Raw genomic sequence first — 115,343 nt, forward strand, 5'->3', positions numbered from 1 at the left:
TTTTTCATATTAAAAAACTCTATAAAGATTAAACCCAAAGAAAATATGCCCCTTTCCCCATGCTCCGGTAGCATTGGTAAGATATCCGATATCTGAATTTATCTGGGAGTTTGTGAGTAAAAGCTGGAACACGTGTCCTCCTGTTTCTATATCTACACCCAATGATAAAGGGTTTTTATAAAAACTGTGATCGTCAAAATTCACAAAGTATTCTGCATTTACAGAAACTCTTTTTGAGATTTTATAGCGTCCTCCCAACCCTGCCAGAAACTGGTTTTTGTTTTCAATGGTAGGTTCGTAAAGGTTTTTATGCACAAAGGAAGGCGTAAGCTGTACGGAAAGCTTATCACTGAACCTTCTTGAGATCAGGGCCTGTGTAAGATAAGAAAGCCTGTCACTGAATGTAAGGTGCGGATAAGTATCTTTATCCAGTTCAGTATTGGCCCCCATTACATTATACCCCACAATATCTACCGGAAAGTTTTCACTTTGTTTTACCAGTCTGTACTTCACTGCTCCCTCAAAGGTTTTCATATTTGTCTCTCTGGACAGACTTACAGATACTGCGTCTGAAATACCATAGATAACGCCTAATTTGGTGGAAGCATGATCCAGTCCGAAAAAGTCTTTAAATCCTGCGCTGATGTCTCCAAATCTATGGGCAACGATAATGTACCATTCTTTTTTAGCAGCCAGTTTTGTAGATTGCCCTGTAACAATCTGAAGGGCTTTGAAGGCGGGTTGTGAGGTTTCTGTATTGGTTTTAACGGTGTCAATATCTTTCAGCAGATCTTCCTGTGCAAAGACAAGACCTGAAGAAAACATTGACAAAAAAAAGAGAGTTTTTGTCATATACAATTTGAATTAAATTATGATATAACAAACTTATTGAGTTCTCAATTCAAAAATAGGTGATAAAAGTCACCAGTCAAATTGTTTTTATCAATGATAGAAATAAAGTTTTGAAACAATGGAAATTAGACTGATCTAACATTTTCATTTACAGGAACTTTTATTCCTTCTTTTGTCTGAACAATTTCACCTTCGCTTTCAATTTTTTTCAAAACTCTGCTCACCACTTCTCTTGAAGTTCCCAAACTATTGGCAATTTCACGATGGGTAATCTTAATAGGGTTATTTCCTGTGGATACAATCTGCTGTTTGATATAGTTCAGAACCCTCTTATCCAGCCTGTGAAAAACGGCATCGTTCACCATATTCATCACTTCTGAAAATCTCCGGTCATACTCATGGTAAAACAGCTTATTGATTTCCGGAAATCTTATGAGCCATTCATGCATGATAGAAACGGGGATAAGAATGGCTTCTGAGTCTTCTTCCGCAATGGCATATACCCTGCTGGTATAATCTGTAAGAATGGATGAAAAGGTCATCAGACAGCTATCCTTAGGTTTAATATAATAGTAGATGAGCTCTCTTCCATCATTAAGAGTAAATACCTTGATAGAGCCTTTTATAAGGAAAGGAACAAACTTATTTTTTTGTCCTTCCCTTATGATCTCAGTTTTTGCTTTTATATCAATAGCAACAGCATGTTTTTCAAGCTCAGATAAAAATTCGGCACCTAAAAAACCAAATTTACTTACAGCGAACGAGTGATCAATCATATCTTATATTTTCTGCTTTCCTTAAACAAAGATATAAAATTGCTATATTGATATCATATTTTTTTATTTTATTAAATAAGATTAACAATCAAACAAATTCACTATGAATTTCACTAATTTTCATGAATCAAAACAAAAAAAACCACAGTAATAAACTGTGGCGTTTTTATTTGCTGTAAAAAAGCTGTTTATGAATATAATGTAAATTCTAAAATCTGTATTTTATATTGAGTCCGTAAAAGAAATACGCTTTTGCAGGTCCTGGATTAAGGTCTGTAGGAACTGTATAATTGCTTCCTTTATCGGAATCATTGATATTATTTCCTAAGAATAAAAAGGTATAGTTAATCTGATTGGTAAGATTATTACCCATCACATACAGGTCGAGATCCAATTTATTGAATGACTTTTTAAACCCTAATTTTGAATTAAGCAATCCAAAACCTTTTACCAGATTCGAATTGTTAAAGTCAGAATAAACATTTCCAAGATAATTATAGGTATTCACCAGATAAAATCCCGGTTTGGTAAAGATATCCAATCCTACAGCATATTTATTTCTGGGAACTCCTACTACAGATTTGTGATCATAAGTTTCTTTTCTTCCACCCACCATCGTTGCAAAATCTTTATACTTAGCATCATAATAAGAAAGATTTACAAAGGGAACTATTCTCTCGATAAAAGAGTTTTCAGTTCTGTACTGATATCCTATACTCAACTCAAGACCTGTATTTTTCTGACTTCCGGTATTAGCCCAGTACGTTTGTCCACTTGTATTACCTGGTAAGAGCAGTTGTGTAAGTTTATCGGAATAGTCTATTCTGAAAGCAGAAATACGGTAATCCAGTTTTGTATTCAATAAAAGCCCATGCACACTGAAATCGAACATTTTTGCACGCTCAGGTTTTAAATCATCATTCACAGTGTTGGTAGCAGTTATAAACGAAGAGGCTGCAGTGGGTGAATTATATCCTTCACTATAGCTTAGATTAAAGATCTGGTGTTTCCATTCTTTCTGTAATGCGATGTGAGGCGTAAATGCCATGTCATACTTTTTATTAAATGACTGATCTTTGTGTCCGGGAACTAAATCTGGTAGGGCATAAAGGTCCTTCCTGTCATAATTGGTCCTGTTGGCACTAAGTCCTGCAAGCAAAGTTAGTCCCCACGGCTTATATGTTAGATAATCGATCACAAAATAGGTGGATTGATTATTATTATATTTAAAATACGATGCTCCGGACATTCCTGTTGTCTGCAGTGGATTTGTTTCTGAGCCTGTAAAACGATAACTCGAAGTAGTGGAAACAGAATTTTGTATTTCTGTCCCAAAGTCCAGTCGGTTTTCAAAGTCTTTACATTCATTTTTCAAGGTAAAAGTAGAACGAAGCCCTACATTCGGGGAACTTGTCACTCCATATGCTCCGGCGGAAACACTTTCCGTGTTTGCGTTATAATAAAACAGAGTGGTATAGTTTCTCAAATTTGAGGTAAGACTTATGGTATTACTCAATCCTACTCTGGTTGATTTTATTTTTGTTCCTGCATTTTTCCTGATATAAGCAGCATTTCCGTTATCGATTCCTGCATAGTAATCATCGTATGAAATCTGTCCTGAAGTATGTTCGTATGAATAAGCCTGGCTTGCAAGGAAACTTAACTGATCTTTTTTGCTTAATTTCACGGTACCATTCACATTGAAAAAGTTTTTTAATCCGCCTCCATTGGGTCTGTAACCATCCGTTTCAAGATGTCCGTATGCAGCATTTACCGAGTAGTTTTCATCTGCAACATTCAGCTGTGTTCTGGACTGAAAGGTTTTAAAAGCACCCAACATTACATCTTCCGAAACTGAAATTCCTTTTGTAAAATCCGGTCTTGTATAAAAACGGACCGCTCCGCCTGTTCCACCTCCATACATGGTGGCTGCCGGACCTTTAATAACTTCTACGTTATTCACATAAGCAAAATCCATATCATCCAGAACAGTGATTCCTTCTGCTGTAGTTAATGGTATATTATTCCAGTATGCTTTCACTCCCCAGTTGTTGAATTTCTGATCATTTCCATATCCCCGGACAACAAGTCTCTGGCCTCCAAAGTTGGTTCTTTTATCTACCTGCAGTCCTGCCATGGTGGATAAAGTCTGATCTATTGCTGCCGGATTATTTCTGTTAAGATCCTCTTCGGAAAGAGTTTCTACTGACTGTCCATGTCGTTTAAATTCTGCACGTTCCTGTTTTATCTTTTTTCTTCCCAGGATATTAACTTCATCAATTGCTCCCTCCTGATTTTGCTGAGCATGCGCTATAATGCAGCCTAACACCGCTGTCATGCATAAATATTTTTTCATTATTCAAAATTTGTGTTACCATTAATATACGATTCATAATTGTTTTGATGGGCTACACATTTCAGGAGGAGGAGGAATAATGGATATATAGGATGTATTTGCTGATGGAAAATTATAATCTGGGAGTATTCTGAAATCTGAATTATCAGAAATATAGTCTTTATTACAAGAAACAGACGCTAAAAAGAGAGAGGTTTTACATCCATTTTTATGATGTAGAGGGAAGTTGATATGCTTATGCAGATCTATATTTTGTACAGCCAGCTTTTTTGAAAGATCAACCAGGGAATTGATGATCATATCTTTTTTATCCCTATAACAGAAGATTTTTTTTTCACCGTTAATAATTCGTATCTGGATGATATCATAAGAATATCCCTTAAGAATAAATTCCTTCTTTTCTTTCCATTCCACATTTGCAATATCTGCTTCTGAAAAGCATATGGTTTCTGAATCCTTGAATTTATTCCTGGTTATATCATATTGTGTTTTTTTATACAATTCTTTTTTCAGAAAAATCATACCGGAGTATATCATATTATTGAACAATATGATAACAGAAAGACACAATACAATAGGAAATAGTTTTTTGTACAAAGAATCGGGTATTAAGGAGCAGACTCACCGGAAAAATTACCTGCAGTAAATTTTGAAATGTTTATTCTGTGCAGTGTCCGGAAACCTTCTACATTGTATTCTATCCAATTGTCTTTTGGATTTATTTTTGGGAAAACAGGGTTTTCTATGGGTAACTGATCAGCCATTTTTGTTTCATCTTCGTTTTTAAACTGAAGATTGCCTCTTACTATAATTGTACCTCCAGCTGTATCCTGACTAAACGAAATAGTATTTCCTTCTGCCCGCAGCGTTTTTACGGTAACTACACTGTTGTTATTTTTCTTTAATTTAACGGTATACATGATTCCCTTTACTCCTGATCTTCCTCCTGCCCATTCTGTTTTCTCAGCAGAGATTACCGATATGGTCTTATCATGATATAAAGAGGATACCGGCATCCCGCAGGAAGCCAGCATCCAAAACACAATTATATAGAGTTGATTATTCATTTTCTAGTCATTATCGCCTCCTTTTGGTTCCAATACCAGAAAGTTACCACTATATACTATTTCGCCTTTAGATTCAGCTTTCAGTATATAATTTCCAGGTATCATTTTTTGTCCAAACTCTTCATCAGACTTAACATTTTTCTTACTGTAAACAAGTCTGCCTGATTCATCTACAATGCTTATATCCACACTATTGTATTTAGCTGTGTCAAATCTCAAGTGAGAAATTCCTTTTGATGGATTCGGATATATAATATTCATATTCTTTTTAGATTTGGTCTCTGTGGTTGATAATGGAGTTAGTGTATTCTGCGTTGTCCAGGCTCCTCTTCCGTAAGTAGAAACCAATACTGTTTTGGTCGCAGGTCTGTAATCCAGATTAGTAATTCTCACATTTCCTATATTTCCACTTACTGAAGCCCATTCAGGAGTTAAATCCAGGAAATTAGTAGTTCCCCAAACTCCCAATTCTGTTCCTACTAAAACTTCATTGGGGTTGTCTGGATTTCTGAGTACAGTTCTTACCGGCATATCAGGAAGGTTTCCTTCTTTGTTCTGCCAGGTTGTTCCCCCATCTGTAGAATAGAAAACGCTGGTGAGGTTATAATTGCAAAGTGTTACCATTATCTCATTTTCATTTGCTCCAAACTCGATATCAGAAATAGTTCCTGCTGCTGGAGTGGTTAGAAGGGTGGCAGCATATGATGCTGTATTTGCATTGCTAAGTTTAAAGATTCTCCCCAGGTTGGTTCCTACAAAAAGAGTTGTGGAAGCAGTGGTATAAGGAGATACTTTCATCCATGAAATCTGCTCTCCGGACTGTGCTGTTCCTACAGTAACCACATTATTAGTGAATGATGTAGCTGCCGCAGAAAGCCCGCTTGTTCTGAAAAGCGAAAGCCCGGAACGGTAAGAATAGAAGGTATCATTTTTTCTATCCAAAGCAATTTCATTGACAAAATGTCCTAAGTTTCTATTAGCACTAGTGGCTATAAGATTATACGCATTGGTAGTCAATAAGTAATGGTTGTTATTAGTATAGCTCGAAATTTCATATGTGTCCAGATCATCGTACTCTGTGTACATACCATCTCCCCCTGTAGCAGCAAACTTGCTAAGAAAGTTATTGGATTGTGGTATACCATAAAGCCACCATGAACCATTATCCTGAGCCCCAGCCAATAATTCTTCATCTGCCGGAGTCTTTGTAGGATTAAGCATTGCTGTGTAGAACTGTGTTACATTATACCTTGTATTTCTTGACGAAAGTGCTCCCTCTACTCCAATATTCGTTTTATCAGGAACAAAATAAACTCCACCGTCATTTCCAAACATCATCTCCTTACTGGCATAATTATTAAAGGGATTGAACACTATTGCATGTTGGTCAGCATGAACTGTAGAAACCTGCAAAGCGGCCATATTGTTATTATTGGACCATTTTGAAATCTGACTCCATGTACCTCCTCCGTTCGTAGATTTATACAGATCAACACCTCCGATATACACTGTATTGTCATCCTGAGGATCTGCTGCAATCACAAGATCATAAAAAGATTGTCCTCGTGTGAAATCATTAGCAGGAATACTCGTGTCTGAAGCTGTAGGTAATGTCAAAACAGGTGCTGCATCACTGGTAGCCTGCCATGTTAAACCTCCGTCGGCAGAACGTGCAATTCTGATTGGTTCTGTAGTTGTGGAGATTCCCTGCATGAAAGCATAGATTTTATCAGCGTTTGTTTTAGAAAGACAAAAATTGACTCTTGCTCCTGTATTCCCAACATTATACACCTGATTAAAAGTATTCCCGTCTGCAGATTTAAAAATTCTTCCTCCGGAGTCTACATTGGAAAGCCTGGAAGTTCTTGTAGAAACCCATACAGCATTATCTGCTCCTATTTCTATCTGTTGTATAGAATATCCGGTTGTACCGGTTGCATTTGTTGTTGTATCTAAGGCCAGTAAATTAGTATTTTTGTTAAATGTAGCCCCTCCATCAGTTGATTTATATAACCCAGCCTGATATATTCCATTCCATCCCGCAACAAAAGTAGGAGTTCCTACATATGTTCCACTTACCCCTGCATATACCTCCGAGATTCCATTATTATTTCTTACTTTAATATCATTAATATAAAAGTTTCCATTTACTATTCCATTCGAATAGGTTACCGGTATGGTAAATATCTGTGTCCAGGTAGCACCTCCATCCGTCGATTTCCAAATTCCGGATCCTTTAGCATCACCCGTTTCAGTTTCTCCTGTACCTACATAAAATACCTGCGGATTGTTTGGATCGTAAGTAATGCAAGAAACCGAAGTATTGGCCCAGAATGTACTCAGTGGCTGCCATTCATTGGTATTAATGGATGGATCCTGATTAACCCAAAGTCCGCCGGAAATTCCGCCAGCAAAGACTCTTTTCCCGGTAGGATCATTAGGGTCATACATAATGGCTCTTGTTCGTCCTCCAACATCATAAGGACCTCTTTCAATCCAGGGTTCATTAATAATTTTTCCAGTGGAAGAATGGTGATTATTCGAAATAAATGACATAGGTTTTTCGGAACTATATTTACCCGACAAGATATCGTGATTTATTTTAACCAATCTATCAAAATACGTCCTTCCGGTAACCGGATCCATTGTTCTTTTGTAATCTTCCTCATAATATTCATTGGGAGGTATTCCAGCCGCCCTGGCAGCTTTATGCAGCTGTTTGAGGTTCTTGCCGTATTGGGCATACAATTTCTGTAAATGTTTTTGATTAGTATTGAGCGTATTTTGCTGTGCATTAATAAAAGTGCAAAATAATGCCGCTGCAACAGGATAAATTTTCAGTACCATTTGTTTTTTTTCAAATATACTAAAAATAAATATTAAAAATTCAACAAAAACACCAATACAATACAGATATTAATATCAAATCATTAAAAAAATATCAAATACCTATTTGAGCATTTTTTATTTTTTAATTAAAAAACTTATTTTTTTCAACTAAAAAACAAAAAGCCCCGGATAAATCCGGGGCAATTATATGATTACAAAAGAAATCTTACGCTTGAACGTTGTTTCCTCCTAATACGAAAGGCTCAACTTCTTTGATTTCTCCGAACTGCTGCTCGTAGTTAGCGATGTTCTGTTGAAGAGCGCTTAATACTCTTTTAGCGTGAAGTGGAGCAAGAATTACTCTTGATCTTACTTTAGCTTGCTGAACACCTGGCATCAACTGAATAAAGTCTACTACAAATTCAGATGGAGAGTGGTTTACCAAAGCTAGGTTAGCATAGATACCAGCAGCTACCATTTCGTTTAATTCGATGTTGATGTTTCCGTCTTGTGGATTTTGATTGTTGTCCATTGTTATAAATTATGTTTTTAAAATTCGAAATTTGAGATTGTGAAAATATAAAAATAATTTCAAATCCCAAATTTCAAATCATTAATTTTAGTTAAGGTCTTCGAATTCTTTCTTAGAACCAACAATAACGTTCTGATACTCTTTAAGACCTGTACCTGCAGGAATTCTGTGACCTACAATTACATTTTCTTTAAGACCGTTAAGATCGTCTATCTTACCAGCAACAGCTGCTTCGTTAAGAACTTTAGTTGTTTCCTGGAACGATGCTGCAGACATGAATGATTTAGTCTGAAGGGCCGCTCTTGTAATACCTTGCAGTACAGGAGTTGCAGTAGCAGGAAGAGCTTCTCTTACTTCTACCAATGCTAAATCTTCACGCTTCAACTTAGAGTTTTCGTCTCTTAATTCTCTTGCAGTAATCATCTGACCTGGCTTGAATTCTTTAGAATCACCAGCATCTACTACTACTTTAAGACCAAATACTCTGTTGTTTTCTTCCAAGAAATCATACTTATGTTCAAGAGCTCCTTCAAGGAACTGAGTATCACCTCCATCTACGATAGATACTTTCGTCATCATCTGTCTTACGATAATTTCGAAGTGCTTGTCGTCGATTTTTACCCCCTGTAGACGGTAAACTTCCTGAATCTCGTTTACTAAGTATTCCTGAACAGCAGTTGGACCTTTAATTCTTAAAATATCTTCCGGTGTAATAGAACCGTCAGAAAGTGGAGAACCTGCTCTTACGAAGTCATTCTCCTGAACAAGAATCTGGTTAGAAAGTTTTACCAAGTAAATTTTTCTTTCTCCAGTTTTAGCCTCAACAATAAGTTCACGGTTACCTCTCTTGATTTTTCCGTAAGAAACTACCCCGTCGATTTCAGTAACAACCGCTGGGTTTGAAGGGTTTCTTGCTTCGAATAATTCGGTAACTCTCGGAAGACCTCCGGTGATATCCCCTGCTTTTGCAGATTTTCTCGGGATTTTGATTAAGACTTTACCAGCCTTAATTTTTTCACCATCGTTAACCATTAAGTGGGCTCCTACCGGTAAGTTGTAAGCTTTTTGCTCAACTCCTTTAGAGTCTACCACTTTCAAGGTAGGTACGGCTTTCTTATTTCTGGATTCAGAGATTACTTTCTCTTCAAATCCTGTTTGTTCGTCAATTTCAAGCTGGAATGAAATACCCTGGATGATATCCTCGTATTCTACCTTACCTGAAGTTTCAGCAATGATAACCGCGTTATACGGATCCCATCTACAGATTGTATCTCCTTTCTTCACTTTATCACCTGGTTTTACAGATAATATAGATCCGTAAGGTACGTTAGCTACCATTAATGGAGTTCTGGACTCATTATCAGCAACTAATCTGAATTCTGTTGAACGGGAAACTACAACCTCAGCTGTATTACCGTTTTCATCTTCAGAAGTAATTGTTCTTACCTCATCCATTTCTACGATACCATCTCTTCTTGCAACGATAGATGGGTTTTCTGATACGTTACCTGCAGTACCCCCCTGGTGGAAGGTTCTCAACGTAAGCTGAGTACCTGGTTCCCCAATGGATTGTGCTGCAATTACACCTACCGCTTCACCCATATGGATCACTTTACCTGTTGCCAGGTTTCTACCATAACATTTCGCACAGATACCTTTCTTAGCTTCACAAGTTAATGGTGAACGAACCTCCACAGCTTCTAATCCTGCTTCTTCGATTCTCTTCGCCAAAGATTCAATGATCACCTGATCTGCGCTTGCAATAAGCTCATCAGTTTCAGGATCGTAAATATTATGAAGAGATACTCTACCTAAGATTCTTTCAGAGATTCTTTCAACGATCTCATCATTTTTCTTAAGTGCAGTAACTTCTGTACCTCTCAATGTTCCACAGTCGTCTTCTGTAACGATAACGTCCTGTGCAACGTCTACCAATCTTCTCGTTAAGTAACCAGCATCGGCTGTCTTAAGAGCGGTATCCGCAAGACCCTTACGGGCACCGTGGGTAGAGATAAAGTACTCTAGAATCGAAAGACCTTCCTTAAAGTTGGCAAGGATCGGGTTTTCGATGATCTCCGCTCCGGTAGAACCGGCTTTCTGCGGTTTTGCCATCAAACCTCTCATCCCTGATAACTGACGGATCTGTTCTTTAGAACCCCTCGCTCCAGAGTCAAGCATCATGTATACAGAGTTGAAACCACCTTGGTCAGTTTTCATTCTGCTCATGATCATTTCAGTTAATCCGGCGTTGGTATTTGTCCAAACGTCGATTACCTGGTTATAACGTTCTGTATCGGTAATTAGACCCATGTTATAGTTAGCTCTAATTTCGTCTACAGTTTCAATTGATTGTGCAATCATCTGCTTTTTCTCAACAGGAACTACAATATCCCCAAGTGAGAAAGAAAGACCTCCTTTGAATGCATTTGAATAACCTAAGTCTTTCATTGCATCAAGGAACTTCACAGTGGTAGGGAAATCTGTATCAGCAAGGATCTTACCGATAACGTTTCTCAATGATTTCTTCGTAAGAAGTTCATTGATATATCCTACCTGCTTAGGTACAATCTGGTTGAACAGGATTCTACCTACAGAAGTTTCGATCAATCTTGTAACGATTTCTCCATCTTCTTTGATAGGTAGTCTACATCTTACTTTAGCATTTAAAGATACTCTTCCTTCAGCGTAAGCAATTTCTGCTTCTTCAGGAGAATAGAATGCAAGACCTTCTCCTTTTACTTTCATTGTCTCTGTAGAGCTTAATTCTTTAGTCATGAAATAAAGACCAAGAACCATGTCCTGAGATGGTACTGTAATTGGAGAACCGTTTGCAGGGTTCAAGATGTTCTGAGAACCTAACATCAATAACTGAGCTTCAAGGATCGCTTCTGGTCCTAGTGGCAAGTGTACCGCCATCTGGTCACCATCGAAATCGGCGTTGAAGGCCGTAGTTACTAACGGGTGTAGCTGGATTGCCTTACCTTCGATCATCTTAGGTTGGAAAGCCTGAATACCCAGTCTGTGAAGCGTAGGTGCTCTGTTCAATAGAACAGGGTGACCTTTCATCACGTTTTCAAGGATATCATAAACTACCGGTTCTTTTCTGTCGATAATTCTCTTTGCAGATTTTACTGTTTTTACAATACCTCTTTCAATTAGTTTTCTAATGATGAACGGTTTGTAAAGTTCAGCTGCCATATCCTTAGGAATACCACATTCGTGAAGCTGTAAGTTTGGACCTACAACAATTACCGAACGCGCAGAGTAGTCAACCCTTTTCCCTAGTAGGTTCTGACGGAAACGACCTTGCTTACCTTTCAATGAATCAGAAAGTGATTTCAATGGTCTGTTTGATTCAGATTTTACTGCAGAAGATTTTCTTGTATTATCGAATAATGAATCTACTGATTCCTGAAGCATACGCTTCTCGTTTCTCAAGATTACTTCAGGAGCTTTGATCTCCAATAATCTCTTCAAACGGTTATTTCTGATGATAACTCTTCTATAAAGGTCATTCAGGTCAGAAGTAGCGAAACGTCCTCCATCCAATGGAACCAATGGTCTTAGTTCTGGTGGGATAACAGGAAGTACACGCATGATCATCCACTCCGGTCTGTTGATCATTCTTGTATTAGCACCTCTTAATGCTTCTACAACGTTCAATCTCTTAAGAGCTTCTGTTCTTCTTTGTTTTGAACCTTCGTTGTGAGCTTTGTGTCTCAAGTCGAAAGACAATGCATCAAGATCGATTCTTTTTAACAGATCTTCTACAGCTTCAGCACCCATTCTGGCGATGAATTTGTTTGGATCAGAATCATCAAGATACTGGTTTTCTACAGGAAGAGTTTCCATGATATCAAGGTACTCTTCTTCTGTAAGGAATTCCATATTTTCAAAATCAGAACCGTCTAATTTTTTAGCAATACCCTGCTGAATCACTACATATCTTTCGTAGTAGATGATCATGTCTAATTTCTTAGAAGGAATTCCTAAAAGGTATCCGATTTTGTTTGGTAATGAACGGAAATACCAGATGTGTGCAATTGGAACTACAAGGTTGATGTGCCCGATTCTCTCTCTTCTTACTTTTTTCTCAGTAACTTCTACTCCACAACGGTCACAAACGATTCCTTTGTAACGAATTCTCTTGTATTTACCACAAGCACATTCGTAATCCTTTACAGGACCAAAGATTTTCTCACAGAATAGCCCGTCTCTTTCAGGCTTGTGAGTTCTGTAGTTAATAGTTTCCGGTTTTAAAACCTCCCCTCTTGAGTCTTGTAAAATAGACTCCGGTGAAGCTAGACCGATGGTTATTTTATTAAATCTACTTGATTTATTTTTATTTGACATTTTTTGTTATTTGAGATTTGACATTTGAAATTTGAGATTCATGAATCTCTAAAAGTTTTATTTTGATTTTTGTTTGAAATCTGCTTACAGAATTTCAAATTTCAAATAAATTAATTTCAAATGGAATTTATTCCTCAAGTCTTACGTCTAGTCCAAGACCTTGTAACTCGTGAAGTAATACGTTGAATGATTCCGGAATACCTGGTTCAGGCATAGATTCACCTTTTGCAATAGCTTCATAAGTTTTTGCTCTACCAATCACGTCATCCGACTTCACAGTAAGGATCTCTCTAAGGATGTTAGATGCACCGAATGCTTCAAGTGCCCAAACCTCCATCTCTCCGAATCTCTGACCTCCGAACTGAGCTTTACCTCCTAACGGCTGCTGAGTAATCAGTGAGTAAGGACCAATAGAACGTGCGTGCATCTTATCATCTACCATGTGTCCTAGTTTCAACATGTAAATGATACCTACTGTTGCAGCCTGAGTAAATCTTTCTCCGGTACCACCATCATAAAGGTGAGTGTGACCGAATTTAGGAAGACCTGCTTTCTCAGTATATTCAGTAATCTGATCAAGACTTGCTCCGTCGAAGATTGGCGTCGCGAACTTCAATCCTAATTTTCTACCAGCCCATCCAAGAACGGTTTCGTAGATCTGACCGATGTTCATACGAGAAGGTACCCCTAGTGGATTCAATACGATATCTACTGGTGTTCCGTCTTCAAGGAATGGCATATCTTCTTCACGAACGATTCTTGAAACGATACCTTTGTTACCGTGACGTCCTGCCATTTTATCTCCTACATTCAGTTTACGTTTCTTAGCGATGTAAACTTTAGCCAGCTTCATAATACCTGCCGGAAGCTCATCTCCGATTGAAATTGCAAATTTCTCACGGTTTTTAACTCCCTGGATGTCGTTATATTTGATTTTGTAATTGTGAATCAATTGTTTGATCAATTCATTCTTGTCAGCGTCTACTGTCCAGTCTGAACCGCTAACGTTTACATAATCTTCAACTGAAGTTAATAGCTTGTGAGTGAATTTCACACCTTTACCTATGATTTCTTCGTCAAGGTCATTTTGTACCCCTTGAGAAGTTTTACCGCTTACCAGTGTGTTTAATTTTTCAATTAAAGTATTTCTCAACTCGTCAAACTTAGCCTTGTAAGTGTTTTCAATTTCTTCAAGTTTAAGTTTTTCTTCAGTTCTTTTCTTTTTGTCTTTAATGTTTCTGGAGAACAATTTCTTGTTGATAACAACTCCTCTTAATGAAGAGTCGGCTTTCAATGAAGCATCCTTCACATCACCAGCTTTATCACCAAAGATTGCTCTAAGAAGTTTTTCTTCAGGAGTCGGGTCAGATTCACCTTTTGGAGTAATTTTACCAATCATGATATCTCCAGGCTTTACTTCAGCACCGATTCTGATCATACCGTTCTCGTCAAGATCTTTAGTAGCTTCTTCAGATACGTTTGGAATATCTGCTGTAAGCTCTTCCATACCTAATTTGGTATCACGAACTTCAAGAGAATATTCATCCACGTGGATTGAAGTAAACCAGTCTTCACGTACAACTTTTTCGTTGATTACGATGGCATCCTCGAAGTTGTATCCTTTCCAAGGCATGAACGCTACCACTAAGTTTCTACCAAGAGCTAATTCTCCTTTTTCAGTAGCATAACCGTCGCAAAGTACCTGTCCTTTTTCCACTACATCACCTACTCTTACGTTTGGTCTTAGGGTAATGGTTGTACTCTGGTTCGTTTTTCTGAACTTAGTAAGGTTGTATGTTTTAGTAGCAGACTCGAATTGTACTAAATCTTCGTCTTCGCTTCTTTCATATTTAATAACGATTCTGTCAGCATCCACGTACTGTACTGTACCTGTACCTTCAGCGTTAATTAAAATTCTTGAATCTCTTGCAACTTGTTGCTCAAGCCCTGTACCCACGATTGGAGCCTGTGGCTTCAATAGAGGAACGGCCTGACGCATCATGTTGGATCCCATCAATGCACGGTTCGCATCATCATGCTCCAGGAATGGAATTAATGAAGCGGAAATACCGGAAATCTGGTTAGGCGCTACGTCGATAAGGTCTACCTGATTAGGCTCTACTACCGGATAATCACCATCCAATCTTGCAATAATTCTGTCTGTTTCGAATTCACCATTGTCGCTCAATTCAACGTTTGCCTGAGCAATTACTTTAGATTCTTCGTCTTCTGCATTTAAGTAGATAGGATCTGCGTTAAGTTCGATCTTACCACCTTCTACCTTTCTATATGGAGTTTCGATGAAACCTAGTCTGTTGATTTTAGCATAAATACCAAGGGATGAAATCAATCCGATGTTTGGTCCTTCCGGAGTTTCAATCGGGCAAATTCTTCCGTAGTGAGTATGGTGAACGTCTCGAACCTCGAAACCTGCTCTTTCTCTTGATAAACCACCAGGCCCTAGTGCAGATAATCTTCTCTTGTGAGTAATTTCTGACAGAGGGTTGGTTTGGTCCATGAACTGAGAAAGCTGGTTGGTACCAAAGAATGAGTTGATTACAGATGTTAATGTCTTAGCATTTACAAGGTCAAGCGGAGTAAAGATTTCGTTATCTCTAACGTTCATTCTTTCCTTGATTGTTCTTGCAATTCTTGAAAGACCTACCCCGAACTGTCCAGCTAATTGCTCACCAACAGTTTTAATTCTTCTGTTTGATAAGTGGTCAATATCATCAACCTCAGCTTTAGAGTTGACAAGCTCGATTAGGTGTCTTACGATAGCAATGATATCTTCTTTTGTAAGAACTTCAGTTGTCGTTGGAATATTAAGACCTAACTTTTTGTTCAATCTGTAACGTCCTACTTCACCTAATGAATATCTTTGCTCAGAGAAGAATAATTTTTCAATAATTCCTCTTGCAGTTTCCTCATCTGGTGGATCTGCATTTCTTAACTGACGATAAATATACTCTACCGCTTCTTTTTCAGAGTTGGTAGGGTCTTTTTGTAATGTATTCTGGATGATAGAGAATTCGTTGCTGTTTTCTTTGTGAATCAGGATTGATTTCACACCCGCATCAAGAATAAGATCTAAATGTTCTTTTTCAAGAATAGTTTCTCTATCCAGGATGATTTCGTTTCTTTCGATAGAAACTACTTCACCTGTATCTTCGTCTACGAAATCTTCGAACCAAGTGTTCAATACTCTCGCAGCCAATGTTCTCCCTTCCACTTTTTTAAGGGCAGCTTTAGAAACTTTCACTTCTTCAGCAAGGTCGAAGATCTGAAGGATATCCTTGTCAGATTCATAACCGATCGCTCTTAATAGAGTTGTTAATGGTAATTTTTTCTTACGGTCGATATACGCGTACATTACGCTGTTGATATCTGTTGTAAATTCCATCCAAGATCCTTTGAAAGGGATAATTCTTGAATAGTAAAGTTTGGTTCCGTTTGCGTGGTAAGTTTGTCCGAAGAATACACCAGGTGAACGGTGAAGCTGCGTAACGATAACTCTTTCAGCACCATTGATGATAAAAGAACCACTTGGCGTCATATAAGGAACCGGACCTAAGTATACGTCCTGAACCACTGTCTGGAAATCTTCGTGTTCGGGGTCAGTACAATACAATTTAAGTCTAGCTTTTAGAGGAACTGAATAAGTAAGTCCTCTTTCCACACACTCATCGATTGAATAACGTGGAGAATCTACCAGATAGTCTAAGAATTCTAATACGAATTGGTTTCTTGAATCCGTAATTGGGAAATTCTCTTGGAAAGTCTTGTAAAGAGCTTCTGTCTTTCTGGCTTCAGGAAGTGTATCAAGCTGGAAAAATTCTCTGAAAGACTCAATTTGGATATCCAAAAAGTCCGGAGTGATGATTTTTCCTTTCGCTGATGAGAAATTAATTCTCGGATTTCCTTGAGTTGTTGATTTTGTTTTACTCATAAAACTTTTAAGAAAGGGTTAAAAAATATTTTGATTCATTAAAAAATATCAGAAAAGAACAAGAAACAAGATAAAAGTAAAAGGTAAAAGTGTTTTTGGCGCTCACAAAGGACCTTAAGCTCTTTTAAACTTTGTATAAGTTCTTTCTAACTGCAACGCTGGTATATCTTTTCACAGCGTAATGCAAAATATTTTTATTACTTTTGAGGCAGTATTACCGCAGTATTTATACACACGAAATCCCTTTCATGTTTTACACAATGAAAGAGTTGATTTTCAGTATTTTATAAATTTACAAACAATTTTTCGCGCCAAAAGAGGGGCAAAGATACAAAAAGTTATCCACAATAACAAATAAAAACCTCTCATTTTGAGACTCTTAAAACAAGAGAGGCTGCCCAAATATGAGCAACCCCTCCACAACACAAGCTAATCCTATGATTATTTCACAATAACCTTATAAGATTTTATTTTTGATTTAGTTTCTATTTTAATAATATACACTCCTGCAGGAAGTGAAGAAGTATCAATACCTGTATGGGCATTAAAATGATCTGTCTTAACAACCTGTCCCTGTGCAGAGAACAAAGTATACACTCCTTCTTCCTCTGATATAATTCTAAGGTTTTCTCCTGCTTTTACCGGATTCGGATATACTTTTACATCATTTGCTGTTTCAATAATTTCTGCGGAGGTAGTTTTCGTCGCATTGGATGCATTTTTCAATAATGAAGCATAAGGTGAAAACGGGGAATCCGGAGAACCTCTTTTTACAAGATCTGTATCTACCACAGCCTGAATTCCGTCTTTGTCTTTATCATTAATGGTAGAAATGAATCCTCCTCCTAAGGTATCAAGATTTGCTTTTCCGATCTTATAAAGGTCAGGCTCCGAACCATTGGAAGTTATATCCAGAAAGTCTGGTTTATCATCTCCGTCTGTATTTTTGACTGGGTATTTCAACACGCCCGAATCAGGTGAAGTTTCCAGAACATCTGCAATTCCGTTTTTACCTACCGGAACATTCGCGTCAATGATGCCGTTATGATCTGCATCAATCTGATTGATGACGGACGTCGGAATTCCAGATTCAAATAAATCCAGGATACCATCATTATCAGAATCAAGATCAAGATAATTTGGAACGGAATCTCCCAATACAGGTGTTAAAAGAATATCTCCTTCGTTATCATCATCCTGGAACTTGCCATTTTTATCAAAATCTTCTACTGCATCCGGAATTCCATCATTATCAGAATCCAGGTCACAGGCATCTACAATTCCGTCACCATCTGTATCGAGCGCAGGAGATTTGTCATTTACGGCTGTACATCCTTCTGCACAATCAGGAATTCCGTTTCCGTTATTATCTATGCTGTCATCTCCTCCCTGGCACTGATCAAAGCAGTTCGGGACTCCATCATTATCATCATCTCTGCTTGCAAAAGCATTGTAGATATAATAATTTTGAGGAATACGAATAGCCGTTCCACTATTGAAAGTGATTTTAATACGGTTAAAAGGTTTTGTTGATTTACCTCCAACATAAAATTTATTGGAATTCGTTGTGAAAAAATTTCCACTGATAAGGCTTCCTGAACTTGTAAAAGTATCTGTCAAAGTATTTCCGTTGTACAATGTCACAGTGATATTTTCCAGAACACTTACTCCAAGAAGGTTTCCTGCTTTTTCTACCGTAAATCCGGCCATTGTATTGGCAGGAAGCACCGCATTAGTTCCTACCGTGGCAAATGCTGAGAAAAGGCTGAAAATAGAGGCAGCCGGAACTGTAGCTGTGGCATAATTGGAAGGATTATTATCTACAATCGCTTCAGGACTGGTCATTTTAGCTAAAATAAGGCCAAGAAATCCGGGTCCGGAAGTCCATGGAGTTCCTGCAACCAAATTTCCCGGTACTGATGAACCGGTGGTCTGGATTTTATCATCACACTCACAGGTAACAGGTTCTTCGAAAGCATAATATACTTTCAATGTTCCTAAATTAAATCCCAGCGTTTGAGTCACTTTTAATCTTACTTCATTGAAAGGTTTAGTAGTCGTTAAGGTAACTTTTTGTTTTCCTGAGCCATAACCTAATACTTTGATATTAATTAAGCCTCCGCCGTCAGACAACTGTTTTGAATCCTGAAGCTGGCCAAAAAGATAAGTTTCTATGGTAATATTTTTTAAAAACTCTGCACTTAACAGTTTACCCTGATCATCCGGTTCTATGACAAAACCTGTTCTGTTTCCTGCCGGGTAGGTCTGGTTTTTGTCTAAAACGCCTACCGAATAAGAACCCAGTAATCCTACCGGCAGAACAATTGATCCATAAGAATTTTTGTTCCCGTCTCCTATTTTTTCTTTATTCTGAACATAGGAAAGCGGAGCCAGAAAACTGCTGCTTCCGGATACATTTCCATCCACACCACTTCCCGCAATGATATCATCACAAATACCATTATTATCCGTAGGAACTTTTGCAGGATCAAATGCAAAGGCATAATACACATTCATTGCACTGAATACAGAAAGAACATTCGTCTGATATAATCTTACTTCATCAAATTCTTTTGAAGTTTTGAAATGAAGAAAGATTCTGTTTTTACTTCCTCCAAATGCAGGCACCGACAAAAGTGTGCTGCTGGTAGTCGTTTCCTGAAGAACCCCATTTTTATAGGTACTGATTCTCAAAGAGCTTAAGAGATCAACAGTAATAAAACTTGTCCCAAGATCTACATTGAATCCCGTAATATATCCCGCAGGATAAGTTGTATTTTTATTCTTTACAGAGATTCCGTTTCCACTTAAAAGAGAAGCGAAATTACCCATGCTTACACTGTTATCCAGACTTGCATCCACTACGGGATTCATACTTCCGTTATAGCAGGCAAGACATATCCCTGAATTGTTGACTGGTTTAGCCTCTACACCCATCCCACGGATCGGTTCATAGCCCTGCTGTGCCAATACTCCTGCAAACATCATCAATGTCATGAGCAGCGCAGCTAACTTTTCGAATAATTTTCTGGTCATTTTTTATTTTTTTAAGGTTTGTGTTTTTTATTGGATTAGTAAAGCGCCTTCCAGTTGGAACCGTTACAGCCTTCGTGAACTTTAGCAGTTGTATTATATCGGATTGCACCTTCTTCAGCTGCTGTACATGCTGCGTTGGCACCGGAAGCAATTCCTTTCATCTGCAGCGCCGCTCCTGTAGAGGTAGCTGCTGTAGGAGCCATATTAATTCCCAGTATGGTATCTGTTCCGTTTCCTTTATTGAAGAACACATGTTCCTTATTGGCGTACACCATTTGCCCCGCTGCTGCCTGAGCTGAAAATCCTATCGCAAAAGCTTCTGTACCTGTCGCTGTATTTGCCGAACCAACAGCTATATTGTTTAATGAGGTGGTATTTCCGCTTCCAATGGAAATCCCGCCACTATTAGTATGATTGTTTCCAATGGTTAGTCCTGTCAGTCCCGTTACTGTATTCAGGTTTCCAAAGACAAGGTTATTAGCGCCCGTAGCACTATTATTATTTCCTATTACTTTGGCTCCGTTGTTAGCTGTATTATTCAGCCCGATAGCAACCGCAGGAAAATTTCCCTGTGCAGAAACTGTATTATCTTTTCCTAGTGCAATGTTGGAGGAAGTGCTGTTTGTAAGAGTATTGTTTGATCCCCATGTCAAGGAAGCATAAGGACCTGACGCAGAATTAGAATTTCCACCCTGCAAGGTTCCGTTGATATCCAGGATTCCTTTTACGTTTTTCTGGGTAGACAAAACCAGATTCTGGCTATCATTTGTTCCCAGGTAATTTCCGCTTCCGATGTTTGTTCCTAAAGCTGCTGTAGTGGCTGTTGTGCCAGTATTTCCAACTGTTCGCCAGTTTCCGCTTATGTTTGCCCATTTACTACCGTCAAAATAATAGTAGCCTGGTGAAACAACATCCGTAGTTTGTCCCGTAGGGGTAGTCTCAGCTGCTGTGACATATACTATTGCTCCGGTTTGGGCTGCAGTATAGTTTTTAGCTTTTAATTGCATTCCTGTAAGTCTTGGTGCAATCAAACCGTCAAGTTTAGTTGTATTGGCAGGTGATCCTACGATATCAAAAGTGGCTTGCGGCTGATTAATATTAATCCCTACCTGAGCGATTACGGTTAAACTAAATGATAAAAGAGTGACGGTTAATAATTTGTTTTTCATTTCTAATGGTGTTTGCTGTTTTTATGTAAATGTGTTTTTTTTAAAAGGGCAATTCTCAGGCATTCTCATCTAAATCATAAATGAAATAACAGTTTATACTGTAAGAATACGTTTAAAATTGTAAGGAATATTTTAGAATAAGGGAAAGAATCAGTTTATCGGGAATTTTGATAATATATTTAAAACCATCAACCAGTTTAACGGAATTACTATAGAACGTATTAATGTCTTTACAGGTAAGGCCAACCTGTTCTTTATATTTCTGGTATGAATATCTCCATTTATTGGGTATGGCAGCAGATTTTATAGTATTAAAGAAAGAGAGTATAGATTGAGGATCTTTATCGTAAGATAAAGGCGTTTTTTCCTGACGGGAAGGAAGACAGTGGAGAACAGAACTATTATCTTTTGTTTCAGCACACAGATGAACAGAAACATCAGCTAAGCAACCCTGCAAATGATTTTTACTATCTGTAGAACATGACAACTCAGATTTTGTTCTCATTACAGATATCAACTTAGTGTTTATTTTTCCTACCGCTGCCAGAAGTAACAAAAGTGTAATCTTGCCGCCGTAGGAAAGAAAATAATTTCTATCCAATTATATTGTGTTTTTTCGATACAAATATAATATTTTTTCAATTAAAACAAATATTTATTAATAAAAATTCACACAAAATAAACAATAAACAAAATATTACTAAAACATTATGTTAATTACTAGATTATTTATAATCATAAAAAGATATATTGAAATTAGAGGTAATAATAATAAAATATAATTACAAAATAAGAATCACATTTACAAAGACTTACATACAAAAAAAGCCCGGGCCAATGCCCGGGCTTCTATATTTATAATACAATTGAAATTATTTCAATTCTACTTCAGCACCAGCTTCTTCTAATTGCTTCTTAAGAGCTTCAGCTTCGTCTTTAGAAACACCTTGCTTAATTGCAGCAGGAGCTCCGTCTACGATATCTTTAGCTTCTTTAAGACCAGCACCAGTTAAATCTTTTACTAATTTAACGATAGCTAATTTAGAAGCACCTGCAGACTTAAGAATTACGTCGAATTCAGTCTTTTCTTCAGCAGCATCACCTGCACCACCTGCAGCAACAACTACAGCAGCAGCAGCTGGCTCAATTCCGTACTCATCCTTAAGGATAGCAGCTAATTCGTTTACGTCTTTTACAGTTAGGTTTACTAGCGTTTCAGCTAAATTTTTTAAATCTGACATTGTTGTAATGTTTTTGTTGATTATTTATTTAATTTTTTGAGTGTAATTATTCAGCAGCTGGCGTTTCGTCAGTGCTTTCTGCAGCAGCTTCAGGAGCTTCAGCAGCAGGAGTTTCCTCTACCGCAGGAGCAGCTTCTTCAGCTTTAGCTTCTACAGTTTCAGGTTTGTTTTGAAGAGCAGAAACAACTCTCTGGATTGGAGACTGAAGTAATCCGATGATTTCACCGATCATTTCTTCTCTAGACTTGATGTTAGCCAACATATCTAGGTTATTGTCACCAACGTAGAAAGTTTCTTGAACAAAAGCAGACTTTAAAGCTGGCTTTTCTTCTTTCTTTCTGAATCCTTGGATTAATTTCGCAGGAGCGTTTGCTGTTTCAGCAATCATTAACGCTGAGTTTCCTTTGAAAGATGGGAACATTTCAGAGTAATCTACTCCTTCAATTTGCTCCATTGCTTTTTGTAAAAGTGTATTTTTTACCACTTTCACTTTGATATTTTGCTTGAAAGCCTGTCTTCTGAAATCTGAAGATTTACCAGCGTTCAAACCTTCTAAATCTGCTACGTATACTACTTTTGCATCCTGAAGCAAATCTTTGATCTCTTGTATTGCTACAACTTTTTGGTCTTTTGTCATTGTCTTAAGGATTATTATTAGTTAACAGATTTAGTATCAATTGCAATACCTGGGCTCATTGTAGAAGACAAATAGATGCTCTTCACATAAGTTCCTTTAGCAGCAGTTGGTTTCATTTTGATCAATGTCTGGATTAATTCCTGAGCATTTTCTTTGATCTTAGCAGCATCGAAAGATACTTTACCAATACCCGCATGGATAATACCATACTTGTCTACTTTGAAATCAATTTTACCTGCTTTAACTTCAGTTACTGCTTTACCAATTTCCATTGTTACAGTTCCTGATTTAGGGTTTGGCATTAAACCTCTTGGACCTAATACTCTACCTAATGGACCTAATTTACCCATTACAGCTGGCATCGTAACGATAACGTCAACATCTGTCCAACCTTCTTTGATTTTTTGTAAATATTCGTCAAGACCTACATAGTCAGCACCAGCAGCTTTAGCTTCTGCTTCTTTATCTGGAGTTACAAGAGCTAATACTTTAACATCTTTACCAGTACCGTGAGGAAGAGATACAACACCTCTTACCATTTGGTTTGCTTTTCTTGGGTCTACACCTAATCTTACAGCGATATCTACTGAAGCATCAAACTTTGTAGTGTTCACTTCTTTTACAAGAGCTGAACCTTCTTCAAGGTTATAGATTCTTCCTTTTTCTACTTTGCTTAAAGCTTCCTTTTGCTTTTTAGTTAATTTTGCCATTTCTTTAAGTTTTAAGCGTTAGTTGGTTTAGTTCCTGTTACTCTTAATCCCATAGATCTAGCAGTACCTGCAACCATAGAAAGAGCAGAGTCCATTGTAAAACAGTTAAGATCCGCCATTTTATCTTCAGCGATTTTCTTTACTTGTTCCCAAGTTACAGAACCTACTTTGTTTCTGTTTGGTTCACCAGAACCTCCCTTGATCTTAGCTGCATCCATTAACTGGATTGCTGCAGGTGGAGTTTTAATAACGAATTCAAAAGATTTGTCTTCGTATACTGTAATTACTACAGGTAAAACTTGCCCTGGCTTATCTTGGGTTCTTCCGTTAAATTGCTTACAAAACTCCATGATGTTCACACCTGCAGAACCCAATGCTGGACCTACTGGTGGAGAAGGGTTAGCTGCGCCACCTTTCACCTGAAGCTTTACCATTTTAAAGACTTTCTTAGCCATTGTTTGTTTTTTAAATTTGAATAATTAATGAGTTTGGAAGCATTTATTATTCAGTAGGTTATGCACTCACATAACAATAAACCTACTTTTTGGACTGCAAAAGTATAAAATATTTTTGAAATAGCAAACGGAAATTGCTGATTTTTAAAAAGTTTTAGAAAAATAAATCTTTGCTTATTATTCTACAATTTAAAATACAGCCAAAAAATAAAAAACGGTTATTTGCATTCAATAACCGTTTTACAATTTTTTTAAAAGGAAAGACTGATTAAAAACCGGAAGGTTTATTAATTGTTTTTGTAGAACCGTCATTTCCTCCAAGATCATCATTGATGTCGTTGATATTTTGTTTTTCAATCAATCTTCTGTAGGCCATCAGGTAAAGGTCAACCGTGAAGTTGTTATAAGTTCTTGATGGTGTAGAGGTGTTGGTAGCAATCATTCTGCTATCCGTAAATCTTGCTCTTACGTGCCATGTTCCGTTACTTTTGAAAGCCACAACATCCGGCGATCCCTGTTTATTGTCATTCACACCATTGTCTCCGTAATCAAGCATGACGCTGGTATTCCCATCATTCAGCCTAAACGAATAGTTGTGAAGTATAACCAAAAAGTTGTTGGCATCAATTTTAGTATCATAATCCGTAATTCCTGTCCCAGGTACGCCGGTAAGAGTAAGCTTAAGGTAATTGAACAATCCGCTGCTTTCCAGAGCCGGATCATACAACTGTAAAGCATTCTGTGAAGTTGCTAAAAAGCTACCTCCTGTCATGGTAGGTTCTCCTGGATTTCTTAAGTACAGAGAATTCGTATAGGTTTTTCCATTAACATCAAGTGTTTCTGTAGGATTGGCTGTATTCACCCCTACTTTTCCTTTCTGGGCATTCAAAAAGATCCCAAGGCACATGATTATTGTGATATAAATTTTTCTTTTCATAGTTTTTTTTATTGAAGCCCTAAAGGCGTATTGGTTGATACTCCCGAATATCCCGGTGAAGCAGATGCTGAAACAGAACCGTTAAAAGTTCCCCAGTCTTTCACTAATGATTTTTCAAATACATTTAGAGTAAGTGTCCAGGTTCCATTGATAGAAGAAACAGTTCCCGCTCCTTTAAAAGCCAAATTAATAGCATGGTATTTTTTACCTCCACTGGTTACCTGGGTAATTTCAGTGGCGTAGGAACCATACGATTTTGGGCTGGTGGTGGTATTCGCTGCCGAAACCGCTCCTGTAAAAACAGCACCTGTAATAGCCACCACATATTTACCCGCATCTAATCCTGTATTGAGATTTACCACTTCATCCTGTCTCACATTTTTCAATACAACATTATACATATTTACAGGTGCTACATTACGGAGCGATATATCCAGCAGCTTTACCTTACCTACCGGCGAAGAATCTTTTGATCGGGTAAGAAGAAGATAATTTCCGCCTGCCTTTGTATTTTCAGTATCTATTAAATAGGATTCTACTAATGTTTCCCCTTCAACGTCCAACGTTCCTTTAGGTGTTGTAGTATTGATTCCTACTTGTGCATTTATGCTTAAAGCAGCAAAACCCGTAAAGAGTATCGCAATAATTTTTTTCATAGAGTTTATGTTTTTATTGAATTAATGGAGCTGTTGCAGCACCAGTAGATGCCCCACTAAGGCTTTGTGTTGAATTAAAATCTTTGGCATACGATCTGTCGAACACCAATAAGTTCAGTGTCCAGACACCTGTAGGGAAAGAATTATCAGGAGCGAATCCCTGGTAATCTGCCTTAAGCTTCCATGTCCCTCCTGAAGAGTAGGCAAAGATCTGAGGCATTGGAGTAAGCCAGTCTGCAGAATACGTTCTCGTAGGCTGTGTAAATCCAAAAGAAGAAATTACCACCAAAAACTTGCTGGAATTGATCTTTGTGTCAAATTGATTTACCCAATCCTTGTCTGTAGGATCACAGGTAATTTTGAACTGAATAAGATTAATAGGTGCCGGTGAATTAGGTACAAAAGAATCATTGTACGCTGTAATTTTGTTTTCCGGAGCCGGAGACTTAATAATGAAAGTGTAATTCTCGTCCGCTTTCAGTTTTTCCAGAGGTTGCTTGAAAACAATTCCTGATGTCTTCATTGTACCATTCACGGTAAGCTCCTTTTCCGGTGTCGCAGTATTGATACCAACCTGCGCACTCATGAGTACAGATGTACCCACCAGAGTGATCATCGAAATAATTTTTGTCATTGGGTTATGTGTTTATATAAGACTTGTGTTTTGTTTAGCTAATCCGGATTTTATATTTATTTAAACAATATACATTGCTTATACCTCTGTAACCAGGGTATGAAATAAAAAAATATAAAATTTTGTGGATTAGTTAACAGCTTGGTTGCAAGAAGTATGCCATCTGAAGGTGAATTAACCAATTAAAAAAAACTCAATGCTTGAAAAGAAAATATGATCACTGAATGGTGATAATTAAATTAAAGCAAAGTACACTATAGAAGTAACCAACAGAGTTGTGAAATTTGAAAATCGACAAAATAATATTAATAAACTTAAAAAAACTCTAACAACAGGGAAAAAATATAAAAACTACATGCCTATATTTCATTATGAATAAATAAGACTATGGAGTTATTTATTAAAAAAATTGAATAGAAAATTCATCACCAGAAATTATATTTGAAAAGTATATATATGAAAAAAGACCGCTTTAAAAGCAGTCTTTTATATTTTATAAGTAATGTATTATACTTTTTCTACTTGCATGTAGCTTAATTCCATTGGAGTTTTTCTACCGAAGATCAATACAGAAACTTCAATTTTCTTTTTGTCTTCAAGAATCTTCTCAACTGTACCATTGAATCCGTTGAAAGGTCCATCGATTACTTTAACGTTTTCACCTACTACATAAGGAATTTCAACATCGCTTGCAAATTCTGAAAGTTCATCCATTCTTCCAAGCATTCTGTTAACCTCTGATTTTCTCATTGGAACAGGGTCACCTCCTTTTGTTAAACTCAAGAAAGAAATAACTCCCGGGATATTTTTAATAACGTGAGGAATCTCTCCCATCAGGTCAGCTTCAATCATCAGGTAGCCAGGATAGTAAGGTCTCTCTTTAGGAACTTTTTTACCGTTTCTAATCTGGATCACCTTTTCCATAGGAATAACCACTTGAGTAACGTACTGCTCAAACCCTAGACGTTTGATTTCTGTCTCAATATAGTTTTTCACTTTATTTTCCTGTCCGCTGATTGCTTTCAGCACATACCATTTCAATTCGCTCATTATGGAAAATACTTAATTATTAATTGAACAAGTTGATTAGCATTCCTATGATGTTGCTGATTGCTTTTGAAAACAATTCATCAACTCCAAAGGTAAATAAAGCCAGAATAACTGTCGCAATAGTCACTACAATTGTAGAAGACTGAAGGTCAGCCCATTTTGGCCATTCAACTTTATGTCTGAATTCGTTATAAGAACCTTTTAAAAAATCGACAAATGAACTCATAATTTATATTTGCACGGGCACAAGGATTCGAACCCTGATCAACGGTTTTGGAGACCGGTATCCTACCATTGGACGATGCCCGTAGTTAAAAAAAGCTCCGTAAAGAGTGTTCCTTACGGAAGCTTTTTATATTGTTTTAGATGTTGATTAGTCGATGATTTCAGTTACCTGACCTGCACCTACTGTTCTACCACCTTCTCTGATCGCGAATCTAAGACCCTCGTTAAGAGCGATTGGCTGAAGTAATTCAACAGTGATTGTTAAGTTATCACCAGGCATTACCATTTCTACACCTTCTGGTAAGAAGATCTCACCTGTAACGTCAGTAGTTCTTACGTAGAACTGAGGACGGTACTTGTTGTGGAATGGAGTGTGACGTCCACCTTCTTCTTTAGAAAGGATATAAACCTCAGCTTTGAATTTTTTGTGCGGCTTAACTGAATCTTTCTTAGCAATAACCATACCTCTCTTGATGTCAGTTTTTTCAATACCTCTCAACAATAGACCTACGTTATCACCAGCTTCACCTCTGTCTAGGATTTTTCTGAACATCTCAACCCCTGTAATAGTAGAAGTTAATTTCTCATCACCCATACCTACGATATCAACTGGATCACCAGTGTTGATAACACCAGCCTCGATTCTACCAGTTGCTACAGTACCTCTACCTGTAATAGAGAATACGTCTTCGATTGGCATCAAGAATGGCTTATCCTGATCTCTAACAGGCTGCTCAATCCATGTATCAACTGCATCCATTAATTCTTCAACAGTCTTAACCCACTTCTCGTCTCCGTTAAGAGCACCAAGAGCAGATCCTTGGATTACTGGAGAGTTATCTCCGTCATATTCGTAAGTAGATAATAAATCTCTAAGTTCAAGTTCAACAAGCTCTAAAAGCTCAGCATCATCCACCATGTCAACTTTGTTCATGAAAACAACGATTCTTGGTACGTTTACCTGACGGCAAAGTAGGATGTGCTCTCTAGTTTGAGGCATTGGTCCATCAGTTGCAGCACATACTAAGATCGCTCCATCCATCTGAGCAGCACCAGTTACCATGTTCTTAACATAGTCGGCGTGACCTGGACAGTCAACGTGTGCATAGTGTCTGTTTTCAGTTTCGTACTCGATGTGAGCTGTATTAATAGTGATACCTCTTTCTTTTTCTTCTGGAGCAGAGTCAATAGAAGAGAAATCTTTCTTCTCAGCAAGACCCTTGTTAGCTAATACACTACTGATAGCTGCAGTAAGTGTAGTTTTACCATGGTCAACGTGACCAATAGTACCAATGTTCAAGTGTGGTTTGTTACGATTAAACGTTTCCTTTGCCATGATTTAAAATTATTTATTTATTGTTTTTCAAATTTTCGGTGTGCAAATATAATGAATTTTTAAATACCAAAAACTTTTTATTAAAAAAACTTTCAATATTCTCATCCAGTGAAGGACAAACCTTATATTTAACGTATTGAGACTGCAAATTTACACATTTTTCCGAATAGAAAAAATCCTTAGAAACGTTTTATTAAAAATATAAACTATCTCATTAATTATGAACAGGATATACAGACAAAAAAAATATTGATCATTACCTATATCCATAAATCCCAATGAAGTTTTTTCTCGTACATATAAAGATAACAACTAAAATTAATATTATGAGAAAACTATTACACATGTATTTAGCCTTCTTTGCTATTACAACATTATTTTCATGTGATCATTCCGATGAAAACAGTATGTCAGAAAATATACCTCAAGGACCGGATCTTATGGTATATGGAATTACAGCAATGAACGAACTTGTTTATTTTAATACCAACAACCCCAAAATGTTTACTTCAAAAACAGCTGTAACCGGTATTGCCTCAGGAGAAAAACTATTAAGTATAGACTTCAGACCTGCCACAGGGGAATTGTATGCATTATCCAATGCCAGCAAATTATATATCATCAATACCTCCAATGCTTCAGCAAGAACAGTAAGCTCAACAGCATTTACGCCTATGATCTCCGGAACAATAGCTTCTATTGATTTCAATCCTACCGTTGACAGAATTCGTCTGGTGAGTAATTCGGGACAAAATCTGCGTTTACATCCGGAAACCGCAGCTGTTGCTGCTACTGATATTACTATTAATGGAACAGGAAGCCCTTCAATAACAGGATTAGCCTATACCAACAGTAAAGCAGGAGCTGCTACAACTATTTTATATGATATTGATCCGATGTTGGGGAAATTATACAAACAGGATCCTCCCAACAATGGAACTTTGGTAGAGGTTGGAAGTCTTGGAACCACTTTTACAGGACAGGCAGCTTTTGATATCAAATATGATAACAGTACTGCTCTCTTAGCTTTCAATGACAAACTGCATATTCTTGATCTGAATAATGGAAAAGCAACTTCCATAGGATCACTCCAGCAGGGAATAATCGATATTGCCATTCCTACAGAACCAGTAGCTTATGCCATTGACAATTCGAATAATCTTCAGATTTTCAATCCGAATAGTCCAATGCCTGTTTCCAAGACTATGGCAGGACTACAAAGTGGTGAGAATATTTTAGGAATAGATTTCCGTCCTGCCAACGGACAGTTGTATGCTTTGGGAAGTTCAAGCAGGATTTATACTATTAATTTAGGTACAGGTGCTGCTACCGCTGTCGGCAGTTCTCCTTTTGTAACCTTACTTTCCGGAACAGATTTCGGCTTTGATTTTAATCCCACGGTGGACAGAATAAGAGTGGTAAGCAATACGGGCCAGAATCTTCGGATTAATCCTAATGACGGAACTATTGCCGCTACAGATTTAGTATTGAATCCGGGAAGCCCAATGATAAGTGCCGCAGCCTACACCAATAACTTTGCAGGAGCTACTGCTACAACCCTGTTCGTCATTGATCATAACACAGATAAATTATATCAGCAAAACCCACCCAACAACGGGACTTTAGTTGAGACAGGTTCTTTAGGAATCAATATTACCAGTACTAATGGTTTTGACATCGGAAGTATGAGCCAGAAAGCCTACTTAATGGCATCGGTAGGTTCATCTACAAAAATTTATACTGTTAATACAATGACAGGCGCTGCCACTTCCGTTTCTGACTATCCCAATCCTGTAAAAGCTTTTGCAGTGGGATTAGGATTTTAAACTCATCCTTTTTTTATTTCAATAATGGAGAAGCGCGGAAAACTTTGTTTTCCGCGCTTCTAACTAATATATAAATGAAAGATTAATTAAATCTGACTGAGCTTTTTTGTTCTGTTGAAGATCCAGAAGATAATCGGGAAAATAAGCAGGGTAAGCACAGTTGCGGTAATCAGCCCTCCGATAATGACAATGGCCAATGGTTTCTGAGACTCCGATCCGATTCCTGTAGACAAGGCTGCCGGCATCAATCCGATGGAAGCCATAAGCGCTGTCATAATGACAGGCCGGGTTCTGGATTTCACTCCATTTAAGATGGCCGTATCTATATCCATTCCGTCTTTAACATTCTGATGAAACTCTGTGATGAGAATAACACCGTTCTGAATACAAATGCCCAGAAGAGCAATCATCCCTACTCCGGCGGAAATTCCAAAATTGATTCCGGTAACATGTAAGGCAATAATTCCTCCAATCAAAGCAAAGGGTACATTTGCTAATACCAAAAGAGAATCTTTCATATTCCCAAACAGAATAAACAGCAGAAAGAAAATCATCAGAATACTCACGGGTACTACCTGCGCCAGCCTGTGTGAGGCACGCTGCTGGTTTTCAAACTGACCTGTCCATCCTACAGAATAGCCGTCAGGAAGCTCAATAGTTTCTACTTTTTTCTGGGCATCCGCAATGGTACTCCCTAAATCTCTGTCACGAATGGAGAATTTAACCCCAATATATCTTTTGATATTGTCTCTGTAAATAAATGCGGCTCCGTTATCTTTCACAATGGTACTTATTTCTTTTAGAGGAATCTTTGCTCCATCCTGTGTAGGCACCATCAAAGCAGCAATGTCATTTTCATTGGTTCTGTATTCCTGAGAATAACGAAGACGAATCGGGAATTTTCTTTCCCCGTCAAACATTTCAGAGGCTGTTTTCCCTCCAAATGCCATTTCCAGCACGGCTTGTGCATCTGCAGGCATTACTCCGTAGGCAGCCATTTTATCTCTATCTAAAACTACACTTACTTCCGGTTGCCCAATATTTTTAATAATTCCCGGATCTTTTACCCCTTTCACATCTTTAATTTTTAATAAAACTTCATGAGCTAATTTGTCTAGGGTCTCCAGGTTATCACCGTAGATTTTGATTCCGTTTTCGGCTTTAAAACCTGCCACAGCTTCTGCCACGTTATCGGAAATCGGTTGAGAATAGTTGAAGGTAATTCCCTGATAACTTCTGAGCTTTTGGTCTATTTCATTGATCAGTTCATCATAAGTAATCTTACGCTTCCATTCTTCTCTTGGCTTAAGGTTCACCGCAAACTGTACAAATCCAAATCCGTTGGGGTCGGTTCCGTCATTACTTCTTCCTGTCTGTGCAAGAACATCAGTTACTTCGGAGAAGCTCATGATGTCTTTCTTTAAAAGGTCTGCTGTTTTCAGAGATTCTTTTAATGAGGAGCTCATTGGCATTTCGGCAGTGATCCACAATGAACCTTCATTTAACTGAGGCAGAAATTCTGTTCCTAAAAATTTACCGGAAAACAATGTAACTGCCAGGAAAGAGATCGCCACGATCATACTCATTTTTTTGTGCTTAAAAGTTAGATTGAAGCCTTTCAAAACGATTCTGTCCCAGAAATTAACAAACGGGTTATTTTTTTCTCTTACATTCTTATTTAAAAGGATATGGGAAAGAACAGGTACTAATGTTAAGGTAAATATCAATGCTCCCATTAATGCAAATCCTAAGGTAAATGCCAGAGGAGAGAACATTTTCCCTTCTACTTTCTGAAATGAGAAAATTGGAATCAGGGAAGTGATGATAATTAATTTCGAAAAGAAGATTGCTTTTCCCAGTCCGGTTCCGGTCTGCTTGATCCAGCCTCCTTTTGCCAGTTTATTAAACTTCTCCGTTCCGTACCGCTTCGCTTTATGATCCAGCATTACGAAGAGGCCTTCCACCATGACGACGGCTCCGTCTATGATAATCCCGAAGTCTACGGCACCTAACGAAAGCAGGTTGGCACTCATCCCGGCCAGTTTTAAACATAAAAATGCAAACAGCAAGGATAGAGGAATGATGATGGAAACAATCAGCGTAGTTCTCCAGTCGGCCATAAAGATTAAAACGATTACCGTTACCAGTACAATTCCTTCAATAAGGTTATGCATTACAGTATGCGTAGTGAAATCCATCAGATTGTCGCGGTCGTAGAAAGTGACCATTTTAACATCTTTGGGAAGTACTTTTTCGTTAAGCTCTTTAATTTTAGCCTTCACTCCTACCAGTACTTCTCTCGGGTTCTCCCCTTTTCTCATCACAACAATTCCCTCCACGGTATCGTCATGATGATTCAGTGCAGCCTGTCCTACTCTAGGCATAGAGCTTTCATGAACTTCTGCTACATTTTTTACCAAAACAGGATTTCCGCTATCATTCTGGATGGTAATATTTCCAATATCGGCTACAGATTTTACCAGACCAATCCCTCTTACGACATAAGCCTGGCCATTTTTTTCAATAACATCGCCGCCTACATTCAGGTTACTCTTCGTTACCGCATCATATACCTGAAGGGGTGTCAGATTGTATTTATCCAATGCTCTGGGATCAATACTGAGTTCAAAAACTTTATCCTGTCCTCCGAAAACGTTGATATCCGCTACTCCGGGAACACCTCTCAAAGCACGGTCTATTACCCAGTTTTGCAGGGTAAGCAATGCACGTGAATCTTTGGTTTTACTTTCCAGCGTATATCTGAAAATCTCACCGGTTGGCCCGTAGGGTGGCTGTACTTCAGGGTCTACCTCATCAGGAAGGCTAATGGTTCTTAACTGGTTATTAACCTGATTTCTGGCAAAAGTATCATCCACCCCGTCGTCAAACAGAATTTTAACAATAGAAAGCCCAAACATGGTGGTACTTCTTACACTTGTCTTTTTCTGAACCGGGCTCATCGCCAATTCGATGGGTGTCGTGACAAAACGTTCTACTTCTTCTGCACTACGTCCATTCCATTGGGTGATGATTACAATCTGGGTGTTGGTTACATCCGGAAAAGCTTCAATAGGCATATTTTTGAAACTTATAAAACCGGAGATGGCTAAAATCGCTACCCAGATAAAGGTAAATGCTTTATTTTTTAATGAAAAAGCGATTATATTTTTTATGAATTTATTCATGATAGATACATTGATGACCTAAAAAAGCCGTTAAAGAAAAAAGTGAATATTCTTAATGGTTTAATAAGACTAGCTGTTCAGCGAACGGTAGATCAGCAGCTGGTTGTTGGTAATCACTTCTTCTCCTTCTTTCAGACCGTCTGCAATATAGGTGACATCACCCACCTGCTTTAATACTTTGATTTCTCTGATCTTTACATCTGTTCTGGATTTAAAAATCACCACAAAGCTTTTATTGTCATCAAAAATCACTGCTTTGGATGGAACGGTAAGTGTAGAGTTGCTTTCCAGACTGGAAACTTTTATTGTGGCTTTACTATCCGGGATCAAAAGTCCATTGGCATTATCCAATACGACTCTTGCCTGCATGGCATTAGTCTGCGGATCAATAATTTTGAATATCTTATCAATTTTTCCATCAAAAACTTTGTCTGGATAAGAAAGTGTGGATACCTGTGCTTTCATTCCAAGGCTGATCTTATCGATATCAGATTCATTAACATTCATAATGGCCCATACATTGGTGGTGTTGGCCACATCAAAAATATTATCACTTCTGTCACTTCTCAGCTGCATGTCTTTATTGATACTTTTCTGAACAATATATCCGCTGATAGGTGCTACCACACTATATATGTTTCCGGTTTTCACATTGTAAACCGTACTTACCGCTGCGGCCCTCTGCAACTGGTCTTCTGCTTTTTGTAACTGACTTTTAGCTTCCAGAACATCTCTTTCTGTATTAAGCTTTCCTTCGTAGAGCTCTTTGGCAACACGGAGGTTATTTTTGGCGACCACAAGATCTGTTTTTGCATCACTTACATCCTTTTGGATCTCTGCAAGCTCTGTACTTCTGATTGTTGCCAGTACCTGTCCTTTTTTCACATAGTCACCCAATTCCACATTAACACTCATCACATTTCCTCCTACTAAAGGGTAAACATCTATGTAACTGTTTTTGTCTGCTGATATTTTTCCGTAAAAGCTGTATTCATCTTCTATATTCTTTTTTTCAACTTTTGCCAGGGAAATAGAATTCAGCATGGTGTTACTGAGCTCAAATCCTTTTTTTGTGTGAATATTTTTGTCTTCCTCTTTTTTGGAACAGGCCATTAATGAAAGAATCATTAATGCGGGGATAATATATGTTTTCATCATTTTAATAGAAGATTTTCGTTTGTACTAGTTGATTAAGCTGTTCTGCAGATTGCATGATCTCATTTTTCATATCATAGATCTGAAGAGCGGTCTCCCTATAGCTGTCCATAAAGTCTGTGAACTCGATCAGGTTGACATTTCCTTTTCTGAAATTGTTCAGCATTCCGTTGTAAACAAGCTCCATATTCTGAAGATCTGTCGTTTTCACATCCAGAAGCTGGTCATATTGTGCTTTCCAGGTTTTATAGGCAGATTGAACTTTAGTTTCGAGAGTCAGTTTTTGAAAGTCTGCATTTTTCTGATTCTGCTGAATGGCATAGTTTGCTTTTACAACATTTCCCTGATTGGCTTTCCATAGCGGCAAAGGAATTCCCAAGGTCAGATTCGCTTCGTTATTGAAGGTTCCTCCTGCCTGGTCCCATGCAGCGCCTACGGTAACATCCGGTACATTCAATGATTTCTGCCATTGTGCATACAGCTTACTATTATCAATAAGCTTCAAATTATACCGGTAATCTGCATTATTTTCCAGTGCTTTGCTTTTCAGTTCTTCTTCATCTCCAAAAGGCTGCGCAGCAAGCGCTTCTTTAGCTTCGGTTTCGGACATCGTAGGTTCTATTTCTTCAGAAACACCTGTCAGAACTTTCAGATTCTGTTCAAAACCAAGAATATTTTTATTGATCTCCAGTTTATCATGATTAAGCTGAATTACAATACTCTGCAGCCTTACGGCGTCTTTAAGGGAAACATTTCCTTTTGCTGACTGTACACGATAGGCATTTAAAAGATCATTCATATACCCTAGCTGCCTGTTAGTATTCTCCAGCTTTAATTTTTCGTAGTAAAGATTAAAATAGGCAGAACGGAGCTGGGATCTTAAATCTACCAGCAATTGTGAAAACTGAAGTTGAGCAAGTTCTTTATTGGATCTGGCAAAAGCGATTTCGTTTTTCTTTTTGCCACCCATGTAAATCAATTGAGTAATACCTGCTCCTTTAGAATGTCCTACATCAAAAAATTTTTTGTCCTGAGGATTGTAAGCGTTGAATTGCCCGCTCAATTGAGGCAACTCCCAGATTTTAGCCTGCAGAATATCTGCATCAGCCATATTGATGTTGTATTGTTCGGCGAGCAGCTGGAGGTTGTTCTTCTGAAAAGCTTCTTCGCATTCCAAAAGAGACATTTGCTGTTGTGCCGCCATGAATGAGGAAACGGCGAGGCACAGCACTGCAATTCTGTTCATTATTTTTCTTTTTAAATTACAAAATTGCTTTGATGCGATTAAAAGAAACTTAAATGACGCTTAAAAAAATATTAAAATAGGCTTGAACAGGCCATTTATACAATGAATCACCAGGTAAAATCAGTTAATTTTTCTCCAACTATTGAATTTTTATTAAAAAAATCAATCAGGAGTTTAACAAAAAAGCAACTGTATTCCTATCAGTTGCTTTTCATTTATTTTTTAAAAAATAGGGTAAACTTATTCATATTATCTTCAGGTGAAGAGTATATAATATCTGCATCGTGATATTCCAGAATCCTTTTGACAATTCTAAGACCTAATCCTGACCCCGCTATATTCTGTGCATTATTTCCTCTCGTGAAAGCTTCAAACAGTTTAGCCTGCTCATCTTCAGAAATAGTATTACCATGGGAAATAACTTCGATGGAAAGATTATCATTGGTTTCAGTGATCAGAACATTCACTTCGGTATTATCCGAATACACTGCTGCATTTTTAAACAAGTTGATAAATACAATTACCATTAGCGACTGAATTCCTTTTATAGTGAGAAAAGCATTTTCAGAACTTTCTTCATTGATCAGAAAATCCAGCTTAAGTTGTGGATAACTTTTCTCCACCGCTTCAAAAGCTTCAAAAATAACTTCATCGATTCTCACTTCCTCATAAATACTCTGAATATTTTCTTTATCAAATTTGGTCAGCAGTAAAAGAGAGTTGGTCAGATCTGACAGTTGATATACATCCCTCTGAATTTGTTTTAAGGAAGACAGGGTTTCCGGAGAATGTTTTTCAAACTTAATAAGGTTTTCCAGCTGAAACGCCATTCTTGTAATAGGAGTTCTGATCTCATGCGAAGCACTGGCCGTAAAATCTTTCTGTGACTGAAATACATCATCCAGCCTTCCAATCATTGTATTAAAGGATTTGGCAAGAACACTTACTTCATCATTGGATTGCTCTACGGGAATCTGCGTGGTGAGTTTATGAGCCGTAACTTCAGAAATTTCTTTGTTCAGATCTTCCAGAGGACGGAGAAACTTTTCCACAAAATAATAACTGAAGAAACCAATAAGCATGGTACTCATCACATACGCTGTAATCAAAAGATATTTAAGATATCCTAACTTCGATTTCCCATTGGTATCAAAAGCACTGGTAAGGATATAATAATTTTCACCGTTGATATTCCTGAGTGCTGCATAGATTTCGGGGACAGTTTTTTCTGTATAGATAATCTTCTTTTTATCCAGCTCTTTAAGCATGGCACTATCCCAGATGACATTTCGGTCTTTGATCGTACTGTAGATCAGTTCTTTTTTCTCATTAAAAATTAAAATCTTTTCATTCAAAAGAATGTTATCTGAATTTTCATTGAAAAAAACGGGAGCTTCTTCTTCAAAGTCTTTAGATTTTGAGATGAAATGAGAAGTAAACTCAAGCCTCTGCCTGAATCTTTCTTTAAACTCATCTCTTCTGAAGTCATTAAAAGATAAATAAATGACCGCCATCACCATTCCAAATAATAATGAAAAGGCTATACTTATCGTTAAAGCGATCTTTCTTTTTAAAGACATTTATAGTGGGCTTAGATAGTATCCGAAACCTGAACGGGTGTGGATAAGTTTTATTTTAAAATCTTTGTCGATCTTCTTCCTCAGGAAATTGATATAAACTTCCACCGTATTGGTATTTGTATTGAAATTGTGTTCCCATACATGTTCGGTGATCTGTTGCTTGGAAACCGTTCTTCCCTGCGCTTCCGCAAGATAAACCAACAGCTGGAATTCTTTAAGGGTAAGCGTTATTTCATTTCCTCCGCGATACACCTTCTGTTCTGTTTTGTTGATAATAAGGTCATCAATTCTTAGAATATCCTGATCGGAATTATCAGAAGGCGCTTTTCTCCTTAGCAGTGAATTGATTCTTAAAAGAAGTTCTTCAAACTGAAAAGGCTTTACCAGATAATCATCGGCCAGCCTTGTGAAGGCATCTTTTTTATCAGAAATATCTCCATAGGCAGAAATGATAATGATGGGAGTATTTTTGTCAAAAGAACGGATCGTCTGACAGACATCAAGCCCATTTATTTTAGGAACATTAATATCGAGTAAATACAGATCATAACTACTGTTTTTTATCTGGCGGAGAAAAGTTTCTCCGTCATAGATCTTATCACAGTTAAAATTATTTGATTCTAAAAATCTGCACAATTCTGCAGACAGAATGAGATCATCTTCCAGTAAAAGAATATTCATCAAAAATTTATTTTACACGAATTTAAAGAAAATTTTATGATTGTGATTGTAAAGCGGAAGTAAAATTCATAGCCCATCTCCATTTGATCTTTAAAAATTTCAGGCGAAAATGTTTGGATAGATCAATTGAGCATTTTATCTAAGCAGATGTTTAACGATAAGATCTCTTGAAGTGCAAAATTGTTTCCCTCTAATTTTCTAACACCAAATTTGGGTATAAAAAAATCCCGAAGAAAATTCGGGAAAATCGAGAGCCAACTACGGGACTTGAACCCGTGACCTCTTCCTTACCAAGGAAGTTTAAATCTACCCCCAGAATTAAATATTACTGAAAATCAGCACATTAAAAAATCAACTTATGATTAATATTTGTTGTTTTTTTGCTTAATGTTACCCTTAATGTTACCTTTTTTAAGGAAATATGTTGCATAACGGAACAAATATATAAAAAAAATTATCTGTTAATAATCAGTCTATATTGTGATTAATTCCACAATAAATGATTTTTTTTCTGCGTTGTATAACATAATTTAATATATTTGGAATACAATACATGTAGGTCAAGCCGTAATTATTGTAAAGAAATAACTATTTTTATCAGGAATTTATAAAATTATACCTATGAAAACCGTTAGAGTTACTTTTTTACTGGCCATCATTACCGCATCAGTGTATTCATGTACTTCAGATCGTGATGAAGAAAGTACAGCAAAATCAGAAAGTCCAGTGAAGTTGGATTTGAGAAAACTAAAAACTAATAACAAAACAGGTGCTGTTTCAAAAATTGGTGATACCATCCAGGTTAATGCTGGCGATGGACCAAAATCGACAACAGGATCAACAGACCCAAATAATGATACAGGAGAAGACCCAATCGTTGACCCAACCAAACCGGATAAACCGTGGTAAGATCATGATAAAGAGAATGGCAACAATATTAGTATTGTTGTCTTCTTTACTTCCATTCTTGAACAATATTGTAAAACACTTTTATGATACAACATCGGTAGTTTTCAACAATGTTTCCGGAGCAAGGAATTTAGACCTTGACTCGTGTATTTTCTTCCTTTCAATGCCATTCGCATATATGTTTATATTTATAGGCACTAAATTTGGTGCACATAGATATAGTTATTATACTTTCTTTATTTCATGCTATTTTCAGTTAGCTTTTATACTTAATTTTATTTTCCTTGACAAGAACGAGGTTTTTTTCTTTGCTGAAGCTGCAGTATTTTTCATATTTGTTGCTATAGGTGTAATTGTATTTTTCGTAGAGAGATACTTAAAAAAACTTGCATTAGTAGACGAATTTAAGGAGAAAACCTTGGAAAGAACCTTATCACTTCTATCAAAAAAAAGATCGAATGAAGGCGCTTAGTAAAGTAGATCATGTCAGAATATTGGTTATTCTGAGTGATGAATTATGGGATGACTTAGAAAAGGGGCTTATCGATGATGCAGAATATGGCGTAAAACTAAAGCTCATTAAAAATGAAATGAATGAACACTTATCAGTATCATTTAATTGCATTCAGAAAATAGCAAATAAATTAGGTTACATTGTTGTAAAAAACAAAAACGCTTTCGGTGTAACCCAAAATTACCAAATAGCAAAAAATTAAGGCTTCCAGATTGGAGGCCTTTTATTTTAGTGGTCTATAAGTTCCTGTATTAGATTCTTCAGATTTTTTATTTCATTCATCATTAATTCATTTTGCCGATTTAGAATATCCACCTTTCTATCTAATAACATTATATCCTTTTCCTGCATGCTAAGTTTTCCAAGCGTCAATTTATAAATTTCGGTAAGCTTATCATCTATTTTTAAATTCTCGAAGGAAGTATTACTTAAATTCTCTTCCGGTTCGTTAGCTTTTTCACCAGTTAAAATCCAGACCTTATGTTCAGGATAAACTTCAAAAATTTGGTTTAATGTCTTTGGTCCTGGCTCTACTTCATTTTTTAAAATTCGATACAACCAATCAGAACGATTTTTACCAATATTTCGTGAAAATTCATTTGGTGTTATTCGTAAAATACTTTCAATAAAGTACTTAATTCTGCTATTAATAGTACCTAAATTTACATTTTTAGTAGTATCATTTTCCGCCATGATCATAATTTTTATACAAATTCAGCAATAAAAGTAAAATTATTACACTGATTATCAAATAGTTAGTAAATATTACTACTAAAAATGTAATTTTTATTTCTTTATTACACTTTTAGTAGTATATTTGCCATAACAATAGTACAAAAGTACTACTAAAAAACCACATGACATGACAGAAATAACAAATACCGTAAAAACCCCCATAAAAAAAATTGCGAAAAACCCATTTTCACTATGTCCAAAAACTCCAGAAGAAAAAGCATACATACAAAGTCTTAAGGAGATTTTAAAAAACAAGCGAAGGGGTGATTGGAAGCTTATAGCCGAAATGTTAAATATTCCGACTAAATCAGCTCAATCAGCATTCTACAGAGTTTACCAAAAAAACCACTTTGAGTGCGTAGATGCGTTAAAAAAAATAATTAAAAATCGAACACAACTACTAAAAGTCCATGACTGAGAAACTAGCAAAAGAAATCATTTCTAAATGTGAACAAATGGAATCATGGGCGAAAAAGATACAATCATATTCTACCTCCGTTAAGGCCGAAATGATAGCTTTCCTGGGCGGCGTGGGAACCGTCCAGAGGAAGCGAAAAAAAAGAACAGAAGATTTAGACGCTCAAATAAGAGCAAAATTCTATAGAAAATAAAAAAAGCCATCTGTTCCCGCAGACGGCCTTAAAATCAAAAGTTTTGAATTATGAGAACAAATGTAAGACAAATGAACCCTATTAACCAAACAAAAGGGCAAAAAATTTCCCAGCAACGAGCTGAGAAGATAGCCAGAAACATCAATGCGATGGATATGGATTATCAAAGAAGTGATGACATGAACTATTGGAAGTTCTGGAGTGACTTGGAAAAGACCTTGAAGAAAAAGATATCTGAATTGTCTCCGAGTGATATTGAGGTGATAAAGCCAATGCTAAAACCTGAGGAAGCTAAATATTTTAACCTAATCTAATTTCACTATGAAAACAGCATTAAACATTATTTTGTTTCTGAATACGATCTACATTTTCATCTGTTCAGAAAGTAAGGAACCGATCACTTTTGTTTTTCCAATATTCATTTATGTGTTTTTTGGATTCTTCCGATTCTACCACAGAGAATTTCTTCAATATTTAAAAAAACCTGTCAGCCATGAGAAAAATACATAGAAAAAGAAGTTGGAAGAAAATGATTATCGACAACAAGAAAGATAATCTACCCCACGCAAGAGAAATAAATGATGCAGTAGAGTTTCAACAATGGTTTGCCAAAATGGGAGGATTGATTGAAAATGAAGATATGGAAAAAGTAATCAAAAAATTCATGTAAGATGGGAGCAGAAAGAAGTGAATTGTACAGATTAAAAGAGCCGTTTAAATTGAAGTGGAGAGTAAAAGGCCTACTTCCGGATAATGTAGATCCTACACATATGGTAATTGTTGGGTATATAGATGCAAGGCAGGTTTATGAAAGGCTTGATCAGGTTGTTAAACCTGAAAACTGGCAGGAAGATTATTTTGAATGCAAGGGAAAACAGTTCTGTAAGATAGGAATTAAGATTGGCGAGGAGTGGATTTGGAAGGGAGATTCAGGAACTGAAAGTTTTTCGGACCCGTCAAAAGGAGAAACGTCAGATAGCGTTAAGCGTGCTGCAGTTCATTGGGGTATTAATAAAGAAGCTTATGAACTTGGCGAAATAACGATAAAATGTAAAATGGATAACGGTTATCCAGCACCATGTGATGAATCGGGAAATATTCTAAAAGGTGATCAAATTTTAGCAGAATGCAAAAGAATTGCTTCAGATAAATCAGAATTGATTTTTGATAAAAATGTTTTACCGAGAACAATTAACAATTCGACAGTTAAGTATGAAGAGAAAAAGCCGAGACGTAAGAAAGCCGAACCTAAAATAATTATGCCATGAGTATTTATAAATCATATACCCAGGATCAATTAGAGGAACACTTCAGTAATTTCATTATTAAATCTGTTTCTTACTCAAAAGCTGCTTTGTTTTCCAGAAATGAAAAAGCCTTTGAAATGATGAATATTTATGGATATCATAGCAAATCATCAGCGTCTGGTGTTGCAGGAAATGCATATCATGAAGCATTAAGCCAATATTTTAAAGCAAAAAAAGATGGATATGAGTTAAGTCTTCCAGAGCTTGAAAGCATTGCGTTTGATTTCATAGATAATTTTCCTGCGAATAAATGGAAGCTTCAGAAAACAACGCCAACAATGGCTGAAGCAAAGATAAAGGCAGTTAAAACTACAACTGCATTGTTAGCAAACTTTTATGTGGAAAAATCAATTTATGAAGATCACGTTGCAAAAGTCTTGGACGTTGAGATTTCGAACACAAGTTTTCTAACGATCAACGGTGTTGATATTCCCCTTCCTTTTAATACTATCATCGATTTAGTTATTGAAACACATGAGGGTAAGATAGTAATAATAGATCATAAAAGTAAGAATGCCTTTTCTTCAAAAGAAGATTTACGCCTTTCAATAGGTAAGCAAGCAATAGCTTATGTAAAAGCATATGAAGCTTATTCCGGATTAGCAGTTGATGAAACTTGGTTCTGTGAGAATAAATACTCTAAAAACAGATCTGGAGAGAATCAATTAAATATGTTCATGGTTGTATTAGATGTGGACACTCGGGCCTTGTATGAAGATCTGCTTTACGAGAACTTAAAAAGACTTATAGAGGCCGTTTCTAATCCAGATTATGTTTACCTGATCAATGACAAAGATAATTTAGTTGATAAAGCAGAATTATATGATTTCTGGGCAAAGACACGAATGTGTGAAATTGATGAATTTGATATTGATGAAACCGAGGTTAACAAAGAAATGGTTAAAAAGAGACTGAGAAAAATACGAGACTCATCAACCACAACAATTTCTCCAAAAATAATCAAGAAGTTCAAATCAAACGCTGCATCCTTTATTAAATACGATTTAAGCACTTTAGACATGGAACCACAACAAAAAGTAGAACATATATTAAAAACATTCGGAATTCACACGCAGGTAGCTCACACCTTCAATGGATATTCCTCAAACACTTTCCTTCTGGAAGTTTCCGCCGGAACAAAAATAGCATCAATCCAAGGACATAAACTTGATATTGCAAACGCTCTAAATGTTCCCAATGTCAGAATTCCAAAGGATCTGAAAGTTTACGAAGGCAAATCTTATCTGCAGGTCGAAACTGCCAAAAAAAGAGACAGAGATTTAATCTGGTGCGAATCTGAATTAAAGGGGCAAAAAATACCCATTGGTAAAGACAATTTTGAAAGAACGCTTTATTGGGACTTAGATAATCAGTCTACCCCATTTGTATTAACGTGCGGCGCTGCCGGATCTGGGAAATCTGTTGAGTTGATTAGCATTGTAGAATATGCAAAATTAATCCCTGAAGTTGAACAGATTGTGATTCTTGATCCAAAGTTTGAATTTATGGATTATGCATCACATGAGAAAATAGAAGTTTACAATGAAATTTTAGCCATTGAAAACAAAGTTGAAAGTTTAGTCAGAGAAATGAATTCTCTTATCAAAGCCGGAAAGAAAAAGAAAATACTTATAGTGTTTGATGAATTCGCCGATGCTATTGCTGCATCGAGAAAAGGCAAAGATCTTGACATTTATAGTATGGTTCAAGTTGGAAACTATAGACCCACTAAAGACGCGTTTGGATTCCCAGTTGCAGGCCCTCCTAAAATGCAAAGACAAAAAACGGGTGAACTCAAGAGTTTAGAGGAAAACATGCGAATCATCAAGCAGAAAGGCCGTTCAGTTGGATTCAGAGGAATTGATGCAACGCAAAGAGCTTCAACAAAAATCATCACCGGAGATGCCAAAGTAAATTACTCGCTAATGATTTGCTTCAGAGTTCCAAAGGAAATTGACAGCCGGGTGGTTATTGATGATGCAGGAGCGGAAACATTGGCAGGTATGGGTGACGGACTATTGAAAACTCCTGACAGTCCTGATCTGATAAGATTTCAATCATTCTGGAAACCACAAGAACAAACAGCATGACAAACAGTACTATAAAGCAAAAAATAGGTCAATGCTGTGATTGTCCTCCGGGAACACGGGACCAACCAATAACAGCTGGAAGGTGTAATAGTTTTCATTACAAATTACATCGAGCAAAAGTCAATGCTGAAAAAAATAAACACAAGGAAAACGTTCCGAGAAAACCGATTCCTAAATATTCAGCCAAAAGGAAGAAAGAGAACCGGGAATATCTGATTAAGCGTCTACAATTTTTAGCGCAGCCAGGAAACCAAAAATGTTTTGTTCAGGGTTGCAATAATAGAGCTGATACAGTGGAGCATACGGCCGGAAGGTGGGGGAAAAATTACCTTGATGTATCTACATGGAAGCCCTGCTGCAATTTCCACAACTTAGAATTAGAAAGGGATTCAGAACTATCTGAAAAATATCAACTCAGTAAAATTTCCGGAAAGAAAAAAATAATCAAAAGATAATCATGAAAGTAAATGAATTAAAGATAGACCAGCAGATTATAATCAATGGTTTTACATATGCCTATAAAGGTCAAAATAAAGTTAGAATGAAGGGTTTCTGGGCTCAGAAAATTGTTTTCAAAGGTGTTGATGTTGAAGGTGAAAAACTATTTGATTTATCGGTAGGAACTAAAGAGCTAAAGGAATCCGGAAAAAGTTATGAACTGAAGTAAACACGTGTTAATATGGAATTAATAGGAACAATAAGAGAAATTTCCGAAACACAAACATTTGGAAATAACTTCCAGAAAAGAGAATTTGTTTTAGTCACAGAGGAACAATATCCGCAACCGCTACTGATAGAAATAACCGCTGATAGAGTTGATCTTTTAGATCATTTCAAACCAGGTGATCAAGTAAGAGTAGGAATAAATATAAAGGGTCGTGAATGGGTAAATCCAAGCGGTGAATCAAAATTCTTCAATTCCCTTTCAGCATGGAAAATTACACACAAGGATTTAGCAAACTAAGCTAACAAATTTTAAACCATCAAAAATCAATCAAAATGAAAGTTATCACACATAGAATAGGAAATAAAATAAACGGTGAAGGAATGCTTCTTTCCCATCGAGAATTGCAATTAAACGAACAAACTACAGAAGAGCTAAAAGACTTCTTTTTAAGTTCATTAAAATCAGATGAAACATATCAGTTCTACAGCGATTCATACTTGTCAAACAATGATGTTTACAGATCAGTTTTTGCAATTTTTGAAAATCCGGAAACCTTCTTGTTTGAAGCGGAGTCAATAGCTAAAACACTATTTGATGCTGCTGAAAACCCACGCATTGCAGGAGGCGAATTATTTGTGGTCCTTTTTGAAAGCGAAAAACCGGAAAACACCCAAATAGGAATTTTCAAAACAGAAAAGAGAGAATCAATCTTAAAATTCTCTTATGCTAATGACGTTCTGGAAATTGAAAAAGATCAAGGTGTGAGCCTTAATAAAATCGATAAGGCAGCCCTTATTTACAATACAGGAAAAGAAACTGGGTATGTCATTTCAGCCGTTGATAATAACAAAAACGGAGACATGTACTACTGGTTTGAAGATTTCCTTCACATCAAACAAAGGGAGGATGATTATTTTCACACAAACGAGTTGTTAATGGTCTTCAAAGACTACGTAACAAAACAACTTCCCCAGGAATATGAAGTAACAAAAGTTGATCAGGTTAATTTTCTAAAAAGCTCACTGACATACTTCATGGAAAAAGAACAATTTGAGTTTGGTGAATTTGTGAATGAGGTATTGTCTGATGAAACTGTTATTCAAAGTTTTGTTGATTTTATGGCAGATTATGAGTATGAAATGCAAGTAAATATTTCAGAAGAATTTGAAATCAACAATGCAGCTGTAAAAAAAGTAAAACGTCATTTCAAATCTGTCATTAAGCTTGATAAAAACTTTCAGATCCATATACACGGAGATAAAAAATTACTTGAACAGGGAGAAGACGAAAAAGGGAAATTTTACCAGCTTTATTTCCAGAAAGAACAGTAAAAAGCCAAACGATGAAAGACAAGGATAACAGTGTAATTTTTCTAAAGGACTGGCTTTTTTTAATCACTCCTATGTCTGCTGAAAATCAGATAGTATTCTGGGAATTGTTCACGAATTATGAATACGGAAAAGATCAAGAATGTGAAAATCCATTTGTTGCTCCAACATGGAATTTTGTGAAAAAACAGCTGGATAATATGCGAGAAGGCTATAAGGAAAAGGTAGTGAATAGGAATAGAGTTAATGGATCAAAAGGAGGGAGACCGCCAAAAACCCAGAAAACCCAGTCGGAGAAATCAAAACCCAATGAAACCGAACAAAACCCAGAAAACCCACTGGGTTTAAATGAAACCCAAAAAACCCCTAATGTAAATATAAATGTAAATGAAAATATAAATGAGAATGTAAATAATATTCTTTTAAAAAAAGAATCAAAAGAAGAAAATATAACAAAAGAAATTTCAGGAGAACTATTTGTTATTCCTCCAGATTCTAAAAAAGAAAAAAAAGTTCCGGAAAAAAAAAGAAAGATTTTTACCAAAGATGATTTCAAAAAAAAGCTAATCGAATTGGGGGCCGATGAAGAAGATGCTGAAAAATGGATGGAGGTACGGAAGCAGAAAAGAGCAGTTTTTACTGAAGATGCGATTAATCTGGTAGTAACTGAATGTGAAAAGCATAATTTCCAATTTTCAGAAGCAATTAAGGCCTGCAGGGTTTACGGATGGCAGGGATTTGAATACGAGTGGTACGTTAATAAACAAGGAAATAAAAATGGACAAGCAAGCAACTCAAAAACCAGAGCAAACGGCACCGGGCTTAGACAATCAGTCACAAGAGGTTGAAACTCCTTTGCTAACAAGAGCAATCGAATATTTGCTTTTAAATAATCCGGATCATCCTGTTGCTCAGAAATATAAAGAATTGTTGATAAAGTATGAAAACGATTTTGATAAAATGATTGATTCTCTACCTAAAAAACAAGAAATAGTATTACCGGAGCTTAAGCCTATGAAAGCAGAAAGTTTGTACAATACATTCAAAGTGAACTTTCCCATTGTTAACAAAAAAGAATTTGATGAAACTGCAAATAATAGAGAAGCTGAAACCCTTGTTTACACGTTGATAGCCTATTTTCTTAAGAGACGCTCTTTTTTTAACAGTCCATTATTGAACAAAATCAGCGTTCCAAGTTTTGATAAAGGCATTGCGATAATTGGAGAACCTGGAATAGGAAAAACTGCAATTTTAAGAACCTTTTACGAAATTTTCAAGTATGGTTCAGAAAACCCACTATATGTAAAAGACATTGAAGATACAGATCAGCTTTTGAGAAGATATGATTTGAGGTTCAAATATAATTCAGTTGATGAAGTAGTAAAGCATTTTGAAGCAGCAAACCGACACAGTAAAGATGCTGATAGAGACTATCATTTGTCATTGTTCTACAAAAGATACGAGTTGGGATTTAACGCGTTTGATGATTTATTGTCAGAAGACATGGCAAAAAATTACGGAAGCGTGGACATCATGAAAAAGGTGTTGAGCGAAAGATATGTTAAAAAATCACAAACAATTCTTACTCTGAATTATTATGGTGAAACAGTGGTAAGTACTTTAGAAGAGTATAAAGCAAGATATGGAGACCGAATGTATGATAGATTCTTTGAAATGTTCAACGTCATCGAACTTCAAGGGGTCACCCTCCGAAGATGATACTTTAAGGAAAGCTGAAAGTATGGCATCGTTTAAAATAATGTATCGGAAAAACCGGGAATTTAAGTCAAGGAGTTACAATAAAAAACAAAAATTAAAATGAAACCGAAGATATCAATGGTCCTTTTGGACGAGAATCAAATTTTAGACCTCATTTGCGGGGCAAATGGGTTAGATAGAGGTAAAGCCTCAATGAATATAAATTACGTGGAAAATGATACGCGTACGGGCGGCTCTTGGATTATCCAGGCCCGCGCCCCAGAAGAAGTAAAACCAAAATCAAAAATAAAGTTATGCAAAAGACAAAATACTTAGAAGTAAAGCCTTCTGACAGGTTACCATCTGAAAAAGGAGAATACATTGCAGTTATTGATCCAGAAACAAACTTTGCGGGGTTTTACTCCTTTGACCCAGAAGATCCCGCTGATGTAGAATGGTGGAAAGAAACTCCTGAATACTATCTTGAAGAAAAGCCTGACTATGAGGAGGAGATGAAGGAGGTGCTTGCAAAGTGCATGTTAGAATTTGGAAGATTTAAAGCTGAACTTGGGAAATGTAGCAAATTAGAATTGGAGATTAAATCCCTTTTAACCAAACTAAAAACATAATCATGAAGCTTTCAAAAGAAAAAATAAAGTTACATAATCAAGCTGAAGAATATCTTAAAAAAGATGTTTTGACTTTTGATGAAAAGCTTTTTGTTCTTGAAAATTGGAATGAAGCAGCAACTAATATTAATTCTTCCGCAGGGGCTTTTTTTACTCCGGTTGGTTTGGCTAAAGATTTTAGTTTAACTATTTATGAAAATTCAAATGTAGTTGACCTTTGTGCGGGGATTGGCATACTTTCATTCTTTGCTTACCATTATAGAAATTGTAAAGTTACTTGTATAGAATTGAACCCTCAGTATGTCACAGTGGGCAAAAAAATACTTCCAGAAGCCACTTGGATTAATGGTTCCATAACGGATTTTGATAATTATAATCTTCCAATGTTTGATCAATCTTTTTCAAATCCACCATTTGGTAAAATTAAAACTGGATTACGTAGAGATTTGGATATTAATTACAAGGGAAATGAATTTGAATATATTACTATCAATATAGCAGCAAAAATTTCAAACAGTGGATCTTTTATTCTTCCTCAGATGAGTACACTTTTTAAATATTCAGGGCAAAGATTTTATAATGAAGTAGAGCCTTCATTAAAATTGCAAAAATTCATAAAAGAAACAAAATTTAAAATGGAATTAGCTATTGGAATTGACACAAGCTATTATTTGGAAGATTGGAAAGGAGTTAAGCCTTTGTGCGAGATAGTACATATTGAATTTCCATTTGAAATAGAACAGAAAGTTGAAGAAGAAATAAACCTATTTAACTACTAAAATAAACGGAACCCGGACCGTATTCTTTCCGGGAAATCAAAGACAATTTTCAGTGATAAAAATAGTTGATGCAAAAGCGTCAAAGCACCCGTCTTATGTCAAATTTAAAAAAATATAACAATGGAAAACAAATTAGAAAATAAAGCAAAGTTCTTCGCTCAGTATTTTGGCCAAGAGGTGGCAAAATGCAACACAGGACCAAGTAATATTTGCCATATCCAACACTACACATTAGGTATGGGAAACCCACAAAGATTTCATTTAGAACTCAAAAATATTGATCACATAACCGATGAAGAAGCTGAAATGTTAGGTTTTGATGATGTAAATCACTTCTTCATAAGTGGAAGTGTAGACAGTATGAAAGATGAACTGAGACTTCTTGGTTTCGCTGTTGAGTGGGCAGGATGGACCGTTGAAGAGCTTATTAGTTTCGGTTGGATTAAACTTAAATAAAACTAGCCATGAGTCACCAAGAGAAGCAACCAAAATTGATATTACATCTTTGTGCAGACATTGGAAGTGATAGTTTATTTTATCGAATGTCAGATGAATATGAAGTAGTGATGGTAGGTAAAGAAATAGGTGTTGAAAACTTTAATCCGCCTGATAATGTGTACGGAATTATTGCGAATCCAGTTTGCACCGAATTTTCAACAGCTGGAGGATTTGATAAGGTTAATGATCTTGAAAAAGGTATGATACTAGTTAATCATTGCTTAAGAATAATAAAAAAAGCAAAGCCGGTATTCTGGGTTCTTGAAAATCCTTTCAATGGAAGATTAAAAGAAATAATAGGGCCACCCAAAGCAGTTTATCAACCATGGCAATATGGAAGCGCTTGGACAAAAAAAACTGCACTTTGGGGGGAGTTTAATATGCCGGATCCATTGTTCAAAAAATGGGAAGATGTTCCAAAGAATGAAAACCTGTATATAAGACCAGGTAGGAAAAAGCCCGGTTTAGTATACTTCCATAAATCTGCTGTTGAACTGATTCCTGAATTCCAATGGGCAAAAGACAAAATAAAATGTGATGCAGATATTCGCTCAATGTGCAGTCGTGGGTTTGCTGAACAATTCTTTTTAAATAATCAATAATTATTACAAAATGGAAAATCACCAAGAGAAGCAACGCATATTTGATCAATTAGTTCAAAATATTAATCCCGAAAATCTCATCAAATGAAAATACTTAATCTTTATGCCTGTGTAGGTGGGAATAGGAAATTATGGGGAGAGAATCACGAGATAACAGCCGTTGAACTAAAACCAGATATTGCTGCCATTTACCAGGAATTATATCCAGATGATACTGTAGTGGTGGGTGATGCAAACAAAGATCTTTTAGATCATTATCATGAATTTGATTTCATTTGGTTGAGTAGGCCTTGTACGAGTCATTCCAGAGCTAACTTCTGGGCAAGTCGAAATAAAAATAACAGGAAAAAAGTAATGCCGGATCTTACTTTATATAGTGAAATTATTTTCCTTCAAAATTGGTATGACGGACTTTTCGTGGCTGAAAATGTAAAACCTTACTATACGCCTCTGATCACCTATTTAACCAAGGAGATAGAGCATGAGGGAAAGATAATAATTCCGCTATATGAACTACAAAGAGAAGATAAAGCATTCACTATTGATTTTATTGAGATTTTCGGATATGAAGAATTAAAAGTATCTGTTTATGAAAAATTATTAGAATGGCACTTCAACGTCTTCGGACTTCCGGAATCACAAATATCAACAAAGCAACTTTAACTAAATAATATTTACAAAAATGAAAAAATTCAAGAACAAGAAAACGAATGAAATTGTAGAAGCAATTCAGTTTAATGAAAAAAACAGGCACAGAACTGTAAATTATGTAAGAGCCGTACAAGGAACCAAATACATTGATGATGTGCCAATTTTCACCATAATGTCTAATGATAACGAAACAGCAGAACTAAAGGACAATGAATGGTGTGTTAACCGAGATAAATCTATGAATCCGTACAGTGAAGTGTATTCTGCTGTTGATTTTGAAAACACGTTTGATAAACTTTAACTAATAAATAAATTATACAATGGGAAAGAAGATCCTCGATGTGTGTTGTGGCAGTAAAATGATGTGGTTTAATAAACAGCATCCCGATGTTATGTACTCCGACAAGCGAAAAGGAATCTTTGAAGCATATGGGAATAAAACAATCGTAGATCCTGATGTTGTTGCGGACTTTACTAACCTTCCTTTTTCTGATAATACTTTCTATATAGTGGTTATGGATCCACCGCATTCAAAATGGTTGGGAAACAATACTATTTTAGGGCAAAAATATGGTCAGTTATTGTCGAATTGGGAGATAGAAATTAAAGAAGGATTCAAAGAATGCATGAGGGTGTTGAAACCAAATGGAACATTAATTTTCAAATGGAATGACAAAGATGTTAAACTATCAAAACTATTGGAAGTCATTGAACATGAGCCTCTTTTTGGACACACTTCTGGAAAACATGGCAAAACTATTTGGCTGTGTTTCATGAAATAAATTTAACCCCGTGCCATCTTAGGGTGGCACTTAAAACAAAAGAACAAAAATGAAAATAAAACACGAAGACGTAATCACAGCATTTTTAGTGATAGGAATAATTGGTATGTTATCAATTATGATTTTAGGAATGGTTTTATGGGCAATTGAAAATTAAAGAATCATGAATCTACAATTGTCTTTAAAAAAGAAATGGTTTGAAATGACCAAAGCTAGAATCAAACCCGAAGATTATAGAGAGGTAACGCCGTATTGGTTAAAACGATTGATGTTTTATTCTACTGATGAATATACTCTAACAAATAGTGAATGGGAAGAAGCTTGCTCGGATATTCTTTCATCAAGTCAATCTTCTTCTGATTACACGGAGCATTTGGAATATCACTTAGATAATTGGTATTTGAAATTTAAAGAATTTACCATTAACACAATGACTTTAGGTTATCCATCAAAAAACGATACTGAAAGAATTTTAAAACTCGAGCATGCAGGAATTGAGATCCGTGAAGGAAATCCGGAATGGGGTGCAGAACCCGGTAAACTTTATTTTGTAATTAAACACGGAAAAATAACATGAAACAGTTAGAGATAAAAACAAATAGAAGACTCCTTATTATCGAATCAGAGTCTGGAAATTATGCATATGATTATAGAGTTGATGAAAAAGGCCCGCATCCAATAAAAAAGATCTGCAAAGGCTCCGATCTTACTGAGGATATTGCCGAAGGTTTAGTAAACATATTTGATCTGTCCTATTATGTTGACTATAACGGTCATTCACCAAGATGCTACGTTGATACTGCTTTAGAATCCTTTATTTCCGCTATCGAGGCAGCTGGCTACCATTGGGGAGAGAATCCGGTGAAAGAGCCTAGAATGTCAGATTATGGATGGTATGCTTCAGGTCACCCGGAAGAAGATAGTGGCTGGATGTATGAGGAAGGTGAGAATAAGTACTATGAGTCTCTTAAATTATTTGAAGAAGCTCAATCCAGAACCTTAAACCCATCAAAATGTATAATCTTTGAAATAGTGTAAAGATGAAAGAAAGATATTTTTTTATTTCATATTCAATAAGAACTGATAAAGTTTCAGGATATGGAAACTGGGGATACATAACAAGAGATGGTAAATTTTTTAATAAAAAAATTGTCGGAAAAGCAATAGCAAAAAAAAGTGGATTCAAGGAAGAAGACGTTGTTATACTAAATTTTAAAGAATTCAATAACGAATCAGATTTAAATAATTTCTTTGATTTAAAAGATGACTAATTACGGAAACCCACAAAACCAAACCAAACAAAAAAGCTAAATTAGAACTATGAAAGAATTTATTAACGACTGCATGTTATTTAAAAGCAAAGATTTGCAAATGAGAATAATCGGAATAGGTTCATGGTTTTGGATTGCCTGCGTGGTATGCTTACTTTTCTATCTGTTTTAGTATATTTACTCCATGGAAGAAATAGAAGCGAAAATACTGGAAATTGTAAGAGATCAACATAAAAAAGACGGCGGAACAAACGGCGTCACTATGGATGCGTTCGATAGCTTTTTAAACATGTCTTTAGAAGAACGTAACGAACTTATTTACCGGATGGCCAAAGAGAAAAAGATCCACATTTTCCAGAGCCTGAATTCAAAACGAATTACATTACCAAAATAAAAGCCCCTGAATTAACAGGGGTATTTTAACAATTTTCTTCGATCCATTTATACAACTCTTCCAAAGACTTTCCCATTGTCATTAAATTTGTTTTGGCGTGCAATGCGGGAATTTCCTTATCTTTTTCTCTGTGGGTGATTGTTCTTATGCAGCTTGGGCACTTATAGTGATCATGAGAAGCTTTTGTCCTTTTATACTTACATCCATGGGCCAATAAGAAGGCGATCCAATCCTTAGTTTTTACTGGTCTATTATTTCCCATTAATATGCAAGTTCTAACATTTGTGACTTCAATGATTCAGGTTCGAAATCTGCAGTAACATTATTTTTGTCAACGAAAGTTCCCGAATAGTTTTTATTCCTTAATCTTTCTTTTTTGAAGCCAAGGGTATTAAGATAATAATTTGCACGAGCAGAACTTAAAGATAGTATATCTTCACAAAAGTTATCAAGATTATGCGTAAAAGAATTTAGCGCTTCTTTTTCTGTATGACCATAACCAGTTACAAGTAAAGTAGGCGAAATGAAAACGAAATATTCTCCGTCTTTTCCGCTACTTACCATAATTCTTAGCTCAACTCTAGAATTTTTTATTCTAATTGACTCCTTAACAGGTTCTTTGCTTATTATTCTTGCCATAATTGAGGTGTAAATATAATACAATTTTTTAATAGATAAATCATACTTATTAATTTTTAACATATGACGTAAATGTTTGATATTCATTGTTTTTTTGCTTTTTTTATTTTTAATGAATGTCTAAAAATATACGAGTAACACGCCAAAACATGTCGTGTTTTTTTGTTTTATAAATACTAAAAAAAAATAAATCAAATATTATTATTAATTTTGTTTTTAACTTAAAGTAATACTTTAAATAAACATTGTAATGAATTGTAAATTTGTATTATTAAAAAATAAAATAAACAAGATTGTTGAAAAATTTCATGAAGAATATGATCTTTCTAATGATCAGGAATTTATTCTTAGAAAAATACTGGAAGGATTGAAAAACCACCCTCCCGATTTGTCTTTAGACTTGTGTTCTAAATTGATTTCAGGACCTGTTATTAAAGAGAAGTATTCAAACTTAGATAACCCAATATAAACTATTAAAAACAGCATAAATGAAAGGATTAATAACTGTAAAAGATACTTTAAGCACAGATTTGCAAGATTTGCCTGGTGAAATTTGGGAAGACCTGCCCGGGTATGTTGGAAGATATGAAATATCAAACTATTCCAGAGTTAAGAGCATGATCAAAAGGAAGGCGCTTATTTTAAAGAAGTCAATTTCCAATGGTAGATTTAAAGTTGCTTTGACATCCAAAACCGGGAAAATAAAATGTGAGAACGTGGGGCGTATTTGCGCTTCTGTTTTTCTACGTTCGCCGGAAGATAATGAAGTATTGGAATATTTGGATAAAAATGTACTAAACGATGCTTTTTTCAACTTAAGATGGAGGACATGGCAAAGTGTTAATCTTGAAAAGGCAAAAAAACAACCTTACAATCAGGGAGAAAAAAACGGGATGGCAACCTTAAGCTATAAAAAAGCCTTATTGATCCGAAATGAAAGAAAAGCAGGCAAGACTTATTCTGAACTGTCATTAGAGCATAAGGTGTCTGTACCATGTCTTCAGAAAGTTATTGCAAATAAAACGTGGAAAACTGCTTAAAATGAAAAAACAACCTGAATTTGATTTACAGAAAAGAGTATGCGCGTATTTGAGGGTAGCACATCCGGATGTTTTATTTATGTCTGATACAATTGCCTCTTTGAAATTAACCAAGCAGCAAGCTGTAAGGAATTCACAAATACAAAAACCCGGTTTTAAAACTCCTGATGTTATTGTTTTTGAACCAAGAGGAAAGTTTACTGGTCTGTTTATGGAATTGAAGGTTGTCAAACCTTTTAAGTTGAATGGAGAACTAAAAGCAGATAAGCATATACAGGAGCAAGCAGAGTCAATAAATAAGTTGATAAAACGCGGATACCATGCTTCTTTCCAATGGGAATTTAATCAAATAGTAAAACTTATAAACTGGTACTTAACACTACAATCATGAAAACATGTACACCAAAACACTATAAAACCCAGTATAAGTCTGTAACAGCAGTTTATCAGTATGGAAAAATAAGATATAAAGCTTCAATGGCTGCCGGTGTTGGTAAACTATATGACGACATAAGAAGTGCAGCTTTGGCTGTTGATAAATATTTAATTAAAAAAGGTAAAAACCCTGTAAATATATTGGTGAAAAAATGAAATCAAAAATAGTAAAAATATCAGAAATAAAGGTAAATCCTAATAATCCCAGATTAATAAAGGATGATAAATTTAGAAAGCTGGTAAAATCCATTGAGGAATTTCCTCAAATGCTTGATATCCGGCCGATAGTTGTAAACGGTGATATGATAGTACTTGGAGGAAATATGCGATTAAAAGCATGTCAGGAAGCCGGATTAAAAGAAGTTCCCATTATCATTGCTGACAACCTCTCAGAAGAGCAGCAAAGGGAGTTTCTTATCAAAGACAATGTTTCTGGTGGTGAATGGGATTGGGATATGTTATTGAACGAATGGGACACTGATTTGTTGGAAGACTGGGGATTGGATGTAAAGTTTCCTATAGCATCAGGAGATGAAGAAGAACCGGAAGAGCAAACATACATTCCTGTATTTCGCTTTGAAGTAACCTGCAAGACAGAATCCGAAAAGAATAAATTAATGGCTGATCTTTTATTGAAAGGATTTAGCTGTACAGAAGATTATTAATTATTAAAACATAAAGACATGAATCATTTTATCGAAGTAAAAGAAATAGAGATTTCAGATATAGGAAAAGCTGTTTTGAGTGAAAGTTATCCAAAAAGTGGATTCTGGCTTGTTAAGGTGAAAAATATTGGACATTTACGGTTTGTAGATAAAGAAGAGAATATCACTACTCCTATTTGTGGTGAACATATTTACAAGTCAATGGGGATAGACTTCCCGGTATTGCCAAAGCAGGAAGAAATAACGAATATGTCCACATTTTATAACGTCGCCCCCGGATATGTTTCAGAAATGTTTGTTCTGGACTTCGCAAAACTGTTGTTAAGTAAAAAGCAATAAATCATTCATGAAATTAACAAAGGCACAAAGAGAAATTCTCTATAAAAAATACGATGGCAAATGTGCGTATTGTGGTTGTGAATTACCTGAAAGATGGCTTGCAGATATGATTGTTGATCCTATACGAAACAGCAAGTGGAATAATGAATTACAAAAATGGGAATACGTAGGACTTTATAAAAATAAAGATCTGGAATCTATCGACAATAGAAATCCATGCTGTAAAAGTTGTGACGTTCATAAAAGCACCAAAACACTAGAACAATTTAGACAATCACTTTACAATTTGCTTAAGCTTGTAACAGAAGAAAACGGGTATTATAAGATCCTCAACAGATTTGGAATGTTACAGGAAACAGGTCAAAAAGTACGTTTCTTTTATGAAACATATGAACGTAAAGAAATAACGAAACACTCAAACCATTATTATTTTACTGTACAGGAGGAACGTCTTTATGAAGTATATAAAACAATAAGGGGAACACGGTATTTAGTTGTGTGTGATGTTCCTGGAATTCCAGATACCGAACAATGCTCTGATGATTTAATAAAGTATGTTGAACGAGAATACCTATAATCATGGCTTACACAGAAGAAAGAAAAGAAAAGATCTTCAATAAGATCATAAATTTAATAGTAGATGAAGGCAAGCCAGTAAGGCAGATTCTAAAAGAGAAATGGGCACCTTCAACAAGTACGTTCTTTGATTGGTTAGAAGAAGATGAAAAGAAAGCAAAACGATACGCGCGTGCGTGCGAAATCAGGGCCGATATTCTTTTCGAAGAAATGCATGAGATTGCCTTTACACCTGAAATCGGTGAAACCGTAGAAATGAACCAGAAAGGCGGCAAGAATGGTAAAAAGGAGATGAGGAAAATCCAAGGGGATATGCTGGGACACCGTAGATTAAAGGTAGATACTTTGAAATGGCAAATATCCAAATTGAATCCTAAAAAGTACGGAGATAAGCTTGATGTAACTTCAGGAGGTGATAAAATCCTTTCTGCAGAAGAAAGAGCTCAGAAAATACGAGAGCTAAAAGATAAATTGAACAACAACCCATAAAAGCCAGAGGGATAAAAATAAACCCAAAAAACCCAGTGGGTTATTTTAAAACCCAATTAACCCAAATAATAAAACGTGAGTCTTACAGACGATGAAATATTGCTGCTTGAACGTCTTTTACATGAGGAAAAGATGGATCAGCTGTTTAGAAAACTAATTACCATAGATGAAGAAACAAATCCGAACTACAAATTATTATATGAGGCTATAAATACGCAGAAGTGGGGTTTTAATGAGCAAAGTAGACCAGCATTGTTATATGGCTATGCTGGTGTTGTTTTAGAAGGGAGTTCAAGGTCTGGTAAAACGTGGAGCGGTGTAGATATTATCATATATCTGGCTACTGTAAAACATAAAAATCAAGTTTGCACCATCAACATCTACAGGGAGACATACAATGAATTCAAGACAACTCTTTATGATGATTTCAAACGTAGATTAGATGATTACGGACTCCCAAATCCATTTCACACAGCTAAAGAGGTTCCGAGCTTTAAAATAGGTAAAACAACGGTTCATTTCCTTGGTGATGGTAAACATGGTGGAGGATGTGATTATGCTTTCTTTAATGAAGGTATGATGATTAAGAACGCAATCTTTGATCAGGTAGAAATGAGGTGTAGAATAATGTGGTGGATGGACTATAACCCGTCTTTTACTGATCACTGGGTTTTTGATAAAATTCTTCATAGAAGCGATGTGGCATTTTTAAGAACAACATTCTTAGATAATCCCTACATATCGGCCACTGAGCTAAATAAGATTTTAAGTTATGAGCCTTGGCTGCCAGGAAGCTATGAAGTTACCGTTGATGGAGTTTACTATAATGGACTTCCGATAACGGAAAAGAACCAGCCTCCAAAACACCCTACAAATGTTGATTCTGGTACAGCTGATGAATTCATGTGGAAGGTTTACGGTCTTGGATTGCGCGGCGCAATGAAAGGGGTGATCTTTGATAATGTAGTTTGGATTGATGAATTCCCGGAACACTTAGGATATATTGGGGTTAATGACTTTGGATTTACTTCTGATCCGAACTCTTTCAATAAATACGTTGAGACCGAAGATACTATTTACATTGACCCATTAATTTATGAGCCACTAGAAACTGCAGATGTTTTAAGTGCTGCAATTGAAGCTCATGATTTTGACAAAGACGCAACAATAGTCTGCGATTCTTCAGATAAAAGAGTTTCTGAAAAAAACGGAACCGTGCAGATGGTTTACGATATGCAGCAACTTGGATGGAATGCAATCAAAGTCTCAAAGGTTAAATCTGTTACGTACTGGATTCTTTCAATGAAGAGAAAAAGAATATGTATTGTAAAAAACCACCTACATCAAAAATATATCAAAAAAGAAGTAGAAAATTATAAATGGATGGAGATTAACGGAATCCAGGTAAACCTGCCAATTGATAAGTACAATCACTTCTGGGACGCTGTAAGATATGGGCATATGGCTTGGAATTCTGATAATACAGTAGAATCTGAAACTAATTAATTAAATTTGAAGATGACTAATACAGAAGCAAAATTAATCCATGGATTAATAAAAAAAGCAAATAGAGTTAAGGCCGTGGAGATATCAGGGTTCTTTACAATGCTACATCAGGAAGGTAAATGCAATGATGATTTGATAAAAGGAATTGAAGAATATATTGGAATTCTAAGCATATTACATAAAAAGTGTGAAGGTCTTTCTGTTTACAAGATCCAGAAGAAAGCAAATCCAATTGATCCGGCCGACTTTGCAAAGTTTACCAAGTTCCATGTGGAAATAACTGAGCTTATGAAAGCCGCTAAAGAACAAATGAACTAAATTTACAGCAATATGGAAGCAAAAGATCTAATGATTGGCAATATAGTAAACGCTGTTGTCACTAATGGAATTGAGACTATTAAAATTTATGAGGTTCAGATATTTGAAATTCTGCATGATGGGATTCGTGATATTAATGGTTTAAAATTCGGTTTTAATAATTTGGTCGGTGTTAGAATAACAAAAGAAATACTTCTTAATTTAGGATTTGAAAGATCTAAAGGAGATATTCAAAATGAAAATGATTCAATATATAGATTGAGAGATTCAGATGATGAGTCTTTTTATATTTCTTTTGGAGAAAACCCGATGATATGTATAGATGGATTCGGAGGGTTACATTATGTTGATTATGTCCATGAATTACAAAATCTCTACTTTACACTTGGAATTAAAGAACTAAAATTAGAACAGTCTTAACAGGCTGTTTTTTTTGTTTTCAAATTATACCCATCAATTACATAAATACCCTAAAGTACTTTTGCTTAAAAGCAAAGATACTTGGAGCCAGCTGAATTCATAAAAAAGAAAGTAAATCACAAATATATCCTCGATGCCAGACAACAGCAGAAGGATCTTTCTTATTTTATTCAGGGTTCTTTGCAGGACGAAATCACTATTGAGTATCTAAGAGTTTGGAGTAATAGAAAATATTCTTCTGACAATAAATTTCTAAACTGGGTTAAACTAGTTTTCAAAACTGAAAACTTTCTTTCATTCTACAAATACCTTCGCAATCCAGTTGCATCTGCAAAACTTGTTAATGATGATATTAAACCACAATTAAGAAGGGTTTTTCATGCAGATGATTCCGTTTTCAAATATTCCGTAAAAGGAATAGAGGAAACATGTCACGCAGATTTAAATTCAAAGCAATTTGACGAAGAGCTTTTTAATACTATTCTATTTGATCACAATTCAGTTGTAGTTCAGGATATAGACATTGAGTCAAAAAGATACAGAGAGATTGTACCAATATCTAAAATAGTATCAGTTGACTGTGATCGTGATCAGATTAATAAGATAGCTTATTACTCATGTTTGGAGCTGGAAAATAGTTCTATTCATGGTTTCTCATACATTGATAAGGACCAGTATGTTTTCTTTGATAGAGACTACAATATGATTGTTCGGTCTTTTCATGACTTAGGAGTTTGTCCAGCTGATTGGATCTCTTCAGAAAATATGTTCCAGGATAATAATGTAGTAAAGAAATCAATATTCTCTTACGCTTTACCGGATTTTGAAGAATATGTTTTTCTCAAAACACTTCAAAGGATGACAGAACCTAACGGGGCGATTCCTGTTACAGTTCAGCTAAATGCAAAGGAAACTAACCCATCAGGAGAATTGAGAAAGGGGCTTTCTAAAGAGCCGATGTCTTCTGCTATACTAGGAGCTCAAACATCAAATGATACTAATCCAATCGCTCCATCAGAGAGTGATCTTCAGGCTGGAACAATAGTAAAAGTAACAGCACCAAAAAGCCAGGAAGGTAAGGTAGACATGGATGTAGTTCAGAACTACTTCCAATTTCACTATATGCCTGTAGAGGCAATGGAGTATCTCAATGAAAGAATTAAGGAAATTGAGAAACTGATATTATCTTCCATGATAGGAGATATAGCAGAACAGAATGAGGCTGCTAAAAATGAAATGCAGGTATCAAAAGGCTACGATAGTAAAGAAGACAGGTTGAGATGGCTTTCAAATGAGTTAAGCCGAATTAAGCAGTTGTCTGACTTTAAAACTTTGGCTTTACTTCATGGTAAAGATAAAGTATCTGTAGAAGTATTCTTTGGAACTGATTTCTTTATTGAATCTGTTGATGATTTATACAAGTCTTTTTCGTTAGCTCCAAATGCGATAGAGCGTAGAAAGATTTTAAAAAGAATTTCTCAGACCAGGAATAAGCATAATCTTCAACAGGCTAAAAGAGATACTATTCTCTACGACATTATCCCTTATGTTTCAGATAAGGATTTTTCAACAGCTATGAGTACCGAAGCGCAAGTAGATCCTGTTGTTTTTCAATTACAGACAAGATTTGATTATTGGATATCAATTTTTGAAGCCGAATATGGACAAATGGAGCTTTTCTACGAAGGATTAGGAGAAATGACGGAAAGTACCAAGATGATTACAATCAAGAATTTATTAAAAAACATTATACAAAATGAGCAAAAATCTGTCAGTAACGCTTAGACTTTTCTATGGCGAGCTAAACTACGATAAGGACGGAAATGTCAAGAGTAAGAATGAAACTGTATCGATCACTTTTGAAAGTCCGGAATGGGATAACTTCATTAAGCATTTAAAAGCTCATGGAGTAACAAGTGTCAAAATTGAAAAGGTTTATGATCTGTCTAAAGTAAACAAGGATGAACCTGTTGAGTCTTTAAAGAGATTCGGAGAAGTTGAAGATGTATCTGCTGTAAAAGCTGTAATCAATAAGCTTTTTGAAACTACTGAGAGACCTTTAACACTGGAACAAAAACAAATTAAAGAATTGCAAGAGCAAATTGCTGCTTTAACCGCTGGCGCAAAAGCAGGAACAAAACCAGATGCTAAGACCGGATTATCTAAAGGTGGCGCAAAAGCAGGAACAAATGCAGCTGAATCTAATAAAGACAATGCGGAAGGTGAAAGCGCTGCGGGTGAAGGTCAAAAATAATTAATTAAACAATACATAAAAGACTATGGAATTTTTAACAGAAGATGTTGCAAAAGAGCTGGGTTTAACGCCTGAACAAGTTAATGGTATTACCTCGAAGGGGGCTGAATACATTTCCGACCAGAAAAAAGAATGGGACAAGAAGGCGAACGAAAATGCAGAAGCCATACTTTCCGGAGCTTCAGAATATTTGCAGGAGAAAACAGGCGTTAAAGAAGGTCGTCAACAAGGTGAAAAGTTCGGAGATTATTTTGCGAGGCTTTCCAATAAAGCACTTGAAGTTAAGAACGGTGAAATTGAAGCCTTGAAAGCAGACTATCAAAAAAAACTCAAAGATTTCAAAGGCGATGAAGCTACGAAATTAGAGCTTGAGACAGCAAAACAGAAATTGGATGATGCTCAAAAGCTACTTGCAGACTATGATACTTTAAAGGATAAGGCTGAGAAGTTTGAGACTGCAACATCAGAACTTTCAGCATTTAAAATTAAAGCTGCTTTTGGTGATGTTAAGCCTGCCTTTTCCAAAGATGCAAATCAATATGAAGTTTCAGCAAAATGGAATGATTTCCAGAAGAGAACGCAAGATAAATATAATCTTGAACTGGTAGAAGGTGAATATTTAGCGATTGACAAAGAAAATCAATACAAAACAATTAAACTTTCTGATTTGGTTGCAAGTGATGAAGATCTGAAATCAATCACATCTGAAAGACAGGTAGGAGGAACAGGAGCCAAAGTTGATAAAACAAAGATCGAAGGCATTGAAGGTGATGTTCCTGTAACTGCAAAAACAGATGTTACTGAGCGAACAAAAATTGTCAAGGAACAAATTGCTAAAGAAGGGATTCTTCCAACAGATCCAAGATATTCTGCAAGGTTCGCTGAATTAAACAAAAAAATAAAAGAGTCAAACTAAATAAAATACTGCGAAGGACCGCAAGCGTGTATAATTATTAACAAAAAACAATTATTAAATGAATTTAGATGTAACAATGCTGAATAACTACCAGGACACCAATACGTTCTCGGAATCACGTTATGCGGAACTTGGTGGAGTTGATTTAGCAAAGAACAGTACAGAACAGGCTGATTGGATTTCACCTGATGTAGTACAAAAAATCGCTGAGATATCTTCTTTACGAGATGTAGAGATTCCGGCAATTATTGACCAAGAAGTAACAGTTACGGCGGTTCCGGGGTTTGAAATTCCTGCAAACCTTTCAATGTCTGGAAAGATTACACCGATCGCGTACGACATCTTCTCTGGCTTTAGACATTATCCTGCTCATTATGCCAACAATACAGTAAAAGAGCAGTTTGATCTTGATCACAAGGTTAAAAAAGTAACCTATGGAATGGGTAAAGCCTTAGATGCTATTATTCTTTCCAGATTAGAAGCTAGAAAAACGCAATCCCTTCCATTAGGGACAGCGCAAGTTTCTGATGGATCTAAAACTTTCAGTTTTAATGCCACTACAGATACTCTTGAAATTAGCAAAGAAGCTCAAAAAGAGTACATGTTTGCTAACCTTTCCAGAATTGTTGATGCAAATGAAATTGGAGGAGATTACGAGATTGTAACATCAAGAGCGGGTCTTGCAGCAGCAAAGAATGAATGGGCAAAATATGGAAACAGCAATGAGAAAAACCTTCAGGCTTTAGGATTTCCTGCAATCAATCAATTACACGAAACCGGAACCTTAGTCCCAGGGTCTAATAACTTCAATGGGTACTATGTAAGAAATGGTGCTATTGCAATGTATGAGAATTTCCCTGCAGATTTTAGAATGGGTACCAAGTTCGCTGGAAAAGAATGGTCGATTTCAGATATGGAGCTTCCATTTGTCAGAATGAGAGCTAACGTATTTACAAACCTTGAAGCTACAAATTCTACTTCATTGGTGGGTGCTGGAAGAGATACAAACTTAATCATGACCCATTATCAAGAAATGGCTTTATGGGTTAGAGTGTATCTGTTTGAAGAGTTTAATAGTGATTTGTCTAACAGAGTTAATCCGGTAATTAAAATCGCTGGATTAGCATCATAAAATAAGTAAAAGATGAACAATATAACTTATACAGACAGTAAAGGAAATGTGGGGGTACTGAGTACTGTCGCAATCCAAGAACTTACAGACAATCTGGCTTTAACCGTGCATGATTCTGGAAAAACAATTTTAGTAGGAGTCGATGCAAAAGCTGTAACTCTTCCACCAACCAAGAAGGGATTAAAATTCACTTTTGTGAATACAGGCGATGCAGGAAATAATATTATCAAAGTATCTCCGGCAGCTACAGATGGGATTTCTGGAACGGTGGGAGCTGTCACATTAGATGGGACTGTGAACAAAGCGGCTCAAAACACAAAATCTACTTCCAAAACAGGAGATAACATTACAATTGTCGGTACAGGGAATGCTGGCGCAAAGGCTTGGATTGTTATTTCCGGAACTGGTGTCTGGGCAAAAGAAGCATAATAATTAAATCAAAGGTTATGAAAATAGGATTTGCAGAAGAGTACACTTCAAATATCGAACTGGATCAAGAACTAAAACTGAATTCAAAAACAGGTATAGTTTTAAACAGCGGTGTTCACCCTTATATTACTGTAGATAATCTTCTGCATTTCCTTCCTTTCAATGAAATTGATTTTAAAGATTATATCGAGGGAGCTGTATACAATAAGTATTCTGAAACACAAGATAGAAAGGATGTTGTCAAACACAACAATTCACTTTATCAATGTTTGAAAAACGAAGTGTTAAATATTACACCCGGATCCGACAGTAGTACATGGATGTTGACCAGTAAAGAAAATATTATCCTTAAATCTTGGATTGAAAAGGTAAAGGACAAAGTTGTTTCTGACCTATATCTTTCAAGAAGGCTTATAAACTCTCAGTACATCTATGAAAACGGAGAAAGTAAGTACAAACTTCCAAATGATTACTCAGCATGGGTTTTTGAATCGAAAGGAAGCGATTATATAACCATTACATTAAATGAAATTTCTTTACAGGCTCTTACAAATAGTCCAGTTAATCTATATGTGGTAAATGAGGGACAATTGATTAATACTTTGGTTTTGAACCCGAAAAATGGAAAAGTGTCATTTGAAGAATTAAATTATTCTTTTTCCGGCCGTGGTAAGTGGATATTTGCTATAGAGAGCCAGGAAGTAATGACAAACTTCGGATGGGTTGACGAACTGAAATATGATGGATTTGTTTGTTATCCGGTTACAGGAATAGGTAATACTCCGGAATCATCAAGGTACAACTATCAAAACTTTTCAAATGGTTTAGGATTCAATGTAACTGTCACACTTGAAAGTGAAAATTACCTGAATTACAATCTTCAAAATTTTGTAGGACTTTTTAAAGCGACTTTCGAGTACATGACATTACAAATGTTTTTGGCGAATTCGCACCAGCGTAGTAATCGCACTGAGAATGGAATCAACAAAGACATGTTGATGATGGAAACGAAAGATCTTGAAGCCAACACTTCTGCTAAAAGGTACTTTTACGAACTGAGAGAAGCAAAGAAAATCATCCAGAAAACATTCGATACCCAGTTAGGAGATGAAGATTCAGGATTTGAAGTTGAAGTAACATCTGTTTAATTATGCTGTACGAAAGAAATAATCCAGTAGGACTTGATCAGCTAATTCATAAGGCGCAAAAAAAGATTTATGCTGCCTTAACCAAAAAATGGGATAAAGATTTAGATGGCTATCCAAGATGTTATGTCTTAGAAGACGAGAGCGAAAAAAGAACAGTTGAACATTACACTTATAAAAATGAATACAGCGGTAATTTAATTGTTTCTGAAAGAGATAAGTTTTTCTTCACTGCTGAAGATGATCAGGAAAGACTAAATAACATCCAGTTTGAGACAAAAGTAAAACTCTATTTCATTCTTGATCTAAAATTCATTTATCCGGATGAACCTGGAAGATGTGATGCTAAAGTCTTGGCAGATGTTGTGAATGCTGTAGATAAAAGTGGAGGGTTTACGAATGAATACACAATTGTAACAGACTACCAAAGTGTATTTGAATCTTTCTTATATGAATTTGATAACATTCAACCATACTACTGTTTTCGGATTGATTTGAAAACGATTCCTTATTCAATAGATTCAATGTGTTAAATAATTAAAATAAAAAAATAAATATAAAATGGCTTTAACAATTAAAAAATGTAACGCAGAAGATCAGGTATCCAGATTAGGTGGCCGATTTTGCGATGAAGACCAGGTGTCCGGATTTATTTTAGCGGACAGATCTGTGAAATTTGATTCAGAAACATTCACAAAAACAGTTTTAGATGATCTGATCCAAAGAGATAAGATTATTGGAACTGTAAAATTCTTTTCTGCAGAGGATAACGATGAGGAAGCAAATTTCACTTCTTCTTCAACAGGAAAAAGAAGCAAGAATACACTAGGTATTAAAAGATGGAAATTCATGTTCAATAAAGGAAATTGTTTCCAGAATCAACTTCAGTTGCTCGACAAAAGTGAAAGATACGCTATTTTCTTGGTAATGCAAGATGGTTCCGTTTTAGGTGCTTTACTAAATGATGGTAAAATCAAAGGTTTTGATGCAAATCTATTTACCGGAATCAAAAAGGTGAAAACTACAGCGGAAGGTGTGGGATCTACTCTGGAAGTTGATTTAGAGCCTGATGCGATGAAGTACTGGCAGGGTCAATCTGTGTTGTTTGAAAATGATGAAATTGACTTTACACAATTAAATCCTGTTACAGGTGTTTCAGTAGATATTACAACTCCATTAGTGGCTGCTGCTACAAGTACCAAAGTTAAAATATCCAATATTTGCGCAAGTAGCGTAGTTACTGGACTTACAACTCCAGCAAACTGGAAAATGAGAAGAAACGGAACATTGGAGGCTGTGACAGCAGTTACAGAACAAAATGGTGAATATACTTTCACTCATGCAGCTTTAGTTGCTAACCAGGATATTTCTTTTGAAATCAATGAGGCTGGATATCCGGTTTACGTTTTAGACACCGACTATTACGCCGGGAAATCTATAACCGAAAAAGTATCAGCGTAATGGAATATGCAGTTGGAACCTATAAGATTGTTCCACCAAAGCCTTTTCCTTCTTTCGAAAAGGCGGTGGAATACATCCAAGAAAAATATCCAGAACTGGATGTTAAGACGATCGAAAAGCATTTAACGCCTAAAATCTCAAACAATGGCAAAGATCAACCCGGAGACATTCGTGAAGAGAATTCAGTTGGCAATCAAAGTGACACCGAAACTGGTACAGCAGGCGCTAAAAGAGTCAAACCTTCCATTAATAAACCAGGATAACCTGTTAAGAGGAAAAACGAGTGATGGGGGCCGAATGCCCCCTTACTCTAAAAAGTATAGAAGGGGAAATGTGTTCTATGCTGACTACAAGAATAGAATGAACCCTTTGAACAATCGTAGATGGGATTTAAAACACTGGTGGGATAAAAAGTATGACGGATTATTGTACAGGCGAATTAAAGTAAAGATAGGACTTAAAGAAGTTCAATTTACCCTTGACTACAGTCCGGTATACATGCGAGATATTTACTATGTTATTCCCAAACATAGGATTATCGGTATAACCAAACAGCAGATGATTGATGCTCAGAAAAAAAACATACCGAAAATTAAACCACAGGTTTTAAGTATCATAAATGAAGGCAGAATTAAGAAATAATGTGTAATTGTAGTAAAACTGTCACAAAGACAGAATGCCAGATTCTAAAAAAATACGCTGAAGATCCTGAACAAAGGAATTTCATTTACCATGTTTTTGACGGTGAAAGAGGTTTAGAGATAGCACAAGTTCCGAAAGGAATTAATCCAAATCAAATTGCCATTGAAAGAGAATTTATCGGATCCGATGGATTACCTGAATGGTTTTTCGTGCGTGAGCACCCATGTTTATATGAAAACACTCAATAAAAATAAAATTAGAATTTATCAAGATAGTAAAGATCTCCCATTTTGCAATTATAAAAGAATAGTTCAAACGGGGGATTTTTATTTTATGGTTAAAGGCTATCAAGCTGGAGATGTAATTAAAGTTGATAAAAATAAATTAAAAGAACAGTTCGATAATATAGAAGAAGATTACGCAACTTCTATGAATGTAAAAAATAATGATGTTGTCCTTTATGGTGAGCATGCCACTGTAACCAATGAATGCAATAAATACAACATAATACTCCAGCTTATTGAACTAACGATAAGAAGTACTGAAATACGAGAATATCATAAGCTGCCAATATCTGAGGAGTTGAACACAGATATATTTAAAAACTTGTTAAAAGATTTTAAGGTACAAAAAACCGATGATCTATATAAACAAAGGCAGTTTATTCAAAATAAAATTGAAAAGCTTAAAAATCAGCTCTCAAAACTGGAGAGCCAAATACAAAAGGAAGACTCTGATAAAAAAGAATCTGAATTTGATATTGAAGAACAATTTGTAAGTGTATGTCTTGGATTAGAAATACCGGTAGATGATACAAAAATATCTCTCTACCAGTATGGATTAATGGTCAAGGCTTTAATAAAGAGAGTTGAAGAAATAAATAAGTTGAATAATCATGCCAGATAATTTAGCAGTAATCCAGACTCAAGAATCCGTTAAAGAGCTTAAGCAGATAGAAGCAGCAGGAAAGGACGTTATCAAGATGTTCAAAGAAATGGTTGTGAATACTAACAAAATTAACCAGGCTTTCAATTCTGGAAGGATTAGAGAGTATTCAGCTGCCATACGAGAGCTAAATCAATATACTTCTCAGTATACTGCTATGGAAAGGCAATTGGCAGATGCTTTGGCGAGGACTGCAAGGTTAGAACAACAGCAGGCAAGACTTCAAACCGAACAAGCAAGAACAAGAAGGGAATTAGCCGAAGCCAGCCGATCAGAGAGCCGTGCAAGACAACAGGCAGCAAGAGAAGCCGCAGCGGAAGCAAGAGCAAACAGAGATGCTTCCAGTGCTCATGCTCAGTTAACCCGCCAAACCCGCCAGACCAGACAAACGGCCCGTGATTATGGGGCGGAAATGATTTTGCTTCGTGATAGATTGAGAAATGGTGAAATTTCTCAAAGAGACTATAGAAGGCAAATGGCTCAACTGGGAAAAGATTTCAGAACTTCGACAAATGAAGCGATAAGACTTGAAAGAGAGCTTAGGAGATTAAATCAACAAACACTACCATCTGAGCAACGAAACGGAGCCTTACAAGGTCGTGTAACAGATATTCTTAAAGGTTTAGGAATTGCAGCCTCAATTGATAATATTGCCAGTTCCTTCTACAAACTTGGAACCGCTTACAAAGATACAGCTGTGAAGTTGGAAACGCTTCATTTAGCGCAAAAATCAATTTTTAAAACGAATGAGGAAGTCGGTAGACAAAACGCTTTTTTAACCGGAATAGCGCAAAAATATGGTGTTGAATTAATTTCTTTAAGCCAGGCATATAATAACTTCAGCGCATCCGCTCAAGGTACCACTTTGGAAGGTGAAAAATCAAAAGTAATATTTGATGCTGTTGCAAAATCAAGTGCTATGCTTGGAGTCACCACAGATGATACAAACGGGATTCTTCGAGCTTTAGGGCAAATGATGTCCAAAGGAAAAGTTCAGGCAGAAGAATTACGTGGACAGCTGGGTGATCGTATGGCAGGTGCGTTCAGGTTATTTGCTGATGGTATGGGAGTGTCAACAGCAGAACTTGATAAAATGCTGAAAAAAGGAGAAGTTATTGCTGAAGATGTGCTTCCAAAATTTGCTGAACAGCTTAATAAAAAATATAAACTTGGTCTTGGTGAAGATATTGATACAGCTCAAGCTTCTATTAATAGAATTACCAACTCCTGGACAATTTTTGTAGATGCTGTTGAAAGTAGATCCGGAAACGTAAATTCTGCTTTCTCTGGAATGTCTCAAGTTATTTCAGGGCTTTTAAAAGAAATGACTCCAAGTCAGTTTATTACCGATATACAAAGGCAGCAATTAGAATTTAATAAGCTGGGGCTTTCTTTAAAGGCAAACTGGGAAGATCAGAAAGCAAGAAAGGACATTATTGATCAGATGATCTCCATAAATCCTTATTTCCTTGATGGATTGGATAAAGAAAAGACATCATTGGAACAAATTGAACAAAGATTAAAACTGACTAATCAACAGTACTTGCAAAAGATTATTCTGCAAAAAAATATGGATGAACTAAATGAAGTATTGGAAGAACAGGCAGAGAGAATTATTTATATCACAAAAGCAGAGCAGGAAAATGCAGTTGCAATTAACAATTTATCAACAGCTCAAAGAAAAGTCTATGACGACCTAATTTCGGGCAAAAAAGACATAGGAGAAGCATTTGTGGCTCTGCGAAAATTAGGTGGAGTAACAGAAGAAACCACTCAATTATTTAACAATATGAGTAATGCTGTATCTTTTGGAGTAATTACTTCTAGTGGTTATATCAGAACAACTAAAAACCTGAATAAATCAGCTCAAGAACTTACAGATAAGCAAAACGCTCAGTTAAAAACTTTAGACCGATTATTTGGAGCCACCGGAAACATGTTAGGAATAAATACAGACTTAATGAAGTCTAATTATTCCCTTGGAGGATCTTATAATTATCTGGCACAACAGCAGGAGTTGGCTAAAAGACAGCAGAATCAAGATTATCAAAAATCGATTAAGGCTGCAAGAGAATTAAATCAGGCCTATGCTACCTTTAACGGTTATTTCTTTGATTCAAAAACGGCGAAAAATACAGGTAAAAAAGTGGGAGAATACGATGTTGTAGATAACAAATTAGTAAAAAGACAATCCGCATCTGCTCCAACTGATCCGGTAAAAACACCAAAACCAAAGTCAGCAACATTATCACCTGCTCAAAAGGATTTTATAATGATTGCTCAAGCTGAAAGAGATACTGAACTAGCTAATTTGGAAAAAAATAGACTGGATTTAAAAATTGGGTATGAAGATTATCTTCAAGAAAAACTAAATACTACCATTAGGTACAATGATAAAATTCAAAAATATTTAAAAGGGGCAAATGCAAAAGAGAAACAGATTCAGGGGGCTTCATATAAAAAGGCTATAGATGCAGCTGTACAGTCAAATAAAGAATTGTATGATGAAAGATCAAAGAATTTAAAGGCTTCCTTTGAAAAGCAACAAAACATTATAGAAAGGGAATCAAAGAGTTTGGATCAAGATCAAACACTTAATGATGTAGAACGTATCAATAAGCAGATAGAACTTGACGGAAAACTTATCCAAGAGATTACAGACTATTATGATAAGCAGGTAGATCTGGCGGCAAAATCAGGTCAAAGAGTTATTGAGCTTGAAAATGCCAGAGATGAAGAAATAGGTAAAATTGAAGACAGAAGGATTGAACGTATGAATTCTCTTCCTGAAGCTGTTTTCAACGAAATAGACAGGCAATCTGCAATAACTCAAAGTAAAGTAGAATCTAATTTTGAAGATCAAAGATCTTTAATTCTTAAAGATAAGAGTCTTTCTGCTGATCAACGAGCTTACAAACTTTCCCAGCTGGAGAAAGATATTCAGATTGAAAAAAACAAGGAAGAAATTAAAAGGCTTCAATTATTGCAAGCTCAGATTTTAGCGCAACAGGTTATCAGATCCATGAAAGGACAAGCTGTTGTAATTACTCCAGAAGAAGAAAGAGCCCTTAAAGAGTATGAGTCAACTATAAAGAATCTCCAGAATACCAATATCGGACTTGGTATGGATAAAAATTCTGAGGTTGCTCCAGAATGGTTGAAAACTAAGGATATCCTTGTGAAAGGCTTCCAAGATATGGGGCTTGGTAATTTTGCAGCTGCAATCGGTGATCAATTTGATGATCTTTATAAAAAAATTATTGAAGGATCATTATCTGCAAAAGATGCTGTTATTCTGGCAGGTTCTGCAATTGCAGATGGTCTTTCCTCTATGGTTAACAGTCAAAAGGAAAAAACTATTGCTGCTTTAGATGAACAGCTTAAGTATTCCCAGGAATCTACCGAACAGGAATTAGGTTTTATCAATAGCCGTTTAGAAGCTTTAAACAGTCTTGAAGAGCTTACAGCAGAACAGACTGCCGAAAGAAATAGACTAGAAGATGAAGCAAGAGTTTATCAGGATCAGCAACGCCAACGTGAAAAACTAATTGAAACGCAGAAGGCAAGGGCTGAACAAAAGGCTGCAGCACAACAGGCCCTTATTAATGGTGCTTTGGCAGCAACAATGACACTCGCTCAGATGGGATTCATCGCTGGGGCTATTCCGGCTGCGCTCGCTCTTGGTTTTGGTGTCGCTCAATCGGTTGCCATAATGTCCAAAGATCCGGTTCCGAAATATTGGAAAGGTAGAACTGGAGGAAAAGCAGAATTTGCAATTACCCAGGATAGAGGTCGTGAGATTATTGCAGGAGAAGATGGGCGTATTAAATCTTTAGGATCTGATTCCGGGGATAAAGTGACATGGCTTGATAAAGGTGATACAGTTTATACAGCTGATGAAACCAAGCGAATTTTAAAAACTATGGGACCTGCTGCCAAAATTGGAAATAAAGTATTCCAAAGAATTGCAAGAGAAAGCATGATTGCCCCGCAAGTTTCTATAGTTAATAATTACCGGGATAATTCGGACGAAATTGCGAGGAAAACAGGTAGAGAGTTCAGAAGAACAATGGAATTGTTGGATAAACCAACTGTAACAAGGGAGTACGGTAAAATAATTAAGTACATAGGGAAAAATTATGGATTAATTATCGGAGAATACGATTTAAAAACAAAAGAAGAAAAATTTTATGATACCAATTAACCATATAATAAACGAAAACGGCGTTAAAAATATTTTCAAATTCATAGTACCCTCTGGACTTTTCCAGGGGGAATATGTCATAAATAAACCCGATGGGTGGGACGATGTAGACTCTATTGTAAATATTGATGATGAATTAATGTTTGTAAAAGATTTCATTATTGGTGAAAACACAAAGCTTAAATTTTATCAATACAGTAATAAGATTGCTTGTGATGTACTTGTTAATGTTAATCAAGAACAGGCAGGGGACGGCCGTATTATTTTCAAATGGCTTGCCGTTAAAAATGGAGTTGAATATGATTTACTGAAAGATAACTTTGAGGTAAACATGAATAAGTACAATCGCACACTGGAAGGTAACACTTTTATTATTGATGTAGAACTGATAAAAAGTGAAGCGCAAAATAAGCTTTTCAATCGTGATGATGTTACAATCGATTTATTTGGAACCAAAGATTTAGATGAAAATACAATTACTCCAGTAGAGACTTTTCAATTGGGGTATAAAAAAGGAGCTTCGAAACTGTCTAATTTTTATTCATGGGACGTTTCACAGGATATTTTGAATTTTGAGGCAAGTACGTCTGGGTTCTTCTCTTTTAGTAGGTCTGATGAGTACGAGTTTGGAAATAACACGAATGAATTTTGTGGAATTAAAAACTTCATTATAGGGAGTATTATTTCCAAAAAAATAGATCAGGGACCATTTGTTGCTACGGATATAACATTAAAAGCAATAAAAGTGGAAGTAAGTAACATGCAGGTTGTATTTGGCAGAGACAATAGTGCTATTACTACACCTCCAAATGTTGGGTTTTATGCAGTTGTTTCTGGACCCGGTATTTTTTATACACAATTATTGAAGCCATTTACTTCACAAACTGGAAATAGCTCAGAAATAAAAATTGAAAATGAAACCTTTGCGTTAAATATAAATGATGTTTCCAATTTGTCACCAGGGCAAAATTTAAGCTTTTTGTTTTTAACAACCGATGAAAATGATAAATTCATTATGTCATCATTAAAAACTAATACCAGTATAGAAATAACTACCAATATGGAATCTCCAATAGTTAAAACTAGCGGTATACGATTGATTGATGCTGTGAAACAGGTAGTGAAAAATTATACAGCATCCGGATTAAGTGTTGTAAGTAATTATTTAGGTTTGGGAGGAATTTACTACAATACATCTGTTTCTACGGGTGTTTATTTAAGAGGATTACCAACTATTTATACTGCAGGTCAAAAAATTAAAACATCTTTCAAATCATTGATTACTGAAGGGGCTGCAAAATTATTGGCTTTAGGTTTTGATGTGCTCAATGAAAATGTAATTGTTGAAGAGTTGGGGTATTTTTTTAAAGATATAAAAGTATTCGATCTATCAAATAAGATTTACTTACAAGAAGGATATGAGACAGAAAATGATAAAGATGTTGTTTTTAATACAATGATTTTCGGATCAAAGAAGTTTTCAAAAAATGTTAAGGACGACATTCAGAACTTTATAACATCTGCAGAATTTACCACTCCAATTAAAAGCATCAAAAATAAATTTGATAAACAAACTGATTTAATTGTTGATGAATATAAGATTCAAGAACTTATAGAAGATAAAAGTTCTTCAACCAATGATAACGACGATGATTTAGTTATGATTGATATGGTTAGTGAATCAGATTATTGGGATTCAGGAGTTTTCCCAAACTGTATTCATCAAAATAAAGACAACAAATTAGTTTTAACATGTGCTGAATTGGCATTCGATACGACATTCATGGAGGTTGGATCAAGCGTTCAAATTACTGAAGGTTATAATTCTGGCACCTGGACTATTTTAAATATAAATAAAGCTGAATTAACCCTTGATAAAACTTCAGGAATAGAATCTGGAACAAATGACACTCCAATCAGATATTTAATTCCATCATTAACTAAAAACAGATCAGTACGAGACGGATTTACAGAAGATCAATTTGTAAGAAATGCTGAAACATCTACAAATTCCCGTCATAATCCGAAATATCACATGGCAAGATGGTTTCAATGGTTTGGCAGTGGGTTAAGGAAAAAGCAAAGTTCAGAGCTCTTAAAGGTTACCAACTACAAGAACAACGACAAAGCTCAAATGAAAGTAAATTCTCTGGATCTTGTAAATGAGTTACCTGGTTTGATTACTGTAGGCGCAGATGAAAATCTGGGAAGAATGCGAGCTTATAAACAGCCTTTCTTTTCCGGAGAAAAAATTGAAATTTCTTACACTAACGTAACTTTTCAAGAATTCATTGCTTTGTATGAAAATTGGAGATACGGAATCTCGGGAGATAGAGCAAACAGCCGTGGATATATATCGTTGAATACCCCATTAGGGATTTATGATGCATACCCATTTGGAGATGGTGCCTTTTCCCATGATCGTAAAACAAATGTCCTTAGTTTCAAAGGTAAAATTAAAGGAAAATCAGTTGCAAATCCAGTTCTTGTATCTGTTGTGCAGGACAACAAAAATACAGTCACCTTACATTGGGATTATGCAGAAGAATATGTAAATACTATTATTAATGTTCAATATTCACTTGATGGAATCAATTGGATTACAATTCGTCAATACGGAAGTACAAAAGAAGGTGTTATCATAGATGATGTTTTTACTAGTATAATTTCAGGGACAGATGTTTATTTCAGAATCATTGTTAATGCCGATGATTTTTACAATAAAATATCGAATACGTTAACTGTAAACTGGCAGTTTAATCCATACATAATATTAGTAAATAATAAAGCGGAAAATGCTGATTGTGGTTACAGCAGATTAGTTATAGATGTCAGGGGAACTGCTAATTTTGAAATTGAATACAGTTACGAATTTTCGCCCGGAGGTGGTAAATTATATGTAACAAATTTAGATGGTACTGGAGGAAATGTAATTATTGAAACAGGTTATGGCCTTCCGGTTTCTGGAACAGAGGAAACAGTATTACACATTGAAAACAGTACAGGTAGATTGTTTATGGAGTTAATAAATTCTGATAAGACAGAAAGCTTACAACCTTTGAATTGCAAGTTTGGAAATGAGATTTATACTGTTTTCGCCAGATTATTTGTGAAGTTTACTGACACGTTAACAAATACATCAAAAGAATTTGATTTAATAGCTTTAACAGATAAGAAGTTTAAGAATTTGCCACCTTTAGAATAATCTTTTACTATTAACAATAGGTAAAAACATTACACTCATCAATTACATAAAGGTGGGTGTTTAATTTTGCTTTATGCAGAAATTCTGGTATCACAGTCCGGTAAGATTCTACAAGACAATGGAAGAGCTTGAAGACATGACAAATCCACAAAACACTCAGTATTATGGACATGTCAAACCTTATCCTTTGGAAGTTAATTCATATCATAGATATCTAATACCTAATTATCAGAATGAAATAGTAGACACAGATCTTTCTTTATTTCTTATTGGTGATGATTCAATTCAAATACCTTGTGAATTTGGTGTGAGTGATGGTAAGCTATTCCGGATTACTTTTATTAGTTCTGAAGAAATTCAGGGACATTTTGAAGTAAGAGATTCTTCCGGAGTAGCTATTTTTTATTCAAACTGCGTCCGATTTACAGATAGTACTTTGAAGGACGGTAGAAAATACATCCGAATTGCCACACAATGTAATTATAATAAAAATCTTTTCTCATTTGCAGACAATCAACATGACTGGATTATAACAAACCTGCCAGCTTACTGTATGGGAGAATTTGACATTGACGAGGATGTAAAATCAGCTAAGACCGGAAATTTAGGTTCTACTAAAATAAACTCTGCATGGACTGAAGAAAATGTTTCCTACAAAATTAGAGCTGAAGGAGATAGTAATATCCTTTCGTTTGTAGCAGTTCACTCCACAAACCAAGATTTTTACATTGACGGAACAAAGAGAACCAGAAAAGAAAAGCCAGAAACAACCGACTTCACCAATGAGATTACAATGAAGTTTTCCAATGTTAAGGATGAAAATGGATTGAACATAATTTTTGATGAAGATGCTGCGTTTTCAGATGCTTTTAAGATGGCACTAGCAAATGGAGATAATACAGCTGTATACGTATATAATTCAAACTATATAATACCCATAAACAATGCCTGATATAATTATACCTGCACCATTCGTAAAACAGGTGCCTACAACAGAGATACCGATTACACAAGATCCTTTAGAAGGTCATTTTGCAACCTATAATTCAGAAGGTAAGTTGGCGTTTACGCCTATTGAATCTTTTAGAAAAATTATTTCTACCGGAAATGTAGGAGAAGCTACACCAACAAGTTCTCCAACGCCATGGGCACCTGGAGATGCAGATCTGTTTGAAAAATGGGATGTAACAACAGCAGGAACGTATACGAATTTTAAAGATGCTTCCAATAATCCAATTGTAGTTTCGGCAGATCCTGATTTAAAAAATAATTTGGTCCAAATATGGGTAACAAACGGAGTTTCAAAGAAAGAACTTTCCGAAAAGAGAGAATCAACACCCGATGGAGTTATAGCAAAAGATAATCCGGAAGCAGTGAGCGGCGGAAAAGTTTATGATTCCTTTGAAACGCTTAAATCAGGAAAAGATACTGTACACTTTACGACTACGAATCATTATATTGATAAAACGACAGCTGTCGGCACAACACCAACATTACAGGGGTCTGCTGGCTGGAATCTGTCATCTGTTATAGATGTTTTGTCAACGGATATTATAATCAGAAGGGGTTCAGCGGTACTTAATAGTTCTTCAGCTGCTGAAATCTATTGCTTAGATATTGATGGAAAGTATTTGGGATACATCAACAAAAATTCTACATCATATCAAATTGCAGTTTCCGAAATGCCAGCCGGAACCAGGAAACTAAGAACAAATTCCCAGGTTTCGTATGTCGGTGAATTTTCCATAACAAAAACAGCATTTATCGCAACTGAAGCGGTGAAAGATTTGGATAAGATCGGAGAATTGAACAAGCTTGTTATTTCTGACAATGCATTTACAAATGGTATTGCGGGTTATCTTAATAGCGTAGGTGGCGAAGTATTAGGAAGCACATCTTGGAAAGTAACACCATTTTTAGCTGTTTACGAAGGTGAAAAAGTATACTATACTGGTATTACATCTGCAGCCGTTTATCCATTGTGGGGCTATGACGCAAAGTTTAATCCGGTGGTGTTATTATCAGCTCAGGGAACGTTTACAGATAAAGAAGTTGTAATACCTGCAGGGGTTGTATACATTAAAGCATCTGCACGTAATAGTGCAGGAGATACACAGAGATTAACAAGTACGCATTTTGACCAAAATAAAGTCGATCCGAATAACATTGCAAAGGGATATATTAATGATTCGTTTTTCCCTTCTAAAACATGGGCAAGATCTGGGGAAGTGATTTGTTTAAATGTTAATGGTTTTGTCAACAAGCATCCTAGAGACTATTCAAGAGATACGTTCTTCAACGCTCCAAACGGAAATGAAGATTTTATCAGACTGATTCCAACGTCTGATGTTCAAATTCCGATCAGACAAAAGCAGCCAAACGGTGTTTCTGTAGTTTTGGGATATGTAAATATAAAGGTCGGGCTAAATGCAAATTCACCAGCATCAGCACTGTATTTCATGCATTTTGGTGATTCCACTGTAAAATGCACAACCAACAGCGGAATTGAAGGAGCTATCATCAATGAAGTATCTCGCAGATTAACTGGTATTGGTTATAATCTGACTCCTGCAACAGCTCCGGCAGCATTAGCACTTACTAATATTAATTTCATTGGTACAATAGGTGATCAAGCGATTAAACACGAAGGTCGTGGAGGATGGTCATTCTCTGACTATTTAAATCTTGCATCAAAATCAGGAACCACAAACGCATTCTGGAATACTGGCGTTTCCGGATCTGTAAAATTTGATTTAGGTTATTATTTGACTCAGAATAACTTCACAGGAGTCAACTCTACAGCCAGCAATTTGATTATTCTTTGCCAGCTTGGTTGGAATGATGTGTTTACTTATACGCCTGCTCAGATTGAAGCTTTTGCAAAACAATGGCTTGATCTTATTAGAACCCAGAAGTCAGGCGTTAGAGTTAAATTAATTTCAATGCAATTACCGCCTGTGGATGTTTACAAGGATTATGGCACAAGCACGCGTCAACAATCATATGTGAGTACGATGCAAAGAGTGATGACAATTGCACGAATCTTTGAAAAGATTGCATTAGATCCGACTTACTCTTCATGGGTTGAACATATTTCATACATGGGAACTTTCTTCCCGGACAATGCTTATCCAACAACTGATTTAACAGTAAACAAAAGAGATTCAGGAACCAAAAAAGTTTATACTGATGACGTGCATCCAATAGCCGCGGGTTATGCTCAAATGGCTGACACGTTGTTTTATAATATCCTTTATAACTATTGCCAATAATAACGAAATGGGAAATCCAATAATAAATTTTATCGTTAATAATCTAATTTCGATTCATTCTGGTCCAGCATATAGTAAAGCTTTTTCGGCTTTAAAATTGGCTGCTGTTCCAGCTGTTGGATTATCTCTTTCAGAAAGGATAACAGGTTGGTATCTTGAAAGAGAAAGCTTTATAATAATACTGGCTTTCTCATTAATAGCTGATTTGATTTTAGGTGTTTGGAAGCATTTGGAGAATCATAGTTTTTCCTTTGAAAAAATGCTATGGGGATTTACAAAGAAACTGGCATTTTCTATTCTATTTTACTTTTTCTCAGAAGCATTTTTACAGATTTTACAGGATTCAGGCTATGAGTCTTTAGCTATAACCGGATTTCTAAGAATTTTACTTTTTGCATGGCCAGCTGGTAATGTTATGGTTAATATGGGAATTCTGACGGGTGGAAAATTTCCACCATTGTTTGTGCTTAATAGGATTGCAAAGTTCAATAAAACAGGAGATTTAAAAGACTTGAAAAATACAGCAAATGAAACCGAAAATACTGATAATAATCCTACTGAGTAGTTTATTACTTGGTTGTAGGACAAAGCATAAAACGTCTTTCTATTCCAAGGAAGGAAAGATGGAGATTGAGCGGGTGAAACTGGATTCAGTAAAAGAAAAGACCGTTAAAGAATCTACCAAGAAAGTAGCTGATCAGACTGTTAAAAAGCAGGTTCAGGCTTTTTCCGGGGACATTGTCATTAAAGGAAAGTCGGACACTTTAAACCCTTTGATCTTCCACAATGTTGTTTCCGGTGATACGCTTCAAAGTATTGTCATTCGTGGAACGGCGGATTATTACATAAACAATCACTACCGGAAGTCATCGGAAGACAAACAAGAAACATTCAGCGATGAAAAAACAAACATAATACAGGACCTTGCAAAAACAGCTGTCTCAAAAGAGACTATAAAAAAAGTTGCTGCAGAAGTTGAGAAGAAAACCAACGACATTAAAGCAAAAGGCTTTCAAGCCGGATTATGGATTGTACTGGCTGTTTTTGGAGTCGTGGCAATTATAATATTTGGAATTTATAAATACTTAAAAAGAAAGTAATGGAGAACATTAAACTATATAATGAAGACAACCTGGAATTAATGAAAAGACTTCCAGATGAAAGTATAGATGTAATATGTATTGATCCTCCTTACTTGTATCTAAAAAATCAGAAGCTCGAAAGGCCGTTTGATGAACATAAGTTTTTCTCAGAATGCAGAAGGCTTTTGACTAAAAACGGATTCATTGTCATGTTTGGTAGGGGTGAAAGTTTTTACCGTTGGAATGCGATTCTTTCTCAGCTTAAGTTTGCTTTTAAGGAGGAGATAGTATGGGATAAAAGTCAAAATTCGATACCAGCAGCACCAATTTTGAGAACACATGAATTGGTTAATATTTATACAAAAGGCGTTGGTAAATTAAACGACGTTAAAATTCCGTATTTAGAAGCTAAGAAATATAATATTGAAGGAGTGATTCAGGATGTAAAAAGGATAAAATCTGCTATAAATTCAAAAGAATTTGAAGATATAGAGCACTACTTAAACACTGGTGAGATTATTTATACTGAGAAAAAATCTAAAAATCACATGAAAAATGCTTTTCACGATAGGAGCAGGGGGCTTGCTACATTAAGGACGATTCAAAATGGGATGAAGGAAAAAACAATAATGAGAGAATTACGAGATCATTACAATACTATCCATCCCACACAAAAACCCGTACGTCTTTTGGAGCGTCTTTTAGCTCTTGTAATTCCAGAATCAAAACCACGTGAGGAAATTGTAGTAGCTGACTTTTTCGGAGGATCTATGTCTTGTATGGAAGCTGTACACAATATGGGAATGAAAGGAATAGCCTGTGAGATAGATCAGGAGTATTTTGAGCTTGGAAAAGAACGGATAAGAAAACTAAATCCTATTCAACAGGAATTATTTAGTAAAAAAGTAGTTTAAAAAATAAAGCAATGAAAACATTAACAGAACAAGATTATATAAATGCAGCCAAAGAATTAGGTTGTGAAGTTGCAGCAATAAAGGCTGTGAGTGAAGTTGAAGCTCCTAAAGGAGGTTTTCAGGCAGATGGCACACCGACAATATTATTTGAAAGGCATAAGTTCCATGAATTTACATCTGGAAAATATTCAGCAGATTATCCTGATATTTCAAATCCAAGACCAGGAGGATATTCTAAAAATGAAAATATCAGACTTGACAAAGCTGCAAAATTAAATAGAACTGCAGCCTTAAAATCTGCTTCCTGGGGAAAATTCCAGATTATGGGGTTTAATCATAGCTTAGTTGGTTTCCCGGTCCTTCAAGATTTTATCAATGCCATGTATAAAAGTGAAGGTGAACAACTAAAAGCTTTCGTAAAATTCATTAAAGCTAACAGACTGGATGATGAGTTGAGAGATAAAAGGTGGTCCGATTTTGCTCGCATATATAATGGCAGGAATTACCACATAAATGCTTATGATAAGAAAATGGAAGCTGCTTATAAAAAGTACTCTAAATAAGCTGAAGTATTACAAGACCGTTTTTAAGTAGATTACGGGAAGCCGTATATTGCATTTATTAAATAAGTGTATATTTGTTTTTAAAACAATAACCTTTATTTATTAAATGAATTTCAATAAAATTGACAACAACACTGAATGTAACTGTTTGCACGATTCTTATGTTGATTTAAATAGTCACTTTGCAAGAAGAGTACGAAAAGCGCCTGATATGAAGGATGCGGATTTTAAAAGTCATTTTGAAAGAGGTAGAATTACAGAATCAAGTCAGTGTGAAGACATATGTGGATTGCATGGAGTTTCTATTGAAATTTGGAACGATGTTAGTTCTGATGTTTTAATGAAAAAATATCAAGCTACAGCAAATTATAGCCCAAAGCACAAAAATAATTTATCAATTTTTGTCATAAAAAGTTCTGCTGGTAGAATAAAGCATACACCTAGACAAATTGATGAATATAATCCCTTTCACTATGACCTTTACAAGGAGGATTGTTTCACAGTGGATTGTTTAGAGTTAATTGAAATGATTCCATTAATACCACAAACAAATGCTTGATCTAAATTCTCATAATTTATCCAATAGTAAATTGCCTGTCATAACAGACAATTATACTGTCCTGCATTTTGATGAGTATCCTATTTTATTTTCTGGAACAAATGCATTTGGCAATAAAATTATTGGATCATTTTGTGAAGAAGATTATGAAAATGACACGTTGATCTATTTCTCAATAATAGTCAGTGACGAAGATTATAGCGATTTTTTTAGAAAGAAAATCTCGTATAGGAAACTAATTATTAATTCATCAGAAATCTTTATAATTGAGAAGAGCTATAATAATAAAATTTTAGCATCTTATATTTTGCCAATACATCAGATACCTTTAGATTACCTTCCTATGGAATCTTCTTTTATACCTGATAAATATGCAATTAGCGATTCAATAAGTTATTCATTTAAGCTGAAAGGTAAATTAACGGACCTTCACAAGGCTATTGTAAGTGATGTTAACAATATTAATTCGAAAATATATGATTATTTAAGTGAAGCATTGCAGACTTTAAATGTATTTGGTATTAATCCAAAAGTATATTCTCAACCTTCTACTTTAGGTAGTTATAGGCTTAATTATTATATTAATTTTACAGATAGCCCTCAATTGAATTTTTTTGAAGTTGATCAGGAAAAAGTATCTGAATTTGTAAATTTATATTTTGAATATATTTCTAAATTATTACCTTATGAAAAAGATGGATTTATATATGAAACTGTTCAAAATTCAGAAAACTTTTTAGTTGTAAAAAATAGTTTTGAATCCATTTTTACTAGCTCACATCAAGAGCCTTTGCCAACAGTATCAGATATTTTGATCGATGGTATTGGTAATGTAGCAGAAAAATTGGTAGAGGTTAGTGAATTTATTAAAACAAATGATAGTTTTAACTCTATAGAAGTTGAAACAATAAGTGATGGAAGGTATTTTAGTCATGGTAGTATAGATATAAATTACAAAGAGCTAATAGAAACAAAACTTTCATACGGCGAGGTTAATTATCACAATTTAACTGTAGAATCAGATTCAGATCCACAGCCCTATAGAATATTAGTTCGTAGAATAAATACTGAGACAGGTAAAGGAGGAGGTAGACTCTATCCGGATGACACAGAAAACTATCATAAAATATCATTAACTGTCCATATGAATCAGGATGATCTTTCTAATTCAATTTTTACAAAGAGTTTAAATGAAAATAAGGTTGTGTCTGTAAATGGAATAGGGACTAGAATTGATGGAGTATATAAAAAATTAGATTGTTACTTATAAGATCTTTATTAAACCAAATTCCCCACTGTTAGGTGGGGATTATTTTACGTAGTCAGAAGAGGTTAAGCTACATTAATTGCGTTATAAATTCATTTATTTTTGGAAGAGCGTCATAAATACCTCTACCTGCTAAAGAAGAACCAACACTTGCGCACCATGCCATTAGTTTTTTCCCAAATTCAGGCTTATCTTTATTATTCTCCGCTAATATTGTATTTAATTGCTGTATTTCGTTATCGTTAACTCCTAAGTCTTTCAAATTTTTCTCTTGTTCAGTAGAAAGTGTGTTATTATACTCAGAGGATATTGATATATTAGACCCTGCGGCATTATTTAAGTTGTTGTTTGGCGCGTATATATTGTTTGTAATGATATTTGAAACAGTCTCATTATTTTTTAGATTATTCTCAAAATCATTTTCTAAATTAGGAAATTGTTCGTTTAAGTCCATAAGTATATCAAGGAGTTTGTTTTTAGATTGTTCAATTATATTTTGAATGTGCGCTTTGCTAACAATTTTATGTCCAGACCTTATTACTCCATTTTGTGATTTAACTCTACTCTCATAAAGCTTGCTGTATGCTGTTACTTTTTCAATTGGTAGATTTATTTGAGCTTGCGCTCCTGGTAATTCCTCTAGATTATTTTCAAGTGTTTTTACAGAATCTATGATTGTATGGAAATAAGTATTTAATTTGGTTGTTTCTGCAAAAACATCAGGAATTAAGACCTCAATATCCAATATTCTTCCAAATTGAAACTCGGCCACTAAAAACGTTTGGGAGGGTATTATTCTGTATCCAGGTATATTTTCACCATCTTCGTAACCTTCTGCCTCACTCTTTAACCATTTTTTAAATTGTTCATTCTTTACTTTTGATTCAATTATTTTTGAACGAGTGAGTGCTTGTGATAAAGAAATATTATCATATGCTATATCTATTATTAACTGTTTTATCATATAAAAGAATAGTTTTTCAAATATACAAACAGTCCGAACTATAGCCTTACGGTTTCCCGTAGAGTTATGACTACAGCCTCACAGTATATTTACGGAGTTTTTAAGAAACAAGTACAACAAAGTTTTTTTTAGCCTCCTCCTGGGAGGTTTTTGTATATAAAATGCCTCCCATTATTGAGAGGCAGCATGAATAAGTAGTCGATAATTCGAGCTATCGATTAATCAAATTTAATAAGATTATGGGAGTTTATGGTATGATCTCAATCATAAGCATTACTTCAGAAAATCTTTATTTTTAAATGTTTTTAGAATGTTTAACAAGAACACTTTTTTACCTCCCAGTTGTCCGGGAGGTTTTTTTGTGACCTTGATCATAAATCTTTTAACAGGGAGTTATTAAGTTTGTACTGTTAATAAAATTTTTAACATAAGTTTTTATGCCTCCCGATGCCCTGGGAGGTTTTTTAGTTTTTGTAAAACAAAACCCTACTTCTATTGGAGGGTCAATTATTGATAACAACTATATAATTTGTAAGATAAACGATTAATGTTAATACAATAGTTTCCTGCCATTAATTTTAACAATATTTTCAATTTCCATTTTTTTTAAATTGCGAATAACTGTTTCAACCCTAAGGCCTGTCAAGTTTGCTATTTGTTGTCTTGTATATGGAATCTCTACTCGTTCATAAAAATTGGAAGTTTGCATACTTTTAAAGTAGTCTAATATTCTTTTGATCTTAATTTGTGGATCTAAGCTTGATAATCCATATAACATAATATACTTGTAATAAAGTCTATCTGACATCAGTCGAAATAACTCCTTAACTACAGAAGAATTTTGTTCTATTAAAGCAAAGAAGTCTGTTATAGATAACCTAAGAATCACACATTCTGTTTTTGCAGTTGCGTTCATTGGGTAAGGTTGTTTGCTAAATAGCAATGATTCACCAAAACTCTGTCCATTCGATAATATATACTGTGTGAATTCCTTACCATCTTCGTGGTAATTATTAAGCTCAACCGTTCCCGTTACTATTTGAAAGTAGAATTTAGGTTGGGAACCTTCTTGGAAAATTACTTCTTTAGATTTGTAATTTTCGTAAGTTGCTCCATGTGTTAGGAGAAGTTCTTCACTAATTAACATATCTGAGAATTTTTTACGTTAACATTTAAATTTATTAGCAAAAATCTGTGGTTGATTGCATATCAAAAAATAAGCCAAAGCAGAAAGTATATTTTTATGACTTTACTCACAAGCCTAATATCAGGGAATTTGTATTTTTAGATGTTTTTAGAATGTTACAAGAAGAGCACTTTTTATCCTCGGAGAAATCCGCGAATTTTTTATTTAAAATATTATATTTGAATTCTCATTTTCTATAAAATGAGTTAGTAATTAATTTGTCCCTGGAGAGATCCGGGGATTTTTATTTTCTCCGACTCGTGAAAAGGCATGTTTCTATATACTATTAATCCGTAAAAAAATAACATTGTTATTAATTGTAACATTAATTATTTTGTGATTGTTACAAAATGTGTCAATTTTGAAGCATGAAATTAAGAGGAACCATCAAAGAAGAAACCAGCCCTTCAAAAAATACTATGATAGTTGAATTTGAAGGTGATAAGAAAAAGCAGTGTTTTGAAGTGAAATGCTCTTTTAATCCACATCTTCATAGGCTTAGGAAATGGGATGTTGTAGATATGTGGATTAAATGGGAGAGTGAAGTTTTTGAAGACCCAAAAACGGGAGATAAGTCATACTTTACACATTTAATTTGCGACAAGGCAATTGAATTTGTGACTAATTATGGAAAAAGATAAAAGAAAAAGGCGTATCGTTTTAGATGCGCCTTAATTTTAATATTCTTTTAGGTTAATTTTTTTCACCTGTCATTATTCCACTGTAATAAATCTTTTCATTATTGTATTTTACTATAAATTCTTTTTGACCAGGGTATTTTTTAGAATCAGAAACTTTAAAGTCTATGTATTGATCTATAATATAAAAATCACCATTGTCTCGTACAAAAGCAATTCCAGATCTTTCTCCGTTTGGGTCTTTGAATTTTACTTTATTGTCTGATTGAATTGATATATAATATCCAGCAGTTTCATCATGTCCAAAATTAGGATCATTTAAATATGTGTAGTGTTTTATTTTCCAGTACCCAATTAATTCAGACGGCATTGCTTTAACTGGAAGCTCCTGTTGTGGTGAGGAATAGTCTTCATTATTACCACAACCAGTAATAATACTTAAGCTAAATAATGATAAAATAAATAATAGCTTTTTCATGATTAAATTTTGAACAAATATAAAAACATTTAAATAAATCGATTTTACGGAAAACCGTAAATAAATTATGAACCAATTTAGTAGCGCGGAATTTTCCGTTGTACTTTTATAACTTTCTGTAAATCAGGGTATGGCGAAATTTTTACATGGTAATAATCAGGTTTAATTTTTTGCTTACCCACTTTGATAAGCAAAATAAATTTTAAACACCCCAAAATTGGTGTATTTAAAATCAAAAGCTGACGACGGTAATTCCTAGGGCAGATAAAAGGGGGGTCGCATTTCACGACTCCCCTATTTTTAATGCTTTATAATTTTATTTGCAACAATAGTATTGTAATATCTAACAGAACCGTCTTTTCCGTTCCATCCTTTTCAAAAAATCGTAATTCTGATCAAAACCCTATCGCCCGGCTTAAAAGGGTCTATAATGTCAATATGAAGAGAATGTAACTCAATTTTTAAAGTTTGAGGAAATCTTTCTTCAGTAATAAATACGAACTCTCTTTTTTCAAAATTAGATTTGAAAGTTTGTATTGCTTCAATGCTTTTTATAACTCCGATTATCTCCATAAACATTATTTTAAAGCAATTCTTTTTAATATCTCGTTATTCCGGTTCTGCTTTCCTAAGGTGTATTTACCGGTTGTTTCTGGTGAAAGGTGGCTAGCCATACCCTGAGCTAAATTAATCGGAACAATTGGAGCTAATTCTACATTATTCTGTAGTTCATCCAATTTATCAAGGAATAAATGTTTCCATGTGTAAAAGTTAACATCTACTTTAATAGCTTTTTTTGTTATCGGGTGAATTATATCATCAGCCATTTTCACATTGTTTCTCCACCTTCTTTGGATCTGCTTTGAGCTAATCTTTTTCAATCCGGGCTTCAGATCTTCTGAAAATAAAAAGTCATCATCATTTTTACATTCTAATAGTACCTGCTTCCAGTATGGGATCGCTGCCGGGATGATAATCTTTGTAACCCACTCGTATTTTTTTCGTTTTTTTATAAGGACTTTATACTCTTGATTTTCTATATAAACGTGTTTTTTCTGCACCCTGAATAACTCTGTAGAGCGACCTCCAGAATATCTGAATATATTAGTATATCTGTAAAACGTAGGGTAATTATCATGCAGGTACTGCAATACTGTAGAAATAATTATTTCGTCTTTGTAGACTACTCTTTCTTTAGTGTTTTCAACTTTCTTTTTTAGTGAAGCAACAGGATTAAATTCCACACATCCATATTCCAGTAATTCATCAAACATATTTTTAAGGCATGATCTATGTTTGTTAAAAACAGACTCAGTCGTGTATATCTTTTCCAGAATGTTTTTCATGTGAAAAATCTTAGTATCAAAAATTTTTAAGTTGGAATACCCTAGCTCCGGAACTGCAGCTTCAATTTGATTTAAAATTTGCCGGGACAGCTTTACATAATCTTCTTCATAGTTCATTTTATCTCTAACAATCCATAATGCATTCATGAAAGGCATTTCAGGGTATAATGATTGGTTGTTCATAACGGACTTTGTGATCGGATTATAATTTTCATTATCCAGTCTTGTCTCCATGAGTTCTTTATACAGTATTGCAGTCCTTTTTAGGACCTGTAAAGAATCCGAGGAAAATTTTCTCCGGTATTGAAATCCTTTTGGATATTTGTCTTTGAATTTTGGATCGTAAAAGCGACATTCAACGGCCCATTCAGTAGGAAATTCAGATTTCGGTGTGAAATCTAAACAGTCTTTTGGTAGAAAATAAACTCCGGTTCTGTGACAACCGTTTAAGAGTTTAGTCAATTCTGCGTTTCGTTTTCTCATTGCGGTAGATTTAATGTTGACGTTAATGTTGACAATCATTTAATATCTACCTCCGTTAAGGTTATTTAAAAAAGCGAAAAACCGTTGTGGGAAAGGTTTTCTCTTAGAGCCAACTACGGGACTTGAACCCGTGACCTCTTCCTTACCAAGGAAGCACTCTACCGCTGAGCTAAGTCGGCATCAACTAAAAAAATCATACTAAGCAGCATGATTTTTTGTTGAGCGGAAGACGGGGGTCGAACCCGCGACATTCAGCTTGGAAGGCTGACGCTCTACCAACTGAGCTACTTCCGCAATTTTGTTTCCAAAACTATTGGTAAACGCTGTGCAAAACTAAGAAAATTTATTTAATCTTGCAAGTTTTTTATAATATAAAATGTGGGGAGAGCAGGATTCGAACCTACGAAGCCGAAGCAACTGAGTTACAGTCAGTCCCATTTAGCCACTCTGGAATCTCCCCAGATATTTTATATTAAAATGGAGCCTCCAGAGGGATTCGAACCCACGACCCCGAGATTACAAATCACGTGCTCTGGCCAACTGAGCTATGGAGGCATTTTAATAAAGGACTGAAACTGATCGAGAAACTCTACTCTACACATTTCAGTGTTAAAAAAAATCACCTTTATGGTGTGATTTCTTTGAGCGGAAGACGGGGGTCGAACCCGCGACATTCAGCTTGGAAGGCTGACGCTCTACCAACTGAGCTACTTCCGCAATTTTGTTTCCAAAACTATTGGTAAACGCTGTGCAAAACTAAGAAAACTTATTTAATCTTGCAAGTTTTTTTTTATAAAAATATAAAGTGGGGAGAGCAGGATTCGAACCTACGAAGCCGAAGCAACTGAGTTACAGTCAGTCCCATTTAGCCACTCTGGAATCTCCCCAAAAGTTTATATTTTATGAGCCTCCAGAGGGATTCGAACCCACGACCCCGAGATTACAAATCACGTGCTCTGGCCAACTGAGCTATGGAGGCAAATATAAAAAAGAATTCAAAAGATCGCTGTTCCTTTTTTGCGAGTGCAAATATAGAACGGATTTTTTGAATTCTCAAATATTTTATAAACTTTTTTTAACTTTTTTTTCTATGCCATTTCTTTTTTCTTGATTAGTAGCTTTTTAGCAGTATCAACACAAAGGTCCAAACTTTCCTCAAAACTGGTGGAAGTCTTCTTTACTACGATATCGTCTCCCGGAACCGCCAAAATAATCTCGGCTGTTTTATTTGCTTTATCAGCGTTATTTTCTACTTTCAAAAATACCTTACATTCCTGAATCTTGTCATAGAAGGTATCCAATTTGCTAACTTTTTTGTCGATGTGTGACTCTAGTGGTTCGTGTGGTGTTAAACCGATTGATTGAACTGAAATCTTCATAATTCTTCTTTTTTTGATGCTCGAGGGTGAGCCTGATTAAACACTTTTTTCAATTGTTCAATATTAGCATTCGTATAGACTTGAGTACTGGCAAGGCTGGAATGCCCTAATATTTTTTTCACTTTGGAGATCTCCGCCCCATTATCCAAAACGTGAGTAGCAAAGCTATGCCGAAGGATGTGAGGACTTTTTTTTTCTTTCGTTGTTATAAGACTAAGGTACTTATTAACTACCACATAAACAAATTTTTCATTGAGTTTTTTCCCTTTCTTATTCACGAAAAAATATGATTTAAATTCTGTCTGTGGATTTCTTATTTCCAGATAACTTTTAAGGAGTTCAGACAGTTCATAGGAAATAGGAATTACCCTTTCTTTATTCCCTTTTCCTATTACTTTTAATTCATTTTCACATAAGTCAACATTCTCAAATATCAGGCCACAAAGTTCCGCTTTTCGCATTCCGGTCTGATAAAGAACCTCCATAATACATTCTTCAAGTACATCATGTACCTGTTCGAAAATTCTTTGATTGAGATCTGTCATTTCCTCTTTAGATATAGGAATCTGTTTTTCAGCGTAAAACTTCAGAGAAGAAATACCTTCGGTAGGAGAAACTTTAATCTCCCCTATTTTTAAAAGAAAAAGATAGAAGCTACGGAGCGAGGATAATTTTCTGTTGATACTTCTTTTGGAAATGTCATTTTCACTGAGTTCAACAATAAAATTCCGGATAATCTTTTTGTCTGCCTTGGCTAAATTGTCGGAAGATTCCGTTCGGAGAAAGAAATGGGAAAAGTCTTCAAGGTCTTTTTTGTAGCTTGTGATGGTATGAGGAGAATATCTTTTTTCGAATTGTAAGTATTCTAAAAACTTTTCCAGCATCATAGGTATAAAAATAAAAATTCACTCCTCAAATATAAGAATTTAAGAAGTGAATTAATATATGGTTAAGAAAAAATCTTAAGCCTGCTCTTCTTTGCTAAGCGCTCTTTGTTTGTAAGCCGCTTTTAGTCTAGCTTGTCTCAAAGTTACAGAAGGCTTAATAAACTGTTGTCTAGATCTTAATTGACGAACAGTTCCTGTTTTATCAAATTTTCTCTTGTATTTTTTTAAAGCTCTGTCGATGGATTCACCATCTTTTACTGGAATTATTAACATATTTTACATCTCATTTTGGATTGCAAAACTAGACAATTTTTATGAGAACACAAAATATATTGCAACAAACAATCGCTGCTCCACCTTAAGTCCCTTAAAAAACCCCGTATTAAAGCCTGTTAACAAACAATAATATTTTTATCCACAATGACCGGATATTCAATTCTTAAAACTTCAGGTTACTCATTTTGTTTCCTAATTTCTATTAAAACCACCAACATTAATGAAATGTAAACAAAAAGCATTATCTTTGCATTCACTTTATTCATGGGGTTGACTGGTTTCGACAGCAAGACCAATGGGTAAGTAAGCATGCAGAGAACCGTAGCGCGATCTCTATAATCCCTTGCTACAAAATTTTAACTGGCAACGAAGAGTTCGCTCTTGCAGCTTAATATCGAAGTATAGTAGATCAAGCGTTTTCCCGAAGATTTCAGTAGGGAAGCAAGATATTCCACAAATGCTCTGTTCTGCGGCGTTTGATCCTGGGATATAGGAATGCAGAAATAAGGCTTTAGAAGCTTTGGCTAAAGCTCGAAAACTTCAGAAGATAAGCTGGTAGTTGGGTGTCTATCCTCTGCTTCCAGTCGAAAAACAATGGTAGAATAAGCATGTAGAAAGCTTATGTATTGCTTGTTTGGACGAGGGTTCGAATCCCTCCAACTCCACTTTTTAAGCTAAAGAGAATTTGTAAATTATTGAATTTTAAATAATTACATTTTCTCTTTTTTGTTTTGGTGTCCGAAATTGTTCCCAAACATTTTTACATAGTCTCTTGATTAACGGAATACAATTTAATTATAAATACAAATATATAAAATAGTTATTTTAAGCCTTGAAATAATGTCCATTACTTTCAAAATAATCAAACATTATACTCCGTGCAGTTGCACTCCAATCAATTACTACCCAATTAGGAATATTAAGCGTGTCATCTTCGTACAGCCATTGTACAAAATCTTCATCACTTCCATGCTCGCCGTAATAAAAGTTGTTTACATATTCATACAGGCTTGAAAAATCCATTTTGCCTAAACAGTCTAAACACGCTTTGTAAACTTCTACATCATGCCCTGAATCATTAATTTGTTCCAGAACATCGTATATATCTTTTGATATATGGCACTCACTCAATAGTCCTAGTTTTTCCAGAATCGGACATTCATAGTCCTGAAACATAAATTCGGGGTCGGCTTCATCAGAATGAAGTTCATACATCGCTGTAAGTAATTCGTCGTAATCGGAATAGTCCGAAAGGTTTAACCATTTACCGTAAAGGCTTCCGTTGTTATACTTGGCATACGTGCCACAATAGATACTAGCAGTATCAAGACAATTTTGTAAATTTGTCATAGTCGATAATTTTAGTTACGTTAAAATTTATTGATGTTGCCTTGTCGTGCTCCAACACTTCAAGGCTTTTTTATGTATAATTTAAGATGTATTTTTAGTGGAAAGTCGCTGTTAAAAGCAGAGTAAAGATACATGAAAACATCCATAAATACAAGTGTTTAAGCTCGTTTTAACTTAAAAAGTAATGCTTTTAAAAAGATTTTAATCGTTTTGGAAGATGGCAAAAAAGTAAAAACAGTTTCAAAAATCCTAATTTGAGTATAGGGGGTATAGCAAATTTTTTGCTGAATAGATGTACCTTTTTATGACTGGTAGGTTGACTCTCAAAACCTCTATATAAAATTTCAGAATTGGGATACAGAGGATTTCCATATAGGGTTTTGACACATTGGGGCAATTGGGAACACAAATATTAATAGCTTTTCTCTTAACTGTTTTATGATTTTATAGAGTATTGATAAAGAAAGAATAAAACTACCATACATAATTACAAAATTTCATATCTTCGTAGCTGAATTTTATCGAAAAAATATAAAGCGTTAGCTTTTATTCTGTAAATAGGAAATCTCGCAAATTAACTAATGTTACACAGAATAAACAGTTGATGCCTCCACCTACGGCGTGGAGGCTATTCTTGTTTGTGTAACACGGTTTCGCGAGAACCTCCTATTTGCAAAATGAGTTTAGTCCTCTACGCTTTTTGCATTTATTAATCTTTCACTTTAGGGACTGAGTGACACAACAAATCACTTATGATAAAAACACTCATACCACTTTTTGTATTATGTGCTATTTCCTGCGAAAAATCTAAAATCAACCCTTCAACAAAAGACGATCCATACATCGATTCTTTAATGACTGAAATCAAGGCTAACGAAAAAGTACAGTTTGATGAAATTAATCATAAACTTAAAGAACATTCTAAAGCCCAGTCGCAATACTTATTTGTAAGATTGGCCATTACGGAAAACCAAATTAATCAAATAAGAGAAGCTAATATTGTTTCTCCTATTCAGGAACTCGATCATTTTAATGATGAAATCAAAGCCAGAATTGAAGATCAAGTAGTCGGTGAATACCTTAATTCTCCCAGCACAGCAGTTTATCATGGAAGCATAACAAAAAAAGAAACTTTTGTTTTCAACAGTTACACAGAAGCAAGTCAAAAAAGAAACAGTTTTTTAATTTCTGAATAATGAAAACAAAGTTTAGTATAAGTTTAGTATTGATTCTTACAATACAAACTATTTCAGCACAGATAAAAACATTCAGCTACAATATGGTTCAGATTGTCAAAAATATGAATGTAACAGAACTTGCAACACGTAAAACCAAGATTGTAATTGATAAAAAGAAAAATACAATCAGTACAATTGATTCTGAATTTGCAACACCATATATCTATAAAATTGAGGGAAGCTGTGATATTTTAATGCAATCTATTTTTTGTACAGTAAGAGATAATCAAAACAGGCTTATTTTCTTTTCATACAATAAAAATCGATTGGAAATAATGGATTTATCGGGAAACGGAACAAGATATATTAACATTAAATAATATTAAAATGAAAAAACAATTATTTTTAGCATTAATGCTTACAACAACATTATCTCTTTTAAACATAAACTGTTCAAGTAATGACAATGAGGATAACGGTACACAACAAACAAATCCTACAACAGATCAATACTTCCATCCTCCCACATGGATTCAAGGCAGTTGGGCAGTAACCAATGGAACAATTACCAACAAGATTTTTAAATTTACAAATTCAGATTTTATATCATTGGCATCAGGCTCTGAAGTTAGCCAGACAGGATTAATTAAAGCACATCCTTATGGTGGAAGTGTTGATGAAACTTCTAACACGTCAACATCATATATTTTTGATGTGAAGTTTACCAATTCGGGAGTAGTACAACATTATGAATTTAAACAGGTTTCAGCAAATCAAATTCAGTGGAAAGATAACACTAATGGGACTTGGTTTGATTTAGTGAAATTCTAATAAAAATAAGAACCTTGACCAAAGCGGTCAAGGTTCTTATAGACATATATTTTAAAAGAAAAAATTAGTTCAAAATACAGGGAAAATACGGATATAACTTTAACTGTTTTTTTATTATAATTGCTATCATATAATATCAATAAAGTGATTTTTCAATCAAAATGCGGGAAACCATAATTTCAATACTAAAAAAAACTTTAAATTGACAATTGAAAATCTAATAACGATTATTTAAGATAAATGACAATAAATGAAATTTACGAAAGTGAAGACATAAGTGTACGTTCTTATAATATTTGTAAATATAATGGACTGGATTCTATTGAAGAGTTAATACAGTACTATATAACGCATGGCTCGTTTGAAAAACTTAGAAATTGTGGAAGGAGATCCAGTGAAGAATTGATTGAAGTTTGTAAAAAATATCAGAAAATTATTTCGGAAAATATTGTAAATGATGCAATGCAGGGAAGGTCTTTAGAAGAAATAATTTCAAGTTTAACAAGAACACAAAGAGAAGTTATTAATAGTTTTATTGTCATTAATTCACATAGTTTATCCGTAAGAAGTCGAAATGGCATTGCTAAGTTTATAGATGGAAATTTCAAAGTAAAAAATTTCGCTGAAAAACTTTTACTATCTCAAAACTTTAAAATAAGAGATATTGATAATATTGGGGCAAAATGTATTCCCGAGTTAGATGTTTATATTTCAATTGTAAAAGATTTTATATTAGAAGTGAGTCAATTAAATGATGAAAAGCAATTGATATCTTTAAAAAATGAATATTTGATACAGAAGACATTTTTAATATCAAAAATCCCAGCTAAAATATTAGAATCAGAGAATATTTTTCAGATTGTTGATTTTTTGCTAAATAAAAATGCTTTTTTCAATGAAAATTATACTGTAATAATGAAAAAAGGATTAAAGATTTATCGAAACGAAAAAGTATTAACTCTTGATGAAATTGCACTAGAGATGGATTTGACAAGAGAAAGAGTCAGGCAGATAAGAAAAGATGCTTTGGAAAGCTTTTATGAAAAATTATTGTTTATTAAAAACTTTAATGATAACTTATTTCAAAACTATGGATTAGATATTTCTACGAAGCAAATTGAAATAACAGACGAGATAATGATTAGTGTAAATAATGTGAATGATACTAATTTTTCAAAAGAATTCATTTCTTTCCTATTGTCTGTTTATTTGAATGACGATTTTTCTTTGCTTGGAAATGTTGAGGATGTATTATTATCTCGATTTTTTACTTCTCGAAACAGACATAATTGGAACAACATATATTTAATTCGCACAAACATTATTGATAATTTGGATTTCAGTTTGTTTGTAAACGATGTAGAAGAAAGAATAAACGAGCGGATTGAAGAAACTTATTCTTTCAATTTTAAAAGCTATTTATCAAGATTTATTACAAAATTTGAAATTGAAACAATTGATTCGGTTTTTCCTGTAGCTGAAAAAATAATAAGAGATGAATTTGAATTGTATCTTGATTTAGATGATAATATTGTATTTAAAAAAAATACCATCAAACAATCCTATCAATATGCTTATGAAGCTCTTGAAAACTTAGGTCAACCATCCAAAGTTGAAGAGATTTTAAAAAAAATTATAGAATTGTATCCCAATTATGATACGGATCAAAATAAAGTTCGAGCTTCAATGAAAAGAAAGGATGGATTTGTTCCAGTTGGTAGAGATAGTATATTTGGTTTAAAAAAATGGGAAAAAGAATTAGAAGATTTTAAAGGTGGTACAATTAGAAGTATTGCTATTGAATTTCTTGAAAAATTTAATGAGCCAAAACATATTTCAAGCATCACAGAACATATATTAAAATATAGGCCAAAGTCAAATGATAAAAGTATTTATTATAATTTAAGAATTGACGAATCTAAAATTTTCATTTTTTTTAAAAACTCTCATATTGGAATAAATACTAAGACTTATGAAAAAGAGTTTGAAATCTTGGATGTTTCTGATATTAATGAACGTAGCTCTTGGGAAGACCGATTTGAAGATTTAAATGAATTTCTTTCAACTGAAAAAAGGTTGCCATTTTCTAATAATGATTTTTCGGAAGAAGAAAATAAGCTTTATAGATGGCTTAATGTGCAAAAAAGAAAGATTAAATTTAAAGAATTAGATGAACAAAAAGAAAAATTAATTATTGAAGTTTTTGATAAATTCCCACCAACAAATGGTAGAAGACGTTTAAACTCAATTGAAAAGTATAATGAACTATTTGATTTCATTGTAAATGAACGCAGATTACCTAGCATAAATATAGAAGGAGAAGAAAAACTTTACAATTTCTTTTACAAACAACGAAAGATGTATAGTAATAATGAACTTGACAATTATGAAAAAAAATGTTTTTTAAAGGTAAATAAAATATTAAATGATCAAAATTTATGAAAATAAAAGAAACCAAAATATATCAAAACGAACGACTTAAAGAGATTTGTTCAAATAAGGGAGTTGACTATAAATCCTTACAATCTTTGCTAGACTCTGTGAAAGCCAAAAAAATAAAACGAGTAAACTATCATCAACAAAAAATTGTTGATACAATTGAAAAAGGAATAAAATGAAATTTTCTAATATAAAAATCAGCAATTTTCGACAATATTACAATACTGTTGATTTTGATTTATTCACTAATGATGAACGTAACATTGTAGTTATTGGTGGTAAGAACGGGTATGGTAAAACTAATTTTCTACTTTCTATTGTTTGGTGCTTATATGGAGAGAAAATTTCTCAAATAGATGATAATTTCAAAAAAGAAATTCAAAAAGAAAAAAATTATTCTTCATTTATGCAACAGTCAATAAATTGGTCTGCACAAAAAGAAGGAATTGATACTTTTTCGGTTAGTATTCTTGTTGATGAAATTGAATTACCTGAAATAACTAAGTTATCTTCTACTACAGATAAAATAATAATAAGCAGATCCAGAAATACAGCAAATACAGAAGAGAAATTATCAATTATTGATCCAATATCAGGTTTGGATGTATTCGATGATGATGACGATAAGTTTAATTTCATTAATGACTACATTATACCTATAGATGCGGCTAAGTTTGTGTTTTTTGATGCTGAAAAAATTGCTGACATTGCCAATCTCTCTATTAAAGAAGAAGGAAGTTTTATAAATGATGCACTTGGTAAAATATTAGGCCTAGATACTTACGAAGCTTTAATTGATGATTTTGAATTTTATATTAATACCTTAAAAAAAGAAGGAGCAAATAAAAATCTTCAAGAGCTAATTATTGATAAAGAAAAAGCTATTGAGCTATCAAACTTAGAAATTGAAAAATCAGAAGAGGAGAATGCTGAGAAACTTAAAGAAATTGATGAATTAAAAAAGCAAATTAGACATTTCGATAATTTAATTTCTCAAAATAGCAAACAAATAAATTCAAATTTCGATAGAGAGAAAGTAATTTCTGAGATACAAGAGTTAAAGATAAAAGAATTAGAACTTACTGAAAAGTTTAGTGAATTAAATGAGATTTTGCCATTAACTATTTTAGCTGGAAAGCTTGAAGAAGTTAAAGAGCATATTTCAATTCAAGAAAATAATGATATTTCTCAAAAAGCATGGAAAGAAAATGCGGAAAAAATAGAAAATTTTATTGAACTACTTTTTAACAAACCACCTGAGCCTGATAATTCAACAATGTCTTTTAAAGACAAAAGTTTCTATTATGAAAAAGCAAAGCGTTTAGGCGGTGAGCTTTATATTTCTGGAGATAAACATCAGGAAGTAGAGTTTGAACACGATTTAAATAATGCGGAAAAGAGTTTGATTTCTAACGCTATTAATTTTGTAAATTCTCAATCAAGCGATTCATTTCAAAGTATTGCAGAGGAATTAAACATTACTACTTTGAGAATGTCTGATTTAATAAAAATATTAAATCAAGCAGATGCTGATTTAGAAGATGATATTATTTTGGAATATTTTGCCGAAAAAGAGACAACGGAATATAGTATAACCTTGAACAATCGAAAAATTGGGGAAAACAATCAACAAATCAACAAATTAAGAAAGGACATAACTCGTTTTAATCAAGAGCTGATTAGTCTTAGAAATAAGGTTGATATTAATGCTCAAAACAAATTAAAAATTAAAGAAGCAGAAAAATATATTGACACACTTAATATATTTTTAGAGGAACAAAAAAGTAAACATAAGAATAGCTTAGAAAAAACAATTCTTAACGAATTAAAAGCCTTGATGCATAAACTTGCAAGTGAAGAAAATAATAGCAAATTTATTGAAGATGTCAAGGTTACAATTTTAGCTTCTGGGCAAGGAATGAAAATTACACTACTTGATCAAGATGATACTGAAATTAGAAAGGAAAGTTTATCATCAGGAGAAAAACAGATTTATATTTCTTGTTTAATTAAAGCTATCTTAAATGAATCTGTCCAAACGTTACCGATTTTCATTGACACGCCTTTAGGAAGGCTTGATGAAGAACATAGAGATGGAATTACTAAAAAATATTATCCTACTTTATCAGAACAGGTTGTTCTTTTCTCAACTAATAGTGAGATTACACCTAAAAGATTTAAAGATATTTCAGAAAATATTGCAAAGTCTTATTTGTTAGTTAATGACGGTGTAAATACTAATTTAAAAAACGGCTATTTCCATAATTATGAGAATAACATTAAGTAAAGAAAATGATGAAATCCTATATAATCTTAAACAATTATATACTTTTAAAAATGAAGGAATCGCTCCTCGCATCGCTTTTGCTTTAAGTTTACAGTCAGGCAAACATTTTAGTTTAGAAAATGAAATTATTCCAAAATCTGATGGTAAGGAATTTAGAGACGATAAAGCTCTTTTTGGCACTATAATAAATGATACTTCCAATGTTGTTATTTTCAAAGCAATATTAGATCAACATTATAATAAAAATACTTTTGAAGATGAATTTATAAAATTATTTAAGCTCCATTTAAATCATGGTTTGAAAATATGGAATGATGATTTAGAAAACGGAGATATATCTAATGGAAATCACATAGATGTTTTATTAAAGTCTCTTAAAAAAGGTTTAAATTTAAGATCTAATATAACTCATGTCGCTTCAGGCAGAAAAAGGTCGAATGTTAAAGAATTCCAAGAATTGCTATCATTAGAGATTGGAAAATCAGAAAATAATGAATCAATTATTATTAATATAAACGATTTACGAGAGTTTGATAATAGAAACATTGCAATTGCAGGCATGGCAGGTTCTGGAAAAACTCAACTTATAAAAGATATTCTTTATCAAATTTCTAAAAACTCTAATAATGAATTGAAATTTATATTCTTTGACTATAAAGGAGAAGGAAATCCAGAGCAGTTAAAACCATTTTTAAAAGCTACTAATGCAAAATTTGTAGATATAGTAAATGATGGAGGTGTGGATTTTAATCCTTTTTTATCTATTAATTTAGAAGAAAGACAAAGACCTTTTAGTATACGAGCATTTGTAGATACAATTTCTACATTTGTACCAAGAATGGGAATTGCTCAAGAGAATATTTTGATAACATTAATCAATGATTTACTTGATAGGAAGAATGGTATATATCCAACGATTACAGAATTATTTGAAGATTTAGAAAATTATTATGAGGAAAATACAATTAGACAGGATACTTTATATTCTGTAATAAGAGATTTATCTACAAATATTTTTAATTGTGATCCAAATAATTCAGATGTTTTAAGCCAAAGCTTATATTTGAATTTACCTCCTGCTCTTTCTGATACATTAAGACAGTTGGTGGTATTCCTTTTATTAAGATATTTTAATTCTTATTTCAGTTCTACAAATGACTGTGAGCCTAAAGATTATATATTCCCAGTTCGATATGTAATCGTGATAGATGAAGCCCATATTTATTTAAAAAACAAGAATGCTAGAAAAGCGCTCGAAGATTTATTGAGACTTTTAAGGTCTAAAGGAGTTATTGTGGTGATGCTTTCACAAGGTGTTGAAGATTATAAAACAAAAGATTTTGATTTTGCATCACAAGTTAAATTACCAATTTGCCTGAATGTACAGAACAAAGATTATAAAGCTATTAGTAATTTTGTAGGAACTCCCAATAGTAAGTATAAACTCGAATCTGAAATCAAAAAACTAGATTCAGGAAAAGGATTAATAAATATTGGGGAACCTAAAACAATTGAATTAAAACAGTGGTGGAAAACTAAAATAGATGAAAATTTGTAAAGAATAAATCTTTGAGTATTAAATATATTGGCTCAATTTAAAAGTCACATTTTAATAATAAAGAAAAGGGAAAGTTTATTCTAATAGAAGATGATATAGAATATATTTTTTGTTTTTTCTATACAAAATTAGTACATAAAATACATATGCTACCAAAAGATGAACTTTCTCTATTAAGAAAAAGCTTGGAATCAAAAGAAAGTTTCCAGCCATTACTTCGTTTCTTTGTACAAAAATCTATTGAAGAAATTAGAGCAAAAGAAAAAGATCCTGAAAATCAACTTAATTATTCAAATTTCTATTCCGCTTATATTGAAAATTATTCGAAGTTGCATGCTGATTTGATTTTTGAAAACTGTCAATCACCAATCGAAAGGATTTTTATTAGCTCACTACTTCTTTTATTCATAAAAAATGGAATTCTTGGATTTTCTATCACACCTCGTTTGTATGATATAGAAGAATGTATGAAGAATTATCGTAAAAATCATAAGGCAATTTTAAAACTAATTGAAAATTATAAAGATGATACAGGAGATTTTAATTTAACAAATTTTAAAACATTCTTCAAACAAAAATATATTGATATTGGAAAATATACTGAAACTGATTATTATGAAGTTTGGGAGCATTATTACATAGTTAAAAATTTCACCTTTAATTCTTATCACATTACAATACAACCTGAATTTCCAAATCTTAAAATTGACAATAAAAGTATTAGACCTGACATTCTAGTCTGGTGTCCTGGAAATAAAAAAATAAGACTTATTGTAGAATGTGATGGCTTTCAATTCCATAGCTCAAAGAAATCTTTCGAAAACGATAGAAAGAGAGACCGTCTATTCAAATTAAAAGGCTATGATGTAATTCGGTACTCTGGTAGTGAAATTTTCAAAAATCCAGCAGGTGTAAGCGAAGATTTGTATAAGTTTTTGAAAAATCAGAAATAAAATTATATATTAGATTCTAAAAGGAATCGAAAATCACCTTTTCTTACAGAAGAAAAAATGATCTTCAAAATCGAACAAATTTAAGGTGGTATTAGTAGAATATTAAATTTACATAAGCTTACTTAAAATAGAATATTCATGAGAATTTAATTATGACGGAAACAATTCTTTATAGATCAAAACGTGTGTTAGAATATGATGATTTCAGTCGTCTTATTAATATGAATAATAGATTCTCTTGGCTAACGGATAATTATGAAGGGCTATATGAGCTATGGAGTCATTGTGATAATGATGATGAAAAAAAATTAATTGAGTTTTTAATTGATAATTTTCGTTATACAACAGCATCTGATCTGAATAATAGCGGAAATTCAATTGCGAATCAAATTGAAAATATTTGGAAATTAGAATCTCATAATACTTATATTGTTGCGACATGTGATGATCGAAAACCTGACGGCTCTCAAGCATTTATTCAGTCCATAAAAAATAAATTCTCAATTACTTGGGAAAATAATAACTTTTATAATAATTTACTTGAAGCAGCTCATAAATTGGAAGATAATATAGAAATTGTTTTAGTTGATGATTTTATTGGAACTGGGGATACGATTAAGAAAAAATCTACTTATTTGATTAAAAAATTAAATGAGCGCAACATTAATAATTTTAAAATTAGAGTAGTAGCCTTTGCTGCAATGGAATTCGCAAAAGAAAAAATAGATAGACTTAATCTGGAGTTTTATTCTTACATATGGCTAAAAAAAGGTATTAGCGAATTAATTACTGAACAAGCTAAACGTAAAAAAGCTATTTTGATAATGAGCGGATTGGAAGATAAATTAGGGGAAAATTATAAAAACTTAAAACTAAGCAGATTAAGATTTGGCTATAAACAATCAGAGTCACTTTTTTCATTAGAATCATTTAATATTCCGAATAATGTATTTCCAATTTTTTGGTGGCCTAAATTAAATGATAACAAATATTGTAAAACATTATTCCATAGATTATGAAACTTTTTAGTGAAGACATTATCATTTTAAGAGAAATATATACTTTTAAAAAAGTTTATTTGTACGATCTTCATAAGAAATATAAACTTTCACCTGCACAAATAATTAGAAGCCTTAAAAAATTTTCAGAGAAAAAGATGTTGGAATATAATAATGTAGAATTTTTCATTACACAAATTGGAGTAGATTGGATAGAAGCTAATAAAAGTTTTATTTTTCTTAAAAGATTTGAATATATTTGTTCTTATGATGATAATTTATATAAAAGAAATAAAATAGATATTAATAAATTATATAAACCTAAAATCTATAAAATAGATTATACATTATTTAAGGAAGGTGAATAAAATTTTAGCAGATTGGAGGTGCAGTCGCCTCAGGCTTAAACGGTAGTTTAAATCTACATTAGTATATATACTAATTAAGTTCCTAACAGAACTTAATCACTAAATTTTACTAACGTAAATTTAGTAATGAGAATAATATTACACAGAAAGTAAATAAATCACCTTCCTTTAACTATGAATCAAGATTTAGAAAATTGGTTTTTTTTTATAGATAAATCATTTAAAAAAATAGAAGTACGAAACGCTTTAAAATTATATGTAGAAAAAATACTTTTAGCTAATTCTCCTATAATATTTGAATTTAATCATTTATCTCTTTTATTAGGCGTAGAGAGAGAATTTTTATCCAAAATTGTAAATAAACCAGAATTATTTTATCACCAATTTTACATTCCAAAAAGAAATGGTGAATTTCGTATTATCAATTCACCAAATACTCTCCTTTTAGAAATACAAAAATGGATTTACAAAAATGTATTATGTCCTATTAAATTGCATGAAAACTGTATAGGATTTCGTAAAGGTTATAACATAAAACATAATGCATCTAAACACCTTAATAGTAATATTATTCTAAAGATGGATCTAAAAGACTTTTTTCCATCAATTAATAAAAGACGAGTTATAGCAGTGTTTAGAAATATTGGATATACAAGAAATATTTCTTACACGCTTGCTTCGTTATGCTGTAAAGAAAATAGTCTTCCTCAAGGCGCATCCACCAGTCCTTATTTAAGTAATATAATTGCAAAAAGATTAGATGTTAGACTCAATGCTTTATGTAATAAATTTGACTTAAATTATACAAGATATGCTGATGACCTTACTATTTCTGGGAGTTTTATTTCTAAAAAATTTATTTCTTATATATCGAAAATAATAAATGACGAAGGTTTCATAGTAAACGAAACAAAAACAAGATTACTTTACAAGGGTAATAAAAGAATAATCACGGGGATTTCAATATCTTCTAATAAATTGACAATACCTAAGAAAAAGAAAAGAGAGATTAGGCACATAATTTACTTCATAAAAAAATATGGAACTAAAGAACATTTAAATTATAGAAAAATTTCTGATCCTATTTATTTAGAAAGGCTTTTAGGATATTTATATTTTTGGAAATTTGTTGAACCTGATAATAATAAAATAGAATCATATATTTTCACAATAAAAGTAGAACTAAAAAAACTATCAGAAGCCTACGCTGGTTTAAAAGAAAAACAAATTGAATTTATTGGAAAATTTTTAGAAAAAAAATAATATTAAAATAAATTGTTTAAAACTCTCTATTTTCAAAAATTTAAAATTTAATTTTAAGATTTAGCAATAATACTTATATGCTGATCTGAATAAATAAGATTGACTGTTGTCATGTTATCTTCCACATATCTAATACCTTTACTTGTTAATTTGCCCACTCTAATAGGGCTTTCCAACCATTCAATCTCTTTCTTAAAAGTATAATCTGAAATTAAGTAAGAAGGCTTATTTATTATTGCATAATCTTTTCCCAAATTATCTTTAATAAAAAAATGATCATCTTCCATTTTAATATTTCCAGCTATGTTTTCTTTACTAATAATACAAGCTTTAAATGTTTCAGGTTCATTGATCCATTCTAAGAATATAATAGGATGTTGATTTTTTTTGGTATTCCAGAAAATATCACCTTTTGTAAATTTTAATTTTTGAGTTTGCATGATTATTTAATTTAAAATTTGAATATAATATAAATTCAGATATCAAATCCAATACTAGTATAAAAAAATCAGTAAAAAAACGGATATTACTATTATTACAATTAATTATATTGCATATATATATTCAGACTAATTTATACCGTGAATAAAATGATAAAAAAAACAGCTTATATTTTAATTGGAGATGATAAAACTGGTAAAACATCTTTTCAAAAACATCTAATACATTATCTATGTGGAATTGACAAATTTTCTAAATTAAATACTAATTTGATACATTCCATCACACATCCCGAAAGTCCAAGAAAACTAAAAACTTTATTTACTATAAATAGAAGTATTCAGGAAAAAATGGGAGAATATAAAAGTGTGGAAAACTATTTTAATACCTACTTCAAAGATGCGGATATTTGTGTTTTGTCTTCCCATTCACACGGTAAATGTATAAATGACATTGAAAAAATGATTTCAATATTACACTCAAAGTACTATAATGTTGAAGCTATATTTTTTACAAATCATCAAAATCAAAATACTAGCGAAATAAGTAAATTAAATTGGGATAGTAAAAATATTATTCAAAATCCTAAGAATGATAAAGGATGGGAAAATCAAATTGAAAATGGAGCAAAATTGTTTGGTGATTTATTAATTAGATATTCTAGAATGAATTAACTAAAAAGATTTATGAAAGTACTTTTTGAAAATTATAAAGAATTATTGGAAGAAAGGTTAAATCATAAAACGTTATTATCAATTGGAGAAGATAGCATTAGATATGATTTTTTCTTAGCATTATTAAAAACATATAATTTAAAGCCATATCAAATAGAAATAGAAGTTGCTCTTAACCCCAATTGCTTTATACCGAATTTAAATGAAAAATCGAAAAGGAGTGAAAAACCAATGATAGATCTTGTTCTAAACACTTCATCTTTAAAAATATGTGCAGAATTTGGCTTATTTAGGCAAAATAGTAATAAAGACGGAACAATAGATAAAACCAAAAGAACAGTTAAAATGATAAACGATATGATACGGGCATCATTACATTCAGAATTTGAAGCTAATAAAAGTTTTTTTATTTGTGTAGCTGATAAAAAAATGCTCGGGCATAAAATGCGAAATAATTTTATCGGAAAATTTCCGTCAGACTACATTATATCAAATGATTTTATCAAACATCAATTACAGCAAAGAACAAATAAATTTGATCATAGATTTTTAGCAGTTTTCTCACCTCTTAATAAGAATATAAAATCTCGTGTTGTTTATAATGAAGAATTAAAAGCAATAAATATTAAGGAGGAAACAAGATTAATTATTTGGGAAACCAATCTTGATAAATAATCAAAGAAATAGTCTGAAGAATATTTTAATATAAGCAGTTTATAGTTGCTAAATTAGTCAATACTTAATCTTACATCCTAATTCTGTTGAAAGCTATTAAGATTGATTAAACATTGACTAATTCAATTATATTAATTTTTGAATCCTTTAATTGTATTCAGTACACTACGATAGTATTTTTCAATTGTTTTTTTATTTTTACCAGTTAACTCTTTTAATTTCTTCTGAGTGATTTTTGGATGCTTTTCGTAGTCCCAATTCAGTACAAAATTCAGTAATTCATTAAAAGTTTTTTCAGATCTTTCTTTACCTAGAATTTTACCATTAATTTTTAGCTTTTCGGACAAAGTTTTAATATTATCACTATATATAATTCTCTTTTTTGCCTTATTGTTTGGCTCAACTTTTCCTCTTAAACTATAGACCTTTGTAGCAATCTCATCAATTTCTTCCATTTCAAGAGGTAGGCGAAAACACTTATCATTATATTTTTGCAAATAACGTTTAAACATTGTAAAGCCAGCTTCAGGATTTATAGAAATGATACAGTAAGCATAAGCAACTAACCTTTGATTTCTTAATCCTACTGGTATAATCTTACGTGGAGTATAACATTTACAATATTCTATTTTATTTTTTCCAAAATCATAATATCCTTCTTCATTAAACTCAAAATCTTTTTCTGCTAATACATCAGACAAATTATTAAATCTAATATTTTTGCCCCCATTATGATAGTAACCTAAATTGTTTATTTTACTACTATTGGAATGGGGGAGTTTTTTAAGTTCATTTATGATGGTTGCATTAAATTCCATTAAATCTATTTCATCAGCATACTCATTATAATAAGCTTCTGTATCAAAACTAATAATATTAATTCTGCTACGATCATTACAAGCTTTATCATAGGGAATACCTAAAATATTTACTATATGCTCATAGCTTTCTTTGAAATTCTCTTTTAAAAGGTTTCTTACTTTTACTAACAGTCCAAATCCATTTCCTCCTACACTACGCCATAATGCTGTAACATAAGTTGTATCATAATCAAAGTCTTTCTCTCCATCTATATCAAAGTATAAATATCCTGTAGATTCATCTGCGTTATCAGCATTGATGTAATTATTTTTAAATGTATAGTTAAAACAAATAGAAGGTAGATCCATTTTTATCGTTTGATAATCATTATTTTTCACTTTGATTTCTCGTAATTTTAAGATTTCAGAAACCTCTATTCTTTTTGCATCTTTAAGATGTTCAACAAACTCGGCTACGGAATTTATTTGTCCGATAATATTTCGGTTTTTTACGTTTTGTATTATTGAAAACATAGAATTCTTGATTTTAGGCAATGGTGTTTACATTGCAGATTAATATTTAATTTTAAGGCATAGCAATAGCTCTCCATAGTACCTTTACTATAGCTAGACCTCAATTCGTTAAAATTTTGGAGATTTAAAAAGATTTGAAAACAGGCTTATTACCCGTAATTAAAGCCATGTATGCAGAGCAATAATCCAATATTGCTTTTAAATGAAATTCAGGCAGCTTTTTTCTTTTTTTTGAGAAATAATCATCTACTTGATCTGAAAATCATTGAAATTATTTCTTTTGTGCTTTGTCATCAATTCCAATAGCTCTAATCTTTTGAAATATAGCCTCCCATTGCCCGAAGATGAATAAATGGGTAAATCCGTTCCTACGCTACTAAGTTTGTGAAGATAGCTTAACTTATATCCTGTGAGTACGGCTGCTTCGTTTACGTCTAATACTTCCTTGTTAAGAATAGTTGACATTCGGACTGTTTCTTTCAGTTCTTTTAATTCATTTGCAATGCTCATTAGCATTTCTCTTAATTCGTTTACGATTTTTATCATATTTTTCCTTTTTTATTATCCAGCTTCATTGCTAAATTCTAATCGCAATTTCTGTTTTTTTCTGCGGAATGACTGAGGAAAATAGTATTCCGCAAAACAAAAAAACTCCCTGTATAAAGGAGTTTTAAGAGTTTTTGTTAAGTTTATGTGGAATTACTGCGGAATATTTTGCAGATTTCCGACAATTTCATTAATAGCATTGATTTTTGTTGACTTTCTATTGCCTGTTTTCACATCACTAATTATCTTACTTATGCCGTTTGGAGTTTTGGTTTTTGGGTTCTGTGGATCGCCATTAGTCTGAAACTCGAATCTTTCTGCCCAAAAAGAATTAAAAAACATACTGTCCTGATAATCTTCTTTGAAGAAATCCCGTAAAGAATTAATCAAAAGACCTATGTCAGACTGATTTTTACCGATTAATCTTATCCTAGTTTCAGGAATAGTATCTATAAAAAAATGCTGTAAAAACACATCTTTGGTACAGGATTCATCAATAAATTTTTTTGACCAGAGATTTTCATATAGTCGCCCGATAAAATCAAAATTCAATCCAAAAACAGTTTGCTCGATTGAATTTCCCATCCTTTCAGTAGTAGATTTTTTAGTTTTATTAGCTGTAACGTGAGATTGTGGTAATATTTCAGGCGTATTTTTGGTTTCTGTTCGGCTAATTAAATGTTCTATAAAAGATAGTTCTTCCAAAAGAACATGAAAATATTCATAACTATTGTTATGTTTTTGTTTTTCAAGGGTTAGTTTATAAGCGGTTAATCTGTTTTTGTAGTGATTCACCTGCAATGCTCTGTTGGTAAAAGGTCGGTCGTAATATTTTAAGATTTCTTCTGTATAATGTATTCTTAGATATTTTTGAAAATGCTTTAAGAGTTCCTGCTTGTCATTTGTTCTTACAGGAGGAAGATTTTTATTAATGAATCTAAACAAATCATCATCAGATTTGATTCTCAGTAATGTGTTTAATTTTTGGAAACGTATGTCTGTCTTTTGTGCAGGGTCTAATCCTTGCATTTCTTCTAGTACTGTCATTGTTTTTTTTTGTTCCATTCTACTCGTCTTTGGTCATGCTGATTTATTAAAAGTATCATCAATAATGCCATCATCAAAATCTCCTCTTATTCTGATTACTTAAATATCATAACCAGTCGCCTTAATAATGTTACTGAGAACAATGATTTTCCATTATCATATAGATTTTCGTATTTTAAATTGTATTGATAAAAGATAAAACTCTGAATATATCTATATCCTAAATATAAGTTTTGCTCAATTTGTTTCTTGATTTCTTCAAATCCTCTTTTTCCAATCTCATGCATTATTTTATGTAAGACTCTATTTCGTATTTGCTAATATTTTTCAATTTAAACTTTTTATATTATTTTATTAAAATCCTAAATTACTAAAAAATTTAGCTGTTGATTTAGCTTTTTCAACATCAGTTTTATTAATGTATGCTAATAACTGTTTTTCCGTTGTATGCCCAGTAAAATTTAGTAAATAAGCGGTAGGTATTTTTTCATAAAAATTTGAAGCAAAACTCTTCCTACCAATATGAGAGGTTACAAGTTTATATTTAGGATAATAACCAAAAACCTTTCGTGTTATCTTACTTTTGTCTTCTCTTTCAACTACCATAACCTTTCCATTATATATTATTTCATTAATACCCGCAATTTCACAAACTTGCTTGATATAAAGATTTAGATTAACATCGGAAATTTTTCGGGGAAATTCTCCTCCTCTCTTAACTAAAATATCCTGAACTTTCTTCAACAATGGAATTTTCATTCTTGTGTTTGTTTTTTGCTGAGTAAACTCTAAGTATTTCTGCCCTTCACTATCTTCTACAATCATTGATGAAGTAAATCTCAAATAATCGCTAACCCTTTGTGCAGTATAACAGGCTATCAATAACCAGTCTTTTGCGTTATCCAGATAATCAAAGGGCATTTCTTTTTCTTCGATTCTTTGAAGTTCATCAAACGTCAAATATATAGATTTAGGTATTGCTTTTGTAGCCTTCTCAATATCAAATTTCCACATTGCAGTATGTTTATGAACTTCAATATCAAAAGATTCAGCCACTTTACAAATCATTTTAAGAAATTTAAGATTCCGATAAGTAGTTGATATTTTATAGTTTTCCTTTTGACAATATTCCTCAAAATCGGCTTTAAAACTATTATCCAAATCCTTAAATCGAAGATTTTTGAAGTTTTTCTTTCTTGTCTTCCTATCTTCGACATATCTATTCAAAAGTTGTTTCACAACATTTACCTTCTTTATAGTTGATTTAGCAACATTCCTTTTCTTTATTGAAATGTAATCGTCTATGAACAAAAGTACTTTGTCAGAATATTCCTTTTTATCTGGCTTTGATTTAGTGGGCAGAATTACATATTCTAGCCAATTCTTCAGGTCAATATCTGGACTCTCCTCATTATACTTAAAGATAATCTCTGTTTCCAATTTAATTAAACGGATATTAATTGTATCGGAATCATTCTCTGTTACTTTCTTTGAGGTAAGTTTACACTTACCATCTTTCCAATCTTTCGGTTTACATTTCAGATAAGGTACTGGGACTTTTATATCAATGCCCTTATCTCTAAATCTTACCCAAATTGTACACTCTTTATCTACTACTTTTCCGCGAATAAAAAAACTTACTGATGCCATTTCGTGATTTTAAAATTGTTCCCGAAATTGTTCCCGAAAATCAGAAGATGCCTATCTGCTCTCTGCTTTCAGTCGAAAACCAATGGTAGAATAAGCATGTAGAAAGCTTATGTATTGCTTGTTTGGACGAGGGTTCGAATCCCTCCAACTCCACAAAACAAAACCTTAAATTATTTAAATCAATAATTTAAGGTTTTTTAATTTTGGGATATTATTTAATCAGATAGACCCATTAATGAGCTATTGACTCATTCATTTAATTTCATGAAAGAATCGTTCAATTAATCTCACATCTTTTAGTATAATTTCAGCTTCCCCTTTAAGCTCCCGATCAAAATGAAGCTTTTTGTGATAAGAGGTTTTTAAGCCATCAGGAAGATTAATTCTCACTCCATACTCACCTGTTTTATCAGGAACCGTAGTTATGCTTTGCACCTTTCCCTCTACAACCCCATATTCTTGATAAGAGTAATTGTCTAATTTTATTAAAACTTTTTGACCTGCTGCAATTTTACGAGCATCAGTTAATGAAATGGGTACAGTCGCTACATATTCTTCTTTTTCTTGGGGCAAAATGGACAATAGAGTATCTCCCGTTCTAATCAACTGATTTTCTTTCCACACTTGAGAGAAGCTTGCTATTCCGGCCTTAGATGCAATTACCAAATGCTTAGACTCCCATTGCTTCAGAGATTTTTTTAATTTTTCCAATAACTTTACACATTGTGATGATTGAGTATGTTGGATTCCCTGTCCCTCCATATTAAATCGTCTATTGGATTTTAGATTGACAGATTGCCCTTCATTAATGAAAACTTTTGAAAAAGCATTAAAATCGTCTTGTAATTCCCCCAATTTGTAATGAGAAACTTCCTGGATAGGAAAAGAATGGATCTGGTCAGAAGATAAAGAATCCATACTATTTTTTAGTTTAAAAACATCTTGATACCTTGCTGAAGACTGCAGCACCAATAAAACTTTTCCTTTATCTACATATTGGTCATTTTTAATGAAAATTTTTTCAATTTTGGAAGTGGTTTTCGCTTGTATTTTTTCAGGACAACTTTGGCACGTAAGAACAATGGATTCACGGATATACTCCGGGTATTTAATGAGATAACCTATCAAAATAAGGAGCAGTAAAACAATAAATACCATAGTGTTTCCCCATCGAATCATCCAATGAGGTGAGGTAGAAAGTATCTTTTGAACACTGTCTGAATGAAGTTTTAGTTTATCTGATATCTTTTTTTTAGCTTCCAAGTTCTAATTGATTTTTTACAAGTCTATAATATTCTCCTTTCTTTGCAACTAATTCAGCATGATTGCCTTCTTCTACCACACATCCTTTATCCAAAACAATAATTTTATCTGCATTTTTTACCGTAGAAAGTCGATGCGCAATGACTATTGCAGTCTTACCTTTGAAAAACTGCTCCAGATTCTTCATGATTATCCTCTCGTTATTAGCATCCAAAGATGAAGTAGCCTCATCAAAGAAAATATATTCAGGAGATTTATAAACAGCTCTTGCAATAAAAAGTCTTTGCTTCTGTCCCCCACTGATCCCTATACCTTCGTTACCTATCCGGGTATTGTAACCGAGAGGCAATTCTTCAATAAAGTCTTTGATATTAGCAATTTCTACCGCTTTCAGCAATTTTTCCTGATCTATCTCTTCTTCTCCTACAGCAATATTTTCTTCAATTGAATCATTAAAAACATATCCATCTTGCATTACCACTCCACAATGCTCCCGCCAAAATCTTGGTGAAATGTTTTTCAAATCAGTATTACCAATTTTTATTTCTCCTGTTTCAGGTTCATAGAATTTCATAATCAGTTTCAAAAGGGTAGTTTTCCCGCTTCCACTAGATCCAACAATTGCTGTTGTTTTTTGATAAGGAATAATCAGGTTTAAATTTTCGAAAACATATTGCTTTGAACCTACATATCTGAATGATATATCTTTAATTTCAATGTCCTTTGGAGGAATCTTTTCTGCATATTTCTCGGTGGTGAGCTCCTCATCTTCTTTTTCATGTATTTCCCCCAGCCTTTCTAAAGAAATCTTAGCATCTTGAGTTTGCTTAATAAAATCGATGAGTTGTAATAACGGGCTATTAAGCTGACCAACAATATATTGTACGGAAAGCATCATTCCTAACGTGAGATTCCCATCCAACACTAATTTTGCAGATAAAAAACTCACGAAAATATCTTTCATCTGATTAATGAAATTTCCGCCAACAGACTGCCATTGTTCTAATGAAAGAGACTCAATCCTTATGTCAAATAATTTGGCCTGTACATCTTCCCAATCCCAACGCTTTTTCTTTTCAGCGTTATGCATTTTTATTTCCTGCATACCATTGATAAGTTCAATCACTGTACTTTGTTCCTGTGAAATCTGTGAAAATCTTTTATAATCCAGTTTTTCTCTTTTTTTAAGGAAAAAAGTGATCCAACCGACATATAAACCTGCCCCTATCAGATATACTATAAAAAGCCTGTAATCATAGTACAGCAAAACAATACTGAAAATGATTAGATTGACTAATGAGAACAAAGTATTGAGTGAAGAAGTGGTGAGCAGCTGTTCTATTCTGTGATGATCATTAATCCTCTGCATAATATCACCTGTCATTCTTGTATCAAAGAAACTAATGGGCAGTTTCATCAGCTTAATGAAGAATTCAGAAATGATAGAAATATTGATGCGTGTAGAAAGATGAAGAAGAATCCAGCTGCGAGTAATTTCAATTCCCGTTTTTCCTAAAAAAAGCATAACCTGAGCAAGGAGAACTATATAAATAAAGTTTAAGTCCCGATTCTGTATCCCAACATCCACAATACTTTGGGTAAGAAATGGGAAAATAAGCGACAGCAAACTTCCTGCTAAAAGTCCTATCACTAATTGCGCAACCAGCAATTTGTATTCAAACAGGTATTTGGAAAGAAACTTAAGGCTGGGTTTATGGTCTTTTTTATCGAGGCTTCTTTTTGAGAAATCAGATGTAGGTTCTAAAAATAAGACAACTCCTTCTTCTGTTTCTTCGGTAGCATCTTCATCAATCCAACGTTTAAGAAATTCTTCCTGCTCATATTTAAGAATACCAAATCCCGGATCAGAAATATGAAAGTAATATTTATTATTTTTTATTTCTATTTTGTATAAAACAACAAAGTGATTTTTATCCCAGTGGAGAATGCATGGCAGCGGAGGATCATCAACCAGCATATTACAGTTAATTTTGACTGCCATAGTTTTAAAACCTACCTGTTCCGCCGCTGTACTTATCCCTTTAAGGCTACTTCCTTCCCGGGTTGTCTCTGAAAGAAGACGTATTTGTTCTATAGAAAGTGTTTTACCGAAGTATTTAGCTATTATTCGCAAACAAGTCGGACCACAGTCTTTTGCATCAGGCTGCCTGTAGAAGGGAAAGGTAGTGTGAAACATTTTTCTAATCTACTTTTTCATTTCCAGCAAATTTTCCTTTATAAAATTCACCAGAAGATTGTTATTACTAATTTTCTTTTCATCATTAATTAACTGAAGAAGTTGAGTGATCTTCTTTCCTTTATCAGTACTACCAGCAGTAGTGCTATAAATGTCTAGAAATTTATCATAATACAATATCATTGGATATGCATAATTATATTCATCCGTTTCTTTAGTTATGTATTTCTGGGCCAGAACTATATTTTCTTTGGCTTTTGAGAGGTTTTCAATTTTAAAATAATACAATGCCCTATTAA

Annotated in this window: 120 protein-coding genes, 8 tRNA genes and 1 other RNA gene (2 of these 129 only partly in view); 74 read left to right on the forward strand and 55 right to left on the reverse strand. The window is 34.1% G+C overall.

Annotated elements, in window-relative coordinates:
* The 24 genes from RAH34_RS03935 to tuf all read right to left on the reverse strand — a co-directional run.
* Positions 1–8, reverse strand: partial view of a hypothetical protein gene (locus RAH34_RS03935; protein ID WP_306595213.1) — the start only. The gene continues 340 nt to the left of window position 1, outside the view; the window shows 8 of its 348 coding nt (coding positions 1–8); its start codon is at positions 6–8; its stop codon lies off the left edge, out of view.
* Position 9: 1 nt separating this feature from the next.
* Positions 10–852, reverse strand: coding sequence for a DUF5777 family beta-barrel protein (locus RAH34_RS03940; protein ID WP_306595214.1), 843 nt, complete (start codon positions 850–852; stop codon positions 10–12).
* Positions 853–977: 125 nt separating this feature from the next.
* Complete coding sequence (locus RAH34_RS03945) at positions 978–1,628, reverse strand: Crp/Fnr family transcriptional regulator (RefSeq protein ID WP_306595215.1); 651 nt, start codon at positions 1,626–1,628, stop codon at positions 978–980.
* Positions 1,629–1,836: 208 nt separating this feature from the next.
* Positions 1,837–3,984 carry a TonB-dependent receptor gene (locus RAH34_RS03950; RefSeq protein WP_306595216.1) on the reverse strand — a complete coding sequence of 716 codons (2,148 nt, stop codon included), beginning with the start codon at positions 3,982–3,984 and terminating at the stop codon, positions 1,837–1,839.
* A gap of 33 nt (positions 3,985–4,017) precedes the next feature.
* Positions 4,018–4,485 carry a hypothetical protein gene (locus RAH34_RS03955; protein ID WP_306595217.1) on the reverse strand — a complete coding sequence of 156 codons (468 nt, stop codon included), beginning with the start codon at positions 4,483–4,485 and terminating at the stop codon, positions 4,018–4,020.
* A gap of 107 nt (positions 4,486–4,592) precedes the next feature.
* Positions 4,593–5,051 carry a hypothetical protein gene (locus tag RAH34_RS03960; protein WP_306595218.1) on the reverse strand — a complete coding sequence of 153 codons (459 nt, stop codon included), beginning with the start codon at positions 5,049–5,051 and terminating at the stop codon, positions 4,593–4,595.
* A gap of 3 nt (positions 5,052–5,054) precedes the next feature.
* Positions 5,055–7,898 carry a T9SS type A sorting domain-containing protein gene (locus RAH34_RS03965; RefSeq protein ID WP_306595219.1) on the reverse strand — a complete coding sequence of 948 codons (2,844 nt, stop codon included), beginning with the start codon at positions 7,896–7,898 and terminating at the stop codon, positions 5,055–5,057.
* A gap of 208 nt (positions 7,899–8,106) precedes the next feature.
* Complete coding sequence (locus tag RAH34_RS03970) at positions 8,107–8,412, reverse strand: DUF3467 domain-containing protein (RefSeq protein WP_027375539.1); 306 nt, start codon at positions 8,410–8,412, stop codon at positions 8,107–8,109.
* Between the two features lie 87 nt (positions 8,413–8,499).
* Positions 8,500–12,765, reverse strand: coding sequence for a DNA-directed RNA polymerase subunit beta' (gene rpoC, locus RAH34_RS03975; RefSeq protein WP_110008212.1), 4,266 nt, complete (start codon positions 12,763–12,765; stop codon positions 8,500–8,502).
* Between the two features lie 127 nt (positions 12,766–12,892).
* Complete coding sequence (gene rpoB, locus RAH34_RS03980) at positions 12,893–16,714, reverse strand: DNA-directed RNA polymerase subunit beta (RefSeq protein WP_114819427.1); 3,822 nt, start codon at positions 16,712–16,714, stop codon at positions 12,893–12,895.
* Positions 16,715–17,155: 441 nt separating this feature from the next.
* Positions 17,156–19,750 carry a T9SS type A sorting domain-containing protein gene (locus tag RAH34_RS03985; protein ID WP_306595220.1) on the reverse strand — a complete coding sequence of 865 codons (2,595 nt, stop codon included), beginning with the start codon at positions 19,748–19,750 and terminating at the stop codon, positions 17,156–17,158.
* Between the two features lie 35 nt (positions 19,751–19,785).
* A complete protein-coding gene (locus RAH34_RS03990; RefSeq protein ID WP_306595221.1) occupies positions 19,786–20,919 on the reverse strand; it encodes a hypothetical protein in 1,134 nt (377 codons plus the stop codon).
* A gap of 112 nt (positions 20,920–21,031) precedes the next feature.
* Entirely contained in the window at positions 21,032–21,520 is a 489-nt protein-coding gene (locus tag RAH34_RS03995; protein WP_306595222.1) for a hypothetical protein, read from the reverse strand.
* Positions 21,521–21,791: 271 nt separating this feature from the next.
* Positions 21,792–22,160 (reverse strand): 50S ribosomal protein L7/L12, encoded by a 369-nt coding sequence (gene rplL / locus RAH34_RS04000; protein ID WP_062675820.1) that lies wholly within the window; start codon positions 22,158–22,160, stop codon positions 21,792–21,794.
* 46 nt (positions 22,161–22,206) lie between these two features.
* Positions 22,207–22,797, reverse strand: coding sequence for a 50S ribosomal protein L10 (gene rplJ, locus RAH34_RS04005; protein ID WP_114819431.1), 591 nt, complete (start codon positions 22,795–22,797; stop codon positions 22,207–22,209).
* Between the two features lie 17 nt (positions 22,798–22,814).
* The gene (gene rplA, locus RAH34_RS04010; RefSeq protein WP_002976422.1) at positions 22,815–23,507 is read right to left on the reverse strand and encodes a 50S ribosomal protein L1; all 693 of its coding nucleotides are present in this window, start codon (positions 23,505–23,507) and stop codon (positions 22,815–22,817) included.
* An 11-nt stretch (positions 23,508–23,518) separates the two neighbouring features.
* Positions 23,519–23,962, reverse strand: coding sequence for a 50S ribosomal protein L11 (gene rplK / locus RAH34_RS04015; protein WP_047435399.1), 444 nt, complete (start codon positions 23,960–23,962; stop codon positions 23,519–23,521).
* A gap of 268 nt (positions 23,963–24,230) precedes the next feature.
* Positions 24,231–24,899 (reverse strand): hypothetical protein, encoded by a 669-nt coding sequence (locus tag RAH34_RS04020; RefSeq protein ID WP_306595223.1) that lies wholly within the window; start codon positions 24,897–24,899, stop codon positions 24,231–24,233.
* 8 nt (positions 24,900–24,907) lie between these two features.
* Positions 24,908–25,555, reverse strand: a complete 648-nt coding sequence (locus tag RAH34_RS04025) for a hypothetical protein (RefSeq protein ID WP_114819433.1) — start codon at positions 25,553–25,555, stop codon at positions 24,908–24,910.
* A 13-nt stretch (positions 25,556–25,568) separates the two neighbouring features.
* Positions 25,569–26,189, reverse strand: a complete 621-nt coding sequence (locus RAH34_RS04030; protein WP_114819434.1) for a hypothetical protein — start codon at positions 26,187–26,189, stop codon at positions 25,569–25,571.
* Between the two features lie 507 nt (positions 26,190–26,696).
* On the reverse strand, positions 26,697–27,239 hold the full coding sequence (nusG, locus tag RAH34_RS04035; protein ID WP_002976412.1) for a transcription termination/antitermination protein NusG: 543 nt from the start codon (positions 27,237–27,239) through the stop codon (positions 26,697–26,699).
* Between the two features lie 19 nt (positions 27,240–27,258).
* Positions 27,259–27,465 carry a preprotein translocase subunit SecE gene (secE, locus tag RAH34_RS04040; RefSeq protein WP_002976410.1) on the reverse strand — a complete coding sequence of 69 codons (207 nt, stop codon included), beginning with the start codon at positions 27,463–27,465 and terminating at the stop codon, positions 27,259–27,261.
* Between the two features lie 12 nt (positions 27,466–27,477).
* Positions 27,478–27,548 (reverse strand) — tRNA-Trp (locus tag RAH34_RS04045).
* A gap of 64 nt (positions 27,549–27,612) precedes the next feature.
* Positions 27,613–28,800: an elongation factor Tu gene (gene tuf, locus RAH34_RS04050; protein ID WP_114819435.1), complete on the reverse strand. Its 1,188-nt coding sequence runs from the start codon at positions 28,798–28,800 to the stop codon at positions 27,613–27,615.
* Positions 28,801–29,126: 326 nt separating this feature from the next.
* Here tuf and RAH34_RS04055 point away from each other — a divergent pair, with 326 nt between their 5' ends.
* Positions 29,127–30,626 carry a DUF4394 domain-containing protein gene (locus tag RAH34_RS04055; protein WP_306595224.1) on the forward strand — a complete coding sequence of 500 codons (1,500 nt, stop codon included), beginning with the start codon at positions 29,127–29,129 and terminating at the stop codon, positions 30,624–30,626.
* A gap of 86 nt (positions 30,627–30,712) precedes the next feature.
* On the opposite strand, the gene RAH34_RS04060 is transcribed toward RAH34_RS04055, so the two are convergent.
* The 5 genes from RAH34_RS04060 to RAH34_RS04080 form a co-directional block, all read right to left on the reverse strand.
* A complete protein-coding gene (locus RAH34_RS04060) occupies positions 30,713–33,811 on the reverse strand; it encodes an efflux RND transporter permease subunit (protein WP_306595225.1) in 3,099 nt (1,032 codons plus the stop codon).
* 69 nt (positions 33,812–33,880) lie between these two features.
* Positions 33,881–34,966: an efflux RND transporter periplasmic adaptor subunit gene (locus RAH34_RS04065; protein WP_306595419.1), complete on the reverse strand. Its 1,086-nt coding sequence runs from the start codon at positions 34,964–34,966 to the stop codon at positions 33,881–33,883.
* Positions 34,967–34,970: 4 nt separating this feature from the next.
* Complete coding sequence (locus RAH34_RS04070) at positions 34,971–36,212, reverse strand: TolC family protein (protein ID WP_306595226.1); 1,242 nt, start codon at positions 36,210–36,212, stop codon at positions 34,971–34,973.
* Positions 36,213–36,427: 215 nt separating this feature from the next.
* Positions 36,428–37,792 (reverse strand): ATP-binding protein, encoded by a 1,365-nt coding sequence (locus RAH34_RS04075; RefSeq protein WP_306595227.1) that lies wholly within the window; start codon positions 37,790–37,792, stop codon positions 36,428–36,430.
* Positions 37,793–38,473, reverse strand: a complete 681-nt coding sequence (locus RAH34_RS04080) for a response regulator transcription factor (RefSeq protein ID WP_114819440.1) — start codon at positions 38,471–38,473, stop codon at positions 37,793–37,795. It lies immediately after the preceding gene.
* Positions 38,474–39,094: 621 nt separating this feature from the next.
* Between RAH34_RS04080 and RAH34_RS04085 the strand changes: the two genes are divergently transcribed.
* The 3 genes from RAH34_RS04085 to RAH34_RS04095 are packed head-to-tail and all read left to right on the forward strand — an operon-like array spanning position 39,095 to position 40,098.
* Positions 39,095–39,382, forward strand: coding sequence for a hypothetical protein (locus RAH34_RS04085; protein WP_306595229.1), 288 nt, complete (start codon positions 39,095–39,097; stop codon positions 39,380–39,382).
* 16 nt (positions 39,383–39,398) lie between these two features.
* Positions 39,399–39,854: a hypothetical protein gene (locus tag RAH34_RS04090; protein WP_306595230.1), complete on the forward strand. Its 456-nt coding sequence runs from the start codon at positions 39,399–39,401 to the stop codon at positions 39,852–39,854.
* Positions 39,841–40,098: a hypothetical protein gene (locus RAH34_RS04095; RefSeq protein ID WP_306595231.1), complete on the forward strand. Its 258-nt coding sequence runs from the start codon at positions 39,841–39,843 to the stop codon at positions 40,096–40,098. The genes RAH34_RS04090 and RAH34_RS04095 overlap by 14 nt, the downstream gene beginning before the upstream one ends.
* Before the next feature lie 26 nt (positions 40,099–40,124).
* Here the strand turns inward: RAH34_RS04095 and RAH34_RS04100 are convergent, their stop codons facing one another.
* Positions 40,125–40,589 (reverse strand): hypothetical protein, encoded by a 465-nt coding sequence (locus RAH34_RS04100; RefSeq protein WP_306595232.1) that lies wholly within the window; start codon positions 40,587–40,589, stop codon positions 40,125–40,127.
* Positions 40,590–40,758: 169 nt separating this feature from the next.
* On the opposite strand from RAH34_RS04100, the gene RAH34_RS04105 reads away from it, so the two are divergent.
* From RAH34_RS04105 to RAH34_RS04215, 23 genes are all read left to right on the forward strand, one after another.
* Complete coding sequence (locus tag RAH34_RS04105) at positions 40,759–41,049, forward strand: hypothetical protein (protein ID WP_306595233.1); 291 nt, start codon at positions 40,759–40,761, stop codon at positions 41,047–41,049.
* Complete coding sequence (locus RAH34_RS04110; protein WP_306595234.1) at positions 41,042–41,242, forward strand: hypothetical protein; 201 nt, start codon at positions 41,042–41,044, stop codon at positions 41,240–41,242. The genes RAH34_RS04105 and RAH34_RS04110 overlap by 8 nt, the downstream gene beginning before the upstream one ends.
* A gap of 50 nt (positions 41,243–41,292) precedes the next feature.
* The gene (locus RAH34_RS04115) at positions 41,293–41,556 is read left to right on the forward strand and encodes a hypothetical protein (protein ID WP_306595235.1); all 264 of its coding nucleotides are present in this window, start codon (positions 41,293–41,295) and stop codon (positions 41,554–41,556) included.
* 179 nt (positions 41,557–41,735) lie between these two features.
* Complete coding sequence (locus RAH34_RS04120) at positions 41,736–41,912, forward strand: hypothetical protein (protein ID WP_306595236.1); 177 nt, start codon at positions 41,736–41,738, stop codon at positions 41,910–41,912.
* 1 nt (position 41,913) lies between these two features.
* Entirely contained in the window at positions 41,914–42,510 is a 597-nt protein-coding gene (locus tag RAH34_RS04125) for a Rad52/Rad22 family DNA repair protein (RefSeq protein WP_306595237.1), read from the forward strand.
* Complete coding sequence (locus RAH34_RS04130) at positions 42,507–44,639, forward strand: DNA translocase FtsK (protein WP_306595238.1); 2,133 nt, start codon at positions 42,507–42,509, stop codon at positions 44,637–44,639. Before RAH34_RS04125 ends, RAH34_RS04130 begins: the two co-directional genes overlap by 4 nt.
* The gene (locus tag RAH34_RS04135) at positions 44,636–45,094 is read left to right on the forward strand and encodes a hypothetical protein (protein WP_306595239.1); all 459 of its coding nucleotides are present in this window, start codon (positions 44,636–44,638) and stop codon (positions 45,092–45,094) included. Before RAH34_RS04130 ends, RAH34_RS04135 begins: the two co-directional genes overlap by 4 nt.
* 2 nt (positions 45,095–45,096) lie before the next feature.
* Positions 45,097–45,306: a hypothetical protein gene (locus RAH34_RS04140; protein WP_306595240.1), complete on the forward strand. Its 210-nt coding sequence runs from the start codon at positions 45,097–45,099 to the stop codon at positions 45,304–45,306.
* 12 nt (positions 45,307–45,318) lie between these two features.
* Complete coding sequence (locus tag RAH34_RS04145) at positions 45,319–45,603, forward strand: DUF3127 domain-containing protein (protein ID WP_137904834.1); 285 nt, start codon at positions 45,319–45,321, stop codon at positions 45,601–45,603.
* Positions 45,604–45,632: 29 nt separating this feature from the next.
* A complete protein-coding gene (locus RAH34_RS04150; RefSeq protein WP_306595420.1) occupies positions 45,633–46,637 on the forward strand; it encodes a nucleoid-associated protein in 1,005 nt (334 codons plus the stop codon).
* An 11-nt stretch (positions 46,638–46,648) separates the two neighbouring features.
* Positions 46,649–47,482, forward strand: a complete 834-nt coding sequence (locus RAH34_RS04155; RefSeq protein ID WP_306595241.1) for a DUF6291 domain-containing protein — start codon at positions 46,649–46,651, stop codon at positions 47,480–47,482.
* Positions 47,412–48,353, forward strand: a complete 942-nt coding sequence (locus RAH34_RS04160; protein ID WP_306595242.1) for a hypothetical protein — start codon at positions 47,412–47,414, stop codon at positions 48,351–48,353. Before RAH34_RS04155 ends, RAH34_RS04160 begins: the two co-directional genes overlap by 71 nt.
* A 293-nt stretch (positions 48,354–48,646) precedes the next feature.
* On the forward strand, positions 48,647–48,961 hold the full coding sequence (locus RAH34_RS04165; protein WP_306595243.1) for a hypothetical protein: 315 nt from the start codon (positions 48,647–48,649) through the stop codon (positions 48,959–48,961).
* 2 nt (positions 48,962–48,963) lie between these two features.
* Positions 48,964–49,740, forward strand: coding sequence for a hypothetical protein (locus RAH34_RS04170; RefSeq protein WP_306595244.1), 777 nt, complete (start codon positions 48,964–48,966; stop codon positions 49,738–49,740).
* A gap of 120 nt (positions 49,741–49,860) precedes the next feature.
* Positions 49,861–50,196 carry a hypothetical protein gene (locus RAH34_RS04175; protein WP_306595245.1) on the forward strand — a complete coding sequence of 112 codons (336 nt, stop codon included), beginning with the start codon at positions 49,861–49,863 and terminating at the stop codon, positions 50,194–50,196.
* 8 nt (positions 50,197–50,204) lie between these two features.
* Entirely contained in the window at positions 50,205–50,840 is a 636-nt protein-coding gene (locus tag RAH34_RS04180; RefSeq protein ID WP_306595246.1) for a hypothetical protein, read from the forward strand.
* Between the two features lie 84 nt (positions 50,841–50,924).
* Positions 50,925–51,503, forward strand: a complete 579-nt coding sequence (locus RAH34_RS04185) for a DNA cytosine methyltransferase (RefSeq protein ID WP_306595247.1) — start codon at positions 50,925–50,927, stop codon at positions 51,501–51,503.
* Between the two features lie 19 nt (positions 51,504–51,522).
* Positions 51,523–51,792: a hypothetical protein gene (locus tag RAH34_RS04190; RefSeq protein ID WP_306595248.1), complete on the forward strand. Its 270-nt coding sequence runs from the start codon at positions 51,523–51,525 to the stop codon at positions 51,790–51,792.
* Between the two features lie 19 nt (positions 51,793–51,811).
* A complete protein-coding gene (locus RAH34_RS04195) occupies positions 51,812–52,273 on the forward strand; it encodes a methyltransferase domain-containing protein (RefSeq protein WP_306595249.1) in 462 nt (153 codons plus the stop codon).
* A 163-nt stretch (positions 52,274–52,436) separates the two neighbouring features.
* Complete coding sequence (locus tag RAH34_RS04200) at positions 52,437–52,850, forward strand: hypothetical protein (RefSeq protein WP_306595250.1); 414 nt, start codon at positions 52,437–52,439, stop codon at positions 52,848–52,850.
* Entirely contained in the window at positions 52,847–53,311 is a 465-nt protein-coding gene (locus RAH34_RS04205) for a hypothetical protein (protein WP_306595251.1), read from the forward strand. The genes RAH34_RS04200 and RAH34_RS04205 overlap by 4 nt, the downstream gene beginning before the upstream one ends.
* Positions 53,312–53,313: 2 nt before the next feature.
* Complete coding sequence (locus RAH34_RS04210; RefSeq protein WP_227941991.1) at positions 53,314–53,544, forward strand: hypothetical protein; 231 nt, start codon at positions 53,314–53,316, stop codon at positions 53,542–53,544.
* 184 nt (positions 53,545–53,728) lie between these two features.
* The gene (locus tag RAH34_RS04215) at positions 53,729–53,938 is read left to right on the forward strand and encodes a hypothetical protein (RefSeq protein ID WP_306595252.1); all 210 of its coding nucleotides are present in this window, start codon (positions 53,729–53,731) and stop codon (positions 53,936–53,938) included.
* Positions 53,939–54,199: 261 nt separating this feature from the next.
* Here RAH34_RS04215 and RAH34_RS04220 read toward each other — a convergent pair whose 3' ends face one another.
* Positions 54,200–54,664 (reverse strand): hypothetical protein, encoded by a 465-nt coding sequence (locus RAH34_RS04220; RefSeq protein ID WP_306595253.1) that lies wholly within the window; start codon positions 54,662–54,664, stop codon positions 54,200–54,202.
* Between the two features lie 163 nt (positions 54,665–54,827).
* On the opposite strand from RAH34_RS04220, the gene RAH34_RS04225 reads away from it, so the two are divergent.
* The 32 genes from RAH34_RS04225 to RAH34_RS04380 all read left to right on the forward strand — a co-directional run bounded on the left by RAH34_RS04225 (position 54,828) and on the right by RAH34_RS04380 (position 84,358).
* Complete coding sequence (locus RAH34_RS04225; protein ID WP_306595254.1) at positions 54,828–55,046, forward strand: hypothetical protein; 219 nt, start codon at positions 54,828–54,830, stop codon at positions 55,044–55,046.
* 19 nt (positions 55,047–55,065) lie between these two features.
* A complete protein-coding gene (locus RAH34_RS04230) occupies positions 55,066–55,617 on the forward strand; it encodes an NUMOD4 domain-containing protein (RefSeq protein ID WP_306595255.1) in 552 nt (183 codons plus the stop codon).
* 1 nt (position 55,618) lies between these two features.
* Positions 55,619–56,008, forward strand: coding sequence for a hypothetical protein (locus RAH34_RS04235; RefSeq protein WP_306595256.1), 390 nt, complete (start codon positions 55,619–55,621; stop codon positions 56,006–56,008).
* A complete protein-coding gene (locus RAH34_RS04240) occupies positions 56,005–56,208 on the forward strand; it encodes a hypothetical protein (protein WP_306595257.1) in 204 nt (67 codons plus the stop codon). Before RAH34_RS04235 ends, RAH34_RS04240 begins: the two co-directional genes overlap by 4 nt.
* Positions 56,205–56,717: a ParB N-terminal domain-containing protein gene (locus RAH34_RS04245; protein WP_306595258.1), complete on the forward strand. Its 513-nt coding sequence runs from the start codon at positions 56,205–56,207 to the stop codon at positions 56,715–56,717. The genes RAH34_RS04240 and RAH34_RS04245 overlap by 4 nt, the downstream gene beginning before the upstream one ends.
* A gap of 18 nt (positions 56,718–56,735) precedes the next feature.
* Entirely contained in the window at positions 56,736–57,056 is a 321-nt protein-coding gene (locus RAH34_RS04250) for a hypothetical protein (RefSeq protein WP_306595259.1), read from the forward strand.
* Between the two features lie 7 nt (positions 57,057–57,063).
* Positions 57,064–57,633 carry a hypothetical protein gene (locus RAH34_RS04255; protein WP_306595260.1) on the forward strand — a complete coding sequence of 190 codons (570 nt, stop codon included), beginning with the start codon at positions 57,064–57,066 and terminating at the stop codon, positions 57,631–57,633.
* Between the two features lie 2 nt (positions 57,634–57,635).
* Positions 57,636–58,121, forward strand: coding sequence for a hypothetical protein (locus tag RAH34_RS04260; protein WP_306595261.1), 486 nt, complete (start codon positions 57,636–57,638; stop codon positions 58,119–58,121).
* A 75-nt stretch (positions 58,122–58,196) separates the two neighbouring features.
* Positions 58,197–59,627 (forward strand): phage terminase large subunit, encoded by a 1,431-nt coding sequence (locus RAH34_RS04265; RefSeq protein ID WP_306595263.1) that lies wholly within the window; start codon positions 58,197–58,199, stop codon positions 59,625–59,627.
* A gap of 12 nt (positions 59,628–59,639) precedes the next feature.
* On the forward strand, positions 59,640–59,945 hold the full coding sequence (locus RAH34_RS04270; protein WP_306595264.1) for a hypothetical protein: 306 nt from the start codon (positions 59,640–59,642) through the stop codon (positions 59,943–59,945).
* Between the two features lie 12 nt (positions 59,946–59,957).
* Positions 59,958–60,365, forward strand: coding sequence for a hypothetical protein (locus RAH34_RS04275; RefSeq protein ID WP_306595265.1), 408 nt, complete (start codon positions 59,958–59,960; stop codon positions 60,363–60,365).
* Positions 60,366–60,446: 81 nt separating this feature from the next.
* On the forward strand, positions 60,447–62,150 hold the full coding sequence (locus RAH34_RS04280) for a hypothetical protein (protein ID WP_306595266.1): 1,704 nt from the start codon (positions 60,447–60,449) through the stop codon (positions 62,148–62,150).
* A complete protein-coding gene (locus RAH34_RS04285; protein ID WP_306595267.1) occupies positions 62,122–62,619 on the forward strand; it encodes a hypothetical protein in 498 nt (165 codons plus the stop codon). The genes RAH34_RS04280 and RAH34_RS04285 overlap by 29 nt, the downstream gene beginning before the upstream one ends.
* Before the next feature lie 25 nt (positions 62,620–62,644).
* Entirely contained in the window at positions 62,645–63,535 is an 891-nt protein-coding gene (locus RAH34_RS04290; protein ID WP_306595268.1) for a hypothetical protein, read from the forward strand.
* A gap of 58 nt (positions 63,536–63,593) precedes the next feature.
* Positions 63,594–64,667: a hypothetical protein gene (locus RAH34_RS04295; protein WP_306595269.1), complete on the forward strand. Its 1,074-nt coding sequence runs from the start codon at positions 63,594–63,596 to the stop codon at positions 64,665–64,667.
* 12 nt (positions 64,668–64,679) lie between these two features.
* A complete protein-coding gene (locus tag RAH34_RS04300; protein WP_306595270.1) occupies positions 64,680–65,096 on the forward strand; it encodes a hypothetical protein in 417 nt (138 codons plus the stop codon).
* A gap of 17 nt (positions 65,097–65,113) precedes the next feature.
* Positions 65,114–66,244 (forward strand): hypothetical protein, encoded by a 1,131-nt coding sequence (locus tag RAH34_RS04305; protein ID WP_306595271.1) that lies wholly within the window; start codon positions 65,114–65,116, stop codon positions 66,242–66,244.
* Between the two features lie 2 nt (positions 66,245–66,246).
* Positions 66,247–66,774 carry a hypothetical protein gene (locus tag RAH34_RS04310; protein ID WP_306595272.1) on the forward strand — a complete coding sequence of 176 codons (528 nt, stop codon included), beginning with the start codon at positions 66,247–66,249 and terminating at the stop codon, positions 66,772–66,774.
* Positions 66,775–66,802: 28 nt separating this feature from the next.
* Positions 66,803–67,702, forward strand: coding sequence for a hypothetical protein (locus RAH34_RS04315; RefSeq protein ID WP_306595273.1), 900 nt, complete (start codon positions 66,803–66,805; stop codon positions 67,700–67,702).
* Positions 67,703–67,846: 144 nt separating this feature from the next.
* Positions 67,847–68,344 (forward strand): hypothetical protein, encoded by a 498-nt coding sequence (locus tag RAH34_RS04320; protein WP_306595274.1) that lies wholly within the window; start codon positions 67,847–67,849, stop codon positions 68,342–68,344.
* Positions 68,344–68,592, forward strand: a complete 249-nt coding sequence (locus RAH34_RS04325; RefSeq protein ID WP_306595275.1) for a hypothetical protein — start codon at positions 68,344–68,346, stop codon at positions 68,590–68,592. Before RAH34_RS04320 ends, RAH34_RS04325 begins: the two co-directional genes overlap by 1 nt.
* Positions 68,576–69,250: a hypothetical protein gene (locus tag RAH34_RS04330; protein ID WP_306595276.1), complete on the forward strand. Its 675-nt coding sequence runs from the start codon at positions 68,576–68,578 to the stop codon at positions 69,248–69,250. The genes RAH34_RS04325 and RAH34_RS04330 overlap by 17 nt, the downstream gene beginning before the upstream one ends.
* The gene (locus RAH34_RS04335) at positions 69,240–73,493 is read left to right on the forward strand and encodes a tape measure protein (RefSeq protein WP_306595277.1); all 4,254 of its coding nucleotides are present in this window, start codon (positions 69,240–69,242) and stop codon (positions 73,491–73,493) included. The genes RAH34_RS04330 and RAH34_RS04335 overlap by 11 nt, the downstream gene beginning before the upstream one ends.
* Complete coding sequence (locus tag RAH34_RS04340) at positions 73,480–76,698, forward strand: hypothetical protein (protein WP_306595278.1); 3,219 nt, start codon at positions 73,480–73,482, stop codon at positions 76,696–76,698. Before RAH34_RS04335 ends, RAH34_RS04340 begins: the two co-directional genes overlap by 14 nt.
* Positions 76,699–76,771: 73 nt before the next feature.
* Entirely contained in the window at positions 76,772–77,650 is an 879-nt protein-coding gene (locus RAH34_RS04345; protein WP_306595279.1) for a hypothetical protein, read from the forward strand.
* Entirely contained in the window at positions 77,643–79,970 is a 2,328-nt protein-coding gene (locus RAH34_RS04350; RefSeq protein WP_306595280.1) for an SGNH/GDSL hydrolase family protein, read from the forward strand. Before RAH34_RS04345 ends, RAH34_RS04350 begins: the two co-directional genes overlap by 8 nt.
* Before the next feature lie 7 nt (positions 79,971–79,977).
* Positions 79,978–80,535 carry a phage holin family protein gene (locus RAH34_RS04355; RefSeq protein ID WP_306595281.1) on the forward strand — a complete coding sequence of 186 codons (558 nt, stop codon included), beginning with the start codon at positions 79,978–79,980 and terminating at the stop codon, positions 80,533–80,535.
* Positions 80,498–81,070 carry a hypothetical protein gene (locus RAH34_RS04360; protein WP_306595282.1) on the forward strand — a complete coding sequence of 191 codons (573 nt, stop codon included), beginning with the start codon at positions 80,498–80,500 and terminating at the stop codon, positions 81,068–81,070. Before RAH34_RS04355 ends, RAH34_RS04360 begins: the two co-directional genes overlap by 38 nt.
* Complete coding sequence (locus RAH34_RS04365) at positions 81,070–81,966, forward strand: site-specific DNA-methyltransferase (protein ID WP_306595283.1); 897 nt, start codon at positions 81,070–81,072, stop codon at positions 81,964–81,966. Before RAH34_RS04360 ends, RAH34_RS04365 begins: the two co-directional genes overlap by 1 nt.
* An 11-nt stretch (positions 81,967–81,977) precedes the next feature.
* A complete protein-coding gene (locus tag RAH34_RS04370) occupies positions 81,978–82,529 on the forward strand; it encodes an N-acetylmuramidase family protein (RefSeq protein ID WP_306595284.1) in 552 nt (183 codons plus the stop codon).
* A 106-nt stretch (positions 82,530–82,635) separates the two neighbouring features.
* A complete protein-coding gene (locus tag RAH34_RS04375) occupies positions 82,636–83,088 on the forward strand; it encodes a hypothetical protein (RefSeq protein ID WP_306595285.1) in 453 nt (150 codons plus the stop codon).
* Positions 83,081–84,358, forward strand: coding sequence for a hypothetical protein (locus tag RAH34_RS04380; protein WP_306595286.1), 1,278 nt, complete (start codon positions 83,081–83,083; stop codon positions 84,356–84,358). Before RAH34_RS04375 ends, RAH34_RS04380 begins: the two co-directional genes overlap by 8 nt.
* A gap of 67 nt (positions 84,359–84,425) precedes the next feature.
* Here RAH34_RS04380 and RAH34_RS04385 read toward each other — a convergent pair whose 3' ends face one another.
* Positions 84,426–85,319, reverse strand: a complete 894-nt coding sequence (locus RAH34_RS04385) for a hypothetical protein (RefSeq protein ID WP_306595287.1) — start codon at positions 85,317–85,319, stop codon at positions 84,426–84,428.
* A 550-nt stretch (positions 85,320–85,869) separates the two neighbouring features.
* On the reverse strand, positions 85,870–86,466 hold the full coding sequence (locus RAH34_RS04390) for a Crp/Fnr family transcriptional regulator (protein WP_306595288.1): 597 nt from the start codon (positions 86,464–86,466) through the stop codon (positions 85,870–85,872).
* Positions 86,467–86,873: 407 nt separating this feature from the next.
* Between RAH34_RS04390 and RAH34_RS04395 the strand changes: the two genes are divergently transcribed.
* Entirely contained in the window at positions 86,874–87,146 is a 273-nt protein-coding gene (locus RAH34_RS04395; RefSeq protein ID WP_306595289.1) for a hypothetical protein, read from the forward strand.
* Between the two features lie 52 nt (positions 87,147–87,198).
* Here the strand turns inward: RAH34_RS04395 and RAH34_RS04400 are convergent, their stop codons facing one another.
* From RAH34_RS04400 to rpsU, 13 genes are all read right to left on the reverse strand, one after another.
* Positions 87,199–87,621: a hypothetical protein gene (locus RAH34_RS04400; protein ID WP_306595290.1), complete on the reverse strand. Its 423-nt coding sequence runs from the start codon at positions 87,619–87,621 to the stop codon at positions 87,199–87,201.
* Positions 87,622–87,996: 375 nt separating this feature from the next.
* Positions 87,997–88,200: a DUF3127 domain-containing protein gene (locus RAH34_RS22785; protein WP_373427977.1), complete on the reverse strand. Its 204-nt coding sequence runs from the start codon at positions 88,198–88,200 to the stop codon at positions 87,997–87,999.
* On the reverse strand, positions 88,200–89,450 hold the full coding sequence (locus tag RAH34_RS04405; RefSeq protein ID WP_306595291.1) for a hypothetical protein: 1,251 nt from the start codon (positions 89,448–89,450) through the stop codon (positions 88,200–88,202). Before RAH34_RS04405 ends, RAH34_RS22785 begins: the two co-directional genes overlap by 1 nt.
* A 107-nt stretch (positions 89,451–89,557) precedes the next feature.
* Positions 89,558–89,629, reverse strand: a tRNA-Thr gene (locus RAH34_RS04410).
* A gap of 42 nt (positions 89,630–89,671) precedes the next feature.
* Positions 89,672–89,744 (reverse strand) — tRNA-Gly (locus RAH34_RS04415).
* A gap of 85 nt (positions 89,745–89,829) precedes the next feature.
* Positions 89,830–89,910: transfer RNA gene (locus tag RAH34_RS04420), tRNA-Tyr, on the reverse strand.
* Between the two features lie 18 nt (positions 89,911–89,928).
* A tRNA-Thr gene (locus RAH34_RS04425) sits at positions 89,929–90,005 on the reverse strand.
* 89 nt (positions 90,006–90,094) lie between these two features.
* Positions 90,095–90,167 (reverse strand) — tRNA-Gly (locus RAH34_RS04430).
* 89 nt (positions 90,168–90,256) lie between these two features.
* A tRNA-Tyr gene (locus tag RAH34_RS04435) sits at positions 90,257–90,337 on the reverse strand.
* Positions 90,338–90,355: 18 nt separating this feature from the next.
* Positions 90,356–90,429, reverse strand: a tRNA-Thr gene (locus RAH34_RS04440).
* 109 nt (positions 90,430–90,538) lie between these two features.
* Positions 90,539–90,829, reverse strand: coding sequence for an HPF/RaiA family ribosome-associated protein (locus tag RAH34_RS04445; RefSeq protein WP_047435429.1), 291 nt, complete (start codon positions 90,827–90,829; stop codon positions 90,539–90,541).
* Complete coding sequence (locus tag RAH34_RS04450; RefSeq protein WP_306595421.1) at positions 90,826–91,713, reverse strand: tyrosine-type recombinase/integrase; 888 nt, start codon at positions 91,711–91,713, stop codon at positions 90,826–90,828. The genes RAH34_RS04445 and RAH34_RS04450 overlap by 4 nt, the downstream gene beginning before the upstream one ends.
* A 78-nt stretch (positions 91,714–91,791) precedes the next feature.
* Positions 91,792–91,989 (reverse strand): 30S ribosomal protein S21, encoded by a 198-nt coding sequence (gene rpsU, locus RAH34_RS04455; RefSeq protein ID WP_034693154.1) that lies wholly within the window; start codon positions 91,987–91,989, stop codon positions 91,792–91,794.
* 269 nt (positions 91,990–92,258) lie between these two features.
* Between rpsU and ssrA the strand changes: the two genes are divergently transcribed.
* Positions 92,259–92,660: a transfer-messenger RNA gene (gene ssrA, locus RAH34_RS04460) on the forward strand.
* A gap of 157 nt (positions 92,661–92,817) precedes the next feature.
* Here the strand turns inward: ssrA and RAH34_RS04465 are convergent.
* Positions 92,818–93,342 (reverse strand): antirestriction protein ArdA, encoded by a 525-nt coding sequence (locus tag RAH34_RS04465; protein ID WP_306595292.1) that lies wholly within the window; start codon positions 93,340–93,342, stop codon positions 92,818–92,820.
* Positions 93,343–94,094: 752 nt separating this feature from the next.
* On the opposite strand from RAH34_RS04465, the gene RAH34_RS04470 reads away from it, so the two are divergent.
* From RAH34_RS04470 to RAH34_RS04520, 11 genes are all read left to right on the forward strand, one after another.
* Complete coding sequence (locus RAH34_RS04470; RefSeq protein WP_306595293.1) at positions 94,095–94,538, forward strand: hypothetical protein; 444 nt, start codon at positions 94,095–94,097, stop codon at positions 94,536–94,538.
* Positions 94,538–94,900: a hypothetical protein gene (locus RAH34_RS04475; protein ID WP_306595294.1), complete on the forward strand. Its 363-nt coding sequence runs from the start codon at positions 94,538–94,540 to the stop codon at positions 94,898–94,900. Before RAH34_RS04470 ends, RAH34_RS04475 begins: the two co-directional genes overlap by 1 nt.
* Before the next feature lie 7 nt (positions 94,901–94,907).
* Entirely contained in the window at positions 94,908–95,351 is a 444-nt protein-coding gene (locus RAH34_RS04480; protein WP_306595295.1) for a hypothetical protein, read from the forward strand.
* Positions 95,352–95,591: 240 nt separating this feature from the next.
* Positions 95,592–97,793 carry a sigma factor-like helix-turn-helix DNA-binding protein gene (locus RAH34_RS04485; protein WP_306595296.1) on the forward strand — a complete coding sequence of 734 codons (2,202 nt, stop codon included), beginning with the start codon at positions 95,592–95,594 and terminating at the stop codon, positions 97,791–97,793.
* On the forward strand, positions 97,790–97,969 hold the full coding sequence (locus RAH34_RS04490; protein ID WP_306595297.1) for a DNA modification system-associated small protein: 180 nt from the start codon (positions 97,790–97,792) through the stop codon (positions 97,967–97,969). The genes RAH34_RS04485 and RAH34_RS04490 overlap by 4 nt, the downstream gene beginning before the upstream one ends.
* Complete coding sequence (gene dndD, locus RAH34_RS04495; protein ID WP_306595298.1) at positions 97,966–100,077, forward strand: DNA sulfur modification protein DndD; 2,112 nt, start codon at positions 97,966–97,968, stop codon at positions 100,075–100,077. The genes RAH34_RS04490 and dndD overlap by 4 nt, the downstream gene beginning before the upstream one ends.
* A complete protein-coding gene (locus RAH34_RS04500; protein WP_306595299.1) occupies positions 100,058–101,635 on the forward strand; it encodes a DndE family protein in 1,578 nt (525 codons plus the stop codon). The genes dndD and RAH34_RS04500 overlap by 20 nt, the downstream gene beginning before the upstream one ends.
* Positions 101,636–101,781: 146 nt before the next feature.
* Entirely contained in the window at positions 101,782–102,588 is an 807-nt protein-coding gene (locus RAH34_RS04505) for an endonuclease domain-containing protein (RefSeq protein WP_306595300.1), read from the forward strand.
* Between the two features lie 152 nt (positions 102,589–102,740).
* Complete coding sequence (locus RAH34_RS04510) at positions 102,741–103,607, forward strand: hypothetical protein (protein ID WP_306595301.1); 867 nt, start codon at positions 102,741–102,743, stop codon at positions 103,605–103,607.
* Positions 103,604–103,954, forward strand: coding sequence for a hypothetical protein (locus tag RAH34_RS04515; RefSeq protein ID WP_306595303.1), 351 nt, complete (start codon positions 103,604–103,606; stop codon positions 103,952–103,954). Before RAH34_RS04510 ends, RAH34_RS04515 begins: the two co-directional genes overlap by 4 nt.
* A gap of 174 nt (positions 103,955–104,128) precedes the next feature.
* Positions 104,129–105,217, forward strand: coding sequence for a retron St85 family RNA-directed DNA polymerase (locus RAH34_RS04520; protein ID WP_306595304.1), 1,089 nt, complete (start codon positions 104,129–104,131; stop codon positions 105,215–105,217).
* Positions 105,218–105,270: 53 nt separating this feature from the next.
* Here the strand turns inward: RAH34_RS04520 and RAH34_RS04525 are convergent, their stop codons facing one another.
* A complete protein-coding gene (locus RAH34_RS04525) occupies positions 105,271–105,657 on the reverse strand; it encodes a hypothetical protein (RefSeq protein WP_306595305.1) in 387 nt (128 codons plus the stop codon).
* Between the two features lie 150 nt (positions 105,658–105,807).
* Here RAH34_RS04525 and RAH34_RS04530 point away from each other — a divergent pair, with 150 nt between their 5' ends.
* Positions 105,808–106,332: a hypothetical protein gene (locus RAH34_RS04530; RefSeq protein WP_306595306.1), complete on the forward strand. Its 525-nt coding sequence runs from the start codon at positions 105,808–105,810 to the stop codon at positions 106,330–106,332.
* 12 nt (positions 106,333–106,344) lie between these two features.
* Positions 106,345–107,007, forward strand: coding sequence for a hypothetical protein (locus RAH34_RS04535; RefSeq protein ID WP_306595307.1), 663 nt, complete (start codon positions 106,345–106,347; stop codon positions 107,005–107,007).
* Between the two features lie 131 nt (positions 107,008–107,138).
* Here the strand turns inward: RAH34_RS04535 and RAH34_RS04540 are convergent, their stop codons facing one another.
* The 7 genes from RAH34_RS04540 to RAH34_RS04570 form a co-directional block, all read right to left on the reverse strand.
* Positions 107,139–108,341: a BT4734/BF3469 family protein gene (locus RAH34_RS04540; protein WP_306595308.1), complete on the reverse strand. Its 1,203-nt coding sequence runs from the start codon at positions 108,339–108,341 to the stop codon at positions 107,139–107,141.
* A 246-nt stretch (positions 108,342–108,587) separates the two neighbouring features.
* Positions 108,588–108,851, reverse strand: a complete 264-nt coding sequence (locus tag RAH34_RS04545; protein WP_306595309.1) for a hypothetical protein — start codon at positions 108,849–108,851, stop codon at positions 108,588–108,590.
* A 189-nt stretch (positions 108,852–109,040) separates the two neighbouring features.
* A complete protein-coding gene (locus tag RAH34_RS04550; protein WP_306595310.1) occupies positions 109,041–109,952 on the reverse strand; it encodes a hypothetical protein in 912 nt (303 codons plus the stop codon).
* Between the two features lie 336 nt (positions 109,953–110,288).
* Entirely contained in the window at positions 110,289–111,584 is a 1,296-nt protein-coding gene (locus RAH34_RS04555) for a phage integrase SAM-like domain-containing protein (protein WP_306595311.1), read from the reverse strand.
* Positions 111,585–111,836: 252 nt separating this feature from the next.
* The gene (locus RAH34_RS04560) at positions 111,837–112,847 is read right to left on the reverse strand and encodes an HlyD family secretion protein (RefSeq protein ID WP_306595312.1); all 1,011 of its coding nucleotides are present in this window, start codon (positions 112,845–112,847) and stop codon (positions 111,837–111,839) included.
* On the reverse strand, positions 112,837–115,044 hold the full coding sequence (locus RAH34_RS04565) for a peptidase domain-containing ABC transporter (protein WP_114819442.1): 2,208 nt from the start codon (positions 115,042–115,044) through the stop codon (positions 112,837–112,839). Before RAH34_RS04565 ends, RAH34_RS04560 begins: the two co-directional genes overlap by 11 nt.
* A gap of 9 nt (positions 115,045–115,053) precedes the next feature.
* Positions 115,054–115,343, reverse strand: partial view of a hypothetical protein gene (locus RAH34_RS04570; protein WP_306595313.1) — the end only. 940 nt of this gene lie beyond the right edge of the window; 290 of the gene's 1,230 nt are visible here — the last part of the coding sequence; its start codon lies beyond the right edge, outside the window — the gene reads right to left on this strand; the stop codon is at positions 115,054–115,056.

This window comes from Chryseobacterium sp. WLY505 (assembly GCF_030846215.1).
Lineage (GTDB): Bacteria > Bacteroidota > Bacteroidia > Flavobacteriales > Weeksellaceae > Chryseobacterium.

What these genes read in the sequence shown, in the direction of transcription:
- RAH34_RS04370 (WP_306595284.1), top strand. Translation starts at nt 81,978, where the DNA reads ATGAAAACATTAACAGAACAAGATTATATAAATGCAGCCAAAGAATTA.
- RAH34_RS04220 (WP_306595253.1), bottom strand. Translation starts at nt 54,664, where the DNA reads ATGAATATCAAACATTTACGTCATATGTTAAAAATTAATAAGTATGAT.
- RAH34_RS04325 (WP_306595275.1), top strand. Translation starts at nt 68,344, where the DNA reads ATGTGTAATTGTAGTAAAACTGTCACAAAGACAGAATGCCAGATTCTA.
- RAH34_RS04565 (WP_114819442.1), bottom strand. Translation starts at nt 115,044, where the DNA reads ATGTTTCACACTACCTTTCCCTTCTACAGGCAGCCTGATGCAAAAGAC.
- RAH34_RS04160 (WP_306595242.1), top strand. Translation starts at nt 47,412, where the DNA reads ATGGACAAGCAAGCAACTCAAAAACCAGAGCAAACGGCACCGGGCTTA.
- RAH34_RS04315 (WP_306595273.1), top strand. Translation starts at nt 66,803, where the DNA reads ATGGCTTTAACAATTAAAAAATGTAACGCAGAAGATCAGGTATCCAGA.
- RAH34_RS04060 (WP_306595225.1), bottom strand. Translation starts at nt 33,811, where the DNA reads ATGAATAAATTCATAAAAAATATAATCGCTTTTTCATTAAAAAATAAA.
- RAH34_RS04295 (WP_306595269.1), top strand. Translation starts at nt 63,594, where the DNA reads ATGAATTTAGATGTAACAATGCTGAATAACTACCAGGACACCAATACG.
- RAH34_RS04135 (WP_306595239.1), top strand. Translation starts at nt 44,636, where the DNA reads ATGACAAACAGTACTATAAAGCAAAAAATAGGTCAATGCTGTGATTGT.
- RAH34_RS04075 (WP_306595227.1), bottom strand. Translation starts at nt 37,792, where the DNA reads ATGTCTTTAAAAAGAAAGATCGCTTTAACGATAAGTATAGCCTTTTCA.
- RAH34_RS04350 (WP_306595280.1), top strand. Translation starts at nt 77,643, where the DNA reads ATGCCTGATATAATTATACCTGCACCATTCGTAAAACAGGTGCCTACA.
- RAH34_RS03990 (WP_306595221.1), bottom strand. Translation starts at nt 20,919, where the DNA reads ATGAAAAACAAATTATTAACCGTCACTCTTTTATCATTTAGTTTAACC.
- RAH34_RS04255 (WP_306595260.1), top strand. Translation starts at nt 57,064, where the DNA reads ATGAAATTAACAAAGGCACAAAGAGAAATTCTCTATAAAAAATACGAT.
- RAH34_RS04520 (WP_306595304.1), top strand. Translation starts at nt 104,129, where the DNA reads ATGAATCAAGATTTAGAAAATTGGTTTTTTTTTATAGATAAATCATTT.
- RAH34_RS04480 (WP_306595295.1), top strand. Translation starts at nt 94,908, where the DNA reads ATGAAAAAACAATTATTTTTAGCATTAATGCTTACAACAACATTATCT.
- RAH34_RS04065 (WP_306595419.1), bottom strand. Translation starts at nt 34,966, where the DNA reads ATGAAAACATATATTATCCCCGCATTAATGATTCTTTCATTAATGGCC.
- rplJ (WP_114819431.1), bottom strand. Translation starts at nt 22,797, where the DNA reads ATGACAAAAGACCAAAAAGTTGTAGCAATACAAGAGATCAAAGATTTG.
- RAH34_RS04380 (WP_306595286.1), top strand. Translation starts at nt 83,081, where the DNA reads ATGCTTGATCTAAATTCTCATAATTTATCCAATAGTAAATTGCCTGTC.
- rplL (WP_062675820.1), bottom strand. Translation starts at nt 22,160, where the DNA reads ATGTCAGATTTAAAAAATTTAGCTGAAACGCTAGTAAACCTAACTGTA.
- RAH34_RS04110 (WP_306595234.1), top strand. Translation starts at nt 41,042, where the DNA reads ATGACTGAGAAACTAGCAAAAGAAATCATTTCTAAATGTGAACAAATG.
- RAH34_RS04275 (WP_306595265.1), top strand. Translation starts at nt 59,958, where the DNA reads ATGGAAGCAAAAGATCTAATGATTGGCAATATAGTAAACGCTGTTGTC.
- RAH34_RS04285 (WP_306595267.1), top strand. Translation starts at nt 62,122, where the DNA reads ATGAGCAAAAATCTGTCAGTAACGCTTAGACTTTTCTATGGCGAGCTA.
- RAH34_RS04115 (WP_306595235.1), top strand. Translation starts at nt 41,293, where the DNA reads ATGAGAACAAATGTAAGACAAATGAACCCTATTAACCAAACAAAAGGG.
- RAH34_RS04555 (WP_306595311.1), bottom strand. Translation starts at nt 111,584, where the DNA reads ATGGCATCAGTAAGTTTTTTTATTCGCGGAAAAGTAGTAGATAAAGAG.
- RAH34_RS04320 (WP_306595274.1), top strand. Translation starts at nt 67,847, where the DNA reads ATGGCAAAGATCAACCCGGAGACATTCGTGAAGAGAATTCAGTTGGCA.
- RAH34_RS04450 (WP_306595421.1), bottom strand. Translation starts at nt 91,713, where the DNA reads ATGCTGGAAAAGTTTTTAGAATACTTACAATTCGAAAAAAGATATTCT.
- RAH34_RS04260 (WP_306595261.1), top strand. Translation starts at nt 57,636, where the DNA reads ATGGCTTACACAGAAGAAAGAAAAGAAAAGATCTTCAATAAGATCATA.
- RAH34_RS03945 (WP_306595215.1), bottom strand. Translation starts at nt 1,628, where the DNA reads ATGATTGATCACTCGTTCGCTGTAAGTAAATTTGGTTTTTTAGGTGCC.
- RAH34_RS04395 (WP_306595289.1), top strand. Translation starts at nt 86,874, where the DNA reads ATGAAATTAAGAGGAACCATCAAAGAAGAAACCAGCCCTTCAAAAAAT.
- RAH34_RS04550 (WP_306595310.1), bottom strand. Translation starts at nt 109,952, where the DNA reads ATGGAACAAAAAAAAACAATGACAGTACTAGAAGAAATGCAAGGATTA.
- RAH34_RS04360 (WP_306595282.1), top strand. Translation starts at nt 80,498, where the DNA reads ATGAAACCGAAAATACTGATAATAATCCTACTGAGTAGTTTATTACTT.
- RAH34_RS04140 (WP_306595240.1), top strand. Translation starts at nt 45,097, where the DNA reads ATGAAAGTAAATGAATTAAAGATAGACCAGCAGATTATAATCAATGGT.
- RAH34_RS04095 (WP_306595231.1), top strand. Translation starts at nt 39,841, where the DNA reads ATGAAGGCGCTTAGTAAAGTAGATCATGTCAGAATATTGGTTATTCTG.
- RAH34_RS04155 (WP_306595241.1), top strand. Translation starts at nt 46,649, where the DNA reads ATGAAAGACAAGGATAACAGTGTAATTTTTCTAAAGGACTGGCTTTTT.
- RAH34_RS04500 (WP_306595299.1), top strand. Translation starts at nt 100,058, where the DNA reads ATGAGAATAACATTAAGTAAAGAAAATGATGAAATCCTATATAATCTT.
- RAH34_RS04245 (WP_306595258.1), top strand. Translation starts at nt 56,205, where the DNA reads ATGAAATCAAAAATAGTAAAAATATCAGAAATAAAGGTAAATCCTAAT.
- RAH34_RS04305 (WP_306595271.1), top strand. Translation starts at nt 65,114, where the DNA reads ATGAAAATAGGATTTGCAGAAGAGTACACTTCAAATATCGAACTGGAT.
- rpsU (WP_034693154.1), bottom strand. Translation starts at nt 91,989, where the DNA reads ATGTTAATAATTCCAGTAAAAGATGGTGAATCCATCGACAGAGCTTTA.
- RAH34_RS04185 (WP_306595247.1), top strand. Translation starts at nt 50,925, where the DNA reads ATGAAAATACTTAATCTTTATGCCTGTGTAGGTGGGAATAGGAAATTA.
- RAH34_RS04465 (WP_306595292.1), bottom strand. Translation starts at nt 93,342, where the DNA reads ATGACAAATTTACAAAATTGTCTTGATACTGCTAGTATCTATTGTGGC.
- RAH34_RS03950 (WP_306595216.1), bottom strand. Translation starts at nt 3,984, where the DNA reads ATGAAAAAATATTTATGCATGACAGCGGTGTTAGGCTGCATTATAGCG.
- RAH34_RS04525 (WP_306595305.1), bottom strand. Translation starts at nt 105,657, where the DNA reads ATGCAAACTCAAAAATTAAAATTTACAAAAGGTGATATTTTCTGGAAT.
- RAH34_RS04180 (WP_306595246.1), top strand. Translation starts at nt 50,205, where the DNA reads ATGAGTCACCAAGAGAAGCAACCAAAATTGATATTACATCTTTGTGCA.
- RAH34_RS04080 (WP_114819440.1), bottom strand. Translation starts at nt 38,473, where the DNA reads ATGAATATTCTTTTACTGGAAGATGATCTCATTCTGTCTGCAGAATTG.
- RAH34_RS04385 (WP_306595287.1), bottom strand. Translation starts at nt 85,319, where the DNA reads ATGATAAAACAGTTAATAATAGATATAGCATATGATAATATTTCTTTA.
- RAH34_RS04125 (WP_306595237.1), top strand. Translation starts at nt 41,914, where the DNA reads ATGGGAGCAGAAAGAAGTGAATTGTACAGATTAAAAGAGCCGTTTAAA.
- RAH34_RS04240 (WP_306595257.1), top strand. Translation starts at nt 56,005, where the DNA reads ATGAAAACATGTACACCAAAACACTATAAAACCCAGTATAAGTCTGTA.
- RAH34_RS04200 (WP_306595250.1), top strand. Translation starts at nt 52,437, where the DNA reads ATGAATCTACAATTGTCTTTAAAAAAGAAATGGTTTGAAATGACCAAA.
- RAH34_RS04090 (WP_306595230.1), top strand. Translation starts at nt 39,399, where the DNA reads ATGGCAACAATATTAGTATTGTTGTCTTCTTTACTTCCATTCTTGAAC.
- RAH34_RS04365 (WP_306595283.1), top strand. Translation starts at nt 81,070, where the DNA reads ATGGAGAACATTAAACTATATAATGAAGACAACCTGGAATTAATGAAA.
- RAH34_RS22785 (WP_373427977.1), bottom strand. Translation starts at nt 88,200, where the DNA reads ATGTTTATGGAGATAATCGGAGTTATAAAAAGCATTGAAGCAATACAA.
- RAH34_RS04515 (WP_306595303.1), top strand. Translation starts at nt 103,604, where the DNA reads ATGAAACTTTTTAGTGAAGACATTATCATTTTAAGAGAAATATATACT.
- RAH34_RS03965 (WP_306595219.1), bottom strand. Translation starts at nt 7,898, where the DNA reads ATGGTACTGAAAATTTATCCTGTTGCAGCGGCATTATTTTGCACTTTT.
- RAH34_RS04175 (WP_306595245.1), top strand. Translation starts at nt 49,861, where the DNA reads ATGGAAAACAAATTAGAAAATAAAGCAAAGTTCTTCGCTCAGTATTTT.
- RAH34_RS03960 (WP_306595218.1), bottom strand. Translation starts at nt 5,051, where the DNA reads ATGAATAATCAACTCTATATAATTGTGTTTTGGATGCTGGCTTCCTGC.
- secE (WP_002976410.1), bottom strand. Translation starts at nt 27,465, where the DNA reads ATGAGTTCATTTGTCGATTTTTTAAAAGGTTCTTATAACGAATTCAGA.
- RAH34_RS04230 (WP_306595255.1), top strand. Translation starts at nt 55,066, where the DNA reads ATGAAAGGATTAATAACTGTAAAAGATACTTTAAGCACAGATTTGCAA.
- RAH34_RS03940 (WP_306595214.1), bottom strand. Translation starts at nt 852, where the DNA reads ATGACAAAAACTCTCTTTTTTTTGTCAATGTTTTCTTCAGGTCTTGTC.
- RAH34_RS04405 (WP_306595291.1), bottom strand. Translation starts at nt 89,450, where the DNA reads ATGAGAAAACGAAACGCAGAATTGACTAAACTCTTAAACGGTTGTCAC.
- RAH34_RS04105 (WP_306595233.1), top strand. Translation starts at nt 40,759, where the DNA reads ATGACAGAAATAACAAATACCGTAAAAACCCCCATAAAAAAAATTGCG.
- rplA (WP_002976422.1), bottom strand. Translation starts at nt 23,507, where the DNA reads ATGGCAAAATTAACTAAAAAGCAAAAGGAAGCTTTAAGCAAAGTAGAA.
- RAH34_RS04165 (WP_306595243.1), top strand. Translation starts at nt 48,647, where the DNA reads ATGCAAAAGACAAAATACTTAGAAGTAAAGCCTTCTGACAGGTTACCA.
- RAH34_RS04085 (WP_306595229.1), top strand. Translation starts at nt 39,095, where the DNA reads ATGAAAACCGTTAGAGTTACTTTTTTACTGGCCATCATTACCGCATCA.
- RAH34_RS04235 (WP_306595256.1), top strand. Translation starts at nt 55,619, where the DNA reads ATGAAAAAACAACCTGAATTTGATTTACAGAAAAGAGTATGCGCGTAT.
- RAH34_RS04445 (WP_047435429.1), bottom strand. Translation starts at nt 90,829, where the DNA reads ATGAAGATTTCAGTTCAATCAATCGGTTTAACACCACACGAACCACTA.
- RAH34_RS04355 (WP_306595281.1), top strand. Translation starts at nt 79,978, where the DNA reads ATGGGAAATCCAATAATAAATTTTATCGTTAATAATCTAATTTCGATT.
- RAH34_RS04130 (WP_306595238.1), top strand. Translation starts at nt 42,507, where the DNA reads ATGAGTATTTATAAATCATATACCCAGGATCAATTAGAGGAACACTTC.
- RAH34_RS04225 (WP_306595254.1), top strand. Translation starts at nt 54,828, where the DNA reads ATGAATTGTAAATTTGTATTATTAAAAAATAAAATAAACAAGATTGTT.
- RAH34_RS04070 (WP_306595226.1), bottom strand. Translation starts at nt 36,212, where the DNA reads ATGAACAGAATTGCAGTGCTGTGCCTCGCCGTTTCCTCATTCATGGCG.
- RAH34_RS04540 (WP_306595308.1), bottom strand. Translation starts at nt 108,341, where the DNA reads ATGTTTTCAATAATACAAAACGTAAAAAACCGAAATATTATCGGACAA.
- RAH34_RS04250 (WP_306595259.1), top strand. Translation starts at nt 56,736, where the DNA reads ATGAATCATTTTATCGAAGTAAAAGAAATAGAGATTTCAGATATAGGA.
- RAH34_RS04300 (WP_306595270.1), top strand. Translation starts at nt 64,680, where the DNA reads ATGAACAATATAACTTATACAGACAGTAAAGGAAATGTGGGGGTACTG.
- RAH34_RS04510 (WP_306595301.1), top strand. Translation starts at nt 102,741, where the DNA reads ATGACGGAAACAATTCTTTATAGATCAAAACGTGTGTTAGAATATGAT.
- nusG (WP_002976412.1), bottom strand. Translation starts at nt 27,239, where the DNA reads ATGAGCGAATTGAAATGGTATGTGCTGAAAGCAATCAGCGGACAGGAA.
- RAH34_RS04345 (WP_306595279.1), top strand. Translation starts at nt 76,772, where the DNA reads ATGCAGAAATTCTGGTATCACAGTCCGGTAAGATTCTACAAGACAATG.
- RAH34_RS04535 (WP_306595307.1), top strand. Translation starts at nt 106,345, where the DNA reads ATGAAAGTACTTTTTGAAAATTATAAAGAATTATTGGAAGAAAGGTTA.
- RAH34_RS04545 (WP_306595309.1), bottom strand. Translation starts at nt 108,851, where the DNA reads ATGAGCATTGCAAATGAATTAAAAGAACTGAAAGAAACAGTCCGAATG.
- RAH34_RS04470 (WP_306595293.1), top strand. Translation starts at nt 94,095, where the DNA reads ATGATAAAAACACTCATACCACTTTTTGTATTATGTGCTATTTCCTGC.
- RAH34_RS04270 (WP_306595264.1), top strand. Translation starts at nt 59,640, where the DNA reads ATGACTAATACAGAAGCAAAATTAATCCATGGATTAATAAAAAAAGCA.
- RAH34_RS04190 (WP_306595248.1), top strand. Translation starts at nt 51,523, where the DNA reads ATGAAAAAATTCAAGAACAAGAAAACGAATGAAATTGTAGAAGCAATT.
- RAH34_RS03970 (WP_027375539.1), bottom strand. Translation starts at nt 8,412, where the DNA reads ATGGACAACAATCAAAATCCACAAGACGGAAACATCAACATCGAATTA.
- RAH34_RS04505 (WP_306595300.1), top strand. Translation starts at nt 101,782, where the DNA reads ATGCTACCAAAAGATGAACTTTCTCTATTAAGAAAAAGCTTGGAATCA.
- tuf (WP_114819435.1), bottom strand. Translation starts at nt 28,800, where the DNA reads ATGGCAAAGGAAACGTTTAATCGTAACAAACCACACTTGAACATTGGT.
- RAH34_RS04375 (WP_306595285.1), top strand. Translation starts at nt 82,636, where the DNA reads ATGAATTTCAATAAAATTGACAACAACACTGAATGTAACTGTTTGCAC.
- RAH34_RS03985 (WP_306595220.1), bottom strand. Translation starts at nt 19,750, where the DNA reads ATGACCAGAAAATTATTCGAAAAGTTAGCTGCGCTGCTCATGACATTG.
- RAH34_RS04475 (WP_306595294.1), top strand. Translation starts at nt 94,538, where the DNA reads ATGAAAACAAAGTTTAGTATAAGTTTAGTATTGATTCTTACAATACAA.
- RAH34_RS04170 (WP_306595244.1), top strand. Translation starts at nt 48,964, where the DNA reads ATGAAGCTTTCAAAAGAAAAAATAAAGTTACATAATCAAGCTGAAGAA.
- RAH34_RS04530 (WP_306595306.1), top strand. Translation starts at nt 105,808, where the DNA reads ATGATAAAAAAAACAGCTTATATTTTAATTGGAGATGATAAAACTGGT.
- rplK (WP_047435399.1), bottom strand. Translation starts at nt 23,962, where the DNA reads ATGGCTAAGAAAGTCTTTAAAATGGTAAAGCTTCAGGTGAAAGGTGGC.
- RAH34_RS04020 (WP_306595223.1), bottom strand. Translation starts at nt 24,899, where the DNA reads ATGAAAAGAAAAATTTATATCACAATAATCATGTGCCTTGGGATCTTT.
- rpoB (WP_114819427.1), bottom strand. Translation starts at nt 16,714, where the DNA reads ATGAGTAAAACAAAATCAACAACTCAAGGAAATCCGAGAATTAATTTC.
- RAH34_RS04215 (WP_306595252.1), top strand. Translation starts at nt 53,729, where the DNA reads ATGGAAGAAATAGAAGCGAAAATACTGGAAATTGTAAGAGATCAACAT.
- RAH34_RS04055 (WP_306595224.1), top strand. Translation starts at nt 29,127, where the DNA reads ATGAGAAAACTATTACACATGTATTTAGCCTTCTTTGCTATTACAACA.
- dndD (WP_306595298.1), top strand. Translation starts at nt 97,966, where the DNA reads ATGAAATTTTCTAATATAAAAATCAGCAATTTTCGACAATATTACAAT.
- RAH34_RS04340 (WP_306595278.1), top strand. Translation starts at nt 73,480, where the DNA reads ATGATACCAATTAACCATATAATAAACGAAAACGGCGTTAAAAATATT.
- RAH34_RS04390 (WP_306595288.1), bottom strand. Translation starts at nt 86,466, where the DNA reads ATGTTAATTAGTGAAGAACTTCTCCTAACACATGGAGCAACTTACGAA.
- RAH34_RS04485 (WP_306595296.1), top strand. Translation starts at nt 95,592, where the DNA reads ATGACAATAAATGAAATTTACGAAAGTGAAGACATAAGTGTACGTTCT.
- RAH34_RS04330 (WP_306595276.1), top strand. Translation starts at nt 68,576, where the DNA reads ATGAAAACACTCAATAAAAATAAAATTAGAATTTATCAAGATAGTAAA.
- RAH34_RS04310 (WP_306595272.1), top strand. Translation starts at nt 66,247, where the DNA reads ATGCTGTACGAAAGAAATAATCCAGTAGGACTTGATCAGCTAATTCAT.
- RAH34_RS04120 (WP_306595236.1), top strand. Translation starts at nt 41,736, where the DNA reads ATGAGAAAAATACATAGAAAAAGAAGTTGGAAGAAAATGATTATCGAC.
- RAH34_RS04195 (WP_306595249.1), top strand. Translation starts at nt 51,812, where the DNA reads ATGGGAAAGAAGATCCTCGATGTGTGTTGTGGCAGTAAAATGATGTGG.
- RAH34_RS04335 (WP_306595277.1), top strand. Translation starts at nt 69,240, where the DNA reads ATGCCAGATAATTTAGCAGTAATCCAGACTCAAGAATCCGTTAAAGAG.
- rpoC (WP_110008212.1), bottom strand. Translation starts at nt 12,765, where the DNA reads ATGTCAAATAAAAATAAATCAAGTAGATTTAATAAAATAACCATCGGT.
- RAH34_RS04400 (WP_306595290.1), bottom strand. Translation starts at nt 87,621, where the DNA reads ATGAAAAAGCTATTATTTATTTTATCATTATTTAGCTTAAGTATTATT.
- RAH34_RS04025 (WP_114819433.1), bottom strand. Translation starts at nt 25,555, where the DNA reads ATGAAAAAAATTATTGCGATACTCTTTACGGGTTTTGCTGCTTTAAGC.
- RAH34_RS04490 (WP_306595297.1), top strand. Translation starts at nt 97,790, where the DNA reads ATGAAAATAAAAGAAACCAAAATATATCAAAACGAACGACTTAAAGAG.
- RAH34_RS04030 (WP_114819434.1), bottom strand. Translation starts at nt 26,189, where the DNA reads ATGACAAAAATTATTTCGATGATCACTCTGGTGGGTACATCTGTACTC.
- RAH34_RS04100 (WP_306595232.1), bottom strand. Translation starts at nt 40,589, where the DNA reads ATGGCGGAAAATGATACTACTAAAAATGTAAATTTAGGTACTATTAAT.
- RAH34_RS04210 (WP_227941991.1), top strand. Translation starts at nt 53,314, where the DNA reads ATGAAAGAAAGATATTTTTTTATTTCATATTCAATAAGAACTGATAAA.
- RAH34_RS04145 (WP_137904834.1), top strand. Translation starts at nt 45,319, where the DNA reads ATGGAATTAATAGGAACAATAAGAGAAATTTCCGAAACACAAACATTT.
- RAH34_RS04290 (WP_306595268.1), top strand. Translation starts at nt 62,645, where the DNA reads ATGGAATTTTTAACAGAAGATGTTGCAAAAGAGCTGGGTTTAACGCCT.
- RAH34_RS04205 (WP_306595251.1), top strand. Translation starts at nt 52,847, where the DNA reads ATGAAACAGTTAGAGATAAAAACAAATAGAAGACTCCTTATTATCGAA.